Source organism: Kangiella sp. (genome assembly GCF_014762745.1).
Taxonomy (GTDB): domain Bacteria; phylum Pseudomonadota; class Gammaproteobacteria; order Enterobacterales; family Kangiellaceae; genus Kangiella.
Genome location: NZ_JABURJ010000091.1, coordinates 1 through 115,343 on the forward strand (window position 1 = coordinate 1; position 115,343 = coordinate 115,343).

Sequence of the window (115,343 nt, forward strand, 5' to 3'; positions counted from 1 at the left end):
CCTTGGTCATCATCACCACCTTGGTCGTCATCACCACCTTGGTCGTCATCACCACCTTGGTCGTCATCACCACCTTGGTCGTCATCACCACCTTGGTCGTCATCACCACCTTGGTCGTCATCACCACCTTGGTCGTCATCACCATCTTGGTCGTCATCACCACCTTGGTCGTCATCACCATCTTGGTCGTTAGCTACTTGCAGAACATTGATATTCAGCGTTTGCTTCGCAATATCCATGTCATCGTCAACGACCTCGATTTCAAAACTAATTAACATATCCTCATCGACCTCAGGCGCAGTAAAACTAAACACTCCTGATCCAGACTGTGACAATGAGACTATCGGACCAGATAATTGTGTCATTGAAATTTCTGTAATAATGCCGTCGCTGTCAGTTGAGCCACTTGCATCAACAACCACCTCAAGGGTTTCATCAACCTCATCAGGTGCTGTGATATTAATCACTGGCAGCTCATTAAATACCACCTTAAAAAACTCGCAGCCAACTGCATTATTACAACCCCGTGCAATCAAGTACTTACCATAAGTCATGGCATTAAAAGAAAACATTCTCAAGTAATCCATACCAGGCATTGAGACCTTGTTCCATTCATCTTCTACCTCACCACCCAGCAGATAAATACCGTCAATACCCGAGCTACTGGTCGAGAAGCCTAATAGATATCCATTTGATACAGCTAACGAGTTTAGAATGGAGTCTTCTCCTGGGGTAAAATCTTGCACTAGCACAAAATTATCATTCTGCATTTCCCACAATTCGGTGCCATAAGCCTGATTAGTAGCCAGTGCATAGAGGTTCTCACCTGTAGAAGCAACACTCCCAAAGCTTAGGCCCACTTCTGAAGCTATTTCGGTTACAGATTCACCCGTTGCACGCCAAACCTTACGTCCAGTATCAGAGCTTGCAGTGAAGTAAAGGCTACCTTGATGAGCAATCGGCACGCCTGGACTTGAACTATTTACACCAGGATTAATATCTAGCAATGGCTCAATATAATTATCCATATCAGTAGACCACATTTCTCTTCCAAGCTCGGGGGTGCTGGCTGAAAAGTACAGCGTGCTTCCCACTTTTGTTAGTAGACTTGGGTTGCTGGATGATGCTCCAGGATTAATATCAGTAACAATTTGATATTGGCCAGGCTCAATATAGACCCAAAGCTCGCGTCCGTGAGTACCATCATTTGCAGAAAAAACCAACATATCGTTGAAGAGTGTTAAGCTTGCTGGGTCAGATGAGCCTGCACCTGGATTAAGATCCAAGGCAACTTCAATATCATCACCATTGGTCGCGATTAACTCTCCGCCAAGGCCATCAACTGTCGCAACAAAGAATAGATAATCATAGAATGGAATCAGCTCAGTGGGATAACTACTATCTGGACCTTCTTCAAGGTCTGCAAATAGCTCGGTAATTTCACCATTGGTGCGCCACAACTCTCTGCCTTCACTGAGTGTCGTTGCCGCAAAATAAAGCCAATTGTCATACTCCATAAAGTTGGCAGGTTTTGAGCTTGCATTTCCTGGGTTAATATCATGCACCAGCTCCACATCATGGCCATCGGTTCGCCACAATTCTACACCAAGATCTTCTGTGTATGCGGTGAAATATAAGTTGCCCTGAAACTCCACTTCAGCTTTGGTCCAGTTATTAATATTAGCGCTATCAACACCACTGGATTGAGCGACGGTAAAAGCTGTTGTTTCATTGCTGCTCGGATCAAAAAGACTAAGTTTTCTGTTCAAACCCTCATAAACGACCAGTCCATTAGGGAACACAGCCAACAAACCAAACTCATCGTAATCTTGCCCTTCAAAGTTTTCGTATGCTACTTCAACATCAATTGAACCCTGATTTAACTTTATTAGCTCATTACCCCGGTCAGTAGCGAACGCCTTAAAATACATAACATCGTCATGTACTACACAGCTATTTGGGTTAGAGCTGGCATCCCCATAGTTAATATCTGCAAGATCACCCTCCACCCCATTAAAGAAATTAAGGTTGCCGTTATATATGCTAAATAGCTCAACGCCATTGCCCTCAATCACATTTGAGGCAAAGAATAACTGTTCATCAAAATCACATAAGAAATCGATAGTGTCCTGCTCAGCTTCTTTAACAGGTAAATTAACTCCATCGTATGACCATAGTTCTTCATGGATCCCAATTTGAGGCGTGAAGTAGAGCAAACCATCTGGTGCAATATGCATTTCTTCAATTGCAGTGATTGAATCTGCTCCCACGACGGCATCAAACAATAGTGGAACTGTCTGATGATCATCTGCAACAAAATGCAGTTCATAACCCACCACATTGGTATAGGCATGTACTAATAACTTGTTGCCATAAACTATCATCGGTGACTCGTGCTTTACACCATGTGAGTTACCCGGTCTGAATTCTTTAAACAGCTCGGTAGTTTCCCCATTGGTACGATATAACTCATGCCCCTGAACCACATTGTTAGCGGTAAAGTACATCCACTCGCCAAAAGGCGTTAGGTTTGCAATAGCACTATCACCCTCGCCATTAATGTCAGACAGTCGTTCTGTTAACGAACCATCGGTACGCCAAAGCTCCTGCCCATGCGCACCATCATCAGCAACAAAATAGAGATATCCCTGATATTCGACTAGCTGCTCAGGATTACTGGATCCATCAGGATTTATGTCCATTACCAACTCTACGGAAGAACCATCATAAACATAGAGCTCTCGACCATCGGGTCCTGTAGCACTGAAAAAAACTTGACCGTTGTAGGAAGCAAAAGAGTCGGGATGAGAGTCCTTCATCCCTGGATAAATATCAGCGACCATTTCAACTGACATATCTTCTTTAGCTATCCATAGCTCAACACCTTCCTCTGGAGTCCGCCCCATAAACAACAACGCAGACGACTCACCTTCTGTATATTGAAAAGTCTGTCCATAGTTATTGTAGGAATAAACGCTAGATTTATTGGTGTTGATATCCGATAGATTTTGAACTTTGATTGATGTTTCAGCTACCGTTAGCTGTGTCACCGCGGCTATCACAGTGGCAGCCACTCCTTTCATTACGCCTGAATACATAGTTTCCTCCTGAAGATTTCCTGTATTGCGTGGCGTAATATTAAAGAGATTCAATCAAACATTTTTTCCTAAATTTACTCAGCTTTTTATCATTTTTTTATCATTTTGCGTGACTGTAATAGAGCTGAACACAAAAAATCAATAAGTTACAAGATTCCTTTCATAGAACAAAATCGCTATACTTTGAGGGAGCAAGTCAAATAACGCGAACAGCACATTATGACAACATCTGATATCTATAGTGTTTTAAAGGAGTTTTCATCAGGGCTACAGCTCGCACCCAGCCCCAGCCAGGTTATGTGGTTAATTTGTAACACTGTAGAAAAAACAGGACTTGATGATTGTGTTGTTTATAGCGCAGACCTGGAATCCGAGGAGCTTACTCAAGTAGCTGCAATTGGCGGCAAGGTTAATGAGCTGCAGCAAATTATCAATCCCATCATTTTAAAGCTTGGCCAAGGTATTGTTGGAAATGCAGCATTACTGAAAAGAGAAATACTTGTTGATAACACTTCTTTAACTCCAAATTATGTTACAGATGGAGATGTTCGCGCGTCAGAGCTTTCCGTACCAATCATTTATGAAAATGATGTTGTGGGGGTTATCGACTCTGAGAATAAAGAAGAAAATTTTTACAAACAACATCATTTACTACTGTTCAAAACATTAGCCGCGCTTGCCGCTCCGTGGATTGGAAATCCTAAAACTGCTGATCAATTGCTTTCAAGAAGAAGAACCGATAGACAACAAGCGAGTATAAAATACGGTCTTCACTTTCACTCCAGCCAACTTAAGCAAGTAACAGAAGATTATATGAAGGAATCTTTTAGGCTTTTTGCTTCCTTGAATCACCAAGAGTTTGAAGAAATCATGAGAGTGTTTCTAAAGCATTATGCAAAACCCTACCCTTTTAAGCATATTTCGGTGCTAGATGAAAAGCTAAAAAATCATGATGAAGCCTTCAAGCGATTCCTTTGCGACCGAGTCAAAGACCTGGTTAAGCTTTCAATGGATGATATTTTTCTTCCAAGCCCTAAAACTCAAAAATATCACTTCATTATTGAGCACACCTATATCAATCCTCTTCCGGATCATCAGTCCGTGGCTGACAAGCTTGGTATGTCTTACAGCACCTTTGCAAGACACCTTGCCAAAGCAAGAAAACAGCTGATCGATTTCTTATGGGCTAAGTTACATAAGGATATGAAAACCGTCGCACCAATTATTGAATAAATAGTAAGCCATGCCGCTTGCTCAATACGGCAAGAGTAATCTGCTTATTGCTCAACTCGAAAATCAAGCTCTGAAAAAGCACCAGTTTCATCCACCACAATCACTTCGTAATCACCACGCGAAAGGTTTTTTAAGGCAATCCGATGCTTAGCTTCTAATGTCGGCGGCAACAGGCGACCATTTAAAAACCAGTAGGCTTCTCCTGTGATGCCCTCCGCCCATAACTGCACTTCGGGCAATGTCTGCTTTTGCGGCTCAGCGTAAATAATCGACTCAGGATCAAGGCCGGCGATCCTGGGCTTGCTGGAACCTACACTGTTTTGACAATTTTCTGCATATTCGGGTAACAGGCTTTCGCTTCGAAATGGCTTGGCAATCCAGGGTTCAAGGCTTTTTGGCCATAGAGCGACTTCCTTGATATGTACCGACCCGTCGAAGCATTGATTATTGACTCTTTTACCCGTTGCAGCATCAAGCTGTACCTTCATTAAGCCATTATGCCAATCGCTGCTCAATGGATCGGAAAAAGTTGCAGGAGCAGTCTCATCGATCAGATAGGCTGACCGCTTCTTATGGCAATTCTCTTCTGACTGTAACGATGCCAGAGTGCCAAGTGGCCAGCAAATATCAGCCATGGTTACGGTAGCCGGACGTTCAATTGGTGCCAGCCAGTCACTTGGCATAATTTTTAAAATGCGCTCCAGCAATGGTACCGCTGTAGTACGACCAGTATTGTTAAGACTAAAGGAACCGTCAGGCATGCCTACCCAGACTCCAATAGTAACCTTTTTATTTGAGGCTAATACCCAGGCATCGCGCGATCCATAACTGGTTCCAGTCTTGTATGCAATCTGTTTCGTTGGTTGGAAGTATCGATGACTTAGATGATTGTTAAGTGGTATTTGACTTAAAATATTTTGCACCACCCAGCTAGCTTCTTGACTCAACAAAGGCAGTTTCTTTTGTGGTTGGTCTGGATCCAATCTCAATTCAGTTGCTAAACCCTTATTTCCCAAAGCTGAGAAAGCGCCTACCAATTGATGCAAATTAGCACCACCACCGCCCAAAGCCAAACTTAGGCTGGGTGTCGCAGATTCAGGCAAGGACAACTTCAAACCGGCATTGGTCAGCTGAATATAAAAATACTCAGCATATAGCTCATTTAACACTTGTACCGCCGGCATATTAAGCGAACGTGCGAGCGACTGAGAAACGCTGACCGCACCATTGAAGTTCTCGCTGAAATTTTTCGGCTTATAACCCTCGAATGACTGCGGGACATCAAACAATAAAGATTCAGAATGAATGAGTCCCTTATCTAATGCCATCCCATAAATAAAGGGTTTTAGAGTCGATCCCGGTGAGCGCGTAGCTTTGGTCATATCAACGTAACCAGCACGATCGGGATTAGCGAAATCTGCACTGCCAATATAGGCCAAAGGCATTGAGCTAGCGTTATCCATGACAATCACTGCCGCAGACAAGCCTTTCTCTTTACCCCGAATATAATCGAAAACACTGAGCTCAAGCTCTGTTTGCAAATTTCGATCTATCGCAGTTTTGATAAGTCGCCTGTCCGGATAACGATTGACCAGCTCACGACTTAATAGAGGAGCTAATACAGGTTGTGTGTTGTATTGTGCCCAGACATCTTCCTGTTTGATTTCATCGATCAGCTCAACCGGCCAAACGTTAAAATCCGCTAGACGGTCGAGCAGTTTATTACGTTGCGCTTTGGCGCGCTCGGGATACAGATCTGGACGGTTCCACGAAGGTGCCTGGGGTAATACTGCCAGCATAGCTGCTTCTGATGCGGTCAAATCTTTGGATGACTTGCCAAGGTAAGTAAAGCTTGCGGCCTCTACGCCTTCAATAGTACCGCCAAAAGGTGCATAGTTAAGGTAGTAAGTCAGAATCTCATCTTTGGAATAATACCACTCAAGTTGCAACGCCCGAAACATCTGCTGTAGCTTGCCGCTAATACTTTTCTCGTGTGGCTCCAGTATTCTTGCCACCTGCATGGTCAGAGTCGAACCACCGGATACGATTTCTCCATGATAAACGGCCTGAGCTGAAGCTCTCAACAAAGCAACAGGGTTAACGCCTGGGTGCTGATAAAAATAGCGATCCTCATAATTGATCAACGCTTCGAGATATAACGGTGAGACCTCTTCCAATGTCACTGGATAACGCCAGACACCTTGCGAATCTGGAAAAGCCCGCAAAGGCCTGCCTTCCGCATCAACCACAAGCTGAGCAAAGCTACGCCGCTCAAAATCATCAATCGGTAACGGAAAGAACTTGTCTAAAATCCAGAATAAAACAAAGCATAGCAATAAAGTAAGCAGCAAGCGCTTCAGACTTTTCAGCCAGAAGCGTTTACTGAATACCCCTTGCGGTTGAGTCATCGATAAGCCTGCTATTGAGCGCCTGGTTTACGGATGGTGACAGCTTTCTCAGGCTCACTGATACCGCGAATTTCAGGACGATACATATCTTCCACAAAGCTCGACGGTACCGTATAAGTGCCCGGTGTGACCGCACGAACCATATAGAACAAATGAGTCGTTTGATAACTGCTTAATTCGAGCGCAGCCATGAATCGATCATCCCAGAACTCCTGATGCTCAACCTGAGTATTCTGAGTCAGCTCACGAATGCTTTTACCATCAATGGTAAGCTCATCAATCTTAAATGAATGTTCAAGATTTTGATTCTCAAGTTCAAAACCGGCAGGTAATAAGTCAATAATCATGGCATTGCGTAACCGGTTATGTTCACGCGCCAGGTCAATGGATAGTGCTACAATGATCCTGTCACCAGCAGTCAACTTCTGGATAGATATAGGCTCACCTTGAAGATTAAAGTAGCGACGCTTTATGGCAACATCTTCAAACAAACCTTCTGGTGCTGTTTTCGGATAGCCTCGAGCTTTGTAATCAACAAAAACTGTTTTCTCACCTAAATTTTTCAAAACTAATGGCTGTTTGACTGCGGAATTTTTTGACACAGTAATATAGTCCACAGTTTGTTTAAATGACTCTAACTCGCTACCCTGCGCTATTTCCAAGCTCAGTTCAGATTGTTCCGAGTTCATACCATCCAACTGCTTCGCTAAACGTGCCAAAGCTCCTTTTTCCTGTGTCGATAACCAACTACGGGATTCCAGCTCGCCTTTTAAATCATAAACTAAATCCAGTCCATTGAGATCCAGATCTTCGACCACTTTGCTGCCAAAGCTCAAACTTGCTACCTGGCTCAGATCGCGAATCGATGAACCATAATCGCCGTAATACCAGTAAGGCTGATGTTTAAACTTGGTGGTAAAGGCTTGTCCCCACGCCAGTTTGGCACGACGCTGATCGCCGAGTTTTTCTAAAGCATAGGCTAAATGTGCCAGTGGTAATGCACGCTCCGCATCCGTTGCATTTTTATCATAGAGTGCACGTACATCCTGTAAACTGACACTACCAATTTTAGTCAACACATAGGCCGAGTAAGCACGATAGGCTAACTCAAAGTGTTCTCTATCATCGTAGTAATCCCAGTTATTGGCTCTAAACGCACTCGAACGCACATAACGCTGCAACCGTCGCACTGCACGTTGCAAATTATCTTCAGGAACCTGATAACCCAACTGCTTTGCTTCAATCAGGAAGTCGGTTACATAGGCGGTCATCCAGGGTTCTTCCGGCGAATTGTTAGACCACAGACCAAAACTGCCGTCATAACGTTGCATCGATAGCGTGCGACTTATTGCAGAATCAATCAACTGTTGTCTCTGCTCGAATAACTGAGCAGTACGTTCTGATTCAAGCGTGTTCAAGTCGTCTCTTTCAATATTCAGCCAAGGCCAGGCGCGTGATGTGGTTTGCTCCAGGCAACCATAAGGATATTGCAGTAATCCATCAATATAGGAACCGGCATCCAAAGGCGGAGTACTGGATACCGTTAATACCGACTTCAGACCATAGTCATCATATTGGCTGGCAAAATCATCGCTAACAACAAACTGGCTACCGGCATTAACAGCGGCTTGCTTGCTGATGATTGAAGCGGCATAGGCAGGACGTAAACCGAGCGACCAGCTGCGATTCATAGTTAAGTCTGAATTATCACTTTCTACACTAATCGATACTTTGCCAGCGCCGGTAAACTGAGAGGCCTTCACATCAAGAGCTAACACCACCTTACCTTTTGGCTCGAGTGTTAAAGTTTCAGAAACGCTGCCATTACCTAAAGTTTCATCAGCTTCCAGAGTTACGCTAAAGGTTTGCTCAGTCTCCTCCATGTTTTTGATATCAAACATCACTTGTGACTGATCGCCTTTGGCCAAAAAGCGTGGCATAGAAGCTTGAACCACTAAAGGTGCTGCCACTTTAGCTTTCGACTCAGCGGAACCATAACGATTCTTGCTGAAAGCGACGGCCATTAGTCGCAACTCGCCATTAAAGTATGGCAACTCAACATTAAGCTTGGCTCGGCCATTCTCGTCCAGCTGCACCTTGTCTTTAACGATAGAGACAATCTGCACATCCGAAACAGGCGCATCGCCACCACGACTTAAGTCTGCATCACCACCAAAACGCTGTCTGGCTATGCTGCCTTCGGTTAATTCAACGAAGCTGCCGTAGTTATCTTTTAGAGCCGCCTCATAAGCGCGCTGACCAAAGAACCAATCAATAGGGCTTGGTGACTCAAAATTGCTGATACTGAGTATGCCGCTATCGACTAATGCCAAGGTGGCAAATACTGTCTCGTCTGAGTTCGAGTTGTTGACTTTAAGGTCAACTTCAACGGCTTGTAACGGACGTAGTTTTTCACTATGAGTCAATTCAACATCAAGTTTTTTTGTGTCACGTTTCAAAGGCAAATGCATCACCCCAAAGGCGCGATTTGGCAGGTTTTTTCGTTTAATATCACCAGGCTTAAGCACCATCACCGACACATAGAGGTTATGGGTATTCCAGCTAGTGTTCATCGGGATAGTGACAGTTGATTCAGCGGAATCCAGTTCTATCGCACGCTTCCACAGAAGCTGATCGCTTTCTACAGTGACCAGCGCCTGCCCCGAATAAGGCGAAGTAATATTAACCTGAAGATCTTTACCCAGCTCTACAAAGTCTTGCTCAATAGACAACTTAACCTGATCAGGTCGCTCGCCATTTTGCTGGTTGTTATCAGACCAATACCAACCCGCAAAAAAGTGATAGCTGGTGATCAGCTGGTTTCTTTGATTATGGATCTCCAGTCGGTAGTTGCCATATTCCAGAGGTAGCGACAGCTGTGGTCGTTGCTCTGATTCAAACTTTATTCTTTTGCTATAAACCGGCACATTTGCTTCTGATGAACGATACTCCCAACCACTGTTGCCATACTGCCAATAAAGTCGGCTGTCCTCGCGGATCAGAGTAACTTCATACTGTTGCCCAACGGTTAATGGTTTGCCTTCTGGATCGACTGCAACCAGCTCCACAAGATTGTTCTCGTTTGGTGCTGCAAACTCACGCTCTTCAGACCATAATGGCCTGACACCCACTAACTCTGCATTCGGAAAAGCATACTGAGTAAGGCGTCGAGTAATCGGGCGACCACCACTTTCATAAACATTAACGCTGCTCAGCAACCGAATCGGGAACTGGCTGCCGGCCCATTGATTGTTTAACTTTAGAGCCGCGTGCCCTTCTTCATCCAAAGTACCGGCTGGGATATCCATAAACTGGTTAAAATCACGGTATTTGTTCGAGCCAAAATAGAATCCCTCGTAATCATCAAAGGGATTAGTAGCACTCGAAACAGATACCGTCGCATCAAACCGATTGCCGCTGGCTGGCGCACCATAGAGATAGTCCGACTGGATATCGATTGTCGGTTCATCTGAAATACCAAGCCATTCATCATTATCGGCAGACAGCTCAAGTTTCAGACGTTCAGGTAAAAAGTCTTCAACAGCCAACTTGTATTTGAATGTCGATTTATTGGCAAGCGCTGCTTCAAAGGTCCAGGTACCGCGCATGGCGTCTTTGGGAAGGGTAAAATCGGTTTGATAATAACCGACCTCATCACCTTTCCATTGCAGCGTGGTATAGACCTTATTGTCAGGTCGTAACACTCGCACAGAAATCGGTGTGGGCTCTAGCCAGTTAGCCTGATAGTCGCGCAAAATCCCCTGCATGCGCACGGTTTCACCGGGACGATACAAATCTCTTGGGCCGTATAGAAATAGCTCAATCGGATGTTGCTGGCGGTTGCTTAACTTAAACTCTGATAAATCCAGTTTTGGACTGTTTAAGCGAATTAAGTTGGTATTCTGGCCTTTTGTAGCCACTAAAAAACGTGCATTTTCAACGGTGGCAGCATCAAACTCAGCAAAACCTTCTTCGTTAGTCTTCTGCTCCGCTAAACGCACGCCTTTGTTATTAAGCAAAACGAGTTCGACGCCTTGATAGGAGTTTGTTGAAGGTAGCTGATGGGCAAACACCACCAGGCTATCTGCGTATTGACGGGTATGCAGACCAATATCACTCATCACAAACCAGCTGAACTCATACTGATAGGGATAATCATCCGCTGGCTGCATGGTCACTGCATAAACGCCATTGTCCTTGAGCGCTTTAATATTCTTCAGCTGGATATGGTGAGTCAGACGCTGATTGTCCTTAGCCTCCAACTCAAAACGACCAGTATGCACCAGCTCGGCCATCTCCCTTAAATTCTGTAGCTGGTAATAACGACGATAGTCACCATCGGAAAAGAAACTCTCATAATAACGAGGGGCAACTCGCCAGAACTTGATATCAACCTCTTTTACGTTGACCGCTTCGATGGGCAAAATGCCACTGTCACGCAAAATGGTAGAGCCTTGACTTAAAAAGCGTAACTGCCGCTCAAGCGAACTGGTTTTGATCTGTTTTTTAAAGGCACCACTAAGAGAGCTACTATTATCCGCCATAAGATCACTGGAAAAAGTAACCTCATAAGTCTGCTCGGCTTCAATATAAGGGTAATAAATACGTCGGTTATCATCACTGATAATCCAGCCGCCTTGTTGCGGAGTATTATTAAGGGAAACCTGGACTAACTGCTCTAAATCTTGTCCACGCTTGATTGGGCGACTGAAATTTACCTGTAAAGCCGGTGCATTATCATAGGTTCCCTGATAGACGCTTAATACATTGAAAGGTGTCAGTGTATCGGGTTCAGAATCAATAGCTGTCTGAGTATGTTCCTGAGTTTGATTCTGAGCTTGTTGTTGTGAACTGTCCTTTGTTGACTTAGAGTCACCAGGCTCATCCCCACATCCTGTTAACAACAAAGCGAAACAAAAACTAACCCCAGCGACCCATGAGCGCAAACGATAAGACATAATACTCCCCTGTAAAGATTGATATTCACTATTATATAAACGCCACTATAACCAGAAAGGGTTAGAATTGTGGCGAATTATGAATAATTTATGCTTTATTATTCCAAAGGACGAGGAAAAAGGGAAAGGAAACAGGGTTGAGCTAACAAAGGCACTTAAAGTTAAACAGGTATAAAAAAGGCTCCTGTAACACTAGGAGCCTTATACTTTAACTGTCTTACAACGGAAATAGATGGGGCTACGATAAGAGCTTAGCTTTTAGAACTTTCCAGCGCTTCTTCGTATTGCGCCAGCCTTTCCTGCATATAATCAGGCACCCTTTTAATTTTTCTCATCACTTTATGAGCTTTTTCCTGACTCTCAACAGCAAGAGCGTATTGGCCATTTAAAAAGTAAAGCTCTGCCGCAAACTCATGATGCTTAACTGGATAAGAGAACTTATCAAGATCCGCTTCGTTAAGTTGCTTAATAATTAAATCAAGCGGATATTTTGGATCATTTAGTTCATGCAAATACTCTGCTAATTCAAGAGCTATTTCTGAATCATTTGACTCAATGGCTTTATCCAGCCAGAAATAGGCTTTTTCTTTGTCATCCACTTTAAAGAAAAGCTTCGCCAGCTTGAATTGCGAACGGCCAAGATTGCCTGATGCAGATTGAATCAACCAGGAAATGGCTTTTTCCTTATCTTCTTCGCAGCCCTCACCTTCTAACAACTTTTCTGCCAACTCATACTGCGCATCTGCGATTCCTTGTTGAGCTGACTTATATAACCACATTGTTGGATTGAAGTCTGGATCTCGCTCTACCATAGGCGCATATTTTGCATAGTAATATTGCGCAACCGGATCGCCAGACTCTGCTTTTTCTTTAACTTCTGAAATAATCGACCTGTTTTTTCTATTGTTTTTATCAAGCTCAAAGCTTAAACGATATTTATATACTTTACTGAGTTGGCTTTTGTCACTGGGAGTTTCAAACTGCCATTTCGAAATTGCTGCAATTGAATCTTTGACAAACACATCTCCGGGATATGAATCCATTACCTGAATGTCAGTCGGAGTGCCTTCCCGATCAAGCTTAAACGCAAACTTCGCCCAGCCCTCTACTCCTTTCATAGCTGCCTCATAAGGATAATCAGGAGCAATAGTCTTAAGAGGCTTAGCCTCATTATCAGTATCCAAAGATGGATCAACTGGCTGATATACTGGCTCCAACGCCAATTTTAAGGCTTCTTCACTAAAGGATTTATCAAGGCTATTGAAATAAAATTCCGCTTCATTTTTCTGTTCAGCGTTAAGCTGCTGGCGGATTTCGTTAAGAAATGCCTGTTCTTTTTGCGCCTGTTTATCCGATAGTTTAATCCAGGCATAGGCTTTGACAGGATCAGTTTCTACTCCTGTACCTTCGAGGTACATTACGCCCAGGTTAAATTGAGCGCCTTTGTGGCCTATTTCGGCCAATGACTGAAACTCCATAAAGGCTTGCTTGTAAGCCCCATCTTCATAATGCTCTATTGCATTGTCAAAGGTTGCGTGGGATGAAGTTGATACAGCGAATAAAATTAACAGGGAAGCTATTTTTTTAGCTATTTTCATAGTGAGTCCTTTTGTATCTGTAATAATCCGTGAGCAAGTATATTAATAAAGCCATTTAGATTCAACGACCGAGCAAAGGCATTAAAAAGCCCGGTCTGAGCCGGGCTTGTGTTTATATGTATGATGTATTGATAAGATTATTAAAACTATTTCAAACTAAAGTAATTTAAATATAAGCTTTCATTCCGTTGGTGGTAAACGCCTCTCGGCCCTCTCGCCAGCCGCCTAGCCATTCCTCTCGCGCATTCAGTTCTTCAAATGGACAGTTTTCTTTGGACTGACCTTGAAGTGCGGCATTAAAACCTTTGGTATGGGCTCTTTGAAGTTTATCTCTTTTTTGACGTTTCATAGATGTCGTCCCCTTTCATGTTTACGGTTGTTGACTTGATGTATTGAACACATAAAAAAAGCCGACGGCTCTTGCGAGCGATCGGCTTTATCCTAAAATTCTCTTAACTTCTATCATTAAACGCTTAGTCACTGTCTAAAATTTACTCTATGGGTTTAACTTACACCTAAGTTAGAGGGCTTGGCAATTGATAAGTTTCACAGTTTGATCATATTTTCTTCATATCAATCAGTTAGTGTGAAAAGTTATTTTTTATTGAAGATATAAACACAATTGATTGTTTTTTAATCATGTACATCCAATATCAATAAGTTAGTTATATTTACTCGCTTAAATTCGATTATGACTGGTCTGATCTGAGAAAGACGAGACTCCAGCAAGTTTACGTTTGCGTAAAGGTAAGGTATCATTTTATCTTATTTGACCGAATAAGCAGGCTTATGTCAGGCCAGACAGCAAAAACCATCAGCGAAAGAGAATACAGTATTAGCGATCTCGCCAAAGAGTTCGGTATTACTTCACGCTCCATTCGTCATTATGAAGATGAAAAACTGATTTGCCCTGAGCGCCGCGGTGTTCACCGCATCTACAGCGCCAGAGACAGAGTCCGCCTGCAACTGATTCTTCGCGGTAAACGCCTCGGCTTTTCACTGGCCGAAATCCGCGAAATTATTGATTTATATGATTTGCCTGAAGGTAAGCAAAAGCAGGCAAAACTACTCGTTGAACTCATCCAGAAACGTCGGGATGCCCTGCTCCAACAGCGTAAAGACATCGAACATATGCTGAAAGAGCTGGATATGCTCGAACAAAAGCTGGACTGAGCTGATTACTATTGATTTGTTGATATTAAGATAGAGGAACGAACATGTATCCATCGTTGAACTTTGACTTGGGCGAAACTGCCGACATGATCCGCGAAATGGTTCGTGGGTTTGCTGAAAAAGAAATTGCTCCAATTGCCGAAAAGACCGACCACGACAACCTGTTCCCACATCATTTGTGGCAGAAGTTTGGTGAGCTGGGCCTTTTGGGTATTACTGTCGAAGAAGAATACGGTGGTTCTGGCATGGGCTATCTTGAGCACGTTGTTGCGATGGAAGAAATCAGCCGCGCCAGTGCCTCAATTGGCCTAAGCTACGGTGCCCACTCTAATTTATGTGTCAACCAGATCCGTCGTAACGGCTCTGAAGAACAGAAAAAGAAATACTTGCCAAAACTATGTTCAGGCGAACATGTGGGCGCACTTGCAATGTCTGAGCCTGGTGCTGGTTCTGACGTGGTTGGTATGAAACTACGTGCAGAGCTTAAAGGCGATAAGTACATCCTTAACGGCAATAAAATGTGGATCACCAATGGCCCAGAAGCCGATGTATTGGTGGTTTACGCCAAAACTGAGCCAGATGCAGGCTCAAAAGGCATTACCGCATTTATTATCGAGAAAGGCTTTAAAGGTTTCTCAACAGCGCAAAAACTCGACAAATTGGGTATGCGCGGTTCCAATACCTGTGAATTAGTTTTCGAAGACTGTGAAGTCCCTGCCGAAAACGTCATGGGCCCAGTCAATGAAGGTGTTAAAATCCTTATGAGCGGTCTGGATTATGAGCGCGCAGTTCTATCGGCAGGCCCATTAGGTATCATGCGTGCATGTATGGACGTTGTCGTTCCTTACGTCCATGAGCGTAAACAATTCGGTAAACCAATCGGTACTTTCCAGCTGATTCAGGGCAAAGTTGCTGATATGTACACCACCATGAACGCCAGCCGCGCCTATGTCTATGCGGTAGCTAAAGCCTGTGATCGTGGTGAAACAACCCGTAAAGACGCCGCTGCAGCGATTCTATTCGCAGCAGAAAATGCTACTAAATTAGCCTTAGATGCGATTCAGGTACTTGGCGGTAATGGCTACATCAATGAATACCCTACAGGCCGTTTGCTACGTGACGCCAAATTGTATGAAATCGGCGCGGGTACTTCAGAGATTCGTCGTATGTTGATTGGTCGTGAGTTGTTTAACGAAACAGCTTAATAATTGTTATATTTGCCAACACCGAATTTGGCCACTTTAAATTTGAATAAGAGAAGTTAGCGAGCGATGCTAGAACGCGGCAAATGATGACTTCTTTAAACAGTTAAAATTCACTTTGTAAAAGAAGTGAGCGAGCGCTGCTAAGACAAGGCAAAAAGTTTTGAAAATGCGCAGTGGACATAAGGTCCATGAGCACATTTGATAAACTTTTTAACGCAGTATTAGCAAGCACAGCCACTTCGGAAGAGGAAATATTTATGTCAGATCCTATCGTAATCGTCAGCGCAGCCAGAACCCCAATGGGCGGCTTCGGTGGTTCACTATCAACTGTAAAATCAACTGAACTTGGCGCTACAGCAATCAAAGCTGCCGTTGAGCGTGCAGGCATTAAAGCCGATGATGTTCAAGAAGTCATCATGGGCTGCGTACTTCCTGCTGGCGTTGGTCAGGCTCCAGCCCGTCAGGCTTCTCTGGGTGCTGGCCTTCCACAATCAACTGGCGCTACGACTGTAAACAAAGTCTGTGGCTCTGGTATGAAAACTATCATGCTTGCTCATGACTTATTAAAAGCTGGCACAAATGACGTAATGGTTGCTGGTGGTATGGAAAGCATGAGTCTTGCCCCTTACCTTCTTCCTACTGGCCGTTTTGGTCAGCGCTTTGGTCATGGCAAAACGCTAGATCACATGGCTTTTGACGGTCTTGAAGATGCCTACGAAGGTCAGGCGATGGGTGTTTACGCTGAGCAGACAGTTGAAAAATATGGTTTTACTCGCGAAGACCAGGACGCTTATGCCATCGAATCTCTGGCTCGCGCCAACAAGGCAATTGAAGAGGGTTCGTTCAAAAACGAAATCACTCCAGTCACTGTAAAATCTCGCAAAGGTGACGTTGAAGTCGATACCGACGAACAGCCATTGAAAGCACGTCCTGATAAAATCCCTTCACTACGCCCTGCTTTCAAAAAAGACGGTACCGTAACCGCGGCTAACGCCAGTTCTATTTCTGACGGTGCAGCGGCAGTTGTCTTGATGCGTCAGTCTGAAGCTGAAAAGCGCGGTTTGAAACCTCTTGCCAAAATTGTTGCGCAATCAACTAATGCTCGCATTCCTGCAGAATTCACAATTGCTCCTGTGGGCGCAATCGAGAAAGTATTAGACAAAGCCGGCTGGACAAAAGATGACGTTGATTTGTTTGAAATTAACGAAGCTTTTGCCGTAGTGACCATGGCTGCTATGAAAGATTTGGAACTTGACCACGCTAAAGTGAATGTTCACGGCGGTGCCTGTGCGCTGGGCCACCCTATCGGTTGTTCTGGTACGCGTATTGTTGTGACCTTAATTGAAGCTTTACGCAAGTACGGCAAGTCGAAAGGCGTTGCATCTTTGTGTATTGGTGGTGGTGAGGCAACTGCCTTAGCGGTAGAGTTACTATAATTTCTATTCCCAAAAACTAAAGTATAGATTTACCAACGTTTGGAAGAACAATTTTATGATTCTGACTGAAGAACAACGCATGATTCAGGATATGGCCAGGGGCTATGTGCAGGAGCGCATTGCCCCTTTCGCCGAAGAATGGGACAAGAATAAAACCTTCCCAGCCGAGGCGCTACAAGGCCTGGCTGAACTTGGTTTTTATGGCATGTTAGTGCCGGAGCAATGGGGTGGCTGCGAGATTGGTTATGTGGCCGCAGCATTGGTATTAGAAGAAATCGCTGCAGGCGATGGTGCTTGCTCAACTATTATTTCGGTGACTAATTCTGTTGGCTGCATGCCGATTTTGAATTTCGGTACTGATGAGCAAAAAGAGAAATTTTTGAAGCCCTTGGCGTCTGGCGAAAAACTCGGTGCATTTTGTTTAACAGAACCGCATGCTGGCAGTGATGCATCCGACCTGAAGACTAAGGCCGTCAAAGATGGTGACTCATACGTCATCAATGGTTCTAAGCAGTTCATTACATCAGGCAAGAATGGCGATGTTGCCATTGTTTTTGCAGTAACTGACCCAAGTGCCGGTAAAAAAGGCATCAGTGCCTTTATCGTGCCAACAGATACGCCAGGATATATTGTTGCCAACATCGAAGACAAGATGGGCCAGAACGCTTCGGACACGGCCTCAATCGTTTTTGAAGATTGCCGAGTTCCAGCTGAGAACCTATTGGGCCAGGAAGGCGAAGGCTACAAGATCGCCCTTTCCGGTTTAGAAGGTGGTCGTATCGGTATTGCCGCACAAGCTGTTGGCATGGCTCGAGCAGCTTATGAGTATGCTCTTGAGTATTCCAAAGAGCGCACCTCATTTGGTAAGCCGATTAATCAACACCAGGCGGTGCAATTCAAATTGGCCGACATGGCTACTCAGGTTGAAGCTGCACGCCAGATGGTGTTACACGCTGCCCAGTTACGCGACAATAACCTGCCCTGCTTAAAAGAAGCCTCAATGGCCAAACTGTTCGCATCAGAAATAGCCGAGAAAGTGTGCTCAGATGCGATTCAAGTATTAGGCGGCTACGGCTATTTGCGTGACTACCCAGTGGAGCGTATTTATCGCGACGTTCGCATCGCACAGATTTACGAAGGTACAAGCGAAGTTCAGCGCATGGTAATTGGCCGTGCAATCGCATCAGAATAACATTAGGACAGACATATGCCTGTAATTAAATCGTCACTCAATCCTCGTAGCGCAAGTTTTACCGAGAATGCCGAAGCCATGACTGCTTTGGTAGATGACCTGCGTGACAAGATGGAATACATCACCCAGGGTGGTGGTCCCAAGTATCAGGAGAAGCACTTATCACGCGGCAAATTGCTGCCTAGAGAACGTGTACGCAAGCTTCTTGACGTTGGCTCACCTTTCCTTGAAATTTCACAAATGGCAGCCTGGGATTTGTACGATAACAAAGTTCCTGCAGCAGGCTTGATTGCCGGTATTGGCCGTGTTTCAGGTATCGAGTGCATGATTGTAGCCAACGATGCCACGGTTAAAGGTGGCACCTACTTCCCTGAAACCGTTAAAAAGCATTTACGCGCACAAGAAATTGCTGAGCAGAATAATCTGCCGTGTATTTACCTGGTCGATTCTGGCGGTGCAAACTTGCCGCAACAAGACGAAGTGTTCCCGGACAAAGACCACTTCGGTCGCATTTTCTACAACCAGGCCAACATGTCCGCCAAAGGTATTCCGCAAATTGCGGTAGTGATGGGTTCCTGTACCGCTGGCGGAGCTTATGTTCCAGCAATGGCTGACGAATCAATCATCGTTAAAGAGCAAGGCACCATTTTCCTCGGTGGCCCACCGCTAGTTAAAGCAGCAACCGGTGAAGTGGTTTCCAGCGAAGATTTGGGTGGTGCAGATGTCCACTGTAAGACCTCTGGTGTTACCGACCACTATGCATTAAATGATGAACACGCGTTAAAATTAGCGCGTCAGGTGGTGTCTAACTTGAATCGCAAAAAAACACCATCTGTTACTTTAAAGAAACCGGTTGAACCACTCTACCCTGCAGAAGAACTGTATGGCGTGATTAACAAAGACCCACGTAAGCCTTTCGATATTCGCGAAATAATTGCGCGTATCGTTGATGGTTCAGAGCTTGACGAATTTAAACCTTTATATGGCAATACACTGATCTGTGGTTTTGCCCGCATTCATGGTTATCCGGTCGGCATCGTTGCCAATAACGGTATTCTGTTCTCTGAGTCAGCACTAAAAGGCGCCCACTTTATTGAGCTGTGTTCTCAGCGTGGCATTCCTTTGGTCTTCCTGCAAAACATTACTGGTTTCATGGTTGGCCGCAAATATGAAAACGAAGGTATTGCCAAGCACGGTGCCAAAATGGTCACGGCTGTTGCCTGTGCCAAAGTGCCAAAGTTCACTGTCATTGTCGGCGGTAGTTTTGGTGCCGGTAACTACGGTATGTGTGGTCGCGCTTACAGCCCACGCTTCCTGTGGATGTGGCCAAATGCTCGTATCTCTGTGATGGGTGGCGAACAGGCAGCCAACGTGTTGGCGCAAATTAAGCGTGACAATTTTGAGCGCGCCGGTCAGCCGATGTGGTCCGAAGAGGAAGAAAAAGAGTTTAAGCGTCCGATTGAAGAGCAATATGAAAAGCAAGGTCACCCTTACTATTCAAGTGCTCGCTTATGGGACGACGGCATTATCGATCCAGCTGATACACGTATGGTGCTTGGTCTGGGATTGTCCGCTGCCATGAACAAAGAAGCCGAAGAAACCAAGTTCGGCGTCTTCAGAATGTAAGGCGGAGAGAATCTTATGAGTATGAGTGAAGCATTAAACATTTCAATCGATACCAATGAACTTGGAAAAACTGGACGCGGCGTTGGTTATATCACCCTCACCCGCCCTGAGATTCACAATGCCTTTGATGACAAATTAATTGGCGAGCTGACAGAAGCTTTTACTGCGATGGAAAACAACGCTGAAGTGGAAGTGGTTGTGTTACGCGCGGAAGGCAAAAGCTTTTCAGCCGGCGCAGACCTGAACTGGATGCGTCGCATGGCCGATTATTCCTGGGAAGAAAATTACCAGGACTCGCAAGCTTTGGCCACTTTGATGAACACCATCTACAGCATGAGTAAAACCACCGTCTGTCAGGTTCAAGGCGCAGCCTTTGGTGGCGGCGTTGGTTTAGTTGCCTGTTGCGATATTGTCATTGCATCTGAGCGCGCCAGCTTCTGTTTATCGGAAGTAAAACTAGGTCTTATTCCTGCTGTGATCAGCCCCTATGTCGTTAAAGCCATGGGCGAGCGTCAGGCGCAGCGCTACTTTACTACGGCTGAGCGTTTCAAAGCTGATAAAGCCGCTGAGTTTGGCCTGGTCCATGAAGTGGTTGCTGAAGAGTCATTGGTTGAGAAAACTAATGAGGTGATCACCACTTTATTGAGCAATGGGCCGCAAGCTGTAAAAGCAGCGAAGAATTTAATTAGAGCTGTAGCTAATCAAACCATTGATCAATCCTTGATGGATGAAACGGCACGTCGCATTGCGGATATTCGTGCCAGCGAACAAGGTAAAGAAGGTTTGAACGCTTTCCTCGAAAAACGTACTGCTGATTGGTCGGTTGGTCAATCTGAAAGCAGCTCACAATAATTGGTTAAGGAAACAGCGAACATGTTTACAAAAATATTGATTGCTAACCGTGGTGAAATTGCTTGCCGCGTGATTAAAACGGCAAAGAAACTAGGCATCAAAACCGTTGCCGTTTATTCAGAAGCCGATAAAGACGCAATGCATGTAGCAATGGCCGACGAAGCAGTATATTTAGGCCCTGCTCCCGCACGTGAATCTTATCTTAAAGGTGAGCTGATTATTGAGGCTTGCAAGAAAACTGGCGCTCAGGCGGTGCACCCAGGTTATGGCTTCTTATCAGAAAATGCAGATTTTGCCAAAGCACTTGCGGAAAATGACATTGAATTTATTGGCCCGCCGGAAGGCGCGATTATCGCCATGGGCTCAAAGTCTGCGGCGAAAGAAATCATGGAAGAAGCCAAAGTACCCTTGGTAAAAGGCTATCATGGTGAAAATCAGGACGGAGACTTCCTGAAATCGCAAGCTGATGAGATTGGTTACCCCGTTATCATCAAAGCAACCGCAGGCGGTGGTGGTAAGGGTATGCGCATTGTCTGGAAAGAAGAAGACTTTGCTTCAAGCCTGGCTTCCTGTAAACGCGAGTCAGCAGCTTCCTTTAGCGACGACAAGGTGCTAGTTGAAAAATACATCACCAAACCTCGCCACGTTGAAATTCAGGTGTTTGCTGATAAGCATGGCAATGCGGTACATCTGTTTGAGCGCGATTGCTCAGTGCAACGTCGCCACCAGAAAGTTATTGAGGAAGCTCCTGCTCCAGGCTTAAGCGAAGACACTCGCTCGAAAATGGGCCAGGTAGCCATTCGCGCAGCACAGGCGATTGGTTATGTGGGCGCTGGAACGGTTGAGTTCTTGTACGATGAAGACGAGTCTTTCTATTTCATGGAAATGAACACTCGTTTGCAGGTTGAGCATCCGGTTACAGAAAAAATCACGGGGCAGGATCTGGTTGAGTGGCAATTGAAAGTTGCTGCTGGTCAGCAACTGCCGATGCAACAAGATGACTTAAACATCAATGGTCATGCATTTGAAGTGCGTATTTATGCAGAAGATCCCAATCAGGACTTCCTGCCAGCAACAGGTACCTTGTTACACCTCAACACACCGGAAGAATCTGAGCATGTTCGTATCGATACTGGTGTCACACAGGGCGATTCGGTTTCGGTTCACTATGATCCAATGATTGCCAAACTAATCGTTTGGGATCAGGACCGTAACGCTGCGCTTGCACGCTTGCGCGGCGCTTTAGCTCAGTATCAGGTCGTCGGTTTAACTACCAACGTGCCATTCCTTTCTGCACTGGCTCATTGTCAGGGTTTCGAAGATCTGGATTTAGATACTAATTTCATTGAGCGTTACAAAGACGACTTGATCTTAGACGAAGAAGCAGCCGATGATGATACCTTGGTTGCAGCAGCGGTTTATCAGCTACTAAAGCGTGAGCAAACAGCTGCTGAAAATGCTGCCCAGAGTGAAGACCCCTACTCACCATGGCATTCGGTCAATGGCTGGCGTTTAAACACCGACAACCATCATACTTTTGAATATCTGGATAAAGTTGACGGAATTGCAAATGACGTGGAAGTAATAGTCCACTTCCGGAGTGAAGGCTACTTGCTAGATTTACCAAGCGGCGAATTACCCGTACACAGTGCAACCCTCAATGGGCATATCCTTCGTCTTGATGCTAATGGTAAGCGGTTTAACGCAACCGTGGTTGATGATGGTGCTAATCTGCATATTTTCATTCATGGTCATTATAAAGTGCTCGAAAAAGTCGAGCGTGGCTTGGCTGGCGATTCGGAAGATGCTGGTGGCAGCTTAACCGCGCCGATGCCGGGTACTGTGATTGAAGTTTTGGTTAGTGAAGGTGATCACGTTGAGTCAGGTCAGCCTTTGGTAATTTTAGAAGCGATGAAAATGGAGCACACCATCAACGCGCCTACTGCAGGTGTGGTCAGTGAAATCCATTATGCCGCTGGCGACCTGGTAGATGATGGCGCAGAACTGCTATCGTTGGAGGTTGCTGAATAATGGTCATGGTATCAGACAATCCTGCCCTGCCCACTCACGTTAAAATCGTTGAGATGGGACCACGTGATGGATTGCAAAATGAAAAGCAGCCGGTCTCAACTGAAGTAAAACTTGAGCTGATTCGTCGTTTGATTGATGCCGGTGAAACGCACATTGAAGCAACTGCATTTGTGTCTCCAAAATGGGTACCGCAAATGGCTGATCACCATGAAATAATGGCAGGCCTGAAAAGCTTCCCTGAAGCACAAGACGGCAGCGTCTGGTTTCCGGTACTAACGCCAAACCTGAAAGGTTTTGAAGGTGCATTAGCTGGTGGCGCCAAAGAAGTTGCCGTTTTCGCTGCAGCATCAGAAAGCTTTTCGCAGAAAAATATCAACTGTTCAATTGCTGAGTCGATAGAGCGTTTCAAGCCAGTTGTCGAAGCTGCCAAGGAGCATGGCATTAAAGTTCGCGGCTATGTTTCCTGTGTGTTAGGCTGCCCTTTCGAAGGTGATATCGCACCGGAAAAAGTCGCCGAAGTAGCCAAAGCTTTATATGACCTCGGCTGCTACGAAATTTCTCTTGGCGATACTATTGGTGTTGGCACGCCGAACAAGGCGCGCGCTATGATAGCCGCAGTAGCCGAGCATGTGCCAACCAATAAACTGGCCTGTCACTTCCATGATACTTATGGTCAGGCGCTGGCTAATATTTATGCCTGTCTTGAGCTAGGCGTGGCAACCATCGACAGTTCAGTTGCGGGCTTAGGCGGCTGCCCTTACGCACCTGGTGCAACGGGTAATGTTGCTACTGAAGATGTGGTTTATATGCTTAACGGCTTAGGCATTGAAAGCGGTATCGATTTAACTAAACTGGTTGACGCAGGCGCTTATATCTCTGAGCAACTGGGTCGTCGCCCTGTTTCCCGAGCAGCTAATGCGTTGCTTGCTAAAAGATAATAATCAATTCATTCGATTTGACGAGGATTAAACATGTCAGGTTTTGATAAAGTCGTACACAGTTACGAAGAAGCTTTAGAAGGCTTTACCGATAACATGACCGTGATGGTCGGCGGTTTTGGCCTATGCGGTATCCCTGAAGGCTTGATTGAGCAGGTCTACAAAATGGGCTGCAAAGGCTTAACCGCTATTTCAAACAACGCAGGCGTTGATGGTTTTGGTTTGGGTAAATGGTTAGAAAAACGCCAAATCAGCACCATGATCGGCTCCTACGTTGGCGAGAATGAGCTATTTGAAAAGTTGCTTCTTTCCGGTGAGATGGAAGTGATTTTGACACCACAGGGCACATTGGCCGAAAAGATTCGTGCCGGTGGTGCAGGCATCCCAGCTTTCTTCACCGCAACCGGTTTCGGTACTCAAGTTGCCGAAGGTAAAGAGACTCGCAATATTGATGGTCGCGACTATGTGCTTGAACCATCATTAACTGCTGACTTTGCTTTAATCAAGGCCTGGAAAGCGGACACCATGGGCAATTTGATTTTCAACAAAACAGCGATGAACTTTAACCCAATGATGGCAACAGCTGGCAAAATCACCGTTGCTGAAGTTGAAGAAATTGTTGAGCCTGGCGAATTGGATCCTAACTTTATTCATACTCCCGGCATTTATGTACAACGCGTGATCAAAGGCGAGCACTTTGAGAAACGTATTGAACAACGCACAGTTAGACCTTCTACAAAAGAAGCATAAGGAGCGCATCATGGCATTAACACGTGAACAAATCGCCATGCGAGTGGCGCAAGAACTAGAAGACGGTTTCTACGTCAATCTGGGTATTGGTATCCCTACCCTGGTCGCAAACTATATTCCTGAAGGCGTTAAAGTAATGCTTCAGTCTGAGAATGGTTTGTTAGGCATGGGCCAGTTTCCAACCGAAGAAACGATCGATCCAGATTTGATCAATGCAGGTAAACAAACGGTAACCGCTGTTACTGGCGCAGCCTTTTTCTCATCAGCAGAAAGCTTTGCCATGATCCGTGGTGGTCATGTTGACCTTACGGTTCTTGGTGCATTCGAAGTCGATCAGGAAGGCAACATCGCTTCCTGGATGATTCCCGGCAAGCTGGTTAAAGGTATGGGCGGCGCTATGGACTTGGTAGCTGGTGCTGAAAACATCATCGTTACCATGACCCATGCTAACAAGCACGGCGTCTCTAAAATCCTGAAAAAATGTACGCTCCCACTAACAGGCGCAAAATGTATTAAGCGTGTCATCACCGAGCTAGCATTAATGGAAATTAAAGATGGTGCCTTCCACCTTCTTGAGCGCGCGCCAGGCGTATCTGTTGAAGAAATTAAAGAAAAAACGGAAGCGGACCTGGTTGTTCCAGACCATGTTCCAGAAATGAAGTTAAACTCATAGTACCGTTTTTTATCCTATGGTTTAACAACTCTTCAAAGCCGGCTTAGTTGCCGGCTTTTTTGTAATATTTATTAACACTTTTCCGAAATTTGGCATTAGAAATCTTTCGCTAATGCTTTAGGATTAATCGGTTATTCTTTTAACAACAAAGTAGAGAGTCCAATGAAAAAAATATTAATCACTGCGGCTTTATCACTCGCCGTTTCGCCTTTGATGGCGGACGAAGGCATGTGGCAGCCTCACCAGTTACCAACCATCAAGAAACAGCTGAAAGACGCTGGTATTAAGATTAACCCCAATAAATTAACCGAACTGACTGAATTCCCGATGGGTGCGGTGATCAGCCTAGGCGGCTGTACAGCCTCTTTCCTTTCTCCAAAGGGTTTAGTAGCAACCAACCATCACTGTGCTTACGGCAGTATCCAGTTCAACTCTACTGCAGAAAATAACCTGTTAGACAAAGGCTTCTTAGCAGAAGATTTGAGCCAGGAACTTCCAGCAGCACCAGGCTCACGTGTTTACGTTACCGTTAATGTGAGTGACGTGACTTCTAATGTGAACGCTGCAAGCGCTGAGCTTTCGGGGCTGGAGCGCTATAAAGCTATCGAAAACACGGAAAAAGCACTGGTTGCAGAGTGTGAACAAGATGCCGGTCATCGCTGTAATGTAGTCTCTTTCCATGGGGGTTTAGAGTATTACCTGATCAAGCAATTGGAAATTAAAGACGTTCGCCTGGTTTATGCACCCTCTTCTCACATTGGTAAATACGGCGGTGATGTGGACAACTGGATGTGGCCCCGTCATACCGGTGACTTTGCCTTCTACCGTGCCTACGTTGATAAAGATGGTAACCCAGCTGAATACTCAGAAGACAATGTACCCTATGAGCCAGAGCACTACCTGAAAGTAAATAAAGACGGTGTTGATAAAGGCGACTTCGTTATGGTTGCTGGTTACCCGGGCAGCACCAACCGCTATCGCACAAGCGCTGAAGTGAAAAACCAGTTTGAGTGGTGGTACCCAACATTCCGCTCAACTCTTCAGGAATACATCAGCTTAATTGAGGAAACAGCACCGGAAAGCACTGATGCACGCGTGAAGTACGCAAGTACTTTGGCCGGCCTTAACAATGCCGAAAAAAACTGGGGCAGTATGATTGAAAGCTATGCCAAAGGTGATCTTCATGCGCGTAAGGTCGCTCTGGAAAAGAACCTTAAAGCATGGCTCAAGGCAAACCCAAAAATGCAGGAAAAACACGGTGATGCTATTGATGCATTAAATGCCTTAATTCAGGAAAATATTGCTGAACAGGAGCGTACATTACGTTCATGGGCCATCAACCGAGATACTTTGACCGGTACAGCCGCACGCTTATATCGCCTGGCCATTGAAAAGCAGAAGCCTGATGCAGAACGTGAGCCCGGCTACCAGGAGCGTGATATGGTTCGTTTCAAAGAAGGTCTGAAAAGCATGGAACGCCGTTGGGACGCAGAAGTTGAAAAAGCCTTATTGAAACACTTCGCTCCTATGTATGCCGAGCTTTCTGCTGATCAGCGTTTAAAATCTTATGATGAGTTTATGGGCATTGGTGAAACATTTGATGCAGAAGCCTTCGGCAAGAAAGTTGATGCAATGTATGCAAAGACCAAACTTAACGAACTTGAAACCCGTCTTGAATGGATGGAAAAATCAGTAGAAGACTTTAGACAATCTGATGACCCATATATTCAGCTAGCAGTTGCTACCTTCGACGAAAAGTTTGAGCGTGAGCTTGAAAGCAAAGAGCGCGGCGGCAAGTTCCAGGAGCTACGTCCTCAGTACATGTCAGCACTTATTGACTACTATAAGTCTCAAGACAAACCTGTTTACGCAGATGCCAACAGCACGCTCCGTGTGACTTACGGTAACGTTAAAGGCTACTCACCAAAAGATGGACTCTATGCCACTCCTTTCACTACTCTTGAGGGTATTGCTGCCAAGCATACGGGTGAAGAACCTTTTAATTCACCACAAAAGCAGCTGGATTTAATCAAGGCTAAAGAGTTCGGTGATTATCTGGATAAAGACTTGAACAGCGTTCAGGTTAACTTCCTGACCACGCTTGACGTAACTGGTGGTAACTCAGGTTCTCCAACCTTGAATGCAGATGCAGAATTTGTTGGCCTGATTTTCGATGGTGTGTACGAGTCGATTATTGCTGACTGGGATTATAACGATGACTTGAATCGCTCAATCCACGTTAGCAGTGCTTACATGCTATGGGTCATGGAGCACGTTGATAACGCCCATAACTTAATCAAGGAAATGAAAATCGTTGATTGATAACGGCTAGTCTGCAACACCCAAGCCGGCTCTTGTAGCCGGCTTTTTTATGCTCAATGATTAACCAATAAAAACGAATACTTTCAAGAAGTTACTTAAATATTTTGAACAATTATATTGCACAATATTAGATTTGAAGCTAAGGTGGGAACGTTCACCTGGAGGGCAAATTTTGCTGTTGAAAACCTTACGTTTATACACACTTGGCATTGTCATACTTCTGGCTCCCTTTGCAAGTACGGCAAATGCTGCTGAAGCCCAGCCAACTAAAACGCTAAGGGTTGCAATTCTGGATGCCCCACCAGCTTTGATCCCAAGTGATAGTGGGAATCACTCCGGCTTTCTGGTTGATTTCTTAGAAGAAATTGCAGAGCGTGAAAACTGGCGAATCCAGTGGCTCTATCTGAAATGGCCAGAGATCATCAATACTGCAAAACGTGCCGAACTGGATCTGATTCCTTTCGTAGCCTACTCAAGGGAACGCGCAGAGTTTCTGGACTATAACTCTATCAGCTATATCACAGGCTGGGGTCAGGTTTATATCCACCCAGATGAGCAATTACTGGAAAATATTTTCGACTTTGAAGGCAAGACCATTGCCGTGGTCAAAGACGAAATCTACGCCATCCAATTCGCCAATCTATGTGCCCAATTCGATATCATCTGTCATTTAAAAGAGGTTCAGGACTACAAATCTGCCTTTGCGTTACTCGATAAACGCCTGGTGGATGGAGCGGTCAGCGGTAACCTGGTTGGCTACAGCTTTGAAAAGCGATTCAACATCGAACGCACCCCAATTGTCTTCAACCCTTCCAAAGTACTGTTTGCCAGCCCCAAAGGGAAAAATGGAGACGTGTTACAAACCATTGATAACTATTTGGAAGGATGGAAAGATGATCCCTCCTCCCCCTACTATGAAATTAATGAACGTTGGTTGGGTAAAGATGGTTCAAACACCTTTTTACCGCGTTGGCTTTTATACACTCTTGCAGGCCTTTTAGGACTTCTCATCATTACAACTCTGGTTGTGCTGATTTTACGCAAGCAAATCCGAAAGAAGACTGCTGATCTTGCTGATAAGACTGACCAGATAAAACAAATCATTAATCTGATTCCGCACATGATTTATGCCACCAATGTCAATGGTGAGGTCATTCTTGCTAATCGTTATGCAGCCGACTTTTTCGGTTTACCCTTAAAAGACTTTGATGATATCAACATCGAGCAACTGAAAAGTCGCATACCAGAAGCAAGCAAGTTATTTGAAGAAGAAGAGTATCTGTTAAGAAAAGATGCCATAGCGGTCGATAAACAGCTCAAAATCAAAGACAGCAACCAAAAAATAACCTATTTCAACATTGCTAAAGTGCCTTTCGTTGGACGCTATAGTCGTGTGCCGGCAGTGGTTACCGTAGGCGTCGATATCACTGCATCAAAGGAATTTGAGCAGCAAATTCAGCATATGGCACAGCATGACTCCTTAACTGGACTACCCAACCGACTGTTGTTAAACGACCGTATCAGTCAATCGTTAGCCTTGTCACTGCGTCACCATCATAATGGAGCTGTACTCTTCATTGATCTGGATTTCTTTAAAAACATCAATGACTCTCTCGGCCACATGACCGGCGATAAATTATTGGTCGAGGTTGCCAAGCGTCTTGAAGACAATGTTCGCTCCGGCGACACGGTTGCTCGGCTCGGTGGCGATGAGTTCATCATCCAGCTTAGTGAGTTAAGTGATAATGCAGAAGATGCCGAAGAAGATGCTGTGACCGTTGCCAAAAAGCTGCTGAAAGTGCTGAGCGAAGGATTTCGCATCAACGGCCAATCACTCCATGTCACCGCCAGCATCGGAATTGTCGTCTATCCACGAGACGCTGATAGTCACGAACTGATCATGCAACGTGCAGATACTGCCATGTATCATGCCAAAGCTAAAGGGCGTAATGGTTTCGCGATTTTCAAGTCGGACATGGAAGCCATTATCATGCGTCGTCAGTCTCTTGAAAATGATCTGCATAAAGCGATATTCAACAGCGAGTTCTACCTCTTATACCAGCCACAAGTCGCTGCATCCGACGGTAAACTGGTAGGCGTTGAAGCGCTTATACGCTGGAACCATCCAGAACAGGGCATCATCTCACCATTAGAGTTTATCCCTATTGCGGAAGATAATGGAACTATCATTAATATTGGTAACTGGGTGCTGAAAAAAGCCTGTGAACAAATCAAGCTCTGGCTTAAAGAATATGGCAGCTCCCCCATTGTTTCAGTCAATTTATCGGCTCTTCAGCTCAGTAATGGTGATCTGGTTGAAACGATTTCCGAATTAGTTGCCAAAGAACAGATTCCCGCAAATCTGTTAGAACTGGAAGTCACTGAAACTCTGATCATCTATGAAGAAAAGCGCTCCATTGAATTATTAAAGTCACTTAAGAAACTTGGCGTTCGCATATCCATTGATGATTTTGGTACCGGCTACTCATCGCTCAACCATCTGAAGAAACTGCCTTTAGACAAGCTCAAAATTGATCGGACTTTTGTCAGCGATATCCCTGGCGATCCAGACAGCGAAACCATCGTTAAAACCATTATACGTATGAGCCAGGATCTGGGTTTAGAGGTGACCGCCGAAGGTGTTGAAACCATTGAACAGTTAGAGTTTTTGAGAGAAGAAAAATGCCCACAATTCCAAGGCTATTATTTTGATAAGCCTTTAAGCCCCATGGTCATTCAGGATAAATATCTCGAGCAAAAATAAACCACCCCGCCAAATAGGACAAGGTGGTTTATTAGTTTATTGATTTATTAATAAATAGAACTGATTAAGCTGCGGCGTTAAAACCGATAAAGTAACCGACAAGATAACCAGACAGTATCAGCATCACCAACCAGGTCAGAATAACCCCATAAAAACGGCCAAACGATTTTCCTACACTTTTGGACAGGCCTGCCGCGTGTAAAATTCTACCTAGCAATAAGGCGATACCAGTGCCATGCATGAACCATGTTGAAGCGCCCTGTATTTCTGCCAATGCCATCAGCAATAGACAAATGGGAATATACTCAACTGCATTGCCGTGCACCCTAATCGCTCTGGCCAATACTTTCTCGCCATGCGAGCCGATACCAACCTGAAATTTTCTGCGCAACATGACTACACGATAAGATAATAACAAAATCAGTAAAGTTAGTAGTCCAGCGTACAAGGATGTAATTTCAATACTCATATTTACCCCAGTAATTATTGTTAAGACTGCTACAATCTAGCAGACAGTCAGCCACAAAAAAAGCCCACCGAAGTGGGCTTTCTTATTTAGCAAGTATCAGGTCTGAGTTTAGGCACCAACCGTTACTTTATTAGCAACTGGAATAGTGACTTTGGCAGCCTTTGCTTTGTACTCTTCCATCTGATGGAAGTTCATGTACTTGTAGATGTCTTTCGACAATGAGTCAAGCTTACTTGCATAACCCATGTACTCTTCAACAGTTGGCAAACGCCCCATTACCGCTGCAACAGAAGCAAGCTCGGCCGATGCCAAATAGACGTTCGCACCCTGACCTAAACGGTTCGGGAAGTTACGAGTTGAAGTTGAAACAACCGTTGACTTAGGAGCCACTCGCGCCTGGTTACCCATACACAATGAACAACCCGGCATTTCAAGACGTGCGCCCGAACGGCCGAAGATATTGTAATGACCTTCTTCCATCAACTGATGCTCATCCATACGGGTTGGCGGAGCGATCCAAAGACGAGTTTCCAAAGTTCCTGCTTCAACACTTTCAAGCAACTTCGACGCTGCGCGGAAGTGACCAATGTTGGTCATACAAGAACCGATGAACACCTCATCAATTTTGTCACCAGCGACTTCACTTAATAGACGCGCGTCATCAGGATCATTCGGAGCACACAACACAGGCTCTTTGAGATTATCCATGTCGATTTCAATAACCGCTGAGTAATCTGCGTCTTTATCAGCTTCCATCAATGATGGGTTAGCCAGCCACTCTTCCATCTTCTCAATACGACGAGAAATGGTGCGCTCATCACCGTAGCCGTTTGCAATCATCCACTTCAACAATACGATATTGGATTGCAGATATTCAGCCACAGATTCTTCGCTTAATTTGATTGTACAACCAGCAGCCGAACGCTCAGCAGAAGCATCAGACAATTCAAAAGCTTGCTCGGCTGTCAAATGTTCAAGGCCTTCAATCTCAAGAATACGGCCCGAGAAGATGTTTTTCTTGCCAGCTTTTTCCACCGTCAACAAACCATCTTTAATCGCCTGGTAAGGAATCGCATGCACCAAGTCACGTAGCGTGATGCCCGGCTGCATTTTACCTTTAAAACGAACCAATACCGACTCAGGCATATCCAACGGCATAACGCCGGTAGCTGCTGCGAAAGCAACAAGACCAGAACCTGCCGGGAAAGAAATACCCAATGGGAAACGAGTATGTGAATCACCACCCGTACCAACGGTATCAGGCAATAACATACGGTTTAACCAGCTGTGAATAATACCGTCGCCTGGGCGCAATGAAACACCGCCACGGTTCATAATAAAATCTGGAAGCGTATGTTGAGTATCAACGTCAACTGGCTTTGGGTAGGCTGCTGTGTGACAGAATGACTGCATCACCAGATCAGCCTGGAAACCAAGACACGCCAAATCTTTCAACTCATCACGAGTCATTGGGCCGGTAGTGTCCTGTGAACCTACTGTAGTCATTAATGGTTCGCAGTATTGACCTGGACGAACGCCTTCAAGACCACAAGCTTTACCTACCATTTTTTGCGCTAAAGTATAACCTTTGCCAGTGTCTTTAACTTCTGCTGGAGCGCGGAAGAAATCAGCGGCAGGCAAACCTAAATAGTCGCGAGCGCGTGTAGTTAAACCACGACCAATGATCAATGGAATACGACCACCAGCTTGAACTTCATCAAGCACAACGCCGGTGCCAAGATCAAAAGTAGCAATCACTTCGCCTTCTTTTTCAACTTTACCTTCATAAGGGTAAATATCGATAACATCGCCTGTTTCCATTTTCGAAACATCTAGTTCAACAGGCAATGAGCCCGCATCCTTCATGGTGTTGTAGAAAATTGGAGCAATTTTGCCACCGAAACAGAAACCGCCAGCGCGCTTGTTAGGAACGTAAGGTATATCTTCACCCATGTGCCACAATACTGAGTTAGTTGCAGATTTACGCGAAGAACCAGTACCGACAACATCACCCACATAAGCTAGTGGATGACCTTTTTCTTTAAGCTTTTCAATTGTGGAAATAGGACCTATTTCGCCCTCTTTGTCTGGATTGATACCTTCGCGCTCGTTTTTCAACATTGCTAGAGCGTGCAAAGGAATGTCCGGGCGAGACCAGGCATCCTGAGCTGGTGACAGGTCATCGGTATTGGTTTCGCCAGGAACCTTAAATACAGTTAGCGTAATTTTTTCCGCTAGAGATGGCTTTTCTTTAAACCATTCAGCATTAGCCCATGACTCGATAACAGCTTTAGCAACTGCATTGCCTTTATCGGCTTTCTCAGCTACATCATGGAAAGCATCAAACATCAACAAGGTGTGCTTTAATTTTTCACCAGCCAGTTCAGCCAGCTCAGAATCATCCAAAAGCTCAACCAAGGTAGCAATGTTATAACCACCTAACATGGTTCCTAGAAGCTTAGTTGCGTGCGCCTTGTCAATTAAAGGAGACTTGGCGCCACCTTTTGCGATAGCTGCCAGGAAAGCGGCTTTAACATAAGCAGCTTCATCAACACCTGGCGGCACGCGGTGTGTTAACAATTCGACCAGAAATTCTTCTTCACCGGCTGGAGGGTTCTTCAATAGCTCTACCAGCTGGCTCACTTGCTCAGCATTTAAAGGTAAAGGTGGAATGCCTTGCTCGGCGCGTTCTGCAACATGACTTCTGTAAGCTTCTAACACTTAGGATTCCTCGTTGTTCGATGTTTGTTGTACCGCTGATAGACCCGCGCAACAGGGCGCAGATGGTTCAGGGAGTCTCTCTAAAAAGGTGGCCGATTATAACACAGGCTTTATAGAATGTGAGCCATATCTTGTTTATCTAAAGTAAGCCGGTTATTCAGTGGATATTCATCCATTTTCCCCTATGCTATATTTGTCTAAAATTATAAAGGGGTATCACTAATGAACCATAAACGATTACTTTTTACCATGTCTGCCCTTGGTTTAAGCCTTGGTATTTCAACGGGTTATGCCATGGACAAAGAGCCAAAACGTGAACAGATCAGGAGCCAGGAGCAGGTTCAGGTGGCGGCTAAACCCAGTCGTGATGGACTGTTTCATGATGACGAAACTCGCATCATTCGGGACTACTACCGTGATTACGGTTATGACCGAGAGCATGACCGCGACTACGACCGAGATGGCGGCAAGCAAAAGAAGCTTCCCCCTGGCTTGAAAAAGAAATACGAGAGAACTGGCGAACTGCCTCCGGGCTGGGAAATGAAACTTCAACGCGGTGAAGTGCTGTCTGAAGATGTTTACCGCTATGGTCGCCCTCTTCCATATGATTTACGCCAAAGACTGCCGATTGGTCCAACAGGTAGTAAGATTATTGAGGTGGAAGGGAAAATTATCCGCGTGATGGAAAACACCCGAGAAATCATTGATATTCTGAGCCTGTAGTTCGATTCCAGCCTAATTAGGCACAAAAAAGCCAGCAACTTGCTGGCTTTTTTAATATCATAGCGTTAGGTATTAGATTTTATCATTTTTATTAACTTTTGATTATAAGCTCTGGCAAAGTCACGCGTTTTCACCCGAAGTTCGGCGTGACGAGAATTGTAGACAACCTCAGACATACCCGCCAAAACCTCATAATCACCATTGGTCACCACCAGCTCGCAAAGATCCTTTGCCAAACCCGGAATTACAACCTCACCATCACTTTCAACTGCTAAAAATCGCTTTGAAGTCTTAAGTTTCTGTTCAACGAGAAGGTCAATGTTTGCATTTTCAACCCAAGCCATCCGCTCAATCAGTGCTTTGCTTTCTATGTTGGTAGTTTTGCCCTCGCCGCCAACCGACTGCCCGTCACCGCACCCCGTCAGGGCTAATACCATCAAGCAAACTATTATCAGCCACCTGTTTATCACTATCTGTACGCCTTACCAATTAAGCATTAAATATGAATTGCCGCGGATAATGACAAATAAGCAAGGAAAATAAAACCGAACTTTTCCATATTTTTGTAAAGAATTGTCGTATTTGCCCACCAAAACCTCTCACAGCCTGTTTAATTGATGCCAAAAAGCGTCAGTTAAGGTATGATCCGCGTTTCGAAAAATGCCTTATACCAAAAGGGCCTGTGGTGGCTCCATCCGGTCTTTCTTGCAGCATGGCCATTACGCGAGCACCACAATACTCACACAGTTTTTCTTATAGTTTGAACACCAGTAACGGGAACATCTCATGCAACTTTCAGCACTAACTGCAATTTCACCTGTCGATGGCCGCTATGGCTCAAAAGTCACTGATTTACGTAGTATTTTTAGTGAATTTGGTTTGCTTAAATACCGTGTTACGGTTGAAGTCCGCTGGCTACAGGCGCTTGCCCAGGCCGATGCCATCAAAGAAGTGCCTGCGTTTTCTGACGAAGCCAACCAGCTTTTAAACAGTATCGTTGACTACTTTGCTGAAAGTGATGCAGAGAAAATCAAGGAAATCGAGCGCACTACCAATCATGACGTGAAAGCCGTTGAGTACTTCCTGAAAGAGAAAATTCGTCATAGCGACGAGCTGGATAATGTTAGTGAGTTCATTCACTTCGCCTGTACTTCCGAAGATATCAATAACCTTTCTTACGCCTTAATGCTGAAAGAAGGTACCGAAGCGCTTAGCAAGTACCAGCAGGAAGTCTGCCAATCTATCCGTAGCCTGGCCGAACAGTTTGCAGAAATTCCTATGATGTCACGTACTCATGGCCAACCAGCCTCTCCTTCAACCATGGGCAAGGAAATGGCCAACGTGGTTTATCGTCTTGAGCGCCAGCTGAAGCAGATCAAGGACCAGGAGATTCTAGGCAAGATCAATGGTGCCGTTGGCAACTATAACGCTCACCTTTCTGCTTACCCAGACTTTGACTGGCAGTCATTCGCTGAAAAGTTCGTGACCTCATTAGGTTTGACCTGGAATCCCTACACCACTCAGATTGAGCCACACGATTACATGGCGGAGTTGTTCGATGCCATTGCTCGTTTCAATACAGTAGTTATCGACTTTGATCGTGACGTATGGGGTTACATTGCATTGGGTCACTTCAAGCAGAAAACGGTTGCTGGTGAAATTGGCTCATCTACCATGCCGCACAAGGTTAACCCGATTGATTTTGAAAACTCAGAAGGTAACCTGGGTATTGCTAACGCCCTGTTCGATCACCTGGCAATGAAACTACCAATTTCTCGCTGGCAGCGTGATTTATCAGACTCTACTGTACAGCGTGTTTTAGGTGTGGGCTACGCACACAGCGTAATTGCCTATCAGGCAACGCTAAAAGGTATTTCCAAACTCGAAGTTAACGAGCAGTCACTGTTGAATGAGCTAGATGCTAACTGGGAATTATTGGCCGAGCCAATCCAGACCGTTATGCGCCGTTATGCCATTCCGAATCCTTATGAGAAATTAAAAGAACTGACTCGCGGCAAGCGCGTCACTCGCGAAGATATGCAGGCATTTATTGACTCGCTTGAATTGCCAGAAGACGAAAAAGAACGTCTTAAGCAGTTAACGCCTGCAACCTATATCGGTAACGCGATAAGTCAGGCCAAAAACATCTAAATGATGACAGGTACTCTATGAGCCATATTCTCGGCGACATCAGTCCTGAGCAGTTCCTCAAGGAATACTGGCAAAAGCGCCCCTTGTTAATCCGAGGGGCGTTTTCTTCTGCGCTGGTGACAGGCGAAGAAGCACTGATAACGGCCGACGAATTAGCAGGCTACAGTTTAGAAGAAGACATTGAATCTCGATTGATTCAATGCGATGGGCATGACTGGCAGCTGGAGCATGGCCCTATTGACGAGACCAGGTTTGCCGAGCTTGGCGATGAAAACTGGACTCTACTGGTTCAGTCATTAGACTATTTTCACCCTCCACTATGTGAATTAATCAAGGCATGTAGCTTCATTCCACGCTGGCGCCTTGATGATGTGATGGTGTCTTATGCCACCCATGGTGGCGGAGTTGGCCCTCATCTGGATAAGTATGACGTTTTCTTAATTCAGGGTGAAGGCCAAAGACGTTGGCGAATTGGACATAAGAACCAGCCGACCACGCCAACCAGCCCTCACCCACAGATCGCTCAAATAGAGCCATTTGATGCGGGCATGGATGTTATTGTCAATCAAGGCGACATGCTGTATATCCCACCGAATACACCACACTGGGGTGAATCGATAGGCGACAGTCTTTGTTACTCAGTTGGATTCAGAGCACCCAATATTGGTGGCATCATACAAAAGCTGATGCAACTACCCCACACAGAATTAGACCAACTGTGGAGCGACGAAAATAAACTAACCCTTGAGTCTAATGGTGGTGAATTGACCAGTGACATGAGTCAGTGGGCCGAGCAACAGGTTAAACAGCTTTGGACTACGAATGATTACTTGATGGCATTCGGTAAAGAGGTCACAGAGTTGAAATACCCCGAGTTATTAGAAATACCTACGGAAGAGGAATTAATTGATTGGATAGCGCTTGCTCAAGATCAAGGCATAAAGGCTGAACCACTGGCGCGAATGACCTACATTGAAAAGCAAGGTGAACTTTGGCTATTTATCAATGGTGAATACCAGCCGATGGATTCCAGTTTGGCTCCAACCATCAAACAGCTGAACCGGACATTTGAGTGTTCGTCGGAACAACTGGCATCGCTAGACAAACAAATCAGCAATGACTTTCTAGCTTTTGCCATAGGCCTCGGCGCAATAAAACCGGCCTCTTTCGATATATAATAAATAACCCTCATCGACTGAGGGCTTTTGTCAATTACAGTGAATTAATAAGACAGGTTTCTCATGGCAGATTCTGCTGACAACCAGACATCAAATCACAGCGGCCATTCATGGCAGGATATTCATCATGAAACCAGTGCGATCATCCGTATCGCTATACCTGCGATTCTCGCACATTTGGCCCAAATGTCGTTAGGTGTTATTGATACCTTAATGGCGGGTAATTACAGTAGCAACGCACTAGCGGCAGTTGGCACCGGCTTTAATGCCTTTATGATCATCTTTTCTCTTTTTATGGGGCTCATGATGGCAATCAACCCCATGGTGGCGCACTTTAACGGACAGGGAAAAATGGAAAGCATTGGCAAGACATTCCAGATGGGGATGTTTCTGGCAGTAATCTTTGGCATCATCACCTTCATACTGCTACGCAATGTGGATCCATTTTTATCACTGCTTGGCGTCGAGGAAGCGATTGTCGAAACAACCGGTGACTATCTTAAAGCGTTAAGCTGGGGCTGTGTATTTGCCTTTTTATTCATTGCTCTTCGCTCGGGGAATGAAGGGTTATTCTCTACCAAAATCATCATGATTTGTTCCTTCATGGTGATTCCATTCAACCTGCTGTTCAACACCTGGTTTATTTATGGTGGCTTAGGAGTTCCTGCAATGGGTGCAGTCGGTGTTGGCTATGCCACCAGTGTGGTCTGGACCTTGCTGTTTCTATTCCTACTCTTTTTTACCTGGCGCAATCCCTCGTTTGCCAGCCTCAATATTTTCAAAAAAGTGCGTTGGCCAACCTGGGCATTGATTAAAGAATTCTTTTCAATTGGCACACCTATGTCTCTGGGTTTGCTGATGGAAGTGAGTATGTTTGGCATGATAGGTATTCTGGTTGCGCGTTATGGCGTTGACCTGACTGGTGCTCATCAGATTGCCATGAATATCGCCACCGTTGCCTTTATGGTGCCCTGGGGACTGTCCATCGCGATTACTGCACGTGTTGGTTATTGGATGGGAAGACAGGACTATCGTCAAATGCGTTTATCGGGCTTCTGTGGTATCGGTGCCAGCCTGTTTTTCCAAGCCGTTTCCGTCACCATAATGCTGTTATTCCGTTATGAGCTGGTAGGAGTCTACACCGATAACCAGGCTATTATCGAGATTTCAGCCTCATTAATTTTCCTGGCAGCTATCTTCCAATTCTCCGATGGTTTGCAGGTGAATAGCGCTGGCGCCCTGCGTGGCATGAAAGATACCAAGATCCCAACTGTTTATATGGCTATTGCATACTGGTTTATCGGCTTCCCAATTGGTATTTATCTCGCCGACTCAATGAATCTAAAAGTTCAAGGATTCTGGATTGGAATTATTTTTGGTTTAACCGTTGCCGCAATTTTGCTGCTGGGTCGCTTTATCCATCGTTCCAAGCAAACTATCGCCTTTGCAGAAGGGTCGAAGATTTAACTTTTAAGGCTCTCTGTAGGATGTACCCACAAAAAAAGCCACTCACACATTGATATGAGCGGCTTTCTCAAAATTACAAAAAAAATCGTTTTATTTCTGTTTTATAAACCCATCACCTAACTTCGGACTGACTCTTGGCTTACTGGCCGGTCTTGGGCTTGTTGTTGGTTGAATCCGTGCTTTTGGCTCAGGGTTACTGGGTTTCACCTTTTGCTTTGGCATGGGTGGATCATTTGGCTGTTTATCCAAATTAGGATCTATGCGTGGCTCATATTGTCGAATCACCGGATAGCGATAATAGTATGGCCAATAATAGGGACGGTGATAAAACCAGTAAGGATCCCACACTGAGTACACTTCAACATACTCGCGTTTTGGACGTTCTTTCCATAAATAGTGATTACGTATATCTACAACTGGAAAATTAATCTCATGCTTGCCTACTTTACCAGGCATAGGCTCAGCCAGCATACCCACTAGAGTTATCTCTTTACCCTTCTGATAAATCATGGGGTCAAGGAAACCGGGAACTCGAGCAATAAAACGACCTCCTGTCTGGCTATCTTTGACTGGTCTTGCCTGACGATCCAGTGGTAAATTCACCACTTCAATCAGAGTATCCTTCTCAAGGTTTTCCACTCGAGCAATAATTCCGCCCCAGCGCACCTCCTGACCAGTGTAACTTGCCGGGCTTTGAGCTACCTGAGCAAAGTCAACACGATTCGCTTCTTCAAACTCAATCGACTCAGGCACATTAGCGCAAGCCGCCAATAGGCCAGCCAAAGCACCAACTGAAAATAATCTTAAATAATGTCGCATTAAAAGCCTCCCTTTATTTGGCCTGAATTAATGCCAGTCGGGCAATTAAAATCAGACACTTAAACCATACTGCTTTATATGTAGCATAAAGTCTATGAACGCTTACTGAATTTTGAGATTCAGCCCGCTTTACCTTGCTCTGCGACCTTTTTAGCTACATTATTGCGTAGATAAACCGGTTGAGCCTGTTCCGCATCGACTGCCAGCCCCTTCATTAATTGCGCTGAAACCCATGGCAACATGCTCTCAGCGCTTGGAAAAGAAACTTCTTCTTCAATCACCAGCGATACATTGCAGCGTTGCGCCAGTTCATCAGGATACGTTTGCCAGCCACTGCCGACGGCTCTATAAACTATAGACGAATCCAGATGGTCAATAGTGACAGATTCCGGCTCAGCGACTTCTTCCTCACCGACCAATGTCATCAACCCATCCTTCAATTGATAGACGCCCCAGTAGACTTCACCCATACGCGCATCAATCGCACTCAAGATATGCTTCTCACCAGTAGACTGGTATGTAGCCTGCGCCATGGCCTGCAAGCTGGAAACACCCACTACAGGCACTCCAGCTCCATAAGCTAGCCCTTGCACAATACTGATGCAGATTCGTAGACCGGTAAAGGCTCCGGGCCCCTGCCCATAGCCAATCACATCAAGATCAGGCAGCTTAATCTGTGCCTTCTCTAATAACGAATCAACCATTGGCAACACCAGCTCACCATGTTGGCGAGGCGCAACTTTATAGTCGCTATAAACGGTATCACCAACTTGCAGAGCAACAGAACAGGCTTCAGTAGAAGTATCAATGACTAGAATATTAGACATGAAGAATGATTAATCTTGAGTTAGGTTTTGCAGAAATTCTATCACAGTCTTTTGTTCGCGCGTACGACGCATTGGCGGTAAGCTGCTCAAAAAGCGTTTGCCATAAGCATTGGCAATCAAGCGCGGATCACAAAGTACCAGCACACCACGATCGTTCTGATCACGAATCAAACGCCCTGCTCCCTGCTTTAAGGCAATAATGGCCTCTGGAATCTGTAGGTCAAAAAATGGATTTTTACCCGACTTACGCATCGCCTGGATCTTCGCTTCAATAAGCGGCTCATCCGGCGCAGCAAACGGCAACTTATCAATGATGACGCAACTTAGCGCCAAGCCTTTAACGTCTACCCCCTCCCAGAAACTGGAAGTGGCCAGCAAGATCGCGTTTCCGGCTTCTCGAAAATCCTCAATCAGCTGATTCTTTGGCTTCTCGCCCTGCATCAAAACTGTTTTATCCAGCAACTTATCTTTCCAAAGCTCCTGCACCTGATGCATCGCGGAATAACTGGTGAAGAGCACGAAAGTACCACCAGGGTTGGCTTCAACGATTGGCAACACAGCCTTTTGCCAGCTATTAATAAAATCTTTTGATCGTGGATCGGCAAGACCTCGTGGAATATGTAGCAAAGCCTGAGCATCGTAATCGAATGGACTTGGCAATTCTAATTCGCGTGCTTCATCAAGCCCTAAACGTTCCTTGAAATGCTTAAAATCGCTGGCACCTTTACTACTTGCCTGAGTAATGGTTGCCGAAGTAAAAATCCAGCTACGTGTCGACTGCTCGCGACAGCTTTGTGCAAAAGCCTTGGAAACATCCAGCGGTGTTTCCATCATGGCAAAACCTTGGCGATAAGTTTCCACCCACCGTACAGCGGTCATTTCCTGATCTTTGTCGCTAAAAAAGGCCAACGTATGCAAGCACTCTTCTGCACGTTTATGGCAAGAATCGAGACCTTTCGAGCGCGAGGCATGGCGCTCTAATCGGCTATGCAAAGCACCTAACTCTTTCTTGAGTTCAGCCAACAATTGTTTACGTTGAGGGCTTACAATCTGTTGCCAGTTCTTCTTTTGCCCAGACTCGCCTAAACTTAATCGAATCTCATTGACTGCACCTTCAACTCGACGAACCGCCACCGATAGCTGGCGATCATCTTTAGCATTGGTCAAAGCCTCCAGCTCAGTGTCTCGGCAGATTTCCATTAGCTGCCGGCTGGTTAAGCGACGCCCATAGAAACTATGAGCAATGTCTGCCAGCTGATGTGCCTCGTCAACTACCACGATATCAGCATCAGGCAATAACTCGCCGAAACCATCTTCCTTAAGCACCATATCTGCCAGTAGCAGATGATGGTTAACCACCACCACATCTGCCGATACTGCACGCTGGCGTGCTTTGGCCACAAAACATTCTGCGTAATCAGGGCACTCAGAGCCAAGGCAGTTCTCATTGGTTGAAGTCACGTAAGACCAAAGCGGATCATTGTCTGCCAGATCAGTACACTGCGTCAGATCACCACTGGCGGTTTTCACAGACCATTCATTAACGCGGCTTAAAGTATCCACCATGGAGCGGCTTTGGAAACGTCCACTTTCCAGGCTCTGCTGCAATCGATATTGACAGAGATAATTGTTTCGACCTTTGAGCAAAGCAATTTTGGGAGAGATAGAAAGAGCCTTACAGATATCAGGTAGGTCGCGGAAATAAAGCTGGTCTTGCAGATTTTTCGTACCGGTAGAAACAATAATTTTACTGTCTTGTTCATACCAGCTCTTTAGCGCAGGAACCAGGTAAGCAAAGGTTTTACCAGTTCCGGTTCCAGCTTCGATACAGATAGAAGTTTCATCATGAATGGCTGATTCAATCGACTTAGCCATTTGCTCCTGTTCGGAGCGTCTTACAAAACCTTCGAAATAATCAGCCAACAGGCCATCAGCAGAAAAGAGTTCTTCAAGGGAAGCTAATGATGCCATCGGTCAGAAATGCTTAATGAGCTATTTAAGCAAACGCTGCTCAATCAATGTGAGCATCATTTCAACATGGGCATCATCATCATTTAAAGCAGGGATATACTCGTAACGCTTACCGCCATTCTCGATAAACACGTCTTTATTTTCTTCAGCAATTTCCTCAAGCGTTTCAAGGCAGTCAGCACTAAAGGCCGGGCAAACAACCTGCACAGATTCTACCCCTTCTTTGCCCCAGGTTTCGAGAGTGGCATCAGTGTAAGGTTTTATCCACTCTTCTTTACCGAAGCGCGACTGGAATGAGGTCAAGTAATCGCCCTCTTCCAGGCCAAGCTCTTTGATGACCAGTTCAGTGGTTTTATGGCATTGCTGCTCATAAGGATCACCACCTGTGCTGAATCGCTCAGGCACACCATGATAAGAAAATAGCAGCTTATCGGCTTTACCATTGTCATTCCAATGACGACGGATCGAATTAGCCAGTGCTTTGATGTACAAAGGATTATCGTGGTAGTCGCCGACGAAGGTAAACTCCGGCACAAAGAACTCTTCTTTCATGGCTTTGGCGACACGATCAAAAATTGAAGCTGTCGAAGCCGAGCTGTACTGAGGATAAAGCGGTAACACGATAATGCGTTCGCAACCCTGATTTTTAAGCGCTTTTAATGCTTTGGGAATAGACGGATTGCCATAGGCCATCGCGATTTCAACCGGAATATGCTTTCCATATTCCTGCTCAACCAGACGGTCATTCATCATGATTTGCAGCTTCTTGCGCTGGCGCTGGGTAATGGCCAGCAAAGGCGAGCCTTCACGCGTCCAGATAGACTTATACAGTTTAGCTACTTTGGCAGGACGAATGCGCAAAATAATGCCGTGTAGGATAAGACACCAAACCCAGCGGGTCAGCGACACTACACGGTAATCATGAAGAAACTCGGCAAGATAGCGACGAACCGCTTTCGGAGTCGGTTCGTCAGGTGTTCCTAAATTACAGAGGAGAACTCCTTGTTTTTTCAAAAACAGCCTCTCTTATTCGTAAAACTAAAGGTGTGCGGATTCTTGTAGCAGATTATGCTTTCAAACTTGTGCCTACTCGATACCAGCAAATATGGCGTCACGAATATCTTCAACAGAACCGACACCTTCAACTCTAACGTATTCTGGTGCAGCGTCCGCATCCTTCTCAGCCCAATCAGAATAGTACTCAATCAAAGGCTTAGTCTGCTCAACGTAAACCGCTAAACGACGACGAATCGTATCTTCTTTATCGTCATCACGCTGAATTAAAGGCTCGCCAGTCACATCATCTTTACCCGCCTCTTTCGGAGGATTATAAGTCACGTGATAAACACGACCTGAAGCAGGATGGACACGACGACCGCTCAAACGCTTAACAATCTCTTCGTGGTCAACATCGATTTCAACCACATAATCCACGTCAATATTGTTCTCACGCATAGCGTCAGCCTGTGGAATCGTTCGCGGGAAGCCATCAAGCAAGTAACCATTAGCACAATCAGCCTCTTTTACACGCTCTTTGACGATACCAATGATAATGTCGTCCGACACCAACTCACCAGCATCCATCTTTTGTTTGGCCTGTAAACCAAGCTCAGTTCCGGCCTTCACCGCCGCGCGTAGCATATCCCCCGTCGAAATTTGAGGAATGTCGTACTTTTCTTTAATGAATTGAGCCTGTGTACCCTTACCAGCACCTGGCGCGCCAAGCAAAATAATGCGCATCTGCGAAATCTCCTACAAGTAGTCGCAAAGTATGAGTTATAAGGCGCTAAAGATACTTGGAATGGCATGGTATCTCAAGTAAAAAATCCCCCAATTTCCCGATTTACGAGCCATTGCAGGGAATTCCAGTGGTAAGTAGGCAAACGGCAAAAGAAAGGGCTTGGTAGGGGTGTGCCTGTGTGTACGCCCAAATACATCAATAACCAAAATCGGGCGGGCACTAACTGTGTGCACCCACGAGGTGCAATCTACTGGTACTCACCCGTTGTACGGGCGATTCATGAATCGCCCCTACGAAAATCAACAACCATCAAGGCTTTAGCAGGGCAGATCCTCGCGCCTACGACTCTATCACTCCTTCACCAGATACGGCTTAAGCAAAAACCCAGCCACAACGCCAGTAATGACACCCAGCGAATTAGCCACCAGATCCAGCCATTCAAAGCCACGGTTTGGAATAAACTGCTGTAGGAATTCAATCAGAAGGGAAAAAAGAATACAGCCAATCACAATCTGCCAACTGGGATGCTTTTTCGAACCCATCCGCGCCAGAAACGCCAAGCCTGCATAACCAATAAAATGCAAAGCCTTATCCCACGGCAAATCCTTCGGCAACTGCTTACCCGGCATTAATGACATCGCAAAAATCGCCAAACAAGCAATCACAAACAATACTTTAAATAATCGACTGTTTAAAAACTGAACCATAAAAAAACCGCCAGAGGCGGTGAATCCAAATAACGTTAGCAAGATTCTAGCAACTAGAAAGTTAACTGACTAGAAGTATGTCAAAGTAAGGTGCGCTATTTCTGACTCTTAAACAACCAGTTCATGCCTTCTCGGTAACTATCGGTACTGTTGGCGGCATGAGTGCCACCTTCGATGCTGATCACTTTGACAGCCCACGGTAAAGACTTCTGCGCTTCTACAAATTCTAGCCACTCAAATGCAGACTGCCTTAAATTAGGCCGGTCATTAGTGCCACTGGTGACAACTAACCCTAAGTCAGTTCGACTAGCGGGGTCACCCGCAGAGAAAAACAGATCACGTCCGGCATTAAAGTGGGGATTACTGGCAATCCGTCCCCAGAATAAATCGGGCTCGGTAAAAGCAGAATAAAGCACCATTGTTCCGCCATAACTTTGGCCGAAAAGCACTCGCCTGGTCGGGTCGGCACGGAAGCGACTCTCAACATCAGGAATCAACTCATTCTGCAAAAAATGATGAAAATTCGCCGCCCCACCTTGCCCTTCTTTGGTATCGTGTGAGTTCGGAGTGTAGTCATAGCTACGCTTATTAATGGCAGGATCAAAAGAACCGTAAGCAATCCCCACAATAATCGCTTCGGGTAGCTTATCGTCATAGGTCAGGAACAGATGGTTCGACGCCAGAATTGGAAATAAAGAGTCGCCATCGAGTAAATAAACGATAGGATAATCAGAAGAGTTGTCATCATAATCCTGCGGAAGACGCACATAAATATGCAAAGGCCGCTCTAACACATCAGACTGAAATTCAAAGTAATCACCCTGTAACGCAGGAAGATGTTTTATTGAATCCACAGCATTATCACTATCCGAAGACGGTAACTGGGCTTGGCAGGCTGATAACAATATCACAGCTATCAGATAAAAAATTCGATGGAGCTTCATTAATTCTCTCTTATGGTTTGGTCTCTAAATCAGTAGGTATGATATAGGCTTAATTTACTCTGACACCATTAGTTTATGACCACATTTGGATAATAATGGTCATGCCAATTCCAGTTGCGCCAATAACGAACAATACAAGCTGCCACCAGAATAATCGCCATGATAACTGGCCCAGAACTGCAGTTTCTTGACGAGCATTGAAACCTATCGGTTCCTCTTTATAGCGTGAACGTGCAATTTGCGCCGTAGCACGAAAATCTCTAAGACGATTAATTGCACACCAAACGGCTAGACCAACGGAAATAATGAGAAAAATCATTGAGGCTGTGGCTATAATGAGTAAGCAATTAGTTGTGGACTGGATAGAAACTTGGCCAGAAATAAGAAAAGCTAAGAGCCCAGTAGATAACCCAAGCACAAGGTTGGATACGAATGAAAAATAATCTCGTGTGATCCCCTGCCACCGAATAAAACTCTCTCGATCATCAGTTGTCACTCAATTTTCTCCTGCAATTAAAACCGACGTAAATGCTCCTAGCTCGCCGTCACCCCACAGCTGAGCAGATTGTATTTGATAGGTTTATTAGGTTCAATTTATAATCCCATAAACAGAATCAGTTTTCATGCAAAGTAAGTCATCAACCTTAGATGAGTAGGCGGTTGCAGACTTGCCTGATTCAAATTCAAATAAGACTTCAGTATCAAAATCTTTGTGTTGAGACTTATCGCAAGTCTTTTCTGAAAACTTCATTATAGCCCGCGTTATTTGATATTCAGTCTCATTATTTTTAACTTCAATAGTGATGCCACCAAAATAGTTTTTACTCCAAGTGAAATCATAACTACCGTCTATAAAGGAGAATAGTTCTTTTTCATAAGGAAATTTCCTCTCACAAACTTTTTCAGCAGTACTTTGCATTGAAGAGTTTTGCCCCTTCATTTCACTTAAAACACATTCTTCATAGTTCTCATAGCCGCAACCGTACAACATCAAAGTAACAAGCAACAGAATAGTTAAATTAAATTTTGACTCCATAATAAACTCCTTTTCAATTTAATATTTATTATACAGGTTGTGTCCTAGCATCTTAATTTCAAAGAACTTCCCTTACAAGCAGTTATTTTACAGTCCATAAAGAGCAGCTCACCCAAAGGGACTTCCTTCGGTCGCACCATGGGCACTCCCTTCGTTCGTCTGACTTTCGTCAGAATGGCAAGTCTTTAGCGGTTCCCGATAAAGTTGAAAATCGAAGTTTTACCTTTAATTAAAAGCCCAGCATTGCTGGGCTTATATTGTAATTATTAACTTTTATTCGACGCGACTATTAGTCGCGTTAAACATACCATCTTTGTTGTGTAGCCAGACCCAGGCGTGGAGTGTCCAGAGGCCGATTTCATGGTTGGCGTGCCAATGATCTTCATCGCCTGTGAATCCTTCTGGGGCTTCTGCTGAAAGTGGCAGTGGGATTGCATATTCAACCGCCACCAACCGAAGCTTTCCATCAGCTTCTGAGTTGGCATAAACCAGTAGTTCGGGCTTGTCGATCTCAAAGGTATCGTCGAGATAGGCAAAGTTCATGAAGTGATGCCCCATCATTGGCACATAGGCGCCAAGATCAACATAACCGTCGGCCATTGCCACATTGACGTCGTGATATTTTGCTGTAGCTTCACGGGCTAAGCTAAGTTCTTCTTCAATAACACCAGCATTAGCCTGACTGATAACGAATGATAAAGCAGTTACAGATAGGATAACTTTTAATAGATTACTCATGGTAATACTCCTTCATTTTCCGGCCCAAACACCATGTTCCTTGGCCGATTTCCAGTAACACTCTTCCCCTTGGATGGTTTCGAGTAACAGAAAATTCTATTAAAACGAAAATCAAGCCACCATATCAAGTCAATGCAAAAATGAATGATTTTACAATTTTCAGCAGCATTTTGGAGGCGTTTTGTAAGACAAACGGACAGGTGTCAAGAGAGCTGACAGGGATTTGTAGTGCGGGATCGTTTGAGAAATTGGGCGCACACATAGGTGCGCCCCTACCATATGAGAAATGTTAACTGGCTAATTTCAGTAACAGTTTATTAAGCTTTGTTGCGAAGCTGGCTGGGTCTTCAAGCTGGCCTGCTTCGGCTAGTTGAGCCTGGTCAAACAGTACATCAACCCATTCGTTGAACTGGTCTTTATCCTGTTCTTTTTCAACTAACTGAATCAAGGCGTGTTCAGGGTTCAATTCGAATACTGGCTTAACATCAGGTACTGGCTGGCCTGCTGCCTGCATCATCTTAACGATTTGCAATGGCATGTCACCCTCACCCGCTACGATGCATGCAGGGGTATTGGTCAGGCGCAATGTGATGCGAACATCGGCTACTTTATCGCCTAGCACTTCTTTGACACGCTTTACTAAATCTTCGTGTTCTTTTGAGGCCTGCTCCTGAGCTTTTTTGTCTTCGGCATCTTCAAGGTTTCCTAAATCAAGTGAACCCTGAGTCACAGAAACAAATTGCTTTCCTTTATATTCCTGCAGGTGCGATACCGTCCATTCGTCAATGCGGTCATGCATCAATAAAACTTCGATACCTTTCTTGCGGAAGATTTCCAGGTGTGGGCTGTTTTTCGCTGCAAGGAAACTGTCAGTAGCAATGTAATAGATCTTGTCCTGTTCGGGCTTCATACGCTCAATGTAATCATCCAGCGATACGGTTTGTTCTTTGCTGTCTGTGTGAGTTGAGCTGAAGCGGAACAGACTGGCAATTTTTTCTTTGTTAGCAAAATCTTCGCCCGGGCCTTCTTTCAAGACCTGACCAAATTCATTCCAGAATTGCTGATACTTTTCCTGGTCTTTCTTGGCCAGTTGCTCAAGCATTTTTAACACGCGGCTTACAGTCGCTGAGCGTAATGATTGGGTGACTGAACTGTCTTGCAGAATCTCACGTGAAACGTTAAGCGGCAAATCATTAGAATCAATTAGGCCACGCACGAAGCGCAGATAAACTGGCAGGAATTGTTCAGCGTCATCCATGATAAAGACACGTTGTACATAAAGCTTCACCCCACGCACGCGATCACGGTTCCACATATCGAACGGAGCTTTGGCAGGAATGTAGAGCAAGCTGGTGTATTCCTGCTTACCTTCAACCTGATTATGGCTCCAGGTCAGTGCATCCTGAAAATCATGCGCAACATGCTTGTAAAATTCCTGATATTCTTCGTCAGTGATTTCTGACTTAGGACGAGTCCACAAGGCAGTTGCTTTGTTGACGACTTCAAACTCTGGCTCACTTGGCTTATCTTTGTCATCGCCATGATGCACTTTGTGCATTTCTACTGGCAACGAAATGTGGTCAGAGTATTTGCCAATAATGGTACGTAGGCGATAATCTTCAAGGAACTCTTCTTCACCTGCTTTTAAGTGAAGAATAATGTCAGTGCCACGCGTATCTTTACTGGTTGGCTCAATGGTAAACTCACCATCACCGGCCGATTCCCAGATCACAGCCTGATCAGCATCCACACCTGCAGCGCGGGTGACCACGGTAACCTTATCAGCAACTATGAAGGCTGAGTAAAAGCCAACACCGAACTGACCAATCAGTTTTGAGTCTTTTTTCTTATCGCCGGTTAATTTACTTAGAAAATCAGCAGTACCTGACTTGGCGATAGTACCCAGGTGCGCAATAACCTCTTCTTCGGTCATGCCGATACCATTATCAGAAATGGTCAGGGTTTTAGCGTCTTTATCGGTGGTAATACGAATGCGAAGTTCAGGGTCATCTGCTAACAGGCTGGCATCATCAAGAGCCTTGAAGCGTAACTTGTCAGCCGCATCAGCAGCATTTGAGATAAGCTCACGCAGGAAGATTTCTTTGTTGGAATACAAAGAGTGCACCATCAGGTGCAGCAACTGTTTAACTTCAGTTTGGAAAGAATGTGTTTGTTTTTCAGCGGTTACTGACATAACAAATCCCCGTTATTGATTAGATTTAATGATGTTAAAACTTAATCAGAATGTGGGGATCTGGTGGTTTAATTTCAAGCCCGAAGGCTAAAATTATGGCAATTCAATGGCCTGACATTGCACGGTTTGCAAAGGATAGAGAGTGTCGTTTTGTGAATCAAATAGATAACACCCCTCTTCGTGCTTGATCAACTGAAATTGACGTGGCATCTCTTCGATACGCCCCATCACTGGAAGGCCATCCTTTTTGTGCTCTGCAATTTGAATAGAAAGGATATTGGATTCCGTCAGCACATCCTGGGCTAAGGTTACAGGACGCCCATTGAAAATAGTCGAAACCACTTCAGTGAGTTCCGCGGTGGTTTCAGCTGAAGGGTTGGTAATCACCGCTGGTTTAGCCTGAGCAGGGTCAATGGTCTTGCAGGCCGAAGCCAACAAGACCGTTGAAACCATTGCTAATAACAGCCTGTAACTCATACCTATTTTGGCTCTGTCAGGATCAAGTTCTGTTTCAAGAACATCCGATCACGCAGAATGGATGAGTTGAACAATGAGTTCTCATCATAAGTATTAGAAGGCTTGTAAGTTTCCTGATGCAACGGTTTAGTTGCTGCTGGGCAAGAACCTGTTTCACGATAGTTTAAAGCAGCGGCCAATCTGGCTTCCTGCTCATCACCCAGCAAGTGGTCAAAGTCATCTGCCACCACACAACCACGAACAACATCTTCACCATTGTCGGTTGAAGCAATGACGAAACCGTCAGCGTAATCACCAAACTCCTTATCATTCTCGCCCCGGAACTGAATCGTAAAATATGTGGTGCCGCAGTTATCAGTCGCGTAGAAACCATAAGGCTTACCGCAAGTATCATCGCCAATTAGAATCACTTCGACATCAATACCACGCAGACCATTAATAAATGCTTCACTGGCTGAACAAGTTCCGCCATCAGACAACACGAAGACTCGGTTAAGATTCAACTGTGGAAGCGGTTGGCCCTGCGAAACGGAAAAGCCCAATGACGTACTGTAGAAAGGTGTTGGCGACAAAGGATCCCCTGTCACTGGGTTGATAGTCGGATGCTTATCATTGAATACGGTCTGGCTATAAGTTCTGCTTGTGGTTGCAGCACTACCCGCCACCATGTAAGCCAGCTGGCTTGAAATGGCCAGGAAGCCGCCGCCATTATAACGGAGATCGACAATCAAATCAGTCACACCCTGGTTTTCAAAAGTAGTGAATGCATCGATCAATTCGGCTTCAGCATCGACAATACCAAAGGTATTAAAGGTCAAGTAGCCCACATCACCACTGGCAGTTGCAATAATTTTTTCATTCTGCACTGGGTCGGTAGTTACGATGGCTGAGGTCATTGTCACAGTGCGGGTTGCACCACCCGGTTCCTCAATCAAGAACTCATGGCTTTCGCCTGCACTGCTTGGGAATAAACCTGCATTCAAAGTATCGACGTCATTGCCATTAATCATGTCGACACCATCGACCTCTAAAATCTTAACGCCTCGCGTTAAGTTGGCATTTGTCGCTGGCGAATTAGGTTCCGTAAAGGCAACACGTACATCTCGTGGAGGTGAAGATGCCAGTAAAACCCATTCCGCACCATAACCCGCAGACGCACCGGAGGAAACTAACTCCTCATAAACATCTGTATCATAAGTGTAATGGAAGCGATCTTTAGGATTACCCGAAGGTGTCAAAGCAGTCGTTTTCAATACATCAAAATAATCCAGCGGATCATTAAAGTTGGCAGGATTTTGATCTTGAATTTCGTCGTACCAGAGATAGGTATTGTTGCTCCAGGAGCGAAGCCAGAAGTTTTCATGCAAGGTAGAGCCAGGTTTGTCTGGCCACGGATCCCCATCAATATCAGTACCCGTTCTCGGAACTTCACAATAATCTTTATAAAGTGACTCATCCTCAAACACACCCTGAGTCCAGCTTAATTGCTCATCTGTTGCAGGCTCAGGGTCTGAGTCTGAGTCCGAACTACAGCTTATTAAAACAAAGGAAAGAGAGGCTATGCCAAGGAGTTTTATACGATTTGGCCAGTTATTCTGTTGTGTACTCATGCGCACCTACCCGAACTAAAATAAGTAAAATTGACTGCGGATTAGTATTTCTTAGAGAAACCAAAAATACATTACCAGTTTTGTATCAGTCTGTGTAGTTTTTATACTAAAGCTATCTTAACTCATTGATTTCATAGCTTTCGTACTAAATTTACACCGTCGCGTATCGTTAGTACGACGTTTTCAACTCGTGGATCGGTGACAATTAATTGATTCAGGTTATGAATGGCAATGTCGGTTTCAGCTTCTGGCTCCAAAACCTTGCCAGACCAGAGGCAGTTATCAATGACCAGCAATCCATTAGATTTCAATTTAGGAATGATAGCCTGATAATACTGCACATAGTTTTCTTTATCTGCATCAAGAAAAACCAGGTCGAATGTTTCGTTCAGATTAGCAATTGTTTCCAGGGCGGGGCCGATTTGGATGGTGATTTTTGAGCCATGAGGGCTACGAGCGAAATAGTCTTTAGCAAGCTTGGCAACTTCTTCATCAATATCGCAGGTGGTTAGCTTGCCGTCATCGGGCAAGGCTTCGGCCATAGAAAGCGCAGAGTATCCGGTGAACATGCCAATTTCGAGAATGTTTTTCGCGCCGGTTAAAGCAACTAGCATTTTCAACAGGCGCCCTTCAATCTTGCCGGTCAGCATCTGCGCCATGGGCATGTTGGTTTCAGTGAACTCGGCAAGCTCTTTCAATAACTCAGGCTCACTGCTGGTATAGAGCCTGGTGTACTCTTCAATCTCCTTATCGATAAAGTTCATCTTTACTCCTGCAGGTGTTTGCGATTAAAGGTTAATTCCGATAAGGCTGACGTCCCGAAAGCGAGTGCATCAGGGTTCCGCCATCAATGTATTCAAGCTCACCACCGAGAGGAACACCTGAGGCAATTCGTGACAGGACAACCTGATTATTTTTTAACATTTCTGCAATAAAATGTGCAGTAGCTTCGCCTTCAACTGTCGAATTGGTCGCCAAAATAATTTCAGCTGGCTTTTCGTCATCAACCAGACGCTTCAATTGATCGAGCCCCAGATCTTCTGGGCCAATACCATCGAGTGGTGATAAGTGTCCCATCAATACAAAATATTTGCCCTTGAAACTGGCCGTTGATTCAATGGCATAAACATCAGCAGGACTTTCAACGATACACAGCAAACTATTGTCTCGAGACTGAGAGTTACAGATTCCGCACAAGTCATCTTCAGTGAAATCACGACAGCGAGAACAATGCTTAACGCCACGCATGGCAGCAACCAAAGCCTCAGCCAGTTGCTCACCACCTTCGCGGTTACGCTCAAGCAAAAAATACGCCATGCGCTGTGCGGATTTATTACCGACACCCGGTAAACAGGTGAAAGCTTCAATCAATTTTTTAATCAATGGTGATTGCATTTAAGCGCCTGTAAAAAGGTTTATGATGCATCAAATTTATGTTGGGATTCGCAAGCTCATCACCAACCTACAATGTGTATTACACGCTCAATGAACAACGAAACGGTGCGTCACGACGCAAGGTCTGCCTCCTTGGGTACCCTACGAATACTGCAATATTTTAATACCGAGAAAGTTGAACTTATACATCAATTTTTAACGCAGAATTTTTCTTTCTGAGCGAGGAAGCACTGCGCGCAAACCTCTACCCCAAAATAGCGAGAAAGTTGAAGATTTTTGCTCAAGTTCGAGACAAAACTGCGCGCAGAGACTGAGTGTATAAAAATACTCGATGGCTCGAGCACAGTTTTAACGAAGAAATTGAGCAAAAAGACCAACTTAATCGCTATTTTTAGAATGGGAGGTTCATCCCAGGAGGAAGGTTCATCCCCTTCGTCACCTCCGCCATACGCTCTTTAGTGGTTTCTTCAACCTTACGCACTGCGGCATTAACTGCTGCTGCTACCAAATCTTCAAGCAGATCTTTATCGTCGTCCATCAGACTTGGGTCAATTTCTACTCGTTTAACATCGTGACGGCCTGTCATGGTGACTTTGACCATGCCTGCTCCTGCTTCTGCGGTAACCTCAAGATTTGCAATTTCTTCTTGAGCTTTTTGCATTTTTTCCTGCATTTGTTGGGCTTGTTTCATCATGTTGCCCAATCCACCTTTACCGAACATAGTGACCTCGACTTTAATCAGTTAAATATTACTAGGCATCCAGATATTGAATGCTGTTTTTATCCAGTTGTGCACCAAACTTTTGCGCGATCTGTTGTGCAAAAGGATGCTGTGTAATCGTTTCGCATGCTTTGCGATGCTTGGCTTTGGCAGCTCTTTGCCAAATCATGGCCGGAGTGGCTACCTGCGCTTCACCAAACTGCCAGTCTACCTGTAGCTTTTTATCAAAATAGTCTGCCAGCGATTCTTCGATTGCCTGCTTTGCAGTATCGGTACACAGAATATCCTGCGCTGGCTCGACGGTGAGCTGTATTTTATCATCAGAAAGCCATTGGACTGTACTGCATTGTGCAATTTGCTGATAACTGCCTGTTAAATCCATATTTTTAACATGTTGCGCCCACTGCCTGGCTTCTTCGGTTGCCGGTGGGTCATTTTCCTCAAAATCATTCTCATCAAGCCCATTCTGTTCGAGATGAGTCCCTGAGTAAGTCTTGGCAGCTTCGACTGACTCAAGTTGTTGTTGAACATCTGATTCAGGTCTAGCGGACTCTGGCTGAAAGGGTTCCAGCTTGAACTCGTCGTCATTTTCTGGCTGAGCTTTTTGCTCTGTAGCCTGAGTTTGTTTGGGAGTATCCGCTTGAGTAGCTTGCTCAACTTTTGATTCATTGACCTGAGCGACTTCCGGCTCATCGGAAAAGCTAAGTCCTAATGCTGAGTGCAGACTGGCAAGTGCGGCTTGGTCATGTCCCGATGGACTATCGGCTGTTTGTTCTGGCGAAGATTTTGCTGATGGTTGCACGGCTTCTTCGCTAACTTGCGTTGAAACTACGGACTGATATTGCTCTGCTATTGAGTCTTCGTTTCTTTCGTCGTCGCTGAAAGAGGAATAATCATCGGGATTGAATGGCGGTTCTTCTGGGCCATCGGTAGTTGATTGCGCTTCTTCAGTTACCACTTTGTCAGCGACTTTTGACTCAGCCTCTTGCACTTGTCGTAGCTTTTGCTCTAGCTCAGCTTTTGGAGCAGGAGCTTGCTGCGAAACAGGCTCTGCAGGTTTCAGGCTAGCTTTTTTTTTTGCCTCTGAATCTAATGAGGTTTGGCTTGTGCTGTTTTGAATAACCTGGGAAGGTTCAAGTCGGAACGCCAGCATTCGTAACAGCGCCATTTCAAGTCCCTGCCTTGGTGACGGCGCCCATTCCAGATCGCGGCGAGCATGTAAGCCCATCTGGTAATAAAGCTGCAAATCATCACTGGCAATTCTGTTCGAAAAATCTTGAACATAAGGAGCAGCCTGGTCCAATAAAACACCAGTGCTTTGGAAAATGGCAATTTGGTGAATTCGCGATAACAGCTCTTTAAGGGCATCAGCAAAGTCCACCGGGTAATGGCTCATTTCCGCAACCGCCTTGATTGCCTCTGCCGAATCTTTGTTGGCCAGTGCTTCCAACAACTTGACCATAAACTGATGATCAATAGTACCGAGCATGGTACGAATATCTTCTTCCTGAACCTTGCCCTGACCAAAGGCAATAGCCTGATCAAGCAAGCTCAATGCATCGCGCATACTGCCTTCGGCCGAACGCGAAATCAGTTCCAGCGCAGGCGTTTCAAAATCAATCGATTCCTGTTGCAGAATGTAAGCTAGGTGCTTAGAAATAGTCTGCTCTTCCATGTGCTTTAAATGGAACTGCAAACAACGCGACAATACGGTCACTGGAAGTTTTTGCGGATCAGTAGTCGCTAATAAAAATATGACATGCTCTGGTGGTTCTTCTAATGTTTTTAACAGCGCATTGAATGAGCTGTTGGAGAGCATGTGCACCTCATCAATGAGGTAAACCTTATAACGGCCGCGCGTCGGCTTGTATTGAACATTCTCTAAAAGCTCGCGGGTGTCATCTACTTTGGTTCGTGATGCCGCATCCACTTCAATCAAATCAACAAAACGGCCCTCGTCAATTTCAACGCAACTGGCACATTCGCCACAGGGTTTTGAGGTTAAACCATTGGTTTCACAGTTAAGACATTTAGAGAGGATGCGCGCGATAGTAGTTTTACCAACCCCACGCGTGCCAGTGAATAAATAAGCATGATGCAAACGGCCACTTTCAATAGCATTAACCAGCGCACGACTGACGTGTTCCTGACCTTGTAATTCATCGAAATTCTTTGGACGCCATTTACGGGCGAGCACCTGATAGCTCATTTTTTAATCGATTTTATTTGAGTGATTGGTAAGTGGGCAAACAATAGCACAATTAGCCTTATCGAGAAAATAGAATAATCCTCACCTATCGTACGGTGACAATAATAAAAGATATCAACTCTATCAATATCAATAAGTTAATGGTCATTTTTACCAAAAGCTTCCCAGCTTGCCCTCTTTTGCCTGCTGTTTCGATCTACAAAATGGAAACCATCAACTATGGTGAATTCTTCATTAAGATTGAGCTGAAAAGCTCATTTAACCCACTAATCTATTTTTGAGGTACATCATGAAAAAATTAAACAAAATAGCAATCCTTTCTGGACTACTGGTAGCAGCAGGTATCAGTCACTCAGCAAATGCCAGCCAAGGCTGTGTAACCTGTGGCGGCTACTTTTATACCGCTGTTTCCTATACCAACAACTACGGTATTACTAATTATCAGTATATGTCTGTAGGTCCATTTGCTGACGAAGAGTCGTGCAACCAGGCAGTATATAACGATTACGGGAACAATGATGGCTGGCTTCCTTATGAAGGCAGCCCTAAGTGTGTTTGGCGATTTGAGTCAAATTATGAGGCTTATGAAGACATTATCGATGATTGGAACGGAAGCGCTGACAATCCGAGCAATCCTGGCGTGATTACTGATTTAGAGGCCGTTGCAAAAGTTGTTGAGCTTCGTAAGACGTATAATATTAAAGAATACGAAGAAAAACTTCATAATGTAATCAGCCCAATAACTGATCCAAATAATGACCCTGATGGGAATGCACCAGCTGAAAGATAAGTAATTTAAGATACAAAAACAAAAAAACCGCCTGATTGGCGGTTTTTCAATTTCTACAACTTAAAAAAGAACTAGAAATTAAAGACTCTGCTAGCCACACCTCGGCACACGAGACAGCTGCTACCGTTGCTCCCTTCCGGGCCTGGCGGGATTCACAACCTTTCGTTGCGAGGGGACCAGCAGAGCCGGGCGCATTATCCCTCAACTAAAAAAAATTATAAACCCTAAATCTTAAAAATTTGGCACAAAACCTTGATGGATAAGGCGGGCCAGTTCAGGAATGGCTTCATTGTCGCCAATATCGGCATAATCATAAGTTGCAAACTGCTGCCAGCTATCAAGAGTCTTTGCAACCTCAGCCCCCTCCTCAACAGCGCTCAGATGAAACTGCTTTGCATCCCCCGCTAGCTCCATCTTTTCCAGCAATCGTTGCTGCCCTACTAATTTTTTTAATTGATTCAACAAATTGGCCTGCTGCTGGCTTTCCATTCGCGAGAACTCAATGCGAAAACCATCTTTTGGATATACCTGAAAAAACGTAGGATTGCTCGAATTCCAGTTCTGCCAGAGGCCTATCACTTCCTGCGTCTCAAAACTAATGGCCAGGTATTGTGAGGATTTCCAGATGGTTATAATTTGTGGCGATTGACCATCGTTCTCCAAAACATAGCTAACTTTAGTTGCCTGTTGGCTGGATGGTGTGGCAGATAATTGACCAATCGGTGTCAGAAAAACCAATAATCCGACTATCATCGCAAAGGTATTTGCTACGATTTTGCTCATGAAGAACCTCTTGCAAGTCGTTTATATTCAATAAAAAAACTGCGCCCAGTAACCCGAGCGCAGCATTCACAATATTACTGAACGGCGTTGGCTTCAGCCTGATTGATTAAATCAGCAGCGAAATCTATCGCATGGAAGACCATGCTTTGCTCATTCACACCGCGCAACAACTGCGCACCCGGACCAATCGCATAGACACCCACATCTTCGCCAGCATGCGTCTCAGAGCCCAACGGCACTAACGTTTCCTGATGGAAACCTGATGCTTCAGTATCTTCGTCTACATGAATATGACGGCCTGCATTGTGTGGCTCGCTATAGCGTTGGTCTCCAACAGAGTCATCGCCGTAATTGGCATAGCCTAAGCCATTGGTATAACCAAGTGTGGTATAAGGCATATCGTCGCCTGCCAAGACCGGTTCTGACTCAGGGTTGCCCGCACTATCGTTAGTTTTTACCAGACCCAGAATTGGATTGCCGCGAGTCGGATATCCTGCCAGAGTCAAAACATGGCTGTGATCAGCAGTCACAACAATCAATGTTTCGCTTAAATCCACCGAATCCACTGCAACCTGCACTGCTTTGGCAAACTCTACTGTGTCCAGTAATGCACGGTGCGCATTACCGGCATGATGAGCGTGATCGACTCGACCCGACTCAACCGTCAAGAAAAAGCCCTTGTCGTTTTGCGACAGGATCTGCAGTGACTTCTCGGTCATTTCACTTAGCGAAGGCTCGCCTGCAACATCGTTTTCGCGATCAGCTTCATACTCCATGTGTGAAGCATTAAATAAGCCCAGTAATTTATTCGTAGCTGTAGCATCTACAGCATCGAACCCAGATTGGTCATAAACATATTGACCATTGCTGTACTTATTTTGCCACTCGGCAATCAGGTTTTGGCCGTCCTGACGCTTACCATTTTTGCCTTCTTCGTCGGTCAGTGTGTTAGGAATAAAGTGACGACGTCCACCACCAAGCACCACATCAATACCGTCACCATAATTAAAGTCGATAAGCTGTTGAGCAATGTCTTTACAGCCATTGGTTTTGGCTTCTTCGGACAAACCGTCATCACTTTCCCAATTGCGCTCAACAGATTTGGCGTAAGTGGCTGCTGGCGTGGCATGAGTAATACGAGCTGTTGAAATAACCCCTGTAGATTTGCCGGCAATTTCAGCCAGTTCAATGGCCGTGATCATTTCCTTACCTTGCCCTGATGCGCAATCGGCGCGCAAGGCATCTTCAGATAAACCAATGACACCAGCTTTGGTTTTAACACCACTTATCATGGCGGTCATGGTTCCTGCTGAATCAGGTGTCTGTTGATTGGTGTTGTAGGTTTTCAGTAAACCAGCCACCGGAAACTTATCAAAACTGAGCTGATATTCTTCGCCAGTTTGACCTTCCATCTGACCGGCAAGAATACGTGCTGCCGTGACAGTTGAAACGCCCATACCGTCACCCACAAACAGGATAACGTTTTTCGCTGAACCGCGAGTTAGGTTAACTTCCGTATCGTTGGCAACCGCAACTGTGTTTTGCCCAGCTTCAAACCAGGCATTAGTTTTAGTCCAGTCGACAGATGATTCTGGCGGTGGCGGCGGTGTCTCATCATCGTCATCACTTGGGCAAGCCGTTAGCAGAACTGTCGCCATCAGCACAGGTAATAATTTCAATGTATGTTTCATCTTAAATTCCTCAATTCGATTCTTAATGCTTTAGTAGCAATTACTGATACTTATTACCGCCAAGTTCGGCAGCCTGATTGATAAGGTGGAAAATAACATTCTGCTCAATGACGCCCTGTAGCCATTGCGCACCGGGGCCTTGAGCATGAATGGTGACGTCTTCACCAGCGTGTGTTTCAGAACCCAAAGGCACCAATGCTTCCTGATGGAATCCGCTTTGTGTGGTATCAACGGTGGTTAAATCCACACGGCCATTTAAGGCTGCGTCACCATAACGCTGGTCACCGCCGGCGCCCTGACCATAGTCGGCAAAGCCTAAACCATTGGTGTAACCTACTGTAGTATAAGGCATGCCATCTGCTGCCAGACTAGGCTCTGATTTTGGGGCCCCATTGGCATCAGTACTTTTGACCACGCCCAGAATCGGGTTACCACGTTGCGGGTAGCCAGCGATGGTAAATACGTGACTATGATCTGCAGTAACCAGGATTAACGTTTCATCAGGATTAGTGCTTTCAACAGCCGCTTGAACCGCTTTGGCGAACTCCTCAGTATCTTGCAAAGCACGATAAGCATTTCCAGCATGGTGTGCATGGTCAATTCGGCCTGACTCAACCATCAGGAAATAGCCATTGTCGTTTTTACTCAACAACTCAATGGCCTTACCTGTCATTTCACTCAGAGAAGGCTCACCGCCAATATCGTTTTGACGATCAGCTTCATATTCCATATGTGAAGAATTAAAAAGCCCTAAAACTTTGCTCGTATTTGCTACGTCCAATGCATCAAATTCCGTTAAGTTTTCAATGTAGGCAACTGCTTCATTTTGATAGCGCTCCTGCCACTCAGCGGTCAGGTCACGTCCGTCTTTACGCTTACCATTTTTACCTTCACTGTCCACCGAATCTTCCGGCAAGAAATGACGACGACCACCACCAAAAGCCACATCAACGCCATCACCAGCTTCGAGCTCAATCAATTGTGAAGCGATGTCTTTACAGCCTGCTTCTACAGCTTCTTCCGGCAAGCTATCGTCACTTTCCCAATTACGCTCTGGCACCTTGGCATAAGTTGCAGCAGGCGTTGCATGGGTAATACGTGCAGTAGAAACAACGCCTGTTGAAAGACCTTTTTCCTCCGCAAGTTCCAGCGCGGTAGTTAATTCATAACCCAATGAGCTTTCGCAATTGGCGCGCTCTGCATCTGGCGCAATATTTATGACGCCAGCCTTAGTTTTAACCCCAGTCATCATGGCCGTCATAGTGCCTGCCGAATCAGGCGTTTGTTGATTGGTGTTGTAAGTTTTAACTTGAGCGCTGTAGGGAAGCTTGTCAAAAGACAACTGATGTTCCTCACCAGTACCACCCAGTTTTTGCCCAGCAAAAATACGGCCAGCAGTGATAGTCGAAACGCCCAGGCCATCACCCACAAATAGAATCACGTTTTTAGCCTTGGTCTGCGGTGTTAAGGCTAGCTGCTTTTCAATGACAGTTTGCCCTTCATTGAACCAGCTACTGTTTTTTTGTGCATCTGGAACCACTGCTGCATGTAATGAACTGACAGCTAACGTACTCATAACTGCCAGGCCACACTTCTTAGTAAAGTTTTTCATCCTGTACCCCATCGTCTTGGTTAATGATGATCTCTAATAAATCATGGTTTGGTTAAGTAACGACTGAAAGAATCACCCTCCTTCGTCTTGCAGCAACTATAGAAAAGCAATGTGACGGATCGGTGACTCTTACTTGACAGAAAATCGACAAGAAGATGACAGCCGAGCAAAACATGAATCAATTGGCATAAATTACTCTTGCCACAATTTGAGGAACGTTTTATGAAAGCGATGGCAGATTGAAAGGAGCTATTTAGTTGTGTAGTCCTGGCGGGAATCTGTGGTATATTGGCGAGCAACTGGTCAGTCGACCATTCAAGTTATTGATAACTCTCAAAGCATTATCTGGAAGACACATGAAAATAGGTATTTTATCGCGTAACCCACGCCTCTATTCCACCAAAAGATTGGTTCAAGCGGCAGAGGAGCGCGGCCATGAAGCGCAAGTTGTGGATGTGCTTAAGTGCTTCATGAACATCACTTCTAACCGCCCTACGGTTCACAGTAAAGTTCAAGGCGAAGTTCGCCAACTGGAATTTGATGCCGTGATTCCGCGCATTGGCGCCTCAGTCACTGCTTACGGTACTGCCGTATTGCGTCAATTTGAGGTGGGTGGCGTTTACTCAGTCAATGAATCGATCGCCATTACGCGTTCGCGCGATAAGCTTCGTGCCCATCAATTACTAGCTCGTAAAGGCGTTGGCATGCCTATCACCAGTTATGCTCACTCGGTAGAAGCAACTGATGAATTGATTGAATCTGTTGGCGGTGCACCTTTAATCGTAAAAGTTATCGAAAGTACCCACGGCAATGGTGTGGTCTTAGCAGAAACCAATAAAGCCGCCGAAAGTTTGATCAACGCCTTCCGTAGCCTTAACGCTGACTTCCTGGTGCAAGAGTTCATAAAAGAAGCCGGTGGTTCGGATATTCGCTGTTTTGTGGTCGGCGACAAAGTGATTGCCGCCATGCAACGCAGTGCCAAAGAAGGAGAATTCCGTTCCAACCTCCACCGCGGCGGCAGTGCTCAGGTCATCAAACTCAAGCCAGAAGAGCGCGCACTAGCCGTTCGTGCGGCGAAGGTTATGGGACTGGATGTTGCTGGTGTAGACCTGATTCGTTCAGCGCATGGTCCTCTTGTCATTGAAGTGAACTCATCGCCTGGCCTGGAAGGCATTGAAAAAGCAACCGGTAAAGACGTTGCTGGCTCAATCATCCAGTTCATTGAAAAAGACTCTTTAAAAGGCCCGAACAAGCCAAAAGGGAAAGGTTAATTGGAGGAGAACGGCATGAGCAAGATGCGAGTTGGATGGAAAGAAAAAGCCAGGTTGACAGGACTTGGCATTTCAAGCATCAAAGTCAAAGTCGATACCGGAGCAAAAACCTCTAGCCTGCACGCCTTTGACATCAAAACCTTCGAGAAAGACGGCAACACCTATGTGTCATTCAAAACCTGTCCTCTACGCCGCCATCCCAAGCGAGTCTTCAACTGCGAAGCCGAAATGATCGACTACCGCAAAATCACCAGCTCCAATGGCCAAACCCAGTCACGTTACGTGATACGCACCCCGATCACCATTGGTGACCAAACTTGGGATATCGACATCACCCTCGCCAACCGCGACAAGATGCGCTACAAAATGCTGCTTGGCCGCGAAGCCATGGAAAACATACTGGTATCGCCAACAGAAGCCTATTTGCAGAGTCCTAAAGATTAGTTCTCTGACATAACTGTTTTGTTGAGTAGATTGGTGGTGCACTCGGGGCAGGCCAGCGAACCCCCAACAATTCGTAAAGTACGGGCAATTCATGATTTACCCCTACAGCCCCCATAAACAGTCTCACTAATATGGGCGACTTCTTTAGGGATTGCCTTTTTACGACAATTCATATATCTTACGCCGCCTAGATTGCTAGGCAGTCTAAGTAATTTACGGTGAAGTGCCCGAGTGCTGACTAGTTACGCAGTAACTTGAACAGCGGAGTGACACGACGCTGGCCCGAAGGGCGAGAAGCGACAGCTTCGAGTCACGAGCACGCATAAGTGCGACGGGGTAAGTAAGATACAATCATCACCCCATAAGAATTGACAAACAGGTTTACGGTGAAGTGTCCGAGCGCTGACTAGTTACGCAGTAACTTGAACAGCGGAGTGACACGACGCTGGCCCGAAGGGCGAGAAGCGACAGCTTCGAGTCACGAGCACGCATAAGTGCGACGGGGTAAGTAAGATACAATCATCACCCCATAAGAATTGACAAACAGGTTTACGGTGAAGTGTCCGAGCGCTGACTAGTTACGCAGTAACTTGAACAGCGGAGTGACACGACGCTGGCCCGAAGGGCGAGAAGCGACAGCTTCGAGTCACGAGCACGCATAAGTGCGACGGGGTAAGTAAGATACAATCATCACCCCATAAGAATTGACAAACAGGTTTACGGTGAAGTGTCCGAGTGGCTGAAGGAGCACGCCTGGAAAGTGTGTATACGTTAACAGCGTATCGAGGGTTCGAATCCCTCCTTCACCGCCATACATAAAGCGCCCGCATTAGCGGGCGTTTTTGTATGTGGCACAAAGAAATGTAGGTTGATGACTCGCTTCTCTGGGCCTGCCCCTTGGGTGCACCACCAACCTACCTAAAGTCCAAAATTTAAGCTATCTGGGCTTCCCTCTTCCTCAGCCAATGTTTCTGAATCTGCCAATAAGTTAGGAATAAGACACCACTAAATAATAAATCACCCATCATGCTGCGTTGTAGGAATGGCAAGGCCATGGTGTAGCACTCGATAAGTCCTGCCCAGCTTTTGCTGTAGTAGCCTGAAACCAGCCAGACGCCGAAGTTGCTGATTAGGAAGAAGACGAGCGAGCTACCGATAGTTGCGCCTATGACTTTGAGACTGCTGACTCGATTGTGTAAGTAAAAACCAATGACAACGGCAAAAGCCATAGCTGCATAGACGAAAATGATGGTGTTGTGGAGGCCTAGAAACAGATCAGCCAAAAACATTGCAATCAACGGTACGGCAAAGGCCAGCCATTTTTTTTCGAAGTAAGTTCCGGCAAATAAGGCCAGCGCCATCACAGGAGTAATGTTATGCGGGTGTGGGAAGATGCGATATAGCGAAACTGCGATAATCAGCGCAATCAAGGTATAGGTTTTTGGGTTTAGCTTTTCCATTGTGTTTCCTTCATCGTTGCCATTGGGCTTCTGTGTCGTTGTTGGTGCGCGCAATCATGCGGCTGATAATAAACAGTAAATCTGACAATCTATTGAGATAGACGATGCTCAACTCTGTTACGGTTTTATTCTCGGCCAGTGCTACTAAACGGCGCTCGGCGCGGCGTGCTACGCAGCGTGCGAAGTGGGCATGGGCAGAGGCTATGCATGCTCCGGGGATTACAAACTCCTTCAGGGGTGGCAGCTTTTGATTCCAGGTTTTGACCCAGGCTTCAAGCTGCACCACATCCGATTGTTTGAGCATCTCCTGCGGTGGGCTGGCTAACTCACCACCCAGGCTAAACAGTTGATTTTGAATATTTCTGATCGCACTGACGATGGCTTCATGTTGTGGCTTTTTGATTGATGCCACTAACAGACCTAACGCTGCATTCAGCTCATCTACTGTGCCAATTGCCTCAATACGCGGATGACTTTTTTTGAGATGCTGCTGATTAGCAAGGCGTGTCATTCCTTTGTCGCCCTGCCCGGTTGTGATTCGAGTTAATCGATTGCTCATATTCAAAATTTCCTTAAAACACCAGATCAAAAGTCAGCACAAAATCACGCCCTTTTGCTGGGTAATAACCATTAAATTGTGCGTAATCAATATACGCTTTATCCAGTAAATTATCGACTCTCAGTCCCAGTCGGGCATTGTCGAATCGCCAATAAAGAGCGATGTTTAATAACGTATAGCTGTCGAGCTGGGCAAAGGAATTGGTACTATCACCGTCCTGATAGCGTTCTCCTTGATAATAGGCTTCAAGGTACCAGCTCAGATCAGAAGTAAGTTGCCAGTCATACCAGCCGGTTAAGGTGTTTTTTGCCACACTGGGAACTGTGGTATCGCTAGTATCGAGCTTTGCATTCACCCAATGATAAGAGATACCTAACTCATCCTCATCAATAATCAGACGATAATCCAGCAGCAAACCGAGACGAGTTGACTCACCACCATTGACATTGGCTCCCGGAAAAAAGGCGCCAGCTGGCGGTGTCGCCGAAGGGTCAAAAAAGATCTCATCTTCCAGCTTCAACTGATAGACAGAAGCCTGTAATAAGCTTGAGTCGAACTGACTGGTGATGCCTGCTTCAATGGAGCGACCTTTTTGTGGCTCAAGACCCAACACAGATTCTGAGGTATAAGCCTGCTCATCAACTTTAGCAAAACGATAGTTGTTGCTGTAGCGAATAAAACCATCCAGCGAGTCACTAAGCTTATGACTCAATCCTAGATCATAAGCCGTTGCAGAATTCTTTAAAGCAACGCCACTAGGGTATAAAGCGGCGTCAATCAAATCATCTTCCACCTCTGCCACGCGACCAGCTATCTCGAGTCTGGTCTGCTTCGAGAGTGGCCAATATAACTGGCTATAAAGACTTTCCATCGTTTGTTCATTCTTACGAGCAAGCAGTGAAAATTCATACTCTGCTTCATCGTAATCAATTCCGGTAATCCACTTGACCTCGCCCTGCTCTGTATTCCAGCGGCCCTGAACTCGCGGGTAGATACTGCTCTGGCTACGCTCTGTCTGATTAACATTGCTGGTAGCAAAATCCACAAAACTGTTCACGCTATCAATGTCGGCTTCCTGATGATTGAGGTCCAGCGCAAACCGCCAATGTTCGCTCAGTTCTGTCTGACCAAAAATACGACTGAAATATTCATCGGTACTGACATAATCATTGATAAATTCAGGACGTGACTGACGCGGATTTTGCAGGTCGCTTTCAAGCAGCGCTCCGGGCGTCTGCTGGGTTTCATTACGTGTGCGATAAGAAAAGCGCCATTGCTGCTTACCGTCCTGATAATGCAACTCAGCACCCAACTGATTATTTTTCAGCTCATTATGGTCGCGATAATTATCAGTGTTTTTTTTATGACCAGACAGTACAGCTGACCAGCTATTATCAATCTGGAACCCAAGATTGACTGCTGCCTGTCGGTGCTGAAAACTCCCTTGCGAATAACGAATAGTGCTGGACTTGGCTGTTCCTGACTTGGTAATGATATTGATCACTCCAGCCACGGCTTGATCTCCATAAAGACTGCTGGCCGCACCCTGAATCACTTCGATGCGTTCGATATTAATAATGTTAATGGTGTCGATATCGGGAGAGGCAAGATCGGTTTTATTCAGGCGCTGTCCGTCAACCAGAACCAGGACGTTGCTACCTGACTGCTCAGCAGATATGCCGCGCATTGAAACACTGGTTTTACCGTTGGTATAGGAAACCTGCAAGCCCGGCACTCGGCGCAAAACCTGACTGAGATCGGTTGCAGCAATGCGCTCGATTTCCTCTTGAGTAATAAGGGTGACATGGCTAGGAAGCTCAACTGTGTCGCTTTCAAAACGACTGGTTGTAATCACTATCTTGTTAAGATCAGAAGCTTGCTCTTCTTCAACTTTTTGTTCTTCAGCCTTTAGTGAGGGCTGGGATATAGCTCCCAGAATTAGAAGGGATACTAAACTCGATTTAAATGGGTGTCTCATTGTAGTCTCGTAAATTACGAGCGGGCATTAAAATCACAAGGCGCATCTACTATCTTTTGCAGAGCCCACCGATCTGCGCGATACACTGTTCAGGCCGGTCTCCGGGCTTATGATCCTTGGGGTCTATTGACCCTGACTACTTACCTTCCCAAGTTTTTCTCCATTTGCAAAGTCAACTCAGTGGTCTATCAAGTAGCGCTATCAATTACCGTTGCGGGGGCAGCATCAGATTTAAACTGATTTCCCGATTATCTTCTCAGTCAATTGACCTTTGAAGACCTGATCAGGGGATGAACCTCAACTCGCTTTACCATCATAACTTCCGATATTAAGGGTTCACGATTGGCAAAAGCGATGCTATTATAGCAAAATCTATTTGGACGTCTATACGTCTTTTTTATTGCTAGAAGTTATATACTGTTGCAAAGCAAGGTCGAGAGTTGAATGAGTAAGAAACAACAATTAGAAGAAGTCTTAAAACACCGTATTTTATTGCTTGATGGCGCAATGGGCACCATGATTCAGCAGTATCAGTTAAGCGAAGAGGATTATCGCGGCGAACGCTTTGCTGATTGGTCCTGCGATCTTAAAGGTAATAACGACCTGCTCAGCTTGACCCAACCGCAGATTATTTCGGATATTCACAAGGCCTACCTTGAAGCCGGTTCTGACATCATAGAAACCAATACCTTCAATGCGACTCGTGTGGCAATGGCTGACTATGGCATGCAGGAGTTGTCGGCAGAAATTAATCGGGAATCAGCACGATTAGCCAGGGCTATTGCGGATCAATATTCCACGCCCGATAAGCCGCGCTTTGTGGCTGGCGTCATTGGGCCGACCAACAGAACTTGCAGTATCTCACCGGACGTTAATGATCCCGGCTTTCGCAATATCTACTTTGAAGAACTGGCCGAAGCCTACTACGAATCAACGCAGGCCTTGATTCAAGGTGGCGCAGATATCATTCTGATCGAAACGGTATTCGATACTCTCAACGCTAAAGCCGCCATTTTTGCAGTAAAAAAATACTTTGATGATCACCAGATTGATTATCCCATTATGCTATCAGGTACCATTACTGATGCATCCGGCAGAACCTTAACCGGCCAAACTACCGAAGCTTTCTACAATTCTATTCGCCATGCCAATCCTGTCAGTGTCGGCTTGAACTGTGCTTTAGGTCCGAAAGATTTGCGCTCCTACATTGAAGAGTTATCCCGCATAAGTGAGTTTGCGGTTTCAGCTCATCCTAATGCTGGCCTGCCTAATGAATTTGGTGGTTACGATGAAACGCCTGATGACATGGCCAACGAAATGTCAGAATGGATTGAGAAAGGCTTCATTAACATCATTGGTGGCTGTTGTGGTACCACTCCGGATCACATCGCTCGATTTAATAAAATGATTGCAGGTGCCAAACCAAGAGCAGAATTCAACCGAGATCCTAAATGTCGACTATCCGGTTTAGAAGCTTTAAACCTCGACGATTCAAGTCTGTTCGTTAATGTTGGCGAGCGGACCAATGTTACAGGCTCAGCCAAGTTTCTGCGCCTGATAAAAGAAGATGATTTTGAAACCGCTATTGAGGTGGCCTTAGAGCAAGTCGAGAATGGTGCCCAGGTTATCGACATCAATATGGATGAAGGCATGTTGGATTCTAAAGCGGCCATGCAGCGTTTTCTGAATCTGATCGCTTCTGAGCCTGACATCAGCCGCGTGCCGGTCATGCTTGATTCATCCAAGTGGGAAATCATAGAGGCTGGCCTACAGTGCATCCAGGGCAAGGGCATTGTTAATTCAATTTCATTAAAAGAAGGCGAAGCACAGTTTCTTGAACAAGCGCAACTGGTTCAACGTTACGGTGCAGCGGTTATTATCATGGCTTTTGATGAAGATGGCCAGGCCGATACGTTGGAGCGCAAAACATCAATCTGTCAACGTGCCTATAACTTGCTTATCGAAAAACTTAACTTCGATCCGCAAGACATTATTTTCGACCCCAATATTTTCGCCATTGCTACCGGCATTGAAGAACACAATAATTATGCGGTGGACTTTATCGAAGCCACGCGCTGGATAAAGCAAAATTTACCCGGCGCGCGCGTTTCAGGCGGTGTGTCCAATGTTTCTTTTTCCTTCCGTGGTAATAATACCGTTCGCGAAGCCATTCACGCAGTTTTCCTTTACCATGCGATCAACGCAGGCATGGACATGGGCATCGTCAATGCTGGTCAACTTGAAGTCTATAGCGCCATTCCGGAAGACCTTAAAGAAGCGGTTGAAGACGTAGTGCTTAATCGCTCAGCCGAGGCGACTGAAAAATTACTCGATCTGGCAGAGCAATATCGCGGCTCAGGTCAGGAAGTTAAAGAAAAAGAAACTCAAGAGTGGCGACAATGGCCGGTTAATAAACGTCTGGAACATTCACTAGTCAAAGGTATTACTGAATTTATTGACGATGACGTTGAAGAAGCTCGCCAACAGGCCGAACGTCCTTTGCATGTTATTGAAGGGCCATTAATGGATGGCATGAATGTGGTCGGTGATTTATTCGGCTCAGGTCAAATGTTCCTGCCGCAAGTGGTTAAGTCTGCGCGAGTGATGAAAAAAGCGGTAGCCTACCTGTTCCCCTACATGGAGGAAGAAAAGAAACGACTCAAGCTTGCTGATAAACCAAAGGGCAAAATTGTGCTCGCGACCGTTAAGGGCGATGTGCATGACATTGGCAAAAATATCGTCGGTGTTGTGCTGCAATGTAATGGCTACGAAGTCTTTGACTTGGGAGTCATGGTGCCCTGCGATAAAATTCTGGATACTGCCATTGAGCAAAACTGCGATATTGTCGGTCTATCCGGTTTGATCACCCCTTCGCTGGAAGAAATGGTCCATGTGGCCAAAGAAATGCAACGTCGTGGGCTCAATTTACCTTTACTGATTGGTGGCGCTACCACCTCGAAAATTCATACCGCCGTTAAAATCGAACCTCATTATGAGCATCCTGCTATGTACGTAATGGATGCTTCGCGCGTAGTCGGTGTGGTGAATAAGTTATTGGGCGAACACAAAGATGAGTTTGTCAGCGAAATCAAAGACGAGTACCACAAGCTCAGAACAGAGCGTGAAAAGCGGCAAAAGAAATCAAGCCTGGTAAGCCTTGAGAAGGCCAGACAATTTGCAGCAAACATTGATTGGTCTCAGACAAAAATTACCAAGCCTTCTTTTCTCGGCACCAAAGTGTTTAGTGACTATCCTTTGGAAGATCTGCTGCCACGCATTGATTGGACGCCATTTTTCCGTTCCTGGCAATTAGCTGGCAAGTTTCCCAATATCCTTGACGATGAAATTGTCGGAGAAACGGCACGTAAGCTTTATGCAGATGCACAAGCCATGTTAAAAACTATTGTCGAAGAAAAGTGGTTAACCGCCCGCGCCGTTATCGGCTTTTACCCTGCAAACGCTCAAGGTGATGATATTGAAATCTATGCCGATGACTCGCGGCAGGAACTAGTCCATACACTGCACCATCTTCGCCAGCAAAAACAAACCCGAGAAGGCAAGTTCAATTACTGCCTGTCCGATTTTATTGCCCCGAAAGAAACTGGGTTTAAAGATTACATTGGCGGATTTGCAGTAACCTCCGGTATTGGTATTGATGAACATGTCAAAGCCTTCGAAGCAAAACACGATGACTATAATGCCATATTGCTCAAAGCCCTGGCGGATCGATTGGCGGAAGCTTTCGCAGAGAGAATGCATGAGCTAGTGCGCAAGGACTATTGGGGCTATGCTCCTGATGAAAACCTTAATAATTCAGAGCTGATTTCTGAGCAATATCAGGGCATCCGCCCCGCTCCCGGCTACCCGGCCTGCCCTGACCATACTGAAAAAGGAACTCTATGGGCCATGCTCAAACCCGATAGCGAAATTGAACTTAATATCACCGAGCACTTTGCGATGTACCCTACTGCAGCGGTTTCCGGCTGGTATTTTGCACATCCTGAGTCTCGCTATTTTGGAGTTGGCAAAATCGAAAAGGATCAAGTCAATGACTATGCTCATCGTAAAGGCTGGGATTTGGAAACCGCAGAAAAGTGGTTGGCGCCTAGCTTGAACTATGATGGCTAAGCCATTGTTCTATACTGTCCTGAGTTATATAAGAATCAACACAAACTTTGAACTTTAGCTAAAATAAGCTATCCTATTGAGGTTCATGACTATTAACAGGTAATTCTTAACAGGTAAGTCCGTGCAGCACAAATTCATACATGCATTAACCATCATATTGGCATTACTGGCATTTATCGGCCAGTCGAATGCTATGGTTGATATGTCTTGTATGGACTCGCATGAGCAGCCTGCCCATCAAATGGATCACTCTAAGATGAACCATGCTGATATGGCTCATTCAATGGAACAAGCCATGAATCAGTCAATGGATTGTTGTGATGAAGGCGGCAGTTGTGATATGACTACCTGTTCAACACTTGCCTTTATCGTTGAACCAGACTTCAATTCACCGTCAGCACAATATAGTCAATCTATTGATTTATATTCTGATCAGACAATAGTCACAATTCCCAGTTCCCTATATCGTCCCCCCATTATGAACTAACACAGCCTCGATCCGTCTTGAGTTTGCGTTTATCCAATACTCAGGAGTCAAGACTGAGTTAGTGTTGCCTATCCAGCACTCTACTCATTAGCAAAAGTTTAAATCAACATTGTTGATTCATCGCTCTGCTGGAGGAGTGATATGTTTTATCTATCAAGAAAATTATTTATTCAGTCGTTGTTATCGAAAACGGTTTTGGCGGCTATAGTTGCTATCTCTCCGTTATACCAGGCGTCAGCGAAAGAGACACAGCTCTATGGCCAGAATCAAACATTAACTCTTGAACGAGCGATTCAAGTTGCCCAGGAACAGGATCCCTGGTTACAGAGCAATCGATACCGGCAACAGGTTGTGACGGCACAAAGCAAAGCAGCTTCCACCCTGCCCGACCCGATGGTGTCCGTTTCGGTAGCTAATTTACCGGTTGATAGCTTTGATTTTTCGCAGGAGGCAATGACTCAACTCAAACTGGGAGTCAGTCAATCATTGCCGCGTGGCGACACGCTTGCCCTGTCAGAAAAACGTCTGCAACAGCTAAGCGAAGAGTTTCCATTACAACGTCAGGATCGAAAAGCCAAAGTTAGGGCAGCAATCAGCCAATTGTGGCTGGATATTTTCCTGACCCAACGAACCATTAAGCTGATTGAGCAGGATCGGCCTCTATTTGAGCAACTTGTTGAAACCACATCCCTTAACTACTCCAGCGCAGTCGGCCAGACTCGACAGCAGGATGTTATTCGTGCTCAGCTTGAATTAACACGTCTTGATGACAGGCTCAGCCAACTCCGTCAGCAACTGGTGACTTATAAAGCTCAATTAGGCGAGTGGCTAACCTACGACCATCAAAGCGGACGAGAGTTAAGTTCGATTCAATTACCGGATTCATTGCCAAGCTTGGATCTGAGTGAAACAATCGATAACCATACCATCGATAACACCGAACAGCTGGTGCAGCACATTTCCCGACACCCGCAGTTATTAGCTTTCGAACAAAAAGTAAAAGCCAGTAATACGCGCATTGAATTGGCTGAACAAAGTTATAAACCGCAATGGAGTCTTAACGCCAGCTATGGATACCGTGACCAGGATCCTATGGGCAATAGCCGTTCGGACTTTTTCTCCGTTGGTGTTAGTTTTGATATGCCATTATTCACCGAACAGCGCCAGGATCAGGAGGTAACAGCCACCATCAAGGAACGTGAAGCGGTTAAAGCCGACAAGTGGCTGTTATTACGCAGCATGCTAGCCCAGGTTCGAAACTACCATGGTCAACTTTCTGAACTGGACAAAAGGCGCCAGCTTTACCGCAGCAGGCTGTTACGGGAAATGCAGCAACAGTCAGAAGCCACCCTCAATGCATACACTAATGACCGGGGTGACTTTACTGATGTAATGCGCGCAAGAATTGCAGAACTAAACAGCAAAATAGAAGCGCTGACTCTAGACATTAACTATCTTAAAACAGTGGCTCAACTCAATTACTTACTCACTCAGGCTGAGCAATAAATTCAAGGTGACATTATGAAGAATCCAACATTTATTAAAATCGCAGGCGCTGCATTAGTTGGTGCTATTGTAGGTGTTACTACTGTAAAGCTATGGCTGAGCGATACGGGTGAGGCTGGCGAAAAAGGCAAAGAACCACTCTATTGGGTTGCTCCAATGGACCCAAACTATAAACGCGACAAACCAGGAAAATCTCCGATGGGAATGGATCTTGTGCCTGTCTATGAAGAGGAGCAAGGAGCTGACTCTCCGGGAACAGTCAGCATTTCGCCTACCGTAGAAAACAACATTGCGGTACGTACCGACACCGTTAAATATGGCACCATTAATCAAGCCATAAAAACAGTTGGCTATGTCCAGTTTGACGAAGACCAGCTGATCCATATTCACCCACGAGTCGAAGGCTGGGTAGAACAATTACATGTTAAAGCCTCCGGTGAGCCAGTTATCAAAAATCAGCCTCTGTATGAGCTTTACTCTCCACAACTGGTCAACGCGCAGGAAGAATATCTGTTGGCACTAAAGCGCAACAGCCGTGAACTTATTCAGGCTGCGCGAAACCGTTTGAAGTCGCTACAGATCCCCGACACATTGATTGAAGAGTTAAACAAAAACCGTCAGGTTAAACAGACAGTAACTTTTTATGCACCTCAAAACGGTGTCATCGATCAATTGAGTATTCGTGAAGGCTTTTTTGTTCAACCGGGCACAACCATGATGTCCATTGGCACACTTGATCAGGTCTGGGTTGAAGCAGAAGTATTTGAAAGTCAGGCGGGACTGATCAGCAAAGGCTTACCAGTAACCATGACGCTCGATTATTTCAATGGTCAATCATGGCAGGGAAACGTGGACTATATTTATCCTTCATTGGACAGCACTAATCGTACGCTAAGAGTCCGCATCCGTTTCGACAATCCTGAACATAAATTAAAACCAAACATGTTTAGTCAGATTGTTATTCGCGCCAACTCAGAACAACGCAATCTATTGGTGCCTAAGGAAGCAGTGATCAGAACTGAAAAGCAGAATCGTGTAGTACTTGCGCTAGACGAAGGAAAGTTTAAGTCAGTGGAAGTTCAGCTGGGAAGAGTTGGTGATGAATTTATCGAAGTAACTGAAGGACTTAAGGAAAATGACAAGGTCGTAATTTCTGCCCAGTTCTTAATCGATTCCGAGTCGAGCAAAAGCTCTGACTTTAAGCGTATGAGTGCGGAGGATGAAACCGAATCGGCATGGGTCGAAGCAACCATTAATAGTGTTATGGCCCACCATAATATGTTGAATGTCAGTCATGGGCCGGTTGAACTTTGGAAGTGGCCAGCCATGACTATGGATCTTGATACTCATGACGATCTTGATTTGAGTAAACTCAAACAAGGGATGACAGTTCATATTGAGATCAGCAAATTTGATGACGGTAGCTTCTTGATTACACAAATCCATATTCCAGAACAAGCGGATAAGCAGCAGGAAGAAGAACCTGTAGATCATTCAAAAATGGATCATTCAAGTATGGATCATTCCAGTATGAACCACGGCTCAAGCCGGGAGGATGAGCAATGATCGCTGCTATTATCCGTTGGTCGATTCATAACCGGCTGTTTGTGTTATTGGCAACCCTGATTCTAATCGGAGCCGGAATTTATTCATTAAAGAAAACACCGGTTGATGCCATACCTGATTTATCCGATGTCCAGGTGATTATAAAAACCAGCTATCCCGGTCAGGCACCACAGGTTGTTGAAGACCAGGTAACCTACCCGCTTACTACAGCAATGTTATCTGTACCTGGCGCGCAAACCGTACGCGGCTTTTCATTTTTTGGCGACTCCTACGTCTATGTTATCTTTGATGAAGATACCGACCTCTACTGGGCGCGTTCAAGGGTATTGGAATATCTCAGTCAGGTGGCTCCGAGTTTGCCAGAAACGGCAAAGCCACAACTCGGGCCTGACGCAACTGGCGTCGGCTGGGTGTATCTTTATGCGTTAGTGGATGAAACCGGCCAGCATGATATCAGCCAGTTACGCAGTATTCAGGATTGGTTTTTAAAGTATGAACTACAGACGGTTGAAGGTGTTTCTGAGGTAGCCACCGTCGGTGGCATGGTTAAACAATATCAGGTCAAAGTTGATCCTGAAAAGTTGCGAGCCTATTCATTGCCACTGGATCTGATTCAACGCGCAATTCAACAAAGTAATCAGGAAGTTGGAGCCTCTGTTATCGAGATGGCAGAAGCCGAATATATGGTTCGTGCCAGTGGCTACCTGGAAAACCAGCAAGACATTGCTAATATTCCGCTTGGCGTTAACAGCCAGGGCACTCCCCTGCTGCTCCGTGATATTGCGGACATTTCTGTCGGTCCACAAATGCGACGCGGCATTGCTGAGCTCAACGGCCAAGGTGAAACAGTTGGCGGCATTATCGTTATGCGTTATGGCGAAAATGCACAGCAAACCATTAATGCTGTTAAGGATAAATTAGAACAGTTGCAATCCAGTCTTCCCGAAGGCGTTGAGCTGGTGACAGTCTATGATCGTAGTGGTTTAATCGAACGAGCCGTCGATAACCTGTGGCAAAAACTTGCTGAGGAGCTGCTGATTGTCGCCCTGGTCTGTATGCTATTCCTGTTTCATGTTCGCTCTTCACTGGTTGCTGTCATTAGTCTGCCGGTTGGTATTTTAGCAGCCTTCATCGTCATGCACTGGCAGGGGTTGAACGCTAATATTATGTCACTCGGTGGCATCGCCATTGCTATCGGCACCATGGTTGATGGTGCCATTGTGATGATTGAAAACATGCACAAGCATCTTGAACGAGCCAGAACTGAGGATGGGTCATTAACCAGTAAACAGCGTTGGGAAATTGTCAGTCGTTCGGCAACTGAAGTTGGACCTGCATTATTTTTCAGTTTGTTGATTATCACAGCTAGTTTTATACCGGTCTTCACACTGGAAGCGCAGGAAGGCCGTATGTTTTCTCCATTGGCATTTACCAAAACCTATGCCATGGCCGCATCTGCAGCATTAGCCATTACACTAATCCCGGTGCTTATGGGCTATTTTGTCCGCGGCAAAATCAAGCCTGAAGATAAAAACCCGATCAATAGAAGTTTGATAAAAATCTATAAGCCAGCACTCACCGGAATTTTGAAATATCCTAAGGCAACACTTACTGCAATGGGAGTATTGTTGCTGGTTGGCTTATGGCCAGCTACGAAAATTGGCAGTGAATTTATGCCTGAACTGGATGAAGGTGATCTCATGTATATGCCGACAACCTATCCGGGATTATCAATTGGCGAAGCACGCGAAATTTTGCAGCAGACCGATAAGTTGATCATGACAGTTCCTGAAGTAAAAACCGTGTTCGGAAAAATTGGGCGTGCCGATACGGCAACCGATCCGGCACCTCTAACAATGATTGAAACCTTCATTCAATTGAAACCAAAAAGTGAATGGCGCGAAGGTGTGACCACAAAATCAATCAAGCAACAATTGGAAAACTTAATACAGATTCCGGGCCTTTCCAACGCTTGGGTAATGCCGATTAAAACCCGAATCGACATGCTGGCAACAGGTATTAAAACTCCTGTCGGCATAAAAATTGCAGGACCAGATTTGGCAGTCATTGAAAACATCGGAAAGCAGCTGGAAGATATTTTGCAGAATGTGCCTGGAACTGCGTCCGTTTATTCTGAGCGCGTAGCCGGTGGTCGCTATCTGGATATTGATATTCGACGAGAACAGGCCGCGCGTTATGGCCTGAGCATCAAAACTATTCAGCAGGTAATCTCGACCGCAGTTGGCGGCATGAATATCACACAGACCATTGAAGGACTGGAGCGTTACCCAGTTAATCTTCGCTACCCACAGGAGTACCGTGACTCACCAGAACAACTGGCTTTACTGCCCATAGTCACTCCAACGGGACAACGAATAGCGCTGGGCGATGTGGCTGAAATTAAAATCCTCGATGGCCCCCCCGCGATCAAAAGTGAGAATGCCCGCATCAACGGCACAGTATTTGTGGATATCGAAAATGTCGACATTGGCCATTATGTTGCAGAGGCACAAAAAGCAGTTAATGATCAACTGGAGCTGCCCGCAGGCTATTCTCTGAACTGGGCGGGACAATATGAATACATGCTACGAGCGGAAGAAAAACTCAGTTATGTGTTACCTCTGACGGTGGCTATTATCATGATCCTGCTGTACTTGAGTTTCAGGAATTTAATAGAAGTCATCATCATCATGGGCACTTTACCACTGGCAATTGTTGGAAGCTTATGGCTAACCTACCTGATGGGCTTAAACTTCTCGGTAGCCGTCTGGGTTGGATTCATCGCATTGGCTGGCGTTGCGGTAGAAATAGGCGTCATTATGCTGGTCTATCTTAATCAGTCCTATAAAGAATTAACGGCAACTCATAGCTCGTTCAATAGAAACGATTTAAGGAAAGCCATTATCGAAGGAGCTTCATTAAGAGTACGCCCCATCATGATGACTGCAGCGTCCATTATTTTAGGCCTGCTCCCAATCATGCTAGGTGGCGGTACCGGCTCAGAACTAATGAGTGGTATTGCTACCCCAATGGTTGGCGGCATGTTAAGCGCTCTGTTATTAACACTGATCGTTTTGCCTTTGGTCTACTTTTTATGGCGCTCACATTCAATCAAACATCAATAGTGGCAAATTGCTGGTGCCTTCTCGAAGGCACCAGCAACCTTAGCTGGCGGCAGCAAAACAATCCCTTCGGCCAAGACTATGACAAATAGCATAGGTCAGATCGGCTCTATTTAAAGTATAGAAGTGAAAATTCTTAATACCCTCCTGGGCCAAAAGTTTGACCTGCTCTATTGCAATATGGGAAGCGATTAATTGGCGTGTAGTGGGGTCCTGATCGAGTCCCTGATACATTTTATGCATCCAGCCAGGAATCTCCACCTGAGTAAATCGAGCAAATTTAAGCAGCTGCAGAAAGTTAGTTACCGGCAAAATACCGGGAATTAAATCCACATCGATTTGCTGCTGAGCACACAGGTCCCGGAAGCGAAGAAATTTTTCCGTATTAAAGAAAAACTGTGTGATAGCGCGATTGGCGCCAGCATCAACTTTACGTTTGAGATTTTCCAGATCAGATTGAGCACTGCTGGCTTCAGGGTGAACCTCTGGGTAGGCAGCCACACTGATTTCAAAATCATAGAGACTTTTTAATTTATAAATCAAGTCGGTAGCATAACTAAAGTCGCTAGCGTTATTGGAGGCATCAGGTTTGTCACCGCGCAATGCAACAATATGCCGCACTCCAATTTCCCAATAACGATGCGCAATCTGTTCAATTTCAGATTCGCTGGCATCCACGCAAGTCAAATGTGGAACCGCACTTAGGCTTGTCTGCTCAATGATTTTCTCTATCACCTCATGTGTTCGCTCACGAGTACTGGCACCGGCACCATAAGTGACAGAAACAAATTCAGGCTGTAACGGCTCAAGCTTTTTGACGCTTTGCCAGAGTACCTGATTCATTTCATCACTCCGTGGCGGAAAAAATTCGAAGGAAATATTGACGTTGCCAGACATACTGGCTAATCCCTGATTAATCCTATCTAGCTCCTTGGCCTGTAGATACAATCGTTCTGCCCGACTCATGAGACGCTCCTTAGTAAATCACACAGGTCATTCAGCACCCCGGCGGCAGTGACTTCGCGTCCGGCGCCCGGCCCCTGTAAAATTAATGGATTGTCCTTGTACCACTCACTTCGAATGGCAAAAACATTATCGCATGGGTTGAGGTTGGCAAATGGATGAGATGGGTCAATGATTTCTAATTTCAGGCTTAGCTCCTGCTTAGTTAAGGTTGCAATATAACGTAACAGACCACCCTGCTCCTGCGCCTTGTTATAAAGCCTGCAATAATGCTCATTGATGGTATCGGCACTCTGCCAGAACTGCTCCAGACTGCCCTTTAACAATTCATCATCCAGCGCAGGTTCAAAGTTTTCTCTTGCCTGAGTAAAGCCAGCTTCTCTTGCCAGGATTCGGATTTTACGAATAACGTCATTGCCAGAAAGATCTTCTCTGGGATCCGGCTCAGTAAAGGCGTTGGCCTTGGCTTCAAATAATAGATCAGAAAAGTTTTGCTGCCCATTGTACTGACCAAATAACCAGGATAAAGATCCAGAAAATATTCCAGAAATACTCAATATGGTATCGCCAGCTTCTTTAAGTTTCTTAATGCTGGACTGAATAGGAATTCCTGCTCCAGCTGTGGTATTACGTAACCAGTGACGCTTTTTGCTCGACTGAATCTTTTCAATCTTGCTGGCTAACTGCTTATCAGATGCTGCGATTTTGTTAGCAGAAATAATATGCCAACCGTTGGTGGCAAACTTTGGATACAGGCGAGCAATCTTGTCACTGGCTGTCAGGTCAATAATGACCAGTTCTTTATGCGCATAAGGTTCTAACGCATTTATGATCTGATCATCATTGTTTTGGTGAAGGTCAGATAAGGTGTTTGAGCACTGAGATCCAACAACTGAATCCTGCTCATGAAGCAATTGAAACAAATCATCACGATCAATCAAGCATTGTTTTGACAAAATATATTGACGGCTGTTTGCCACCGCCAACAAAGATAGCGATTGTTTCAGACTGGACTCAATATCGGCCTTGTTATCTTTCAGTATTTTGACAAACTGCTTACCAATATTACCGTAACCAAGTACCACAATTGGAATCGATGGCTCCAGTTCAAAAAAAGTATCATGCAGAGCATGTAATAGAGTTATTGCCTGAATATCTTCTATCAGCACACTTAAAGTATGAGCATTAGAAGGATAATGAATTTCTTCTATTGGGTACCTCTCAAGATGCTCAATGAACTTGCTGATGATCTTCTGATTCTGACGAATACCTTGGCCAACAAGGCTTATCAGGGATAAATTGTTCTTCTCAACAATCGGATAAAATTGAGCGGCCTGAATGATGGATACACAGTTAAATCGATCCGCGTCTGCAACATAAAGTGTCAAGCGGTCCAGAGTGCGATCAAAGTTACTGGCATAACTGGCAATTTGATTCAGTAAAATTCGCTGCTGAATGGTTCGCGCACTAAGTTCATTAATATTGTGTATCACTATCCGGGTTAAGTCCTGCTTAATCGTGATCGTTTTAACTTGGCCCGAACTGGTTGGGTATTGAGTTATTTGTGTACCTTGTGAACCATCCAGCAAAGAACTTTTGATGCAGGCTTGAGTTTTGTAAGTCAGCAATGGAGTAACTGTTTTCTGGTGTAAAACATTGGCACCTAACTCTGAAATTGCCTGCGCCTCACACAGCGATAAATGCTCTACCTTTTTTGCATTCTTCACAATATTCGGGTCAGCCGAATAAATACCATCAACATCGGTCCAGATGGTCACAGATGTTGCTTTAACCAGTTGTGCGATAATAGTGGCACTATAGTCACTACCGTTACGCCCTAGAGTTATCAGCTTGCCATTTGTATCGCTGGCAATAAATCCGGTAAAGATAAAACGATGGGAGTTATACTTCGGGTCAGACAATAACGGCTGATAAAGACTGCTGAAACTGGCATCGGCGTATTGCTCGTCAAATTGCTGATATTCATGCAAGGAGGTTAGTTTCAGGTAATGGCTGGCATCAATTGCCTGCGCTGCACACTGCTCGCTATTCAGTAGCTCAGACAATAACTTGGCTGACCATTTTTCGCCATAGGCAAGAATGGTGTCATTTGCTGTAGGAGTTTGTTGGCATAACTCCTGAATCACCAAAAGATCCTGCTCGATTTGTTGCAAAAACTCTGCGGCATTAATAGCAGTGCCAACCACCAGTTGTTTGAAATACTCTATGATGTCTGTAGCGGTATTGTGCCTTCCGTTAATACAATTAAGCAGTTGATCAGTAATATCACCATTGGCGGACACCACAATGATATTCCCGGGGCTAGTCTGATTCATAATGATATTACTGACTTTTTTCAGTTGTTCTATGCTTGCCAGGCTCGAGCCACCGAACTTGTGCACAGCAACGCCAAGGCTCTTATAAGTTTTTGCGTGACTCGACTGCTCACGATAAGCAGTTACATTCGAATGGAGTTGATCAGCCATGTTGCTCACCCTGTATCACCTTAATTTGACATCGTTGAAAGGCACTTTCTAAATCTTTTATCAGATCGTCAGCCTCTTCAATTCCCACCGAAACACGCAGCAGATTGTTTTTAATCCCTGCATTAAATCTTGCTTCTTGATCCATTGCGGCATGGGTCATACTGGCAGGGTGACAAATCAGACTTTCGACGCCACCCAAGGATTCAGCCAATGAGAATAGCTCCAGACTGTTTACAAAAGTTCGCAGATTGGCATGGTCTAAATTAAGTTCAAATGACAACATTGCACCGAAGCCTTGCTGCTGTTTAGCGGCAACTGTATGGGTCGGGTGGCTTTCCAGACCAGGGTAATAGATATGTTCAACCAGCGGTTGCTGTTGCAGGTACTGGATAACCCTATGAGTATTTTCCTGATGCTGGCGTAAACGAATGGATAAGGTACGCAAGCCACGACTGGTGATAAAGCTATCAAATGGCGAACCAGTAATCCCAATGCAGTTTGCCCACCAGGCAAGTTTCTCAGACAACTCCTGTTCTCTGGCTATCACGGCACCGCCGACCACATCACTGTGTCCATTGATGTATTTTGTGGTTGAATGAATAACCACATCAGCACCGAGGTTCAGAGGTTGCTGCAACACTGGCGAAAGAAAAGTATTATCGACAACTTTTATCACGTCGGAACCTGCCAAATCGCAAATTTGTTGAATATCCACCACACGCAGCAGTGGATTACTCGGTGTTTCGATCCAAACCAGCTTTGGCTTCTTATTAAGCGCCTGTTGCAAACTTTCAGCACAACCCTGATCTACAAATAGAACCTCGAATAGCCCCTTTTGTGCAAGACTGTATAACAAGCGATAAGTGCCACCGTAGCAATCATGTGGCGCAATAATTAAATCGCCCTTATCAAGCAGATGAGTGACCAGATAAACTGCTGACATGCCGCTTGAAGTAATCACGGCCCCGTACCCATTTTCCAGTTGTGCAAGAGTATCTGCCAGTGTGTCTCGGGTAGGGTTACCGGAGCGGCTATAGTCATATTTTCTTGGCTGTTCAAGATCGGCAAAGGTGTAGTTGGAGGATAAATACAGCGGCGGTGTGACAGCGCCAAACTGCTGATCCGACTCAATGCCTGAGCGAACGGAAATGGTCTGATTGGTGTGTGTCATAGTGTATTCCTTAAGAATGGGGTAATACAGTTGGCCAACTGTTCTGCTTCAAGTAAAAAACCGTCGTGGCCGTAGTAAGAATGTATGATTTGGAATTGAGTGGTGCCGCGACATGACATTGCAGTTTCTTTCACCAGCTCAGCAGGCACTAACTCATCGCTATCAATACCAATAAACAGAGCCTCAGTAACAATTCCTTTTGGCTCAACTTTGTGTAAATCGATAGACTGTGAAAGCGAGCGGTATCGTTCTATATCGAATTTTGCGGCAAACTTTTCACCCTGATATTTCAGATAATCAACCAGCTCGTAGCTGAGTTTTTGCTGCTCAATTATCCTGTGGGATTTAAAACGATGCTCAAGTTCTTTCTGACTACGGTAACTAATAAAACCCAGTTGGCGAGCTATTGATACAGCTTGCTGAGTTTTGCCGGAGGCTATACCTAATTCGAGTACTTGCTGCTGAATCTGACGCTGTGCGATGGATTTCTGTGTGTTCATATGCGCGGCAGCTATACAGATGAGCTTATTAAGCTTCTGTGGAAACAGGTGAGCAAAGGCAAGTGCCACCATACCACCGTAAGAACTCCCAATAATGGCTTCGGCCCGATTAATGTTTAGCTGTTCTAATAACTCATTAATGATCTTGGCCTGATCAAAAGTGGAAATTAGATTGGGATACTGGTGATGATGATTGGCAATATAATCAATGCCAATGATTTGAAATTGTTCAGGGTTAAGAGGTTTTTGCTCACCAAACAGTTCAGCCCACCATTCATGCAGGTTTCGTGAAGATGAAATACCACCAAGGACAATCAACGCTGGCTTGTGAATAGAGCCATAACGGTTGTAGTAAAGCTCAACCGAATTAAGTTTGCCGCCATGCAATAAAGCAAAATCCTGCAAATGAATAGTTCCCGTGTCGATAAAGCCGATACTTTTCTCTGGCTTACGACACAAAGGCTGCCATTTATCTACAGTCTTGTCGTAGTCTTGTTCAATTGCCTGATTGGTCATCTTGTTACCCGTATCTATTGCAACTCTCTTGACAGAGTTTATTTCGACAAAGACGTTTAGACGTCTAAATGGCCAATATATATTTTAAGCAGATTAAAAGTCAAGATGTTTAGAAGGCTGAAAAAAATGTATAATAACCGCATCGAATAAGACACGAGGTTTATATGGCTAAAGATTGGGATGGAAACTTTATCAATCCATACGTTGAGCATGGCGAGAAAAAAGACAAAGTTAAGAAAATTACGGTATCAATTCCTTTTTCGATTCTTAAAATTCTAACTGATGAAAGAACTAGAAGGCAGGTAAACAACCTACGCCATGCCACCAATAGCGAACTGTTATGCGAGGCATTTTTACACGCGTATACTGGCCAACCATTACCAACCGATGACGATTTAAGAAAAGATCGTGACGACTATGTTTTAGATATGGAAGCCAAAGGCAAGAAAGTTAAAAGCTAAAATCATTAGCCAGTTAAGAAAAAGCAGGAGTCAGACTCCTGCTTTTTTATTAAGTATAAGTTTTATTGAGCATAGGCATTAATCAAACACTTCATCATCACTGCCTTCGTTAACTCCTTCGAACAGGAAAGTACTCATGTAGCGTTCGCCAGTATCTGGGAGCATTGCCAGTATAGCCGCCCCCTCGTCCGCATCTTTAGCAACTTCTAAAGCGGCAGCAAAAGTTGCACCGGCAGAAATACCGCAAAAGATCCCCTCTTTTTGTGCTAAGGCTAATGCTGTGTCACGAGCTAGCTCATCATCAATTGGAATAATCCGATCATAGATTTTCTGATTCATAACATCGGCAATAAAATCCGGAGTCCAGCCTTGGATTTTATGAGGTTGCCATTCCTTGCCAGCCAGCAATGAAGCCCCAGCTGGTTCTGTAGCAATGATTTTTGTTTCTGGACGAGCGACTTTAAGAACCTCCCCTACACCAGTTATGGTTCCACCCGTTCCATAACCACTTACAAAATAGTCCAGTCGCTGACCGGCAAAATCTTTTAAGATTTCTGGAGCTGTGGTATTGCGGTGGTAAGCAGGATTAGCTTCATTTTCGAACTGACGAGCAAGAAACCAGCCATTCTTTTCAGACAGCTCTTTTGCCACCCGTACCATACCGGTGCCTCGCTCTGCTGCTGGCGTTAAAACCACTTTTGCACCAAGCGCACGCATGATCTTACGTCGCTCAACAGAGAAGGTTTCAGTCATCACCGCCACAAATGGATAACCTTTAGCAGCACACACCATGGCTAACGCAATGCCAGTGTTACCCGAAGTGGCTTCAACCACGGTTTGTCCCGGCTTGAGCAAACCCCGTTGTTCTGCATCATTGATAATGGCAAATGCCAACCTGTCTTTTACCGAAGCTAATGGATTAAAAAATTCAGCTTTGACATACATGGTGACATGGTCAGGAGCCAGGCGATTAATTTTAATCACTGGCGTGTTGCCAATGGTTCCCAATATAGAGTTATGAATCATTTGTAAAACCCCTAATTAATAACCTTTGGTTATTTATCTAAATAAAAACCGCAGATTAACCGATTCTCATAAGAAAAGACTTTATTTCTTAGATACAAAAAGATGCTGTAAATCTAAGTGTAATAAGGATTGGAAGCTAATTGTTTTTCATTATCCATTAATAACTGAAAGTTATAAAGAAGCAAAAAACATTTGCACAATATATCTCAAAGATATATAAGATGTTGCTTTTGCGCATAAAGCATGTTAACTTCTTCAGCCATTTAACCATTTAGACGTCCAAAATGAAACTGCAACAGTTAAAATATTTGATCGCAATTGCTGATAACAATCTGAGTATCACAACTGCCGCACAGAAAATATTCACCTCTCAGCCGGGAATTAGCAAACAGCTACGCCTGCTAGAAGATGAGCTACAAACCAAAATCTTCGAACGTAATGGCAAGCAACTGGTCGGCATAACCCATGTTGGCAAGGAAATTCTTGCTCGAGCTCGCAAAGTCCTGCAGGAAGTGAACAATATTAAGCGCCTTTCCAGCGAGATTAGTCAGGAAGACTCTGGTTGCTTTTCTATTGGCACAACTCAAACACAGGCTCAATATGTGCTACCTCGTACATTTTCCTCCTTTCACAAGGAATACCCCAATTTAAAAATTGATTTACACCAGGGCACAACCGAGCAGATTATTGAGCAACTGAAAAAACAAGAAATCGATTTTGTCATCGCCTCAGGTACCGTGGAGCTGGGTCCGGACATTGTTCAGATCCCCTGCTATCAATGGGATAGAACCTTATTGTTCCCTCAGGATCATGACCTTGGGGACTTGAGAAAGATCTCGTTAGAAGATCTGGTCAAATATCCATTGGTTACCTATAACTTCAGCGATAAAAGCTCATCAAGTCTGTTGCGGGCGTGTCACAAAGAAAATCTTCAGCCTAACATTGTATTCACCGCGCGAGATGCTGACATTATTAAAACCTATGTCAGGAAAGGTTTCGGAGTGGGTATCATTGCCAGCATGGCTTATGACTCTGAGGCCGATAAAGATTTGATCAGTTATTCAACCAGAGACATGCTGCCTAAATGCACGACATGGCTTGCTTTCAATAAGAATCTGTTTTTGAAGCAGTATATGAAGGACTTTATCGAACTGTTTGCACCGCATATTTCACAGAAAGAGCTGGTACGTTACCTTTACAGCGAACATACCTCTTCCTCAGAACTATTGCACCATGCAAAAACTCAGGGAAATAAAGTAACAGAGCTTAGAAGAGTAGCTTCAGCATAACACTGCACGCTCAGGTGCAGTGTTATCACTGAATTGAAGCTTATTGGCTAAGAGTTGTTTATTCCGTTGCCGGTTTAACAAACTTTAACGTCATACGATCACTTTCACCGATTTCGAGATATTGCTCTTTGTTTTCTTCACCAAGTCGCAGGCTTGGCGGCAAAGTCCAGACGCCTTTAGGGTGATCGGTAGTATCTTTAGGGTTAGCATTAATCTGCGAACGTTCCAGCAGCTTAAAACCAGCCTCTTCTGCCAGATCAATCACAAACTTTTCATGCATATAGCCCGAGCTGGCATTTTCATCCTGCTTCAAACCCGTTGCCAGACGGTGTTCAACCACACCAAGAGTACCCCCCGGTTTAACCGCATCATACATCAACTTGAATGCGTTAAGCGCATCTTCACGACCACCGCGCATCCAGTTATGAACATTACGGAAAGTTACAACCGCGTCAGCACTGTTAGCAGGTGCAATGGGCGTATCTGAAGTGGCATCAAAAACGGTTAATTCAACATTGGAATATAAATCCGGATTAGCTTCCAACTTTTCCTGAAAGCCTTTCAAACTGTTGCGGTAATATTCCACTTCCGAATTTGGATCAAAATGAGCGGCATACAATTTGCCGTCTTTACCGAGCCAAGGTGCTAAAATCTCGGTATACCAACCGCCGCCAGGAGAAACCTCAACCACGGTCATTCCTGGTCGAATGCCAAAGAACTTTAAGGTTTCAGCTGGATTACGATACTTGTTACGGGCTTTATTTTGCTCGCTACGGTGGTCACCCTCAATAATTGAGACTAGTTTGGAACCAGTAGTTTCTCGCGCTTGTTGCGCTACTTGCTCAGCTTGAGCCTGGCTCGCGGTATCCTCGGTAGTTTCGACTGCAACTAGTTGACTCGGCTTGGACTCAGCCTGATCATTTTGCTCGCTACAGGCACCGATGCCCAATCCTGCAATAACGGCTAAAGTCAGTAACTTGATTGTTGGTTTCATGAACTCCCCTTTGGTCTTAGTTAAATATTACTTTTAACGCTAGTTTGTATATCGTTAGCAAAATTTACCATTTTCTGTAGGGGGATCAACGCTTTTTCGGCTAAATCGTGATCAACGAAGACTTCATTGTCGTCACGCTCAAATACCTGCGACAGCAATTGCAGGACATTCATCTTCATCCAGGGGCAATGTGCACAGCTACGACAGGTAGCTCCCTCGCCGGCTGTTGGAGCAATAATTAGCTCTTTCTCCGGGGCTGCCTGTTGCATCTTGTAGAAAATACCCTTGTCGGTTGCAACAATTACCTGCTTCTGCGGAAGCTCTTTGGCAGCCTTGATTAATTGCGAGGTTGAGCCCACAAAGTCAGCCAAATCGACAATCTTTTGTGGCGATTCGGGGTGAACCAGCACGGCTGCTTCAGGGTACAAGGCCATCGTTTGTTCTAGTGCCTTGTATTTAAATTCATCATGTACAATACAGGCACCCTGCCATAACAGCATATCGGCCCCTGTTTTTTGCTGGATATAGCGCCCAAGATGCTTATCAGGCCCCCAGATAATTTTTTTGCCCTGCTCAGCCAGATACTCAAGCACATCTACCGCGATACTGGATGTTACAACCCAGTTGGCACGTGCTTTTACAGCAGCTGATGTATTGGCATAAACCACTACTTCACGATCTGGATGCTGATCGCAGAACTCACTGAATGGTTCAATTGGACAGCCCAGGTCCAGCGAACAGGTTGCCTCAAGAGTTGGCATCAACACTCGCTTTTCAGGGCTTAGAATCTTGGCCGTTTCACCCATAAACTTCACACCTGCAATAATCAGGGTATCGGCCGGGTGACGCGCTCCAAATTTGGCCATTTCAAGAGAATCGCCAACAAAGCCTCCAGTTTCCTCGGCCAGAGCCTGAATTTCAGGATCCGTATAATAATGAGCAATCAAAACCGCATTATGCTGCTTGAGTAACTCTATGACTAGCTTGCGATGATGTTCTTTTTCATCAACAGACAGTTCAACAGGAGGCTTGGGGAATGGAACATCAATTTCGATGGGCGCTACAATATGATTCATCGCCATATACAGGTATTGCAAAGTGGTTCGATCATTATATAACAGTTAGCAACTAACTGATAAATCTTTTCTGGCTATTTGGTTTTGCATTAAAATTCCCTATTGGTACAATCAATTCAATTTCCTACAAGCCCCTTGCAAGGACTCTATGCTTTTCCACGCAACTATTAAGAATACCTATCAACCGCTAATTAAGCGTGCTAAAGCTGTTCTACTGCTACCCATCGTTGCTGGAACCCTGTTACTGAGCGCCTGCTCAGATGAAGAGACTGCGCAGCAGCCTCCTGTAGCCAAGGTGTCTTTGCCTAAAAATCCCACTCAGGATTACGACTACCTTCTTAATGGTGTGCAAATTGATGATAATTATATGTGGCTTGAACAAAAGACACCGCAGCGCACCAACTGGATTGAACAACAAAGGGAGCTTAGCGAACAGTATTTTTCAAGGCTGGATCAATCAATTGACGATGCCAAGCAAGGCGAAACACTTTTTAATCGGCGGCTTCCTCAGCAGTTACTCGATCGCTATTTCTATATCAAAGAGAACCTCTCTAACCAACAAAATTCCATTGCAGTGTTTGACACTATCAAGGAGGTTGAAACAGACCTTGGGGCGATCCCTGATGGTCTTAAAGCGGTCTCAACTTCGTTATCACCACAAGGTAGATTTCTGGCCATACAAACTCAGAACAGGCAGCAGCAATTCCGCTGGTTATTGTTTGATCTGGCTAGTCGACAATTTAACAGCTATCGACTCCCACTAACAAAAATCAAAACTGACTTTAACTGGCTAGCAGGATACAACCGGTTTATCTATCAAACCGATCATCAGGTGTATTATCAGAATCTCGGACAAGGCCCCGAATTTAGTCGACTGCTGTTCGATTTCAGCGAGCAACTTGAAGACACTGAGCAATGGCACATAAATGCCAAGCTGACAACCGATACCCGCTACTTGTTGATCACAGCAAAACATCTTGTCGATACTTCCGATATGATATGGGTTATCCCCATGGACGAATCGGGGCAACTGGGTAAAGCCGTTAATATTGCAAAAAACACTCGCGCCAATCTTAACTTTGTTGGCAATATTAATGATACTTTTTATTTTCACACCAATCTGGTTGCGCCCCGCTGGCGAATCATTTCGATCAATCTAAAGCAACCTTCGCGTCGCGACTGGAAAGAAGTTATTGGTCAACAAAATGAACTGTTGCTTGATGCTCAGTTAATAGACAATCGCTGGCTGCTACAGTACCTGGACAACACTCAACAGAAACTTTACCTTTCTCAGCTGAACGGCTCGTCCAAGCAATCGATCAAGGTCAGTGCAAACAGTCATGTGGAACTGCAGCCGGCCCATTATATGCTTAATGGTCAGTTAAGTAGTCTGGTCACAGTAAACAGCTTTTTGCACCCATCCAGTATCTTTTCCCTGTCACTTGATGATAGACAATTAGTGGCAGAGCCATTGCCCTTAACTCAGCTTGACGATATTAAAGTTGAAACGGTTTTTTATCGTTCTGCAGATGGAAGTCGCATCCCATTGACCATCGCCCACCAGGAGCGCCTGTCCAGGAATGGTAACAATCCAGCTCTCATTATCACCAACCAGGGGTTTGGCCATATCCAGATGCCCTACTACCATCCTATATTTAACGACTGGCTTGAGCGCGGCGGCATTATAGCTATTGCTCACATTCGAGGTGGTGGCGTTTATGGCGAGAGCTGGCGACAATCGGTTGCTGGTCAAAAGCATGCGCGCGCCGTTGAAGACATCATTGCGGCCGTTGACTGGCTGGCGAACAATAATTACTCAAACCGAAAGCAGACCGCAGCCTTTGGTGAAGGTTTTGCTGGTAGCTTAATCATGGAGGCTGCCATTCATGCGCCGCAAAACTTTAGAGCATTGGCACTCAATAATATTGAAGCAAACTATCTGAGCTTTCTTGAGTCCGAGAACCCATTTTGGATGAAAGAATTCATGCTTAAAAATGATCAGGCCTCAACAGAATGGTTTTTAGCAGTCAGCCCTTACCATCGACTAACCGTCAAAAATTACCCAGCCGTATTAATCATTGATGATAATAATGAACCAGAAGTCAGTAATTATAAAACTTTGGCAAAGTGGCAAAATATGCAGTTATCACAAAGGCCCGTGTTACTGTTGAACAAAGAAATGATTGAAGACATTACGGATGAGACAAACTTTAGTCTCATCACTCAGGAAGCGGTTAAGCAGTTCCTGAGTAATGAATTAAGAGCGTCAGCACAGGAGCAGGAAGAAAAGCCGGCTCCTGATGAGAGTCCTGATCAAGAGCAGGCAGACACTCAGGAAGCAAGCAATAGCGAGCTTAATTAATAATCAAGCTCACTTAAAAAGTTATCGTCAGCTGCTCTGATCTGCACTTCGCAAACAATCCCCTCTTTCTCAAGTAACTCAAGAATAGGATTGTAAATATCCTTGGTCATAGGTAGTACCAGTCCTTTACGAGCAATCTTGCCATCCGCGATCAATTGACACGCAATGGCTGCTGGATAGCCAACCGTTTTGGACATTGCAGAATAACCACCGTCCTGACCAAACTCCTGCAAGGTTGAAGCGATGTGGTAACGGCTACCATCTGCTTTTTCAATTTCAAACTTATGCTGAAGCAGAACCATATCAACCTGCCCCTTTTGATAACCGAGCTTCTGAATTAACAGATTGCAGAAGGCATCAATAGGGCCAGCAAATTCGCCGACTTGCTGCTCAGAGAAACAACCCAGCCACTCCAACCCTTGCCATGCACTATCAGATAACTGCGCTTTAAGAGCCTCAAGGCTATCCGCACCATTCAGTTGTACAATATAGTCTTTCCAAATCATGTCCTGCATTGACACATCGGAATCCGCATCAAGCAAATTCAAATCCTTGGCTGCCTGGATAATTTCACAGAAGCCTGAATAACGGAAAGTTCCTCGAATGATGTTCTGCGCTTCAGGAATACCATAAATTTCCTGATAGCCGGTTGAATCACGGTTCGGATAACCCTCAAGATCCAGGTCGTTAGCCTGCAACGGTTTGGCCCACTTCAGAAGCTCTTTAGCAACGACACGTTCAACTTTACCGTGGTGCAAAAATAAAGCGTCATTAAGTAGTGCCAATAAAACCCCTTTGGGGGCCCAGGAAAACTTATAACCAAGCGGGTTATCATTATCCTTTGGTGAAGGAAGACCACCACACCAGGATACAAAGCTGATCACTTTCTCATTATTGGCATGAGCCTGGTCGATAATCTTCATGGCACTAAGATGGTCAATGCCGGGATCGAGACCAATTTCGTTGAGGATAGTAACGCCCGCATCCAGTGCTTGCTGTTTTAACTCGCGCATCGCAGGTGATTCATAACTTGCCGTTACCATATTCTTTTTTTGCGCTATTGCGGCTTTAGCAATGACCGGATGCAAGGTGGCCGGAACCAGACTGACAACCATGTCGTGCTCAGCAATCACAGGTTCGATTTGGGTCTGGTCGGTAACGTCTGCCTGTAACGCTTTAACGCCGGGAAATTTATTCGCCAACGCCTGAGCTTCATCATATATATGACTGACTACTGTCACCGAGTTGTCCGAGCGACGCAGCAAATATTCAACTAAAGGTTCGGCAACAAACCCAGCGCCGAAAACTAAAAACTTTGCCATGCTACTACCTTAATTTTTTAACCAGTTGATATAGTGGATTAAGCAGGGTTTGACCCAATAAATAACTGCGGTCACCTGACCAGCCAGTTTCTTTATTTGGAAGGTTTGCATTGTCTTTAAATGGCATTTCCAACGTCAATGACAAGCATTTAAACTCTTCACCAACCCATGCGTTAGCTACTGTCAGATTCGCTTTACCCGGCTCATCTTTATCATAACCATACTCGGTCTGGAAATCTGGGTTCACTGATTTAAGAATTGCACTGAACTCTTCTTCCAGTTGCTTGATGCGATTGTCATAACTTGGAATACCTTCACAGGCAGCAACGAAAACATAAGGCAAACCTTCATCACCATGCAAATCAAGGAAAGCATCAACACCTGTTTGCTTCATCTTGTTACGCACATGGTAAACTTCCGGGCTTTTCTCCAGACTTGGATTTTGCCACTCACGATTAAGATTGGCTCCAGCGGCATTAGAGCGCAAGTTGCCACGGATACTGCCATCTATATTCATGTTGGGAACGATATAGAAAACAGCTTGCTGCAAAAGACTTTGTGCCAGCGCATCGTCCTCATTAAGAAGGCGTTCAATAAGACCCTCGGCACACCACTCAGCCATCGTTTCGCCTGGATGTTGACGTGCAGTTACCCAAATTTTGCGCTCACGGCTTTCATCACCAATGATCAATAAATCAATATCATGCCCATCAACAGTTTGTCCTAACACTTGATGCTGACATAGCTCAGAGTGCTGCGCCTGATGAATCAAACTCAAATGGCGTTGGTATGAATAAGGTTCAAAGTAAGCAAAGAAAATGGTGGACTGTTCTAACTGATGAGAAAATGTGAGGCGTTTGTCTGAATCAAAGGAAGTGTGAACTCTAAACCAATACTCGCCATCATAGGAAGCGGCAACCTGATAATCATTCCAACCGTCTACATAAGAACATTCCTTGGCATTGGTAATTTCGAAGTTATAAGTTTTACCAATGTCACCATGTACTCTGAAGTGAAACCATTGTTTAAATTCCGAGTTAGAATCGTCTCTGATGGCTAGTTTAACGGCATTGTTATCACTAGCATCAATTACCTCAATATTTCCACTGTCAAATAAGCAATTGATATTCATTAATTTTCACCTTAATTGTGAGTAACGAGAGAATTAGTATTAACCAATACTTGTCTCGTTTCTTTGACAAATGCTAAAGGGTTAAGGTCTCTTGGACCCATATTAAGTGCCCATATAATAGCCAATATAAAATCAGCAAAATAATAGAAAGGGGCCATAAAGGCCCCTTTCACAAAAGTTGTAGATGATTCTACATTTGTGGCGCTGGAATTGAAATAGGCAATGTGGTGTTAAATGTTTCTTCCGGTAACTCCTCTGGCATTGCAGGATAAGGAACCGCATCAAACAATGCACTCATCACAGCATCATCCAGAATTTTCTCTCCAGAACTGCTAACCAGACTACCACCAACCAGTTCACCGTCACGATCAACTTCAAGCTGAATGGTGACCTCACCGTGAGTGCGTCCTTTACGAGGATTCAGAAGCGCAGACTTGCCATGGCGACGCATGATTTGCTGCACAGGATACTCGAAGAAAGGAACATAATGCGCACGAATCGCAGAATTATAACTCACCCTCATAGCTTCCAACTCTTCTTCAGTTGGGCCTGCTGGAACCTCTACCACCTCAGGTTGTTTAACCTCTGGCTTAGGTTCTGGTTTCTTCTCAACCTGCTGCTGAGCAGCCTGTTGCGCCTGTTCTTGCTCACGTTGTGCGGCCAGCTCTGCCTGACGCTGTCTTTCTTCTTCGGCGCGACGAGCCTCTTCTTCACGACGCTCCTGCTCCAGGCGACGCTCTTCAGCTTCGCGAGCCTTTCGCTCCTCTTCCTCTTTAGCAGCCTGAGCAGCCTGGTCAAACAGTGAAACACGCGATGGTGCAGGATTAATTGTTGAATATTTGGCCAATAGATCAGAATAACCTACAGCTGATTGATTACCCAGAATAGCGTCTTTGAATTCGGATGAAGGAGGTCTTTCACCAACCCAGGTGTTAAGCATTAACGGGAAGATTGCTTCATCTACTGTATTTACAGTGGCACCGTTAATTTGAATTACTGTCCCCTGACCTGGCACATAATCAATATCGATAGTGTCGCCAGCCGCTAAATCCTGTCCAATAGTATCGGCCAGCTCACGAACGCCTCTGGCATTTTCCAAAACAACCGCTGCTTCATTATTGTTCTTGATACGCTCAATCCAGAAACGCTTCAAGCGACGTCCTGGCAGCTCATCAGCTAATACCTTGATCTGCATTCTTTTAGTAGTTGGAGAATTTATGATTTCCGCTGGGTCATCTGACTTGCTGCTTAAGTATAGAGCATTAAGGAACCACTCCTGACGCAACTCACTATGAACGGCCAAGCCATTCAATTGCAAATTTGAACCTTGCACATTCACCTGTTCAGCAGCCTTAGCCGCTCCAGAAAAACTAGAAAGCGCAACCAATAAGAATGAAGTTAAGAATAATGTTACTTTTTTCATGGGTTTACAGCCGTAATGCGTGAAAAGTTAATAAGCCTAAACAATGCCAATAATGTTAAATTTTATGACACAGTTCATATCGTAAGAGATTAGCAGTTAAATGCATGTATGACAATAACAAGCCGGCACAGAGCTATAAACTCACATTGCAAACCAGATATATCTTGTTTAACTTATTGATAAATCAGACTATTTAATATGAAGTAGAACTTTAAATGCAAATCTGTGCTATCATCAAGTCAGAAATATCTAAAAATACTTTAGATATTTAAACCAAGGCATTGACCTGACAGGCTAATTCAGGCAATTTAATGCCTACTTTTATTGGGTGTACTCTAAAAAACTATAAAATAATGTCGCAAACTATATTACTTGTAGAAGATGATGACAAACTAGCTTCGCTGGTAGCAGAATTCCTTGAAAGCAATGACTATCAAGTGCAAATTGAAGCTAACGGCACAAAAGCTATCGATCTTATCATTGAACAGCAGCCACGAGCTGTCATCCTTGATGTTATGCTTCCCGGCGCAGATGGCCTGACTGTCTGCCGTACCGTGCGCCCGCATTATAGCGGCCCAATATTAATGCTGACGTCAATGAGCGACGATATTGACGAAGTCGCTGGCCTTGAAACAGGCGCCGATGACTATCTTTCCAAGCCGGTCAAATCCAGAGTATTGCTTGCTCACCTACGCGCTCTGTTGCGCCGAGTAGAAGTTTCTGACTCAGTAGAGTCAGGCACTGAATTTATCCATGCAGGCAAAGTCAAAATCAATCCGCAAAATCGCACGGTTATTTCTGATGGCCAGGTTGTTCATCTGACCACAGCTGAATACAACCTGTTATGGCTACTGGCAGAACGTTCCGGCGAAGTGGTCAGCCGTGAAGAGTTACACCGCAAAACGTTCCGTCTCGAGTATGATGGAACCGATAGAAGTATCGACTTACGAATTTCAAGACTGCGTAAGAAGCTAGGCGACGATCCAAAACTCCCATACATCATCAAGACCATCCGCGGCGAAGGCTACCTGTTGACTAAATGATCCGGAAACTGCTCGCACCGCTATTGATTCTGGTTGTTGCCAATATTCTCGGCGGTACTTTCGTTTATTATGTGTACTTTCCCTGGATTTACGATATTGGGGAAAAGGAAGTTAAAGATAGCATCACCGCCGATGCCCGTGAACTTAATTTCAGATTATCCATACTGGACTATAACCACTCGCCACAAACGATTGCTCGTGCAGAATATGAGCTGGATGCCAAAATAACCAGCGACCAGCTATCCAACCTGAAACTTGATGACAACATCAAAGACGAACTGAAGCAGAATCGTTATCTGGTGTATATGCAAGGAGAAGATGGGCCTATCGGTCTAGTCATTCTCAATGACAACGAGTCCGTTCTGGTACTGGGTCCTTATGACGCCCCCTACTACTATGTTTCTATGACTGATTGGATAGTCTATGCCCTGGTATTGTTATTGCTGAATGGCGGAACTTTATACGGCGTCTACTATTTGAATCAGCGCAACCTTCGCCCAGCAAGCTATGCTCTGGACAAGGTTCAGTTTGATGGGCTCGCTTTAGACAGAAAAGGTTATGCCCTTGACGATTTAGCAACTAATATTCCTAAGCTCATTCAGCACATTAATGATTTACGAAAAGAGCATCAGCAGAGTCTTTATAACCAGCGCGATCTGATGCATGCAGTTGCTCATGAATTTCGCGGGCCAATGGCAAGATTGAGTTTTGCTCTGGATTTGTTTAACGACAAAACCAGTGATTCCCGTCGCGAAAAACTTACTGATGATATGCATGATGCTTTGGATGAACTGGACGCTCTGGTTCGAGAGGTGCTGGGTTACTCACGCTTGAAGCATGGCCAACACCCATTGCAACTGTCCGAGTTTAATATCAAAGAACTAACACAGGACGTCTGCGACAAGGTAAAAACCATTCACAACAACAAACAATTTGTGATTTACAGCCAGCCCAACCAAGGCAGCACCCTTTACGCTGATAAAAACCTGATTGAACGAGCACTCATTAATCTGATTCGAAATGCGGCGCGTTTTTCAATCTCCACGGTACAGATCAATCTAACCGAATATAATGACTCAATTGATATTCAGGTAGAAGATGATGGCCCAGGCATTCCACCCGGCAAGCGTGAGAGAATCTTTGAACCTTTTACTCGCTTAGACTTTAGTCGCAATCGAGATTCAGGGGGTGCAGGTTTAGGTCTGGCAATCGCTAAAGGCATCATCACCCGCCATCACGGCAAGATCTGGGCAGAGGACAGCCGCATGCTTAATGGAGCCCTGTTTACCATCACCATGCCATTAAAACAGCTGGAAAGTTCCGAAGAGGAAAAGTCTCTGGAATATCAGGAAGATGACTTAAGCTAAGACAGCTACTCTAAGTCATCTTTAGATTCCGATTAATCTGACTGCTTACGTACTACACACTTCATGCCAGTCAAAACCCTTATCCTGCTGCGCAATTTTGACTTTCTCCAAAGGCCAGTTCAGGGCCTCTGCCAATAATTCACTGACCAGTTTGGGACAATTGTTCTGCTCGCTCAGATGAGTGGCTATCACAAGTTGCAACGCCTCCCGCTCCATTTGCTGCAACAGCTCAATTGCCTGCCTGTTGCTCATATGGCCCATTCTGCCAGCAACGCGTTGCTTGAGGCGATCCGGATAAGGTCCATTCCATAACATCTCTTCGTCATGATTACACTCGAGCAATATGCCATGACAGGGGGTCAACTGCTCAACAATTTTTGGTGTAAAACACCCAAGGTCAGTCAGAATTGCAAGCCGCACCTGGTCTTGTGTAAACAAAAATTGGCAGGGCTCCCGGGCATCATGTGGAACGGATAAAGGTGTGATATTGAGGCTACCGATGGAAAAAGGATTAAAACCTTCAATGATATTGCAGTGCGGCAAATTACCGCACTTTCCTGACAAAAGGCTGCCACGAGTCGCCCATACTGGTATAGAAAACTTTCGGCTAAGCGCTCCCACTCCACTGATATGATCCTGATGCTCATGGGTCACCAGAATACCGTCAATCTGCTCTGGTTGCAGATCGATGCGGGGCAGCCGCTTTAGAACTTCTTTGACGGTGAAACCACAGTCAACCATGACCGTAACTTCACCGTTGGAAACAACTGTTGCATTGCCTTTACTTCCTGAACCCAGCGATGCAACTCTTAATCGATTATTGCTTGGCACGGCTTTTGAAGCTGGCTGCAAACTCCGGATAAATGCGGGTTACAACACTAGGATCCAGCAGGTTACCCTCATCATCTTTAAAGGTCATGCTAACGCCTGATGCCGTAGTTTCAACCAAAATCTGATAATCACCAGGCTCCATCTCAACTTTCGGATTGGCTTCATCATCATTCCACAACCAGGCCCAGAAACCGGTTGCTGGTTCTTTAACATTAAAGTAGTAAATTCCTGCTGATTGATCACGGTCTGAAACAGTCAGATTTAAGTCTTCAAGAACTCTAGGCAACTGATCCCAGACAGCCAAGAATTCACGCTCCGCAGTCAGAGCGATGTTCCCTTGTGGGTTGGTGCTCAGATTGACATTGATAGTACCCTCTTCAAGGATCCGCTCACGAGCTTCTTTAGTGCGCTCAGAATCATAGAAACCAAGGAAAGCATTCAGGAACTGACTAGCAACTGTTTTTGATGGAGTCATAGCAATCCACTTCTCGCCCTGCAGGCGTTGGCTTTCAGTATTGCGTGCCTGAAGTGAGATTTCATTCGCATTCTGACCAACAATTTCAAGCGTAATGCGATGGCGTTGTCCATCGAGATTATAAGAGCCAATATAATTTGCCAGAGCCGTTTCGTCATCATCGGTGATCCAGTCCGTGCTAACCTGTGAATCGCTGGATGAGGCAACAGGAATATTCTTCTGACTCATAAATCGAGAGACATAATCCATAAATGGTGTGTCTTGATGACGAATCCAAACAGTCGGATTTGACTGCTCTAAATCCTCTCGGACACCATCACCACCTACCAACAATAACTGTGGTGGGTCAAGCGACAGCTTTTTACCTTCGGCGTCGCGATTGGTAATGATAACGCCTTCTGGAACACGGTATCGATCTTGAACATTAATGTGCTTAGCGGTCGGTGGCACCTGAAGTTCAGGCCCCTGCTGGCTACGCATATAACGATCATCAATATCTTCAGTGCCATCTTTAGCAGAAAACCAGCTACATGAAGACACCGCAGCTAATGAACTTAAAATGATTAGTGTTTTATATTTATTTAATCTCGACATTCGCTTGTTCCAACGCTTGTAATACTTGTGAATGGTACTGTTCAGCTAATACCGTCAATGGCAATAAAATTGTTTCTTGGCATTTGCCCAGTTTGGCCAGAGCCCATTTAACTGGAATCGGATTGGCTTCAACAAACAGATCCTGATGTAAAGCTGACAGTTTTTCATTAATAACAGTGGCTTGTTTCCATTGCTCTGCCTGGGCCAATTCGCACATTTTGCTCATCAGCGCCGGTGCCACATTGGCGGTCACGGATATGACGCCATGACCACCCCGCTTCATAAACTCCAGAGCCGTAGCATCATCACCACTTAACAGGGTGATTGGAGTGCTGCATAGCCGATTAAGTTCCTCAACGCGAGATAAATCACCGGTCGCTTCTTTAATCGCCACAATATTTTCAATATCTGCAAGACGAGCAACTGTCTCAGGCAATAAATCACAGGCAGTACGACCAGGTACATTGTAAAGGATAATAGGAAGCTTAGTATTCTCTGCTACAGCCTTAAAGTGTTCGAACAGGCCCTGCTGACTCGGCTTGCAATAGTAAGGAGTTACCACCAGAGCACCATCAACACCCATGGCCTCGGCCTGCTTGGTCAGCGCAATGGTCTTTTGGGTACTTATGGCTCCCGTTCCAGCTATCACTGGAACTCGCCCGGCCACCTGCGTCACAGTCAGCTTAATGGCGGCTTCGTAGTCTTTACTATCAACTGTCGCAGACTCACCAGTAGTCCCCATAATGACGATACCATGGGTGCCCTGGTCAATATGCCACTCAATAAGCTCTTTTAATGCATTCTCGTCAATAGAACCATCAGCCTGTAAGGGACTGACAATCGCTACAATACTACCTGAAAACATGAACTGGTCCTTAAGGCTCGTCTTTGTTTGCGGGCTATGTTAGCCAGCGAGGCCAGCAAAAACAAGCAAAATCACAAAAAAGGAGGGATTGCTTGCGACAATATTTTTTCTGACGTAAAGTGATAATGAAAACGAAAAAAATGATTTCAGAAACACAACTTTAAAGGAGGCTGATTTGAGCCAACCACAGCTTAATAAAAAAGCACCCAACTTTAAACTTCCCGCCACTGGCGACCAAACTCTTTCACTGGCCGACTTCAAAGGCAAAAACCTCGTCATCTACTTCTACCCTAAAGACAACACCCCAGGATGCACCACCGAAGGTCAGGACTTCCGTGATCATTTCAAGCAATTTCAGAAGCATAACACTGAAATTCTGGGTGTCTCACGCGACAGCATCAGAACTCATGAAAACTTCCGTAAAAAGCACGAGTTTCCTTTTGAATTGCTGTCCGACGCTGACGAAGAGATGTGCAAAGCTTATGACGTCATTAAGCTGAAGAAACTCTATGGTCGTGAATATATGGGCATCGAGCGCAGTACCTTTTTGATTGATGCACAGGGCAAACTGAAACAGGAATGGAGAAAAGTCAAAGTAAAAGGCCACGTAGAAGAAGTATTAGAAGCCGTTAAAGCACTATAATAAACCACTTGAGAGGTGCCTCATGGTAAAAGAAAACCTGGACGGAAAACGTCTATTCGTATTGGACACGAATGTATTGATGCACGACCCAACCGCTCTATTCCGTTTCGAAGAGCATGATATTTTAATTCCGATGGTAGTTCTTGAAGAGCTGGACGCTGGAAAGAAAGGGGTTTCGGAGGTGGCTCGAAATGTTCGGCAAGTCAGCCGCTATCTCGACGACCTGCTCTCCGCAGCCGAAGAAGGCGAAGACCCCATGGTTGCAGGAATCCACATCGGCCTTATCCCGCAAATACAAGACAAGAACAAACACGGCAAGATTTACTTCCAGACCAAAGAACATATTGATCGACTCCCTGATTCCCTTCCTAGCAGCAAAGCGGATAACACCATCCTTAATGTAGCCCTTGCGCTACAAGCGCGTGATGATGATAGAACTGTCACGCTAGTGTCTAAAGACATCAATCTTCGCATCAAGGCCAATATCGTTGGCGTTCATGCTGAAGACTATTACAACGACAAGGTGCTGGATGATGTTGAACAACTCTATACTGGCTATTATGAACTTCCCGAGAATTTCTGGGACACCCACAGCCGCGATATTGACTCCTGGCAGGAAGAAGGCAAAACCTACTACCGCATTCAGGGGCCTTTAGTTTCCGAATGGTCAATTAACGAGTGCTTATATCAACCACAGGATAATTTTGAAGCCATAGTCCGCTCCGTCGAAGAAGAAGATGGTCATGCGACTGCCACTATTGAGCTGCTCACCGATTATCGAAGCGACAGTCACAATATCTGGGGCATCACCGCCCGCAACCGCGAACAAAGTTATGCACTGAACCTCTTGATGGATCCTGAGATTGACTTTGTCACCCTGCAAGGCCCGGCCGGTACTGGTAAGACACTATTAGCGCTTGCTGCTGCCTTAGAACAGACCATTGAGCTAAAACGCTACAAAGAAATCATAGTCACCCGGGTAACGGTTTCTGTGGGCGAAGATATTGGGTTCCTGCCCGGAACCGAGGAAGAAAAAATGACGCCCTGGATGGGCGCACTGATGGACAACCTTGAAGTGCTCTCCCCGTCCGATAACGATGAATGGGGAACCGCAGTAACGCACGACCTGCTGCGTAAATGGATCAAGGTCCGTTCCCTAAACTTCATGCGCGGCAGAACCTTTCTCAATAAATTCATCATCATTGACGAAGCACAGAATCTGACTTCAAAGCAGATGAAAACCCTCATTACCCGTGCAGGTCCCGGCACCAAAGTGGTCTGTATGGGTAACGTTGCTCAAATTGACACACCCTATCTGACTGAGACCACTTCCGGTATTACTTTTGTTGTCGACCGTTTCAAGAACTGGGCACATTCAGGACACATGACCCTTAAACGCGGCGAACGATCACGCTTGGCTGATTACGCCTCAGAATTGCTTTAACAAACATAAAAACCTCGTCACTGACGAGGTTTTTTCGTTAGAAGTCTTCTTCTGATTCAGGAGCTTCGAGCACCTTTTGCGGCTCACTTTCCTGTAACTGTTCCTTGTGTTCTTTTATTGCCAACAATACTGCATTAACCAGAATAGCTAGCGGAATAGCGAAGAAGACGCCCCAGAAGCCCCATAGACCACCAAACAGCAGAATCGAACCAATGATGGCTACTGGATGCAGATTGACTGCCTCAGAGAAGATCAGCGGCACCAGCAGGTTACCATCCAGAATCTGGATGATGAAATAAATCACCATCATAATATAAAAGTCATGGGTAAAGCCCCACTGGAAGAAAGCAATTAACGCTACAGGAATAGTAACCAGCGCTGCCCCAATATAAGGAATAAGAACCGACAATCCCACACAAACACCCAACAGCAAGGCATAGTTCAAACCCATAATCAGGAAGCTTATATACGACACGGTTCCGACGATAACAATCTCCAGAGCTTTACCGCGAATATAATTGCCGATCTGTCGGTTAACTTCATTCCAAACTGCTTCAGCCAGATGGCGCTCCTGCGGTAACCATTGAGTACACCAGCCAATAATCTGAGTACGGTCTTTTAGGAAGAAAAACACCAATAGCGGCACCAGAATGATGTAAACCAGCAGAGTTGCCACACTCATTAAAGAACTGACCGAGGCACTCAGCAGCGCCTCACCAAAACTGGCAAGCTCACTATTCAAGCTGGAATAAAAAGCATTCACCTGTTCGACACTGACCAGGTTCGGATACTTTTCAGGCAACTCAAGTATGGTGTCACGCAACTTAGTCATAATATTGGGAAGCTCAATGACCAGTCGTGAACCCTGGTTCCAGATCAGCGGAATAAGACCAAAGACAATAATAAGAGCTAGCCCCAGAAATCCCGCAAATACCAGTAACACCGAGAATAATCTCGACAAGCCTTTACGAGTCATAGCTGAAACAACCCACTCCAATAGGTAAGCAAAAACCAATGCCCATAAAATAGGCGCCAGGATGTCACCTACTGTTAAAATGATAACAAAGCCCACAATCAGCAGCATACTGAGTACAACGGTAGCCGGGCTTGAGAAATTACGCTTAAACCAACGAGTAAATATTGTTGTCATGGAATATCCAAATTTGCTCAATGTTTGATCACTGAACATGATACACAGTTCGAGATTGAACTTTTACCACACAAGTCCCATCATATACAGTAACCTGCTTATGATTTTGTCACACCATATTACAATTTATGAATAAACCTAAACCAAAGCTCCCACAAAAGCTAAGCTCTCTACTCGTTGGGCTAAGCCTAAGCAGTTGCATCACCCTGGCTTCGCTAACGGCTTCGGCAGCCGCAAATGACCTGCCTAAGCTAGGAGAAGCAGCCGGTGCAACCTTGTCTGTGTCAGAAGAGCAGATGATTGGTGACCAGATCATGGCGCAAATTCGCCGTAGTCAGTTTTTGATGAAAGATCCACTGATTACCGACTATATCCAGCAGTTAGGTCATAAGCTGGTAGCAGCTAACCCAGACGCATTGGGAAGACGCTTTCAATTCTTTGTTATTCAGGAAAACTCCATTAATGCCTTTGCCTTACCAGGTGGTTATATCGGCATCCACTCAGGTCTGATTACCGCCTCGCAAAGCGAAAGTGAACTTGCTTCAGTGCTTGGACATGAGGTGGCACATGTCACTCAACGTCACCTGGCCAGGCGTTTAGAGCAACAGGACAAAATTTCCATACCAACAATTTTGGGGGTGATTGCCTCTGTTATTGCCGCAACGCAGGATCCTGAGGCTGGCATTGCAGGCATGAGCGCCACTCAGGCAGCGGCACAACAAAGCATTATTACCCATACCCGAGATAACGAACAGGAAGCCGACCGGATTGGTATTACCATGCTTGCAGGAGCCGGTTTTGATGTTCGAGCTGCCGCAGACTTTTTCGAGACCCTGCAACAGGCTAGTCGCTATACTCAGATGCCACCTGAAATTTTACTGACCCACCCGCTTTCAAGAAATCGTATTGCCGCAGCTCGCGAACGCTCACAGTTATATCCTCAGATCGAGCATCAGAATTCAGTTAGTTACTATCTGGTCAAAGCGCGAATTAAAAGCATCGAAATGGTTAATAACAACGACAGCTTTAGATTACTGGAGCAGAAGTTCGGTAAGGGGCAGTTGACGTCAATTGAAGATCGCTATCTGTATGCAGAGCTTCTAAAAAAGAAAGGAAGGTCACAACAGGCCTTGCCCATTTTAAAAGCCTTATATAAAGAATACCCTGACAATCATCTATTATTGTTCACACTGGCTGAAGCTCATCGGGTCAACAAGACTTCGTCGGAAATACTACCCGAACTGACAAAGCAGCTCGAAAAAACGCCTGGTTCGACAAAATTGATACTGGCCACTGCACAAATTTATCTTGATAATAACCAATCCCAACAAGCGGAGAAATTGTTGCTTCGTTATGCAGACGTCAATCAGCATAATCCAAACTATCTTTATCTACTTGCGGAAGCCCAGGCAAAGGCTGGCCATACTCCTGAAATGCATGAAACAACAGGTCAATATCTGTTGCTACTGGGTGACTTGCGAACCGCCAAAAAACACTTTGAATTAGCGCTTAACAGCACATCCAAAGATCCTTACGCGCAGACTCGAATTCAAGCCAGACTGGAAGAGGTCAACAAAAGAATTCGTGAAGTTCTGACTGAAAATGCTCGCTCAAGATATGCAGGTTAATCTCAGCGAGCACAGCAAGATCTATTCAGCAGCCTGAGCCGACTTTACCTTCTCAATTAGCTCAACAATCTTGTGGCGGTCTACCTTGCCCATCAAAGGCCCCATTATTTCACCTTTTGGAGTTACGATATAACTGGCGGGCAGGCTTTGTGGGCGCTCCATCGGCAAATAAGGCATTGGCTCGGTGGCAACAACCGGATACTGAATATCAAGCTTTTCAGATAGCGCGCTCAATTCATCATTAGGCAACCGATCAAAGCTGACGCCAATAACCTGAATGTCATCGTTCTCCTGAGCCAGTAAATTAAGCTCGGGAATTTCTTCAAGACAAGGTGGACACCACTCGGCCCAGAAATTCACAACCAACCATCTTCCATTATAGTCAGACAGGCTTTTTTGCTCTCCGTTTAGCAGTGAAAACTCTTTGCCACTATCACAGGCAACGACCAGAGATAAAAGAGAAGCTATAAAGAGCAAGCGCAAACAGAAAAGTCTCATAATAATCATTTAAAAATCATTGGGTTAGAAAGCGTTAATTTGAATAGAATGGTGGAAATGCCACTAACTTTCGGGCATATTATACTCAGTGGACTGAATAAATAATAGAACTATAGCCCGGTAGGCACTATTAAATGACTCAATTAAAGCTCACATATCCCTCTTTACAGGCTGGCCAGGAATTTATGCTGGATACAGCCCCTTCTGCTATCAGCACCTGGTTAGAGAATCTGGCCTTTTCGGATATTGATCGAGCGATTCATGAGTTACTCAATGTGGCCAAAACTCTCAATCGCTGCCAGCAAAAAACAGCACATCGTGAAGCAAATTTCCTTACCTTAAATAAAGGCTATCTGCAGATCAGCAAACACCTCAGAGAGCACAATGATCGCAGAACCATCAAAGTCAGTCATACACAACTCAAGGCCCTTCATACTCTCAGTTCCGAAATGGCCTTTGCGTTTAAACGAATTGTTGATGAGTTAACAGGCCAAAAATTCGCCCTCAAGAAAAATCAGCGCCTGGCCCAGGCCATAAATTATTCGCAACATTATCTGGGCATTATGCTGATCGAGCATTACCAGTTACATACTCCCGTGCCAGCTTATCTGTGGCATGAGCTACACATGCTGTATGAGTTCGCAGAAGATGCAAAACTACACAAGGTAAACACCAGCTCATCCAATGATGCGCTTGAGCTTATGCCAACCATTGAAGAAACCTATATTCGTAGTTGTTTAATGGCAATTATTGATCCTTATCACTTGGGAGATAATTTGCATTGGCACCTATTCAAATACTTCTACCACTGGGGCAATAAGGCTACTCTCGACAAAAATCTTCAACACTTCAGCGAAAGCCGATGCTTTATCATCAATCTCAATGAAGGAAAAAAACCACTCTTCATTCAGAAAGAAACCGAATACGAAGACTCTGGACACTTGCGCCTACTGCTGACTCATAAATTGCTGGAAATCGTAGAGCAACACATGCTGAAGCTTGAAGAAACTCAGGAGTTACCCAAACCCGGTTTCTATAAAGCCATAGATAACAAACTTGCGACAAAACTTTTGCATCGCATATTTACCTATTGTGACCAGCACCTTAAACGCCAGTCCACCCGCTATCCCATGATGGGACATGTCAGCACCGTATGGGGCGCCAATGCCATTCAGAAGATCTTGTCTCAACTGGATAAGTTGACCATTAATGAACATCTTGGACATCAAATTAAGGAGCTTCTGGGACAGGACTATAAAATTGGCATCAACTGGCAAACGGTCAATTACAGCGAAGGCGGCATGTGCATTCGCCACAACAAGCAACAGGTGTCACAGCTTGCGGTTGGGAGCATCGCCTTAATACGAATCGACAATAATCATGAAGAGCCTAACCGCTGGCAACTAGCGATCAGCCGTTGGCAAAATATTGACCATGCGCGTGGAACCACTGTGGGTGTTGAATATTTGCGTGGTGAGCCAGAGCTCAACTACTACCTGACCAAAGCCAAGGATGATGAAATCGTTAAACACGCCATTATCACTTTGCAACAAGGTGGTAGCTTCCCTTCCATAATGATAGCGCCGCGAAGCTTAATCGGTGGCCAAAAGCTATTGCAGCTTGAGGTCGGTGGGAAACACTACCCCAGCTATGTGACTCATATTATCGAAAGTAGCTCGCAACTAGCTATCTTTGGCATTCGAAGAGACTAAATCTACATTAAGTAGTTTATCCAGTTCCAGGTTCGCCCGCTCGATAGGCTGGCTAAACATATCATCGTCATCGTCAGACAGGACCTGATTATTATTCGGTAAACGCCAGTTTCCTCGACGATATACCTCATCAATAGTCAATGACCGCCCTGTTAACTTTAAGCAATATTGATCATTTTCCAGTTTGGCCAAAAAGTTCAGTCTTAATAACTGTTCCAGATAACCGCGAACTGTTTGTTCGTGCAGATAGCTAAACTTACTTTTCAGCTGCTGCAAGGAAAGCGAGCTTTCATTTTCCTGTGCCTGAGTAAAAAACTGTAGAATTTTTAAAATTGAAATAAATTCATGCTCATGTTTTTCACTATCCATCTCAAAGCGATGTAAGCCAAAACAGATAATCACACCAAGCAGTAAAATAGACCAGGACAGATAAACCCACAGGAAGAAAATTGGTATGGCAGTAATGGCGCCATAAATCAGTTCATAACTGGAAAATTTAGTCACAAAAATAGCGAAACCATATTTAGCCGTTTCAAACAGAATCGCAGTGACAGCAGCGGCGATCAGCGCCTTATAGAACCTTACCTGAGCAAAAGGAACCACTGCATATAACGCAGAAAACGCCAGGACAATTAAAATAAAAGGTAGGCCAATAGTCAAAATGCCACTTAGCTTAGAGACAATCGGTAATGCAGCAAAATATGAAGATGCCGCCAAGCTGGCCGCAATTAGAATAGGTGCCATGGTCAGCATGGCCCAGTAAGCCAATATCTTGTGAACACCTTTGCGCTGAGTTGGAGTCTCCCACAGAGCATTAATCGAACGGTCAATGGAGCGCATCAACAATAGTGACGTCACGATTAAGAAGCCCAGTCCTATCGCCGATAAGTTTTTAGACTTGGAAACATATTCGTTCAAGTGCTCCTGAACGGCCAGGCCAGTTTCAGGCATAAGATTATCAAAAATAAGAGACTGAACCTGTGCATTGACGCCTTCAAATGAAGGAAAAACCGCCATCAAACTCACAGCAACCGTCATCAGCGGCACCAGCGCCAGCATATTACTAAGCGTCAGCTCTGCCGCCATGGCACTTGCCTGCTTACGATTAAACTGAATAAAAATAAACTTAATGAAGGCTTTTAACCACTTCCATCTTTTTTCCATGCCGATTTATGCCTAAAATAGCCCTACGTTTGTACAAATTACATCATATTATGAGTGAAATTAACATCTTACATAATCCACGCTGCTCGAAATCACGTCAGACATTGGCTCTTTTACAGGAAAATGGCGTTGAACCCAATGTTATTGAGTATTTAAAAAATCCACCGAGTAAAACCAAGCTTAAGCAAATCGTAAAGCTACTCGGTGTTTCCCCACGCGACATCATTCGTACCAAAGAAGCCGAATACAAAGAAGCTGGGTTGGATAACCCTGATTTAACCAAAGAACAAATTATTGAGCTGATGATCGCCAACCCTAAGGTCATTGAGCGCCCTATCGTTTTCTCCAGCGAAAAAGCTGCCGTAGGACGTCCGCCAGAAAATGTGTTAGCTGTGCTTAAGTAACCAATTAATAGGCTTTATTTTGCATAAAATTCTTATTCTGTATTATTCGCGCCACGGTCATACTCGCCAGATGGCGCGCCTTATTGCGCGTGGCGTCGAAACAGTTGAAGGTTGCGAAGCCTCATTGAGGACGGTTCCTGCGGTGACCAGCGCTGAGCAAACTTCATCAGAGGCCAGCACAGAGGAAGCCAGCGATCCATTTGTGACACTGGATGAGCTTAAAAACTGTGATGGATTGATTCTTGGTAGCCCCACGCGCTTTGGCCACATGGCTTCACCGTTAAAGTATTTCCTGGAAACCACCTCAGCAATCTGGATGTCAGGAGCATTGGCAGGTAAACCCGCCGGAGTCTTTACCTCGACTGGAACTTTGCATGGTGGACAGGAAGCAACATTGTTGAGCATGATGTTACCCCTGTTACATCACGGTATGCTCATCAGCGGTCTACCCTACTCAGAAACCGAACTGATTCATACTGAAACTGGCGGCACACCCTATGGCTCATCACATACAGCGGGCAGTGATAATGATAAAGCTATTAGCGAATCAGAAAAAAAACTGTGCATTGCTCAAGGTAAGCGTATTGCCGGTTTAAGCAAACAGCTAGTCAGCAGCTAAATCAATCAGCCACATCCAATGAAAGGTAACAAACCTCATGTCTAATGATTTAAACCCACACCTGGTCAGTGCAAGTCGCTATCGTTTAATCGGACTCGCCGTTTATATGGTGATTGTGATTATGATGCCTTTCTTTATTTTAAAAAATCATCAAAGTCAGGCGCTAGTCTACTTTTCTTTAGCGATCTGGTGGGCACCGTTACTCATAGCAGTTCCGGGATTATTTAAAGGCAAAACCTACACCTACGGCTGGACCGGCTTTATTATTTTGCTGCCCTTCTTTTATGCTTTTTTCTATATTATTGAGCCAGACAAGTTTCAATGGTCGCTAATCATCACTATACTTTGCGTGGTTTATTTTTTTGCATCGGTTCTATACGTTAAGAAAAACGCACTTGGTCATGGTATTAAGACCAATAAAGAGGCTAAAAAAGCAAAAGGGCTGGAATAAACCAGCCCTTTTATTTGTCTTTGCCTAAGTCTGTTTAACTACACATTAAACAAATCTTTATAAGCTCTAAAACGCAGGAAGTGATCACACAGCACTAGGGCCGCCATCGCTTCAACAATCGGTACCGCTCTGGGCAACACACAAGGGTCATGGCGCCCTCGTCCATGAAACACCGTTTCTTCACCTTCCAAGTTAACCGTTTCCTGCTCTTTTATAATGGTTGGCGTTGGTTTAAAGGCTACTCTAAAGACAATCGGCATGCCATTGGAAATACCACCCAATACACCACCTGAATTATTGGTCCGAGTTTTGACTGCGCCTTCTTCATTAATGAAGACATCATTATGGGTTGTGCCACTCAGCAAAGTCCCGGCAAAACCAGAACCGATTTCAAAAGCTTTTGAGGCGTTAATCGCCAGCATGGCTTTAGCCAAATCAGCTTCTAACTTATCAAACACCGGCTCTCCCAAACCTACTGGCACAGATTTGATTCGGCACTCAACAATACCACCCAGCGAGTCACCATTTTTTCGAGCCTGCTCAATCTTGGCAATCATCTGTTCGGCCAGCTTTAAATCAGGACAACGTACCGGAGTCTGCTCAATCAGGCTGGCATCCACCGCATCAGAATCAAGAGTCATAGTTAAATCCTGAACACTTTTGACATACGCTACAATCTCAGTGCCTAGTGCTTGTTCCAGCACCTTTCGCGCAATAGCACCGGCTGCAACGTGCCCTGCTGTAATTCGCGCAGAACTACGTCCACCACCTGCCACATCACGTATGCCATATTTTTTCTGGTAGGTATAATCGGCGTGGCTGGGTCTAAAGATTGATTCAAGCTCTGAATAGTCTTTGCTGCGTTGATCCTGATTAGGAATTAATAAACTGATTGGCGTGCCGGTAGTGATGCCATTAACCACACCAGACATAATCTGCACCTGATCCGCCTCATCGCGCCGCGTGGTAATTGAGCTCTGGCCTGGGCGACGACGATCAAGAAAAACTTGAATATCTTCCTCAGACAGTTTCAAGCCTGCTGGGCAGCCCTCAACTACAGCACCAATCGCCTTGCCATGAGACTCACCCCAATTGGTCACTCTGAATAAAGTTCCGAAACTATCGCCTGCCATAAGGATTTCCTAATACTTTAATTTTCTGCTGATACTTTTTCTGTAGAGACTGTCTCTATAGCTCACTCTAATACTGGTTCAGTCACCATACCAATCTGCTCAAGATACTGCCAATAGTCTGGGAATGACTTTGCCACTGCTTCCGAGGATTCAACCGTCAGACCCTTTAACTTGATACCAATTAAAGCTAAGCTCATCGCCAAACGATGATCATGGCAACTTGAAACCTTGTCTGCAGTAAGCTGTTTACCACCTCGAATGGTAATACTGGATTCATCGTACTCACAATCGGCACCAAGTTTCTTCAGCTGCTCACATAAGTCGACAATACGATTAGACTCTTTATAAGCTAAATGAGCAATGCTGGTTATACGAGTTTCGCCCTTAGCAAAACAAGCCAGAGCAGCCAAGGTTGGCACCACATCAGGCATATTACCCATGTCCACTTCGATGCCTTTTAAAGGTGAATCGTACTCAACTTTTAAATCATCCTGCATCAAGTAAACTTTAGCGCCCATTCGCTCCAGAACTTGAGGAAATTTTGACTCGCCTTGCGGAGAGTCAAAGTGATAGTTATGAATAGTGCAACTCGATTCTGCCAGCAAGGCGGCTGCCAAAAAGTAACTACTACTCACCACATCACCGGCAACATGAATATCTTGCGCAGCTAAAGTTTGTTGACCGGGAATAAAAAACTCACGGCAATTGATGCGCTTTACTTCGCCACCGAACAACTCAATTGCACGTAAAGTCAGCTCAACATAGCTCTCAGAAACCAGCTCAGAACTTAAATGTATTAAAGTATCTTTTTCCGCTCTCAGGCATGCAATTAATAACCCACTTAGAAATTGACTACTTCTAGAAGCGTCCAGTTCACATGAGCCGCCAGCAATTGGTCCTGAGACCTTAAGCGGCAAATAACCATTATCACTCTCTATGCTGACGCCCAGACCTTCAAGACTGGCAACACTTTCTTGCATCGGTCGCGACCGCATCTGCGGACTTCCAGTAATTGTGATGCTGTACCCTTCTGATGAATAAAATAAACCTGTCAGGGCCGTTATAAAGCGCGCCAAAGTACCACTATCATGGCAATCAATAACAACGTCATCAGCTAACTCGAAGCTTTCAATGCCTTGAATCTCAACACTGGTTTGGTCAAGCCACTCAACCCCGGCACCTAACGCCTTAATAGCATTCAATGCAGCAAGTATATCGTCATTTCGAGGAATATTGCTCAGTCGAGTGGTTCCACTGCTGATAGCAGCCAGTACCACGTAACGGTTAGCCAAATATTTACTACCGGGCAACTTTAATTCGAAGGGCTTTATCGCACTTGAAATTATTATTCGATCAGTCAAAAGATATCATCACTCTTATCATTAATTTAATCTTGAGGTTGCAGCTCATCCAGCAGTTCAGATAACAGCTCAACATCACGATCAGCCAAACCATCCGCCTCTACAGCGTCTTCAACAAATAGTGCAAATTCAGCAAACCATTCATCGTCAGATAAATCATCGGCAGGTATCAAATCCACCATCGGAATCAGATACCCAACTAAAAACAATTTCTCTTCTTCAACCTGCTGTTCCATTTCCAGCAGTTGCTGTTTGACTGTTTCTGCTATCGACATAGTGTGAGCCTTTTTCAATTGATTCGGTCATGTTCAATTCATGACGCGCATTATGTGCCGTATTAGACATAGTCTGGGCATATTCTGCCACTAAATCTAACATTTTATCCGGCGTATTATAATGCTCATTGATCAAGTTAACTATGGCTGAACCGGTAATAATTCCATCCACACCAGCCTGAGCTGCCTTTAACACATGCTCAGGCCTGGAAATACCAAAGCCCTGCACTAACGGCGGCGCTCCTAACTGCTTTAAGCTTTCAATTAAATCAGTTCCTGTTTCCTGCTGATTGTTATCAGCTCCGGTAATCCCTTTGCGGCTTAACACATAGGTATAGCCCTGGCTATTTTCAGCAACCAGTTTCAGACTGGCAGGGCTCGCATCAGGAGGTGCAATATACACTGTATCGATACCCTTAGATTGCGCAGATCCGGAAAATAAGTCACGCTCCTCTACCGGACAATCAGCAATCAGTACCGAATCAATGCCTGCTTTTTGGGCATCATGATAAAACTGCTCAATGCCGGGAGCAAAGACCAGATTGGCATAAGTCAAAATCCCTATGGGTAAATCAGGGTATTTAGCGCGAATTTTAGCAACCAGAGCAAAACCTTTCTGTACACTGAAGCCATGAGCTAAAGGTCTTAGACTGGCAGTCTGAATCACTGGCCCATCGGCTACCGGATCGGAAAAGGCAAAACCCAGCTCCAGTGCATCAGCGCCACTCCCAACCAGTCTATCAATGAGTTGTAACGACAATTCTTCTGTAGGATCACCCAGCAGCACAAATGGAATATAAGCCAATTGATTGGAATCTTTGAGTCGTGCAAATAATTGTTGGTAACGCATAATTACTCTCTTTATCAGAATTTGGTATGTTAAACAGTCTCTTTCAGGAGACTCATGACATGAGCTAAATCTTTATCGCCGCGTCCGGACAGGTTGACCAGAATATTCAGTGGTTCACTGGATTCTGCAGCTAACTTTTTGGCATATGCCAATGCATGCGATGATTCAAGTGCAGGAATAATTCCCTCGGTTTTTGATAACTCCTGAAATGCCTCTAAGGCCTCTTCATCGGTCACCGAAACATATTCAGCACGACCGGCAGTCATTAAGTGGACATGCTCAGGTCCAATACCTGGATAATCGAGACCGGCAGAGACTGAATGCGACTCTTGAACCTGCCCTTCGCCGTCCTGTAGTACATAAGTTCTTGAGCCATGCAAAATGCCCTCACGTCCTTTTAATAAAGTCGCGCCATGGGCTTTGGTATCGAGCCCCTTGCCAGCTGGCTCAACACCAATTAATCGAACATCCTCATCTTTAATGAAATCTGCGAAAATACCAATCGCATTAGAGCCTCCGCCGACACAGGCCACAACAGCATCAGGCAACTTACCAATTAACTGCTTCATTTGCTGCTTGGCTTCTTCACCAATGATTTTCTGGAAAGTTCGCACCATTTTTGGAAACGGTGCTGGACCAGCTACTGTACCCAACAAATAGTGAGTGCTTTCGTAGCTCGATGCCCAATCCCGCAAAGCTTCATTGATGGCATCTTTTAAGCTGGCACTACCATTGTCTACAGGGATGACTTCTGCCCCCATCAACTGCATCCTGAAAACGTTAGGAGCCTGGCGGTCGCAATCCTTTTTGCCCATATAAATTGTCGCTTTTAAACCCAGTAAGGCACAAGCCAGTGCTGTCGCCACACCATGTTGACCAGCACCGGTTTCCGCAATGATGCGATGCTTACCCATTTTCTTGGCTAATAAAGCCTGAGCCAGAACCTGATTGGTTTTATGTGCACCGCCATGCAACAAATCTTCACGCTTGAGGAATATTCGCGACTGATTAATGCGTGCGTAAGATGTGCACTCGGTCACCGGCGTTGGGCGTCCTGCATACTCCTTGAGTAAACGGCTCAGCTCAGTTTGAAACTCATCATCAAGCAATGATGCCTCGAATGCCCGATCAAGTTGCTGCAATGCTGGCATTAATAACTGTGGGACAAACTGTCCGCCATATTGACCAATATAAGCACCATCAAACTCGAAGTTAGTAGGTGAGTTAACTTTTTGATTCATGATGAGATACCTCCAACAGCAACTCGGGTTAGATTACTTCCTAATACTGGTGCTGTAGATTTTGAATGATAACGTCCTGACTGTGGCCGACAATGACTAAAAAACTCTTCAAGCAAAGCTTCGCTCTTTATTCCTGGACTAGACTCAACTGAGCTGGATAAATCTACTTTGACTACACCCAGCTTTTTGAGCTGTTGAATGTTATCTGCACTGACCCCACCTGCTATACGAAGCTTTGTCGCACGAAGGTCTGAGTCCAACTGGCTAAGTAGCGACCAGTCGAAAGTGACACCGGTACCGCCCCGCTGACTTTGTGCTTTATTAGTCACTTCAGTATCCAGCAGCACCTCATCAAAAGTTTCGAGCAGAGCCTTCAATTCTGAGGTAAGATTTTCCACTGATAGCTGTTCTCCAACGTGGAAAACTTTTGACACCTTAACGGAGGGCAATTGTTGCTTAATCTCTTGAGCAAGCTGTATCGTTTCGTCACCATGCAATTGCACAATTTGCAACTTATAGTCTTGAGCAGAAGCTACAACCTCATTAATCGATTGGTCTTGGAAAACACCAACCAGAGGCTTAGTTGAACTAATCGCTTTATGGGTAACAAAACGCTTTGAGTTGGGCGCAAAAATAAGACCCACTGAGCTGACAGGAGAAGTTTGCAGAAAGTCGCAATCAGACTGTTGCGTAACACCACACACTTTAATATCGCCATACACCAGTTGCCGAGCTGCTAACTCCAGGTTAACTTCCTTCATAAGACTGGAACCGACCAGGCAGGCATCTGAAAACTGCGAAAGCTCTAATACATCTTGATGGGTATTGATACCGGACTCAGTAATAACTAATCGGTCGGCCGGTACTTTTTGTACGAGTGCTTTGGTGTGCTCAAAACTGGTCGACAGGTCTTTTAAGTTGCGATTATTAATGCCAATAATTTTAGCATCCAACTTAATGGCTCGCTCAAGCTCTACTTCGGTATGTACTTCGGTCAGCACATCCATATTTAAAGCCTCGGCCTGCTCCTCACAAACTTTATAATCTCTATCGTTAAGAACCGACAGCATTAACAGTACTGCATCAGCTCCAAAGTGACGAGCCTGGCGAATCTGTTTTGGT

General features: G+C 45.1%; 89 protein-coding genes, 1 tRNA gene, 1 other RNA gene, 1 pseudogene and 1 riboswitch (1 of these 93 running past the window's edge). Of the genes and pseudogenes, 38 read left to right on the plus strand and 54 right to left on the minus strand.

Features of this window, described 5'->3' with window-relative positions; all coding sequences use genetic code 11:
* Positions 1 to 3,098 (minus strand): annotated as a pseudogene (locus HUJ19_RS06415) (hypothetical protein); the annotation flags it as partial.
* Positions 3,099 to 3,317: 219 nt separating this feature from the next.
* On the opposite strand from HUJ19_RS06415, the gene HUJ19_RS06420 reads away from it, so the two are divergent.
* A complete protein-coding gene (locus tag HUJ19_RS06420; protein WP_290622888.1) occupies positions 3,318 to 4,331 on the plus strand; it encodes a GAF domain-containing protein in 1,014 nt (337 codons plus the stop codon).
* Between the two features lie 44 nt (positions 4,332 to 4,375).
* Here HUJ19_RS06420 and pbpC read toward each other — a convergent pair whose 3' ends face one another.
* From pbpC to rmf, 4 genes are all read right to left on the minus strand, one after another.
* Positions 4,376 to 6,739, minus strand: a complete 2,364-nt coding sequence (pbpC, locus tag HUJ19_RS06425) for a penicillin-binding protein 1C (protein WP_290622889.1) — start codon at positions 6,737 to 6,739, stop codon at positions 4,376 to 4,378.
* An 11-nt stretch (positions 6,740 to 6,750) separates the two neighbouring features.
* Complete coding sequence (locus HUJ19_RS06430) at positions 6,751 to 11,697, minus strand: alpha-2-macroglobulin (RefSeq protein ID WP_290622890.1); 4,947 nt, start codon at positions 11,695 to 11,697, stop codon at positions 6,751 to 6,753.
* Between the two features lie 251 nt (positions 11,698 to 11,948).
* Positions 11,949 to 13,295: a TonB family protein gene (locus HUJ19_RS06435; RefSeq protein ID WP_290622891.1), complete on the minus strand. Its 1,347-nt coding sequence runs from the start codon at positions 13,293 to 13,295 to the stop codon at positions 11,949 to 11,951.
* Between the two features lie 166 nt (positions 13,296 to 13,461).
* Complete coding sequence (rmf, locus tag HUJ19_RS06440) at positions 13,462 to 13,644, minus strand: ribosome modulation factor (RefSeq protein WP_012800996.1); 183 nt, start codon at positions 13,642 to 13,644, stop codon at positions 13,462 to 13,464.
* 440 nt (positions 13,645 to 14,084) lie between these two features.
* On the opposite strand from rmf, the gene HUJ19_RS06445 reads away from it, so the two are divergent.
* From HUJ19_RS06445 to HUJ19_RS06500, 12 genes are all read left to right on the plus strand, one after another.
* Entirely contained in the window at positions 14,085 to 14,468 is a 384-nt protein-coding gene (locus HUJ19_RS06445) for a MerR family DNA-binding transcriptional regulator (protein WP_290622892.1), read from the plus strand.
* Positions 14,469 to 14,512: 44 nt separating this feature from the next.
* Positions 14,513 to 15,673: an isovaleryl-CoA dehydrogenase gene (locus HUJ19_RS06450; protein WP_290622893.1), complete on the plus strand. Its 1,161-nt coding sequence runs from the start codon at positions 14,513 to 14,515 to the stop codon at positions 15,671 to 15,673.
* Between the two features lie 257 nt (positions 15,674 to 15,930).
* Positions 15,931 to 17,109: an acetyl-CoA C-acyltransferase gene (locus HUJ19_RS06455; protein ID WP_290622894.1), complete on the plus strand. Its 1,179-nt coding sequence runs from the start codon at positions 15,931 to 15,933 to the stop codon at positions 17,107 to 17,109.
* A gap of 55 nt (positions 17,110 to 17,164) precedes the next feature.
* Positions 17,165 to 18,301: an acyl-CoA dehydrogenase gene (locus HUJ19_RS06460; protein WP_290622895.1), complete on the plus strand. Its 1,137-nt coding sequence runs from the start codon at positions 17,165 to 17,167 to the stop codon at positions 18,299 to 18,301.
* 15 nt (positions 18,302 to 18,316) lie between these two features.
* Positions 18,317 to 19,927 carry a carboxyl transferase domain-containing protein gene (locus tag HUJ19_RS06465; RefSeq protein WP_290622896.1) on the plus strand — a complete coding sequence of 537 codons (1,611 nt, stop codon included), beginning with the start codon at positions 18,317 to 18,319 and terminating at the stop codon, positions 19,925 to 19,927.
* Positions 19,928 to 19,948: 21 nt separating this feature from the next.
* A complete protein-coding gene (locus tag HUJ19_RS06470) occupies positions 19,949 to 20,779 on the plus strand; it encodes an enoyl-CoA hydratase/isomerase family protein (protein WP_290622897.1) in 831 nt (276 codons plus the stop codon).
* A gap of 21 nt (positions 20,780 to 20,800) precedes the next feature.
* On the plus strand, positions 20,801 to 22,810 hold the full coding sequence (locus HUJ19_RS06475; RefSeq protein WP_290622898.1) for an acetyl/propionyl/methylcrotonyl-CoA carboxylase subunit alpha: 2,010 nt from the start codon (positions 20,801 to 20,803) through the stop codon (positions 22,808 to 22,810).
* Positions 22,810 to 23,748, plus strand: coding sequence for a hydroxymethylglutaryl-CoA lyase (locus tag HUJ19_RS06480; protein WP_290622899.1), 939 nt, complete (start codon positions 22,810 to 22,812; stop codon positions 23,746 to 23,748). Before HUJ19_RS06475 ends, HUJ19_RS06480 begins: the two co-directional genes overlap by 1 nt.
* Before the next feature lie 33 nt (positions 23,749 to 23,781).
* Positions 23,782 to 24,498: a CoA transferase subunit A gene (locus tag HUJ19_RS06485; RefSeq protein WP_290622900.1), complete on the plus strand. Its 717-nt coding sequence runs from the start codon at positions 23,782 to 23,784 to the stop codon at positions 24,496 to 24,498.
* Positions 24,499 to 24,508: 10 nt separating this feature from the next.
* Positions 24,509 to 25,171 (plus strand): CoA transferase subunit B, encoded by a 663-nt coding sequence (locus tag HUJ19_RS06490; protein ID WP_290622901.1) that lies wholly within the window; start codon positions 24,509 to 24,511, stop codon positions 25,169 to 25,171.
* Between the two features lie 162 nt (positions 25,172 to 25,333).
* Positions 25,334 to 27,493 carry a S46 family peptidase gene (locus HUJ19_RS06495; RefSeq protein WP_290622902.1) on the plus strand — a complete coding sequence of 720 codons (2,160 nt, stop codon included), beginning with the start codon at positions 25,334 to 25,336 and terminating at the stop codon, positions 27,491 to 27,493.
* A 178-nt stretch (positions 27,494 to 27,671) separates the two neighbouring features.
* The gene (locus HUJ19_RS06500) at positions 27,672 to 30,257 is read left to right on the plus strand and encodes an EAL domain-containing protein (protein ID WP_290622903.1); all 2,586 of its coding nucleotides are present in this window, start codon (positions 27,672 to 27,674) and stop codon (positions 30,255 to 30,257) included.
* A gap of 64 nt (positions 30,258 to 30,321) precedes the next feature.
* Here the strand turns inward: HUJ19_RS06500 and HUJ19_RS06505 are convergent, their stop codons facing one another.
* Both HUJ19_RS06505 and acnB read right to left on the minus strand, forming a co-directional pair.
* Positions 30,322 to 30,726 (minus strand): MAPEG family protein, encoded by a 405-nt coding sequence (locus HUJ19_RS06505; protein WP_290622904.1) that lies wholly within the window; start codon positions 30,724 to 30,726, stop codon positions 30,322 to 30,324.
* Positions 30,727 to 30,834: 108 nt separating this feature from the next.
* The gene (acnB, locus tag HUJ19_RS06510; RefSeq protein WP_290622905.1) at positions 30,835 to 33,447 is read right to left on the minus strand and encodes a bifunctional aconitate hydratase 2/2-methylisocitrate dehydratase; all 2,613 of its coding nucleotides are present in this window, start codon (positions 33,445 to 33,447) and stop codon (positions 30,835 to 30,837) included.
* A gap of 222 nt (positions 33,448 to 33,669) precedes the next feature.
* Between acnB and HUJ19_RS06515 the strand changes: the two genes are divergently transcribed.
* Positions 33,670 to 34,170 (plus strand): hypothetical protein, encoded by a 501-nt coding sequence (locus HUJ19_RS06515; protein WP_290622906.1) that lies wholly within the window; start codon positions 33,670 to 33,672, stop codon positions 34,168 to 34,170.
* A gap of 65 nt (positions 34,171 to 34,235) precedes the next feature.
* Here the strand turns inward: HUJ19_RS06515 and HUJ19_RS06520 are convergent, their stop codons facing one another.
* Positions 34,236 to 34,607: a hypothetical protein gene (locus HUJ19_RS06520; protein ID WP_290622997.1), complete on the minus strand. Its 372-nt coding sequence runs from the start codon at positions 34,605 to 34,607 to the stop codon at positions 34,236 to 34,238.
* Positions 34,608 to 34,956: 349 nt separating this feature from the next.
* On the opposite strand from HUJ19_RS06520, the gene purB reads away from it, so the two are divergent.
* The 3 genes from purB (at position 34,957) to HUJ19_RS06535 (ending at position 38,966) form a co-directional block, all read left to right on the plus strand.
* Positions 34,957 to 36,321, plus strand: coding sequence for an adenylosuccinate lyase (gene purB, locus HUJ19_RS06525; protein WP_290622907.1), 1,365 nt, complete (start codon positions 34,957 to 34,959; stop codon positions 36,319 to 36,321).
* 17 nt (positions 36,322 to 36,338) lie between these two features.
* On the plus strand, positions 36,339 to 37,499 hold the full coding sequence (locus HUJ19_RS06530; RefSeq protein WP_290622908.1) for a cupin domain-containing protein: 1,161 nt from the start codon (positions 36,339 to 36,341) through the stop codon (positions 37,497 to 37,499).
* 63 nt (positions 37,500 to 37,562) lie between these two features.
* Complete coding sequence (locus HUJ19_RS06535) at positions 37,563 to 38,966, plus strand: MATE family efflux transporter (protein WP_290622909.1); 1,404 nt, start codon at positions 37,563 to 37,565, stop codon at positions 38,964 to 38,966.
* Positions 38,967 to 39,056: 90 nt separating this feature from the next.
* Here HUJ19_RS06535 and HUJ19_RS06540 read toward each other — a convergent pair whose 3' ends face one another.
* The 17 genes from HUJ19_RS06540 to dnaX all read right to left on the minus strand — a co-directional run bounded on the left by HUJ19_RS06540 (position 39,057) and on the right by dnaX (position 56,355).
* On the minus strand, positions 39,057 to 39,785 hold the full coding sequence (locus HUJ19_RS06540; protein ID WP_290622910.1) for a Slp family lipoprotein: 729 nt from the start codon (positions 39,783 to 39,785) through the stop codon (positions 39,057 to 39,059).
* A 119-nt stretch (positions 39,786 to 39,904) separates the two neighbouring features.
* Positions 39,905 to 40,612 (minus strand): tRNA (adenosine(37)-N6)-threonylcarbamoyltransferase complex dimerization subunit type 1 TsaB, encoded by a 708-nt coding sequence (gene tsaB / locus HUJ19_RS06545; protein ID WP_290622911.1) that lies wholly within the window; start codon positions 40,610 to 40,612, stop codon positions 39,905 to 39,907.
* A 9-nt stretch (positions 40,613 to 40,621) separates the two neighbouring features.
* The gene (locus HUJ19_RS06550; protein WP_290622912.1) at positions 40,622 to 42,583 is read right to left on the minus strand and encodes an ATP-dependent DNA helicase; all 1,962 of its coding nucleotides are present in this window, start codon (positions 42,581 to 42,583) and stop codon (positions 40,622 to 40,624) included.
* Between the two features lie 21 nt (positions 42,584 to 42,604).
* Positions 42,605 to 43,597, minus strand: a complete 993-nt coding sequence (hemH, locus tag HUJ19_RS06555) for a ferrochelatase (protein ID WP_290622913.1) — start codon at positions 43,595 to 43,597, stop codon at positions 42,605 to 42,607.
* Between the two features lie 72 nt (positions 43,598 to 43,669).
* Positions 43,670 to 44,323: an adenylate kinase gene (gene adk, locus HUJ19_RS06560; protein WP_290622914.1), complete on the minus strand. Its 654-nt coding sequence runs from the start codon at positions 44,321 to 44,323 to the stop codon at positions 43,670 to 43,672.
* A 351-nt stretch (positions 44,324 to 44,674) separates the two neighbouring features.
* Entirely contained in the window at positions 44,675 to 45,031 is a 357-nt protein-coding gene (locus HUJ19_RS06565) for a VanZ family protein (RefSeq protein WP_290622915.1), read from the minus strand.
* 95 nt (positions 45,032 to 45,126) lie between these two features.
* The gene (locus HUJ19_RS06570) at positions 45,127 to 45,975 is read right to left on the minus strand and encodes an alpha/beta hydrolase-fold protein (RefSeq protein ID WP_290622916.1); all 849 of its coding nucleotides are present in this window, start codon (positions 45,973 to 45,975) and stop codon (positions 45,127 to 45,129) included.
* 73 nt (positions 45,976 to 46,048) lie between these two features.
* Positions 46,049 to 46,294 (minus strand): hypothetical protein, encoded by a 246-nt coding sequence (locus tag HUJ19_RS06575; protein WP_290622917.1) that lies wholly within the window; start codon positions 46,292 to 46,294, stop codon positions 46,049 to 46,051.
* A gap of 270 nt (positions 46,295 to 46,564) precedes the next feature.
* A complete protein-coding gene (locus HUJ19_RS06580; RefSeq protein ID WP_290622918.1) occupies positions 46,565 to 47,011 on the minus strand; it encodes a hypothetical protein in 447 nt (148 codons plus the stop codon).
* 273 nt (positions 47,012 to 47,284) lie between these two features.
* On the minus strand, positions 47,285 to 47,749 hold the full coding sequence (locus HUJ19_RS06585; protein ID WP_290622919.1) for a hypothetical protein: 465 nt from the start codon (positions 47,747 to 47,749) through the stop codon (positions 47,285 to 47,287).
* 289 nt (positions 47,750 to 48,038) lie between these two features.
* Positions 48,039 to 49,943 carry a molecular chaperone HtpG gene (gene htpG, locus HUJ19_RS06590; RefSeq protein WP_290622920.1) on the minus strand — a complete coding sequence of 635 codons (1,905 nt, stop codon included), beginning with the start codon at positions 49,941 to 49,943 and terminating at the stop codon, positions 48,039 to 48,041.
* A gap of 93 nt (positions 49,944 to 50,036) precedes the next feature.
* Entirely contained in the window at positions 50,037 to 50,396 is a 360-nt protein-coding gene (locus HUJ19_RS06595) for a hypothetical protein (RefSeq protein ID WP_290622921.1), read from the minus strand.
* A gap of 26 nt (positions 50,397 to 50,422) precedes the next feature.
* On the minus strand, positions 50,423 to 52,030 hold the full coding sequence (locus HUJ19_RS06600) for a S41 family peptidase (RefSeq protein WP_290622922.1): 1,608 nt from the start codon (positions 52,028 to 52,030) through the stop codon (positions 50,423 to 50,425).
* A 131-nt stretch (positions 52,031 to 52,161) separates the two neighbouring features.
* Positions 52,162 to 52,794, minus strand: a complete 633-nt coding sequence (locus HUJ19_RS06605; protein WP_290622923.1) for an O-methyltransferase — start codon at positions 52,792 to 52,794, stop codon at positions 52,162 to 52,164.
* Positions 52,795 to 52,825: 31 nt separating this feature from the next.
* Positions 52,826 to 53,425, minus strand: coding sequence for a recombination mediator RecR (recR, locus tag HUJ19_RS06610; RefSeq protein WP_290622924.1), 600 nt, complete (start codon positions 53,423 to 53,425; stop codon positions 52,826 to 52,828).
* Positions 53,426 to 53,816: 391 nt separating this feature from the next.
* Positions 53,817 to 54,146 (minus strand): YbaB/EbfC family nucleoid-associated protein, encoded by a 330-nt coding sequence (locus HUJ19_RS06615; protein WP_018625712.1) that lies wholly within the window; start codon positions 54,144 to 54,146, stop codon positions 53,817 to 53,819.
* Between the two features lie 31 nt (positions 54,147 to 54,177).
* Entirely contained in the window at positions 54,178 to 56,355 is a 2,178-nt protein-coding gene (gene dnaX, locus HUJ19_RS06620; RefSeq protein ID WP_290622925.1) for a DNA polymerase III subunit gamma/tau, read from the minus strand.
* A gap of 289 nt (positions 56,356 to 56,644) precedes the next feature.
* Here dnaX and HUJ19_RS06625 point away from each other — a divergent pair, with 289 nt between their 5' ends.
* The gene (locus HUJ19_RS06625) at positions 56,645 to 57,145 is read left to right on the plus strand and encodes a hypothetical protein (protein ID WP_290622926.1); all 501 of its coding nucleotides are present in this window, start codon (positions 56,645 to 56,647) and stop codon (positions 57,143 to 57,145) included.
* Between the two features lie 85 nt (positions 57,146 to 57,230).
* Here the strand turns inward: HUJ19_RS06625 and ffs are convergent.
* From ffs to HUJ19_RS06645, 4 genes are all read right to left on the minus strand, one after another.
* Positions 57,231 to 57,327, minus strand: an RNA gene (gene ffs, locus HUJ19_RS06630) — signal recognition particle sRNA small type.
* 49 nt (positions 57,328 to 57,376) lie between these two features.
* Complete coding sequence (locus tag HUJ19_RS06635) at positions 57,377 to 57,928, minus strand: hypothetical protein (protein WP_290622927.1); 552 nt, start codon at positions 57,926 to 57,928, stop codon at positions 57,377 to 57,379.
* Positions 57,929 to 58,002: 74 nt separating this feature from the next.
* A complete protein-coding gene (locus HUJ19_RS06640) occupies positions 58,003 to 59,619 on the minus strand; it encodes an alkaline phosphatase (RefSeq protein ID WP_290622928.1) in 1,617 nt (538 codons plus the stop codon).
* Between the two features lie 40 nt (positions 59,620 to 59,659).
* Complete coding sequence (locus HUJ19_RS06645) at positions 59,660 to 61,231, minus strand: alkaline phosphatase (RefSeq protein WP_290622929.1); 1,572 nt, start codon at positions 61,229 to 61,231, stop codon at positions 59,660 to 59,662.
* Between the two features lie 356 nt (positions 61,232 to 61,587).
* On the opposite strand from HUJ19_RS06645, the gene rimK reads away from it, so the two are divergent.
* From rimK to HUJ19_RS06660, 3 genes are all read left to right on the plus strand, one after another.
* Positions 61,588 to 62,502, plus strand: a complete 915-nt coding sequence (gene rimK, locus HUJ19_RS06650) for a 30S ribosomal protein S6--L-glutamate ligase (protein WP_290622930.1) — start codon at positions 61,588 to 61,590, stop codon at positions 62,500 to 62,502.
* A gap of 15 nt (positions 62,503 to 62,517) precedes the next feature.
* The gene (locus HUJ19_RS06655) at positions 62,518 to 62,946 is read left to right on the plus strand and encodes an ATP-dependent zinc protease (RefSeq protein ID WP_290622931.1); all 429 of its coding nucleotides are present in this window, start codon (positions 62,518 to 62,520) and stop codon (positions 62,944 to 62,946) included.
* Between the two features lie 721 nt (positions 62,947 to 63,667).
* Positions 63,668 to 63,758, plus strand: a tRNA-Ser gene (locus HUJ19_RS06660).
* Positions 63,759 to 63,878: 120 nt separating this feature from the next.
* Here the strand turns inward: HUJ19_RS06660 and HUJ19_RS06665 are convergent.
* Genes HUJ19_RS06665 through HUJ19_RS06675 form a run of 3 tightly spaced genes read right to left on the minus strand, consistent with a single transcriptional unit; the run spans position 63,879 to position 66,943 of the window.
* Entirely contained in the window at positions 63,879 to 64,406 is a 528-nt protein-coding gene (locus tag HUJ19_RS06665) for a DUF6580 family putative transport protein (RefSeq protein WP_290622932.1), read from the minus strand.
* A 10-nt stretch (positions 64,407 to 64,416) separates the two neighbouring features.
* A complete protein-coding gene (locus HUJ19_RS06670) occupies positions 64,417 to 64,965 on the minus strand; it encodes a cob(I)yrinic acid a,c-diamide adenosyltransferase (protein ID WP_290622933.1) in 549 nt (182 codons plus the stop codon).
* Between the two features lie 13 nt (positions 64,966 to 64,978).
* Positions 64,979 to 66,943 (minus strand): TonB-dependent receptor, encoded by a 1,965-nt coding sequence (locus HUJ19_RS06675; protein WP_290622934.1) that lies wholly within the window; start codon positions 66,941 to 66,943, stop codon positions 64,979 to 64,981.
* 74 nt (positions 66,944 to 67,017) lie between these two features.
* Positions 67,018 to 67,241, minus strand: a riboswitch (cobalamin riboswitch).
* A gap of 146 nt (positions 67,242 to 67,387) precedes the next feature.
* Between HUJ19_RS06675 and metH the strand changes: the two genes are divergently transcribed.
* The 5 genes from metH (at position 67,388) to HUJ19_RS06700 (ending at position 77,755) form a co-directional block, all read left to right on the plus strand.
* The gene (metH, locus tag HUJ19_RS06680) at positions 67,388 to 71,071 is read left to right on the plus strand and encodes a methionine synthase (protein ID WP_290622935.1); all 3,684 of its coding nucleotides are present in this window, start codon (positions 67,388 to 67,390) and stop codon (positions 71,069 to 71,071) included.
* 121 nt (positions 71,072 to 71,192) lie between these two features.
* Positions 71,193 to 71,558, plus strand: a complete 366-nt coding sequence (locus HUJ19_RS06685) for a hypothetical protein (RefSeq protein WP_290622936.1) — start codon at positions 71,193 to 71,195, stop codon at positions 71,556 to 71,558.
* 141 nt (positions 71,559 to 71,699) lie between these two features.
* Positions 71,700 to 73,064 (plus strand): TolC family protein, encoded by a 1,365-nt coding sequence (locus tag HUJ19_RS06690; RefSeq protein WP_290622937.1) that lies wholly within the window; start codon positions 71,700 to 71,702, stop codon positions 73,062 to 73,064.
* Between the two features lie 15 nt (positions 73,065 to 73,079).
* The gene (locus HUJ19_RS06695) at positions 73,080 to 74,630 is read left to right on the plus strand and encodes an efflux RND transporter periplasmic adaptor subunit (protein ID WP_290622938.1); all 1,551 of its coding nucleotides are present in this window, start codon (positions 73,080 to 73,082) and stop codon (positions 74,628 to 74,630) included.
* Complete coding sequence (locus tag HUJ19_RS06700; protein WP_290622939.1) at positions 74,627 to 77,755, plus strand: CusA/CzcA family heavy metal efflux RND transporter; 3,129 nt, start codon at positions 74,627 to 74,629, stop codon at positions 77,753 to 77,755. Before HUJ19_RS06695 ends, HUJ19_RS06700 begins: the two co-directional genes overlap by 4 nt.
* A gap of 39 nt (positions 77,756 to 77,794) precedes the next feature.
* On the opposite strand, the gene metF is transcribed toward HUJ19_RS06700, so the two are convergent.
* The 4 genes from metF to HUJ19_RS06720 are packed head-to-tail and all read right to left on the minus strand — an operon-like array spanning position 77,795 to position 83,388.
* A complete protein-coding gene (gene metF / locus HUJ19_RS06705; RefSeq protein WP_290622940.1) occupies positions 77,795 to 78,718 on the minus strand; it encodes a methylenetetrahydrofolate reductase in 924 nt (307 codons plus the stop codon).
* A complete protein-coding gene (gene metL, locus HUJ19_RS06710) occupies positions 78,715 to 81,201 on the minus strand; it encodes a bifunctional aspartate kinase/homoserine dehydrogenase II (protein WP_290622941.1) in 2,487 nt (828 codons plus the stop codon). The genes metF and metL overlap by 4 nt, the downstream gene beginning before the upstream one ends.
* Positions 81,194 to 82,372 carry a cystathionine gamma-synthase gene (gene metB, locus HUJ19_RS06715; protein WP_290622942.1) on the minus strand — a complete coding sequence of 393 codons (1,179 nt, stop codon included), beginning with the start codon at positions 82,370 to 82,372 and terminating at the stop codon, positions 81,194 to 81,196. The genes metL and metB overlap by 8 nt, the downstream gene beginning before the upstream one ends.
* Complete coding sequence (locus tag HUJ19_RS06720; protein ID WP_290622943.1) at positions 82,369 to 83,388, minus strand: homoserine O-succinyltransferase; 1,020 nt, start codon at positions 83,386 to 83,388, stop codon at positions 82,369 to 82,371. Before HUJ19_RS06720 ends, metB begins: the two co-directional genes overlap by 4 nt.
* A 164-nt stretch (positions 83,389 to 83,552) precedes the next feature.
* Here HUJ19_RS06720 and metJ point away from each other — a divergent pair, with 164 nt between their 5' ends.
* The gene (gene metJ / locus HUJ19_RS06725; protein WP_290622944.1) at positions 83,553 to 83,849 is read left to right on the plus strand and encodes a met regulon transcriptional regulator MetJ; all 297 of its coding nucleotides are present in this window, start codon (positions 83,553 to 83,555) and stop codon (positions 83,847 to 83,849) included.
* Between the two features lie 78 nt (positions 83,850 to 83,927).
* Here metJ and cysK read toward each other — a convergent pair whose 3' ends face one another.
* Entirely contained in the window at positions 83,928 to 84,875 is a 948-nt protein-coding gene (cysK, locus tag HUJ19_RS06730) for a cysteine synthase A (RefSeq protein WP_290622945.1), read from the minus strand.
* A 284-nt stretch (positions 84,876 to 85,159) separates the two neighbouring features.
* On the opposite strand from cysK, the gene HUJ19_RS06735 reads away from it, so the two are divergent.
* A complete protein-coding gene (locus tag HUJ19_RS06735) occupies positions 85,160 to 86,164 on the plus strand; it encodes a LysR substrate-binding domain-containing protein (RefSeq protein WP_290622946.1) in 1,005 nt (334 codons plus the stop codon).
* 58 nt (positions 86,165 to 86,222) lie between these two features.
* Here HUJ19_RS06735 and HUJ19_RS06740 read toward each other — a convergent pair whose 3' ends face one another.
* The gene (locus tag HUJ19_RS06740; protein WP_290622947.1) at positions 86,223 to 87,158 is read right to left on the minus strand and encodes a methyltransferase; all 936 of its coding nucleotides are present in this window, start codon (positions 87,156 to 87,158) and stop codon (positions 86,223 to 86,225) included.
* A 20-nt stretch (positions 87,159 to 87,178) separates the two neighbouring features.
* The gene (gene nadA / locus HUJ19_RS06745) at positions 87,179 to 88,234 is read right to left on the minus strand and encodes a quinolinate synthase NadA (RefSeq protein WP_290622948.1); all 1,056 of its coding nucleotides are present in this window, start codon (positions 88,232 to 88,234) and stop codon (positions 87,179 to 87,181) included.
* Between the two features lie 148 nt (positions 88,235 to 88,382).
* Here nadA and HUJ19_RS06750 point away from each other — a divergent pair, with 148 nt between their 5' ends.
* A complete protein-coding gene (locus tag HUJ19_RS06750) occupies positions 88,383 to 90,596 on the plus strand; it encodes a prolyl oligopeptidase family serine peptidase (protein ID WP_290622949.1) in 2,214 nt (737 codons plus the stop codon).
* Here HUJ19_RS06750 and HUJ19_RS06755 read toward each other — a convergent pair.
* The 3 genes from HUJ19_RS06755 to HUJ19_RS06765 all read right to left on the minus strand — a co-directional run bounded on the left by HUJ19_RS06755 (position 90,593) and on the right by HUJ19_RS06765 (position 94,473).
* Complete coding sequence (locus tag HUJ19_RS06755) at positions 90,593 to 91,918, minus strand: saccharopine dehydrogenase C-terminal domain-containing protein (protein ID WP_290622950.1); 1,326 nt, start codon at positions 91,916 to 91,918, stop codon at positions 90,593 to 90,595. The genes HUJ19_RS06750 and HUJ19_RS06755 overlap by 4 nt on opposite strands.
* 4 nt (positions 91,919 to 91,922) lie before the next feature.
* Positions 91,923 to 93,050, minus strand: a complete 1,128-nt coding sequence (locus tag HUJ19_RS06760; RefSeq protein WP_290622951.1) for a M14-type cytosolic carboxypeptidase — start codon at positions 93,048 to 93,050, stop codon at positions 91,923 to 91,925.
* Between the two features lie 190 nt (positions 93,051 to 93,240).
* Positions 93,241 to 94,473 (minus strand): TonB family protein, encoded by a 1,233-nt coding sequence (locus HUJ19_RS06765; RefSeq protein WP_290622952.1) that lies wholly within the window; start codon positions 94,471 to 94,473, stop codon positions 93,241 to 93,243.
* 353 nt (positions 94,474 to 94,826) lie between these two features.
* Between HUJ19_RS06765 and HUJ19_RS06770 the strand changes: the two genes are divergently transcribed.
* Entirely contained in the window at positions 94,827 to 95,516 is a 690-nt protein-coding gene (locus tag HUJ19_RS06770) for a response regulator (protein ID WP_290622953.1), read from the plus strand.
* Complete coding sequence (locus HUJ19_RS06775) at positions 95,513 to 96,883, plus strand: ATP-binding protein (protein ID WP_290622954.1); 1,371 nt, start codon at positions 95,513 to 95,515, stop codon at positions 96,881 to 96,883. Before HUJ19_RS06770 ends, HUJ19_RS06775 begins: the two co-directional genes overlap by 4 nt.
* 45 nt (positions 96,884 to 96,928) lie before the next feature.
* On the opposite strand, the gene HUJ19_RS06780 is transcribed toward HUJ19_RS06775, so the two are convergent.
* From HUJ19_RS06780 to dapA, 3 genes are read right to left on the minus strand one after another with little or no spacing between them, the layout of a single operon-like run.
* Entirely contained in the window at positions 96,929 to 97,714 is a 786-nt protein-coding gene (locus HUJ19_RS06780; protein ID WP_290622955.1) for an MBL fold metallo-hydrolase, read from the minus strand.
* Positions 97,701 to 98,783: an outer membrane protein assembly factor BamC gene (gene bamC / locus HUJ19_RS06785; RefSeq protein ID WP_290622956.1), complete on the minus strand. Its 1,083-nt coding sequence runs from the start codon at positions 98,781 to 98,783 to the stop codon at positions 97,701 to 97,703. The genes HUJ19_RS06780 and bamC overlap by 14 nt, the downstream gene beginning before the upstream one ends.
* Positions 98,767 to 99,648, minus strand: coding sequence for a 4-hydroxy-tetrahydrodipicolinate synthase (dapA, locus tag HUJ19_RS06790; RefSeq protein WP_290622957.1), 882 nt, complete (start codon positions 99,646 to 99,648; stop codon positions 98,767 to 98,769). The genes bamC and dapA overlap by 17 nt, the downstream gene beginning before the upstream one ends.
* A gap of 175 nt (positions 99,649 to 99,823) precedes the next feature.
* Between dapA and bcp the strand changes: the two genes are divergently transcribed.
* A complete protein-coding gene (bcp, locus tag HUJ19_RS06795; RefSeq protein WP_290622958.1) occupies positions 99,824 to 100,291 on the plus strand; it encodes a thioredoxin-dependent thiol peroxidase in 468 nt (155 codons plus the stop codon).
* A gap of 22 nt (positions 100,292 to 100,313) precedes the next feature.
* Positions 100,314 to 101,735 (plus strand): PhoH family protein, encoded by a 1,422-nt coding sequence (locus tag HUJ19_RS06800; RefSeq protein WP_290622959.1) that lies wholly within the window; start codon positions 100,314 to 100,316, stop codon positions 101,733 to 101,735.
* A gap of 37 nt (positions 101,736 to 101,772) precedes the next feature.
* Here the strand turns inward: HUJ19_RS06800 and HUJ19_RS06805 are convergent, their stop codons facing one another.
* Positions 101,773 to 102,885 carry an AI-2E family transporter gene (locus HUJ19_RS06805; protein ID WP_290622960.1) on the minus strand — a complete coding sequence of 371 codons (1,113 nt, stop codon included), beginning with the start codon at positions 102,883 to 102,885 and terminating at the stop codon, positions 101,773 to 101,775.
* A gap of 128 nt (positions 102,886 to 103,013) precedes the next feature.
* On the opposite strand from HUJ19_RS06805, the gene HUJ19_RS06810 reads away from it, so the two are divergent.
* The gene (locus HUJ19_RS06810) at positions 103,014 to 104,513 is read left to right on the plus strand and encodes a M48 family metalloprotease (RefSeq protein WP_290622961.1); all 1,500 of its coding nucleotides are present in this window, start codon (positions 103,014 to 103,016) and stop codon (positions 104,511 to 104,513) included.
* A 21-nt stretch (positions 104,514 to 104,534) separates the two neighbouring features.
* On the opposite strand, the gene HUJ19_RS06815 is transcribed toward HUJ19_RS06810, so the two are convergent.
* On the minus strand, positions 104,535 to 105,020 hold the full coding sequence (locus HUJ19_RS06815; RefSeq protein ID WP_290622962.1) for a TlpA disulfide reductase family protein: 486 nt from the start codon (positions 105,018 to 105,020) through the stop codon (positions 104,535 to 104,537).
* A gap of 125 nt (positions 105,021 to 105,145) precedes the next feature.
* On the opposite strand from HUJ19_RS06815, the gene HUJ19_RS06820 reads away from it, so the two are divergent.
* Positions 105,146 to 106,723 (plus strand): hypothetical protein, encoded by a 1,578-nt coding sequence (locus HUJ19_RS06820; protein WP_290622963.1) that lies wholly within the window; start codon positions 105,146 to 105,148, stop codon positions 106,721 to 106,723.
* Here HUJ19_RS06820 and HUJ19_RS06825 read toward each other — a convergent pair.
* Positions 106,694 to 107,887: a YihY family inner membrane protein gene (locus HUJ19_RS06825; RefSeq protein ID WP_290622964.1), complete on the minus strand. Its 1,194-nt coding sequence runs from the start codon at positions 107,885 to 107,887 to the stop codon at positions 106,694 to 106,696. The genes HUJ19_RS06820 and HUJ19_RS06825 overlap by 30 nt on opposite strands.
* 50 nt (positions 107,888 to 107,937) lie before the next feature.
* On the opposite strand from HUJ19_RS06825, the gene arsC reads away from it, so the two are divergent.
* The 3 genes from arsC to HUJ19_RS06840 are packed head-to-tail and all read left to right on the plus strand — an operon-like array spanning position 107,938 to position 109,361.
* Entirely contained in the window at positions 107,938 to 108,291 is a 354-nt protein-coding gene (gene arsC, locus HUJ19_RS06830; protein WP_290622965.1) for an arsenate reductase (glutaredoxin), read from the plus strand.
* A gap of 19 nt (positions 108,292 to 108,310) precedes the next feature.
* Positions 108,311 to 108,910: an NAD(P)H:quinone oxidoreductase gene (gene wrbA, locus HUJ19_RS06835; protein ID WP_290622966.1), complete on the plus strand. Its 600-nt coding sequence runs from the start codon at positions 108,311 to 108,313 to the stop codon at positions 108,908 to 108,910.
* A gap of 37 nt (positions 108,911 to 108,947) precedes the next feature.
* Positions 108,948 to 109,361, plus strand: coding sequence for a DUF2069 domain-containing protein (locus HUJ19_RS06840; protein ID WP_290622967.1), 414 nt, complete (start codon positions 108,948 to 108,950; stop codon positions 109,359 to 109,361).
* A gap of 38 nt (positions 109,362 to 109,399) precedes the next feature.
* Here HUJ19_RS06840 and aroC read toward each other — a convergent pair whose 3' ends face one another.
* From aroC to trpCF, 6 genes are all read right to left on the minus strand, one after another.
* Positions 109,400 to 110,494, minus strand: coding sequence for a chorismate synthase (gene aroC / locus HUJ19_RS06845; RefSeq protein WP_290622968.1), 1,095 nt, complete (start codon positions 110,492 to 110,494; stop codon positions 109,400 to 109,402).
* Positions 110,495 to 110,556: 62 nt separating this feature from the next.
* Positions 110,557 to 111,855, minus strand: coding sequence for a 3-phosphoshikimate 1-carboxyvinyltransferase (gene aroA, locus HUJ19_RS06850; RefSeq protein WP_290622969.1), 1,299 nt, complete (start codon positions 111,853 to 111,855; stop codon positions 110,557 to 110,559).
* 26 nt (positions 111,856 to 111,881) lie between these two features.
* Positions 111,882 to 112,130 carry a hypothetical protein gene (locus HUJ19_RS06855; protein ID WP_290622970.1) on the minus strand — a complete coding sequence of 83 codons (249 nt, stop codon included), beginning with the start codon at positions 112,128 to 112,130 and terminating at the stop codon, positions 111,882 to 111,884.
* A complete protein-coding gene (gene trpA, locus HUJ19_RS06860) occupies positions 112,075 to 112,980 on the minus strand; it encodes a tryptophan synthase subunit alpha (protein ID WP_290622971.1) in 906 nt (301 codons plus the stop codon). Before trpA ends, HUJ19_RS06855 begins: the two co-directional genes overlap by 56 nt.
* 29 nt (positions 112,981 to 113,009) lie before the next feature.
* Positions 113,010 to 114,221: a tryptophan synthase subunit beta gene (gene trpB, locus HUJ19_RS06865; protein WP_290622972.1), complete on the minus strand. Its 1,212-nt coding sequence runs from the start codon at positions 114,219 to 114,221 to the stop codon at positions 113,010 to 113,012.
* Positions 114,218 to 115,343 carry the 3' portion of a bifunctional indole-3-glycerol-phosphate synthase TrpC/phosphoribosylanthranilate isomerase TrpF gene (trpCF, locus tag HUJ19_RS06870; protein WP_290622973.1) on the minus strand. It continues 335 nt past the right edge of the window, so 1,126 of the gene's 1,461 nt are visible here — the last part of the coding sequence; the start codon falls outside the window, past its right edge — the gene reads right to left on this strand; it ends in the stop codon at positions 114,218 to 114,220. Before trpCF ends, trpB begins: the two co-directional genes overlap by 4 nt.

Coding starts and splice junctions, on each gene's coding strand:
- HUJ19_RS06420 (WP_290622888.1), top strand. CDS start 3,318: ATGACAACATCTGATATCTATAGTGTTTTAAAGGAGTTTTCATCAGGG.
- pbpC (WP_290622889.1), bottom strand. CDS start 6,739: ATGACTCAACCGCAAGGGGTATTCAGTAAACGCTTCTGGCTGAAAAGT.
- HUJ19_RS06430 (WP_290622890.1), bottom strand. CDS start 11,697: ATGTCTTATCGTTTGCGCTCATGGGTCGCTGGGGTTAGTTTTTGTTTC.
- HUJ19_RS06435 (WP_290622891.1), bottom strand. CDS start 13,295: ATGAAAATAGCTAAAAAAATAGCTTCCCTGTTAATTTTATTCGCTGTA.
- rmf (WP_012800996.1), bottom strand. CDS start 13,644: ATGAAACGTCAAAAAAGAGATAAACTTCAAAGAGCCCATACCAAAGGT.
- HUJ19_RS06445 (WP_290622892.1), top strand. CDS start 14,085: ATGTCAGGCCAGACAGCAAAAACCATCAGCGAAAGAGAATACAGTATT.
- HUJ19_RS06450 (WP_290622893.1), top strand. CDS start 14,513: ATGTATCCATCGTTGAACTTTGACTTGGGCGAAACTGCCGACATGATC.
- HUJ19_RS06455 (WP_290622894.1), top strand. CDS start 15,931: ATGTCAGATCCTATCGTAATCGTCAGCGCAGCCAGAACCCCAATGGGC.
- HUJ19_RS06460 (WP_290622895.1), top strand. CDS start 17,165: ATGATTCTGACTGAAGAACAACGCATGATTCAGGATATGGCCAGGGGC.
- HUJ19_RS06465 (WP_290622896.1), top strand. CDS start 18,317: ATGCCTGTAATTAAATCGTCACTCAATCCTCGTAGCGCAAGTTTTACC.
- HUJ19_RS06470 (WP_290622897.1), top strand. CDS start 19,949: ATGAGTGAAGCATTAAACATTTCAATCGATACCAATGAACTTGGAAAA.
- HUJ19_RS06475 (WP_290622898.1), top strand. CDS start 20,801: ATGTTTACAAAAATATTGATTGCTAACCGTGGTGAAATTGCTTGCCGC.
- HUJ19_RS06480 (WP_290622899.1), top strand. CDS start 22,810: ATGGTCATGGTATCAGACAATCCTGCCCTGCCCACTCACGTTAAAATC.
- HUJ19_RS06485 (WP_290622900.1), top strand. CDS start 23,782: ATGTCAGGTTTTGATAAAGTCGTACACAGTTACGAAGAAGCTTTAGAA.
- HUJ19_RS06490 (WP_290622901.1), top strand. CDS start 24,509: ATGGCATTAACACGTGAACAAATCGCCATGCGAGTGGCGCAAGAACTA.
- HUJ19_RS06495 (WP_290622902.1), top strand. CDS start 25,334: ATGAAAAAAATATTAATCACTGCGGCTTTATCACTCGCCGTTTCGCCT.
- HUJ19_RS06505 (WP_290622904.1), bottom strand. CDS start 30,726: ATGAGTATTGAAATTACATCCTTGTACGCTGGACTACTAACTTTACTG.
- HUJ19_RS06515 (WP_290622906.1), top strand. CDS start 33,670: ATGAACCATAAACGATTACTTTTTACCATGTCTGCCCTTGGTTTAAGC.
- HUJ19_RS06520 (WP_290622997.1), bottom strand. CDS start 34,607: ATGGTATTAGCCCTGACGGGGTGCGGTGACGGGCAGTCGGTTGGCGGC.
- purB (WP_290622907.1), top strand. CDS start 34,957: ATGCAACTTTCAGCACTAACTGCAATTTCACCTGTCGATGGCCGCTAT.
- HUJ19_RS06530 (WP_290622908.1), top strand. CDS start 36,339: ATGAGCCATATTCTCGGCGACATCAGTCCTGAGCAGTTCCTCAAGGAA.
- HUJ19_RS06535 (WP_290622909.1), top strand. CDS start 37,563: ATGGCAGATTCTGCTGACAACCAGACATCAAATCACAGCGGCCATTCA.
- HUJ19_RS06540 (WP_290622910.1), bottom strand. CDS start 39,785: ATGCGACATTATTTAAGATTATTTTCAGTTGGTGCTTTGGCTGGCCTA.
- tsaB (WP_290622911.1), bottom strand. CDS start 40,612: ATGTCTAATATTCTAGTCATTGATACTTCTACTGAAGCCTGTTCTGTT.
- HUJ19_RS06550 (WP_290622912.1), bottom strand. CDS start 42,583: ATGGCATCATTAGCTTCCCTTGAAGAACTCTTTTCTGCTGATGGCCTG.
- adk (WP_290622914.1), bottom strand. CDS start 44,323: ATGCGCATTATTTTGCTTGGCGCGCCAGGTGCTGGTAAGGGTACACAG.
- HUJ19_RS06565 (WP_290622915.1), bottom strand. CDS start 45,031: ATGGTTCAGTTTTTAAACAGTCGATTATTTAAAGTATTGTTTGTGATT.
- HUJ19_RS06570 (WP_290622916.1), bottom strand. CDS start 45,975: ATGAAGCTCCATCGAATTTTTTATCTGATAGCTGTGATATTGTTATCA.
- HUJ19_RS06575 (WP_290622917.1), bottom strand. CDS start 46,294: ATGATTTTTCTCATTATTTCCGTTGGTCTAGCCGTTTGGTGTGCAATT.
- HUJ19_RS06580 (WP_290622918.1), bottom strand. CDS start 47,011: ATGGAGTCAAAATTTAATTTAACTATTCTGTTGCTTGTTACTTTGATG.
- HUJ19_RS06585 (WP_290622919.1), bottom strand. CDS start 47,749: ATGAGTAATCTATTAAAAGTTATCCTATCTGTAACTGCTTTATCATTC.
- htpG (WP_290622920.1), bottom strand. CDS start 49,943: ATGTCAGTAACCGCTGAAAAACAAACACATTCTTTCCAAACTGAAGTT.
- HUJ19_RS06595 (WP_290622921.1), bottom strand. CDS start 50,396: ATGGTTTCAACGGTCTTGTTGGCTTCGGCCTGCAAGACCATTGACCCT.
- HUJ19_RS06600 (WP_290622922.1), bottom strand. CDS start 52,030: ATGAGTACACAACAGAATAACTGGCCAAATCGTATAAAACTCCTTGGC.
- HUJ19_RS06605 (WP_290622923.1), bottom strand. CDS start 52,794: ATGAACTTTATCGATAAGGAGATTGAAGAGTACACCAGGCTCTATACC.
- recR (WP_290622924.1), bottom strand. CDS start 53,425: ATGCAATCACCATTGATTAAAAAATTGATTGAAGCTTTCACCTGTTTA.
- HUJ19_RS06615 (WP_018625712.1), bottom strand. CDS start 54,146: ATGTTCGGTAAAGGTGGATTGGGCAACATGATGAAACAAGCCCAACAA.
- dnaX (WP_290622925.1), bottom strand. CDS start 56,355: ATGAGCTATCAGGTGCTCGCCCGTAAATGGCGTCCAAAGAATTTCGAT.
- HUJ19_RS06625 (WP_290622926.1), top strand. CDS start 56,645: ATGAAAAAATTAAACAAAATAGCAATCCTTTCTGGACTACTGGTAGCA.
- HUJ19_RS06635 (WP_290622927.1), bottom strand. CDS start 57,928: ATGAGCAAAATCGTAGCAAATACCTTTGCGATGATAGTCGGATTATTG.
- HUJ19_RS06640 (WP_290622928.1), bottom strand. CDS start 59,619: ATGAAACATACATTGAAATTATTACCTGTGCTGATGGCGACAGTTCTG.
- HUJ19_RS06645 (WP_290622929.1), bottom strand. CDS start 61,231: ATGAAAAACTTTACTAAGAAGTGTGGCCTGGCAGTTATGAGTACGTTA.
- rimK (WP_290622930.1), top strand. CDS start 61,588: ATGAAAATAGGTATTTTATCGCGTAACCCACGCCTCTATTCCACCAAA.
- HUJ19_RS06655 (WP_290622931.1), top strand. CDS start 62,518: ATGAGCAAGATGCGAGTTGGATGGAAAGAAAAAGCCAGGTTGACAGGA.
- HUJ19_RS06665 (WP_290622932.1), bottom strand. CDS start 64,406: ATGGAAAAGCTAAACCCAAAAACCTATACCTTGATTGCGCTGATTATC.
- HUJ19_RS06670 (WP_290622933.1), bottom strand. CDS start 64,965: ATGAGCAATCGATTAACTCGAATCACAACCGGGCAGGGCGACAAAGGA.
- HUJ19_RS06675 (WP_290622934.1), bottom strand. CDS start 66,943: ATGAGACACCCATTTAAATCGAGTTTAGTATCCCTTCTAATTCTGGGA.
- metH (WP_290622935.1), top strand. CDS start 67,388: ATGAGTAAGAAACAACAATTAGAAGAAGTCTTAAAACACCGTATTTTA.
- HUJ19_RS06690 (WP_290622937.1), top strand. CDS start 71,700: ATGTTTTATCTATCAAGAAAATTATTTATTCAGTCGTTGTTATCGAAA.
- HUJ19_RS06695 (WP_290622938.1), top strand. CDS start 73,080: ATGAAGAATCCAACATTTATTAAAATCGCAGGCGCTGCATTAGTTGGT.
- HUJ19_RS06700 (WP_290622939.1), top strand. CDS start 74,627: ATGATCGCTGCTATTATCCGTTGGTCGATTCATAACCGGCTGTTTGTG.
- metF (WP_290622940.1), bottom strand. CDS start 78,718: ATGAGTCGGGCAGAACGATTGTATCTACAGGCCAAGGAGCTAGATAGG.
- metL (WP_290622941.1), bottom strand. CDS start 81,201: ATGGCTGATCAACTCCATTCGAATGTAACTGCTTATCGTGAGCAGTCG.
- metB (WP_290622942.1), bottom strand. CDS start 82,372: ATGACACACACCAATCAGACCATTTCCGTTCGCTCAGGCATTGAGTCG.
- HUJ19_RS06720 (WP_290622943.1), bottom strand. CDS start 83,388: ATGACCAATCAGGCAATTGAACAAGACTACGACAAGACTGTAGATAAA.
- metJ (WP_290622944.1), top strand. CDS start 83,553: ATGGCTAAAGATTGGGATGGAAACTTTATCAATCCATACGTTGAGCAT.
- cysK (WP_290622945.1), bottom strand. CDS start 84,875: ATGATTCATAACTCTATATTGGGAACCATTGGCAACACGCCAGTGATT.
- HUJ19_RS06735 (WP_290622946.1), top strand. CDS start 85,160: ATGAAACTGCAACAGTTAAAATATTTGATCGCAATTGCTGATAACAAT.
- HUJ19_RS06740 (WP_290622947.1), bottom strand. CDS start 87,158: ATGAAACCAACAATCAAGTTACTGACTTTAGCCGTTATTGCAGGATTG.
- nadA (WP_290622948.1), bottom strand. CDS start 88,234: ATGAATCATATTGTAGCGCCCATCGAAATTGATGTTCCATTCCCCAAG.
- HUJ19_RS06750 (WP_290622949.1), top strand. CDS start 88,383: ATGCTTTTCCACGCAACTATTAAGAATACCTATCAACCGCTAATTAAG.
- HUJ19_RS06755 (WP_290622950.1), bottom strand. CDS start 91,918: ATGGCAAAGTTTTTAGTTTTCGGCGCTGGGTTTGTTGCCGAACCTTTA.
- HUJ19_RS06760 (WP_290622951.1), bottom strand. CDS start 93,050: ATGAATATCAATTGCTTATTTGACAGTGGAAATATTGAGGTAATTGAT.
- HUJ19_RS06765 (WP_290622952.1), bottom strand. CDS start 94,473: ATGAAAAAAGTAACATTATTCTTAACTTCATTCTTATTGGTTGCGCTT.
- HUJ19_RS06770 (WP_290622953.1), top strand. CDS start 94,827: ATGTCGCAAACTATATTACTTGTAGAAGATGATGACAAACTAGCTTCG.
- HUJ19_RS06775 (WP_290622954.1), top strand. CDS start 95,513: ATGATCCGGAAACTGCTCGCACCGCTATTGATTCTGGTTGTTGCCAAT.
- bamC (WP_290622956.1), bottom strand. CDS start 98,783: ATGTCGAGATTAAATAAATATAAAACACTAATCATTTTAAGTTCATTA.
- dapA (WP_290622957.1), bottom strand. CDS start 99,648: ATGTTTTCAGGTAGTATTGTAGCGATTGTCAGTCCCTTACAGGCTGAT.
- HUJ19_RS06800 (WP_290622959.1), top strand. CDS start 100,314: ATGGTAAAAGAAAACCTGGACGGAAAACGTCTATTCGTATTGGACACG.
- HUJ19_RS06805 (WP_290622960.1), bottom strand. CDS start 102,885: ATGACAACAATATTTACTCGTTGGTTTAAGCGTAATTTCTCAAGCCCG.
- HUJ19_RS06810 (WP_290622961.1), top strand. CDS start 103,014: ATGAATAAACCTAAACCAAAGCTCCCACAAAAGCTAAGCTCTCTACTC.
- HUJ19_RS06815 (WP_290622962.1), bottom strand. CDS start 105,020: ATGATTATTATGAGACTTTTCTGTTTGCGCTTGCTCTTTATAGCTTCT.
- HUJ19_RS06820 (WP_290622963.1), top strand. CDS start 105,146: ATGACTCAATTAAAGCTCACATATCCCTCTTTACAGGCTGGCCAGGAA.
- HUJ19_RS06825 (WP_290622964.1), bottom strand. CDS start 107,887: ATGGAAAAAAGATGGAAGTGGTTAAAAGCCTTCATTAAGTTTATTTTT.
- arsC (WP_290622965.1), top strand. CDS start 107,938: ATGAGTGAAATTAACATCTTACATAATCCACGCTGCTCGAAATCACGT.
- HUJ19_RS06840 (WP_290622967.1), top strand. CDS start 108,948: ATGTCTAATGATTTAAACCCACACCTGGTCAGTGCAAGTCGCTATCGT.
- aroC (WP_290622968.1), bottom strand. CDS start 110,494: ATGGCAGGCGATAGTTTCGGAACTTTATTCAGAGTGACCAATTGGGGT.
- HUJ19_RS06855 (WP_290622970.1), bottom strand. CDS start 112,130: ATGTCGATAGCAGAAACAGTCAAACAGCAACTGCTGGAAATGGAACAG.
- trpA (WP_290622971.1), bottom strand. CDS start 112,980: ATGCGTTACCAACAATTATTTGCACGACTCAAAGATTCCAATCAATTG.
- trpB (WP_290622972.1), bottom strand. CDS start 114,221: ATGAATCAAAAAGTTAACTCACCTACTAACTTCGAGTTTGATGGTGCT.